The sequence below is a fragment of the Photobacterium arenosum genome (genome assembly GCF_014841115.1).
In the GTDB taxonomy this organism is placed as follows: domain Bacteria; phylum Pseudomonadota; class Gammaproteobacteria; order Enterobacterales; family Vibrionaceae; genus Photobacterium; species Photobacterium arenosum.
Genome location: NZ_JACYTP010000013.1, coordinates 57,672 through 148,248, shown reverse-complemented (window position 1 = coordinate 148,248; position 90,577 = coordinate 57,672). Strand labels below are relative to the sequence as shown.

Genomic DNA, 90,577 nt, shown 5'->3' with positions numbered 1-90,577 from the left:
GCTAGTATGAAGCATGAGAGTTACCTCTTATTGTCTTTGATTACGGATTCAGCACCTTTAATCAAAGTGGGTAACTCTCTTCATTTCAAATTGAAGTGTCAGATCTAGTCAGAACTAATACAATGTAGTGCCGGTGGCCGTTATCGCCAAGATCATTAGTTCAGAAATCCCTGTAAACTAAGTCGTTTAGTTAAGTGGGCCATAATTCACTGAAGCTGATTAGTGAGCTGAGTTTTCTGGTATGTCGATCCAACACGCCAATAATACCAGCAGTACTAGTTGTTTCGGGCTCACTTCAAGATAGAAACGTTTACGCAGCACTCTTAACCTCCGTAGGAAGAAAAAGGTGCTGGACACATCCTGCACCTTTTTAATTACTCTTCTGCGTCGAAAACTATATTGCCCTGTAACACTGTCATTAAGATCTTAGTGTTTGCAATCTTATCGATCGGTAAACGAGTGATATCATGTTCCAAGATGGCAAAGTCTGCTGATTTACCAACGTCTATCGAGCCAGAAACATCACTGATTCCTAAACTTTCAGCAGCATTGATGGTGTAGGCATCAATCGCTGAATGAATATCTGGCATTCCTGTTTTACCCATTTTAAGGCTATTGGCGATACCAACTAATGGATTGATATCATGGACATTCCAGTCACTACTTAATGTGACGTTAGCTCCCGTATCAATGATGGCTTTCAGGTTCATCATGGCTCTGGTGCGCTTTGCACCAAGAAAAACTTCTGCCCATTGATGATCATGGTAGGCCACATAATCTGAGCCTACCTGAAAATCTGCCGTCACATCCAGTTTGGCAAAACGAGGCACATCTTCAGAGTTCACCAACTCCACATGGGTTAGTGTATAAGGCTTTAACGCCCCTTGATTACGGATGTATTCGATAGCATTTAATGACTCACGAATGCCGCCATCACCAATGGCATGGATATGAGCGCTGTAACCAATCTGATATAGCGCTTCAAGCCACTTCTTCATTTGCAGCGATGGAATATAGTTAATGCCGTAAGGCTCGTCAGGAATATAGGTGTCCAGATACGGAGCCAGCGTTTTTGCTGTTCCGTTTATAAAAATACCATCGCTATACATTTTCACTTGATCAACCAGCAGTAAACGAGACTTGTCGCTGGATTGAATTTTCTTCAAAAATGCAAGCTGTGGCTCCACGGAATCAGCCGGATAAATCCACGGGCGAAGCGACACTCTAGCTGTTAGGTCTCCTTCCTTTTCTGCTTTTTTCCAGACCTCATACCAGCCACGCTTCCAATACAGTCGACCGTCGCCAATTGTGGTTATGCCATGTGCTGCAGCTTCTTCAAGACCAGCCATTAAGCCTTCGTAACTTTGGTCAAACTGGTTCTCCAAGCTGTTCCATGCCATCTCCATAACAATGTCGCCCGCGTTATCAAGCAAAATGCCATTAAGTTCGCCGGTTTCTTCGTCTTTGAGAATCTTGCCTCCTTGTGGCTCTGTGGCGTTTTTGGTGATTCCTGCTAGCTTAAGGGCTGCTGAATTCACCCACATAGAATGGGAAGTTTGCTCCATAATGACTACAGGCTGATCCGGGAAAATACGGTCAATCACTTCTAAGGGTGTGTAGCGGTTGTCATCGCTTAAAATAGCATCCAGAGAAAAGCCATAACCCATCAGCCATTCATTCGATTTAGCTTGTTTACGACACGTTTTCAGATAAGGAATCTGCTCTTCCAACGAAGCATCCATACTCAGCTCGCAATTACCTCCAGCCTCTGAAGCCGCTTCAAACACATGGTTGTGGTTATCGATAAAGCCTGGCATCACAAAGGCTTGTTCAACATCAATCATATTGGTTGTCGAGCTGAGATAGGCATTGACTTCGGATACATCCCCAACGTACACAATTTTGCCATTGTCAATTGCAATAGTATCTGCATTGTTGTATCCGTAAATATTCGCGTTAGTGATAATCACATCCGCTTGCTCAGCAGCAAGAGAAACTGGGCTCATGGTTAAGCTCGCTGTTAATGCAAGTAAGTAAACTCGGCTCATTGTTGATCCTTTAATGCCCCACAATATTTGTGAGTATAGAAAGTGTTTCGTTGATTTGACGAAAGCTTACCGCAGTCAAAAAATAATAGAAAAATAGTGAGTATCAGAGTTTTTGGATAGTCTGTTCAAATCAGGTTTCAAGTTACTTATTGTTATAAATTTCACTATTGTTAAAGTAATTAATCTAATAGTATTTTGTTCAGTTGTGAGTTTAGCCGACCAAATCTTGCATTCAGATAATAAGTGCAACACCCGTAACATTCGTAAGTTTTGACCAAGTGCCAGATGGCGAGACCTACTTCCAGGGCAGTAATGCAAGTATCGAAGATAATCTGTCTGATTATACAGGCGTGAGCGGCGAAGCGGATATTGAAAAAGTAGTTGTTGGTTTTGCGGATTAATTGTTACTGGCTTTTCTGATTCCTGTTCCACGGAAATAAAAATGCCGCCTGTGTGAGTTATTACCAGGCGGCTAAAGTTCAGCAAGAGAATATTGTTATTATTGTGTAGGGCTTATTTCAGTGCAGGGAAGGTCTGATAGCGAACGCCCATCATTTGTTCCATACAGTGAACGACCTGGCAGCTGTAGCCAAATTCGTTGTCATACCAGATATACAGCACGCAGCGCTTATCTTGTGCGATAGTTGCCGCACCATCGACAACACCCGCATGGCGAGAGCCTACTATGTCGCTGGATACAATCTCAGTCGATTGGGTGTAATCTATCTGACCAGACAAAGCCGAATTCAAAGCGACGTTTCTCAGGTAGATGTTCAGTTCTTCCGCAGAGACATCAGTACCCAGATTCAGGTTAGCCACGGCCATGGACACATTCGGGGTAGGGACACGAATTGCGTTACCTGTCAGTTTACCGGCCAGTGCAGGCAGTGCTTTCGCCACCGCTTTGGCTGCGCCTGTAGAAGTCAGTACCATATTCAGTGATGCTGAGCGTCCACGACGTTCGCCGGAATGGAAGTTGTCGATCAGGTTCTGATCGTTGGTGTAAGAGTGAACAGTTTCAATGTGCCCGTTCAGTACACCGTACTTATCATGAACGGCTTTCAGTACCGGTGTAATGGCGTTGGTGGTGCAGCTCGCGGCTGAGATAATGGTATCTTCACTCAGAATGTCTTTTTCATTCACACCGAATACGATGTTCTTGATCTCACCTTTACCCGGCGCAGTCAGCAGCACTTTCGCTGCACCCGGGCACTTCAGGTGCTGGCTCAGGCCGTCAGCATCACGCCAGATACCTGTGTTATCGACCACAAGCGCATTGTTGATGCCGTAGGTGGTGTAATCTACATCCGCCGGGCTGTTTGCATAAATAACCTGAATGTAGTTACCGTTAACAATGATGGCTTTACGCTCTTCATCAACAGTAATGCTGCCGTTAAACTGGCCGTGTACAGAGTCACGACGCAGCAAGCTGGCGCGCTTTTCCAGATCGCCATGTTTACCACCGCGGACCACAATCGCTTTCAGGCGCAATGGGTAGCCTGGGCCACTTTTCTCAATCAGCAGACGAGCCAGCAGGCGGCCAATCCGTCCGAAGCCATAAAGCACGACATCACGTGATTGCAGCGTTTGTGTACTGCTCAGGGATTCAGCCAGTGCCGTTGTCAGGAAATCGTCCAGATGGCTTTCGTCATTGTGATCTTTCCAGTACGCATGTGCCAGCTGACCAATATCGATACGGCAAGGCGACAGGTCCATGTCGTTCAGCTTTTCGACCAATGGCAGGGTCAGGGAAGGGGAAATATCAGAGCCGGTATAACGGCGACCAACACGGTGGGCTTTAATCAGGTCGATAACAGAGGCATTGACTACCTGACGACCGAACAACAGCACTTCGACGCCTTTTTGTCGATATAGCTGGCCAAGAATTGGTGAGATGGATTCAGCATTAGTTTGACTTGTTTGCCAGTCTAGGAGGTAATTTTCCGGACTCATCTTTACTTAGGACCTTTCACATATTGGGAAGAAAAACAGGCATTTATCCTGTGAGCTGTTATCGTTTTTATGGGCAGGGATTGTAACGGTGCATGGGTTATTATCCTAGTAAAATTAATCACTTGTATTTGTGATCTAGATCTTTTGTAACTTGTGATCTTGGTCGTTTGCTCAGAGTGATATGCTGGAATAAGTGTGAGGTAAGAAATAACTTATTTTTTAAGTAATATTAGGATGATTGTAATAAAACAAGAAAAAATGGCTGCCAGGGAACAACTCTTCAATAAAGTTGGTATTTTTACAAAAAAAATCAGGTGACGCCGCCAAAACGGTGTCAAGCCCTGCAGAAATCGCTGTCACCAGCTTGCTGGTAAGTTTTTTCTCAGTATTCGGTGATATTTTAGTCAGTAAAGTGTTTTGCCATTGGTAGCGCTCAGGCAGAATGCCGCTTTTGTCGTCTCTGTGTACTGTCGGACGCTTTCTTCAGTGAACAGACAAAGCGTGATAAAACTCACGTCATCTGTTAATATGCTCGCCAATTTCCGATGAAAAGCTGCCAATGCTATCAGGCAGCTTTTTTCATGTCTGATTATTGTTGTAGGAACCTATTTTGATCACAACAGCGAACATCACCATGCAGTTTGGCGATAAGCCTCTGTTTGAAAACATCTCCGTTAAATTCGGCGAAGGAAACCGTTACGGCCTGATCGGTGCTAACGGTTGCGGTAAGTCGACGTTCATGAAAATCCTGAGTGGGGAACTGGAGCCTTCTGCTGGTGTGGTCAGTAAAGATCCTAACGAGCGTATGGCGAAGTTAGGTCAGGATCAGTTTGCTTTTGAAGAGTTCACTGTAGTTGACACCGTGATTATGGGTCACAAAGAATTGTGGGAAATCAAAGCGGAACGTGATCGTATCTACTCGCTGCCGGAAATGTCTGAAGAAGACGGTATGCGTGTTGCCGATCTGGAAACCGACTTTGCTGAAATGGACGGTTATTCTGCTGAAGCCCGCGCGGGTGAATTGCTGCTTGGGCTGGGTATTCCTGAGCACCTGCACTTTGGCCTGATGAGCGAAGTGGCACCTGGTCTGAAAGTACGGGTACTGCTGGCTCAGGTGCTGTTTGCTGATCCTGAAATCATGCTGCTGGACGAACCAACGAACAACCTGGATATTAATACTATCCGCTGGTTAGAGCAGGTTCTGATGCAGCGCAACTGCACTATGATCATTATTTCGCACGACCGTCACTTCCTGAACACTGTTTGTACTCATATGGCGGATCTGGACTACGGTGCATTGCGTCTGTTCCCGGGTAATTATGATGAATACATGGTGGCAGCGACTCAAGCCCGTGAACGTCTATTGGCCGACAATGCGAAGAAGAAAGCGCAAATTGCTGAGCTGAATACGTTTGTCAGCCGTTTCTCTGCTAACGCTTCGAAAGCGAAACAGGCTACCTCTCGCCAGAAGCAGATTGATAAAATTCAGCTTGATGAAGTGAAAGCCTCCAGCCGTCAAAACCCGTTCATCCGCTTCGAACAGGAAAAAGAACTGTTCCGTAACGCACTGGAAGTGGAAGGGCTGAAGCAGGGTTATGGTGAGAACATCCTGATCAATGGCGTTAACCTGATGGTAGAAGTCGGTGAGCGTATTGCAATCATTGGTGAAAATGGTATCGGTAAGTCAACTTTCCTCAATACCCTGGCAGGCGTTATGACGCCGATGAGTGGTATGATTAAGTGGTCTGAGAATGCCAATATCGGCTTCTACGCGCAGGATCACTCCGCAGATTTCGACACCGACATGAATCTGCTGGACTGGATGGGCCAGTGGAAAAATGAAGGCGATGACGAGCAGGTTGTTCGCGGTATTCTGGGTCGTATGCTGTTCTCGCAGAATGACATCAAGAAATCAGTTCGTGTGATTTCCGGTGGTGAGCAAGGCCGTATGCTGTTCGGTAAATTGATCATGCAAAAGCCAAACATCCTGTTAATGGATGAGCCAACTAACCACATGGATATGGAGTCTATTGAGTCTCTCAACCTGGCGCTGGAAAACTACAAAGGAACATTGATGTTTGTCTCTCACGACCGTCAGTTTGTATCCTCGGTTGCTACCCGCATTATTGAAATCACCAAAGACGGTGTAAATGACTTCCACGGTACTTATGATGAGTACCTGCACAAGCAAGGCATTGAGTGCTAATCCCGTACTTTTAAAGACAGCCGCCTTTCCGGGCGGCTTTTTTTATGCAAAATAGGAAGCCGAACGGCCAATGTGCCCTGAACCAGAGTTAAGGAAACCATCATGAATATCTGGGTTGATGCTGATGCTTGCCCGAATGTGATCAAAGAAATCATTTTTCGTGCCGCTCATCGGGTAGGCGTCTGCACGACATTGGTTGCGAACCATGCCATCCGTATCCCGCCGTCACCGCATATCCGAGCAGTGCAGGTGATGGCTGGCTTTGATGTCGCTGATAATCATATCGTTCAGCAGCTTGAGCCTGGTGATTTGGTGATTACTGCCGATATCCCGCTTGCGGATGAGGTCATTACTAAAGGTGGTCACGCGCTTAATCCACGTGGCGAAATGTACAGTAAAGATACGATTAAACAGCGCCTGCAAATGCGGGATTTTATGGAAACTATGCGCAGCAGCGGTATCCAAACCGGTGGCCCGGCACCTATCAGTCAGGCTGACAGACAGCAATTTGCCAATAAACTGGATGTCTTCCTCGCAAAAGCTCGCTGATAAGCACTGTAATACAGGCTCCTGTTATGCTGATTGGGGCCTGCCATTCTTCTTTCTTCCATTGCATGATTTCGATTTTGCACTTCATGCCAGGCTTGCTCTCCATACGTGCTCTCCATGCGTGCTCTTTATGCCTGATATGCCCTTTACCGGGCGGGACAATAATAAATACCATGCGCTCAGACTCTTATTTTTAATAAACAACTTGTTTCACCTGCATTTTGATGAATAAAATTCATGCTGATGAGTTGGTTATGAAAAATAAGGAATAGCTGTGCTTGAACTGACCACCCAAAGATGCGTACTACGCCCACTGACCCTGAGTGATGCCGGGGCCTTGTTTGATATTTTCTCTGATCCGGATGTGATGAGATATTGGGATAGCAGCCCATGGCAATCCATTGAAGAGGCGAATGATTATATACAGGCATCAAAACCGTCATTGGATGAGCCGGAAAAGCTGGTATTGGGTATTTATGAACAGCCTGAGCAACGGCTGTTAGGCAAGTGCATGCTCTTTAATATTGACCAAGATTCGCGCAGGGCAGAGCTGGGTTTTGGTATTTCCAAAGCCCACTGGGGCAGAGGCCTTGTTCAGGAAGTCGCTTCTGCCCTGATTCAGTTTGCTTTTCAGGAAATGCAACTCAACAGGTTGGAGGTAGAAATTGACCCGGATAACACAGGATCGGCAAAAGTATTAACAAAACTGGGTTTCTCACAGGAAGGGTATTTAGCAGAAAGGTGGATTGTCGACGGTAAAATGTCAGATTCAGCGATTTATGGTTTACTTGCCAGAAAATGGCGTGCTTGAGCGGGTTTGACTATTGCAAATACACAGCAGCAAGTTCGTTGTTACTTTTTTGCCATGATAACGGCCTGTAAGATGACTTATTACTGACTGACGCCACAGTTTCTTCGTGTAAGGGGTTTTTGAGCAATACTTACAGGTAAATGCTGCACAATGACACGTTGGAGGCAATATGTTTACTGTTGAAAAAGTGGGTAATGACAGGCTCGACATTGAAATGAGCGGTAAGCTGGATTCTGAAGAGATGAGAGCGGCGTTAGATGAACTGCTTAATATGTCATCAGATATTCAGAATGGCAAAATGCTGTTTGATATAGTGGAATATCAGCTGCCTTCCATGGGGGCGATTGGTGTTGAATTGTCACGCTTTCCATCAATGATGAGGTTTATCCGTAAATTTGACCGTGCAGCGGTGTTATCTGATACAAACTGGGTCAAAAAAGTCAGCGAAGCCGAAGGTTTCTTGATTCCTGGTCTGACGATTAAATCCTTTAATCGCGATCAGCGTGACCAGGCCGAGGCATGGCTGGAAGGGTTCGGCACGGACTCGTGAGAGTCTGTGGAGCCGGATACCAACGGAAGGAACAAATTAATTATATGTATCATGTAATGTTTGATGTGGACGATACATTAATTCAGTCCAGCCAGTTTGATGAAAGTTGTTTTGTTAAGGCGGTGAAGTCGGTAACTGGTCTGGATCTATATCAAAGCTGGAGTGATTATCCGCATGCTACCGACAGGGGGATCCTTCGCACTTTTATTGAAATTCAGGCGCCAGATGAAGAGCTTGTTGATCTTGAGAGGCGAGTAAAAGCGGTTTTCATTCAGAATATCAGGGAGCGTTTGAGCAATCGCCCTGCACTAGAGGTGAGTGGAGCCAAAGCATTTTTTCATCGTTTGCTGGGCGATGATCGCTTTATTGTGTCTCTGGCAACAGGTGGCTGGCGGGAAACGGCAAGAATGAAGCTGATATCTGCAGGCTTTAACATTAATGATGTCAGTATGGCGTCATCAGACGATCATTATTCCCGCGCTCGTATCATGGAACTCGCCCGGGAGAGAGCGGGCGATACGGATTTACAACTGACCTATTTCGGTGATGCCGAATGGGACGTTCGAACGTGCCAGGAGCTGGGTGTTAATCTGGTTATCGTTGGGAATAAAGTCAGTCACTGTCAGACCATTCATGACTATCACAGTGACGATCAGGCGCTGTACTACATTACTAACCGGTAGGGCGATACACTAATAACAAGCCGTCTGCATTCGGCCATCACATCAAGGAAGCTAAATGGATAAAAAGGAAATTATGGCTTTATACAATCAGTTTGAACGTATAGGGCAATCCGTGCCCGGCTATGAAAAGCAAGTGAATGGGTCGGTTGTCCGATGCGTCTCACCCGAGCCACAGGGCAGCTACATTACGTATTTCCACTTTGATGAAGAGCAGGCAATGCCGGCGATCAAAAAAGAAATTCACTTCTTTTCAGAACAGAAGAAATCCTTTGAATGGAAAACCTATTCCACAGACTCACCCGCTAATATAGGCAAACACCTTATAGAACAAGGTTTTACTCAGGAGGATTCTGAGTCCTTTATGGTGCTGGAATTGGACAGCATACAAAATATTTTGCCTGTGACTGCGGACATAACTGAAGTTTATGATCTTGATGGTATTCGTGAAGCCATGTCTGTGCAGGAAAAAGTGTGGGGTACAGATCATACAAGTCATGCCTTTCATTTACACCAGATTAAGCAGGCTTGCCCAGAAGATGTCGCTGTTTATGTTATCTATGATAATCATATTCCCGTTTCGTCGGCCTGGGTTTTATACAGCGCCGACAGCCCGTTTGCCGGCATTTGGGGGGGAAGCACATTGTCCGAATACAGGAGCAAAGGTTATTACACAGCGTTACTGCACCGGAGGATTAATGATGCCAAACAACGTGGAATTCGCTACCTCACTATCGATGCATCCGCTATGAGCCGGCCTATTGTAGAAAAGCACGGCTTTAGGTTCATAGCAGAAACGACGCCATACTTTCTTGACGTTAATCACTGACAGGCAAATACCTGCCTGTCACCATTTTTCGGCCTATTTTCCACGATTGATTGCAAGATGGCGGAGATAAAAACGCGAAAATTATCCATCGATCACCCATGTCTTTATCTATTCTGATCTTGACGGATAGCATCCGGTAATTCGTGCTATCCAGCCTGAATTGCATGAGGTCGGAGGGCGCATGGACCGGAAATACGTTATTACCAGCTTTATCTACGCTATCCTCGGGCTGTTGTTAGGCATCTACATGGCTGCTTCTCATAACCATGGTCAAAGGGTGACACATGCTCATATCATGCTGGCCGCTTTTGTTGTGTCTTTCATCTATGGTTTGTGCCATCGATTATGGCTGACAAACGGCTCAAGTGCTTTATCCCAGATTCAGTTTTATGTCCATCAGGCAGGCATTTTGGTGTTGGTTGTAGGGCTATTTCTACTGTATGGCAATGTCGCTGAAGCGGATGTGCTGGATCCGATTCTGGCATTGGCGTCGGTGGCAGTATTGGTGGGAATGATTCTGATGACAGTTTTGTTTATGACATCAGGCAAAAGTCAGTAATCAGGGCGAGGTGAGTTTCGCCCTGATTGCATAATACTGCCTTTAGTTCTCAGTTTTCTCGGCGCTTGCAGGTGCAACCTCTTTTTTGGCGCTTTCTTTTTTCGCTTTTTGCTCTTCAAGAATGCGTTTTGGTGTGGATTCTTCTTTTTCACGCTGGCGATAGGCTAATGCGTAGCTCCAGCTTGAGGTCGGCCGGGTGAGTAATGAATCCAGTGCTTTGGTATTGACTTCATCAAACTGACCCAATTCTTTCGCAGTTTTGCCTGATGAGGCAATGTTTTCATCATCTGCCGCCGCCACAATAAGGCTTGCCGCTTCTTTAAGTGCAGCAGTGTATTCATCGGGGTCGTTAAGGTCGTAACTCGACACCTTCATTTTTTTACGCAGATACTGGGCCCAGTGATATTGCATATAGGGAATAGACATAGGCCGGATCAGAGGGTTCACCGTTTTGCCTTTATCGGGATCGCTGTAAGCGATATTGCGCAGGAAAAAGACCAGTGACAAATATTTATCATGCTTTAACTGCTTCATACCCAGATACTCAGGTAACTCAGAAGGTTTGATTTTTTCGCCACGGGTATCAAACAGCCAGAATTGCCCAGCTTCTTTCATCGCATTCCAGACTTCATCAATATCATCGCCGGCCAGGCTTTGTGTGACTTTCACTTTTACAGGAACACTGGTTCCACCGTTAGGCATATCCCAGAATGTCGTCAGAATATGATGACCAGAGAGCAGGTAAAGGGTTTTACCGTCCGGCGCAAGCAGCACGGTAGGCAGGGCATCCTGATTGCTGCCTGGCGGTTCTTGGCAAGTATAGCTTTCCAGATCGGTCGGTTTAGACTGGTGATCCCATGTTTTCACACCTTTGCCTCCGCTAGTCAGGCAAAGGTCATCAAACATTTGGGCCGGGCGTGCTTCGTAACGGCCCAGGCTGGCAAACACCCTGTCAAAAGCAAGAACAGGTTGTGTTGGTAACAGTGCATCCAGTTTAACCGTCAGCACGTCGCCCACTTGAATAGAATTATCCTCGTTGTTTTTGTTGCTGTCATCGCTTTCGGCCTGACTGGGTGCTTTTGCGGCTGCTTTTTCTTCCTGAGCTGCAAGTGCAGAACCTGTGACAGCAGCACCTAACATGGAAGCAAAAACTAAGCAGGCAGTACGATGTAATCGCATGAGAGCTCCTCACTGATAAGGGTAGCAAATTGAGTTTAGCAAATAGCTAAGGTCGCGTTGTATAAGAAATAATACTGAAATCGGGCGGGGGAAGTATCAGATGGCTGTCAAAAAACTGTCGTCACTTAGAAACCCGATCAGAGTCGGGCTTCTAGTTATACGGGAAGATCAGGCAAATCGTTTTTCAAGATATTGAATAATGTCAGAAGATTCATACATCCATTCCACATGTCCATCTTCTTTTTCAATTCGCAGACAAGGTACCTTACGTTTTCCGCCGCCATTAATCAGTTCCTGTTCGAAGGCAGGTTTCTTCGCATCAAGGGTTTTGAGAGGAAGAGCCAATCGTTTGGCACTGCGGCGGACTTTGACACAGAAAGGGCAGGCATCAAATTGGTAAAGTTTCAGCTTTTCAGCCGCCACATTGATTTCGCTTTGCTCAAGGGCAGAGCGTTTCATGGATTTTGGCGTAAATACAACATTGAGCAGCAGGATAATCCGGCCAAGGAACCATCGAACAAATTTCATTGGAATGTCTATCTCTATAGTTCAGATTTTAGTGACAGGATTGTAACGTAAAAGCCCTCCTAACGTCACCAGTGTTCCAACTGCAGCATGGTATCAGCAGAGACCGAAAATCCGCGTTGTTAACTGCTCGGAGGCTGGTGCTGGCAAAAGTCATCTGGCGGATGGCTAAATTAGCTGTTTCTTATTGATAAACAAAATAGTTAACTTGAGCACACTTGGTGTCACAGAGCTTGAAAAACAAATTGGACACTCTATCATTTGCTGTAGTGTTGGGTGGAATAAGCAAAAGATATGGTTGTTGAATCTGATGGTTATCACGCGCTGATTGAGTATTTTACGGAACACCTGAGTGTGTTTGCGGTAAGCGGTACTGATGCAAGTGAGGAAACCGTAGAAAATGTTGTCACGGATCTGATCGCTACAAACCTGATGGCGGTGTTTGGTCAGAACCCGGATCTTGAACCGGAGTTTCGATTCAAGCTAATGCAGGAAGCCGATGCTGTATTGGATGATATGGCGGAAATGCTAGGCGGCTTATGGCAGAAAAACCCGGGAATTGAGCAAATTACTTTCCTGGAAGATTATATCAGCCTGGTCAAAAACCTGTTTGACAGTGTGATAAGTCAACAAACTTCACACGCCTGAACACAATGCTCGGAGAGCGACATCCGGCAAGCAACACAGAAGCAGCTGAGGCTGCTTTTTTTGTCGCTGACATTTAGCTAACTGCAGGCTTTCGTTACATATTTTTTACCTTTGACATTTTATTGTCATATTTGAGCCGTATGTTAACGGCGAATTTAATGAGAATAGGATCACAGTTATTGTCCTGTAACGTGTTGGAACTGGTTTTGCTGGGGCAGAAATTGTGGCATTGACAAAGGTTCATTATGACAAAAAAACGCACTCAACGGACAAGGCTGTCAGTTGTGGTTCTGATACAGTCAGTCTTTCTGCTTCTTGTGGTTATCGGTGGATTGCTATCATTCTTTGGTAATCAAGGGCTTAACCGTGTTTCTACGCAGTTCGCCTCGCTGAGCCAGCAGGCATTACCCGTCGCAACCCTGAATGCCGAAATGGTAGAGGGATCACTGGCTTCCGCCCAGAGTCTGACAGAGGTGATAAATAGCCGGACAATAGAAACCTTGGAGACGGCACTGAACACACTGAAAAGTAATGAACAGCATGTAGAAGATGCCGTAGCAGAATTGCAGCAGCTGGCGACTGAACATAGCATTAGCTGGCTTGAAAATGATGTCAGTGCTTTTGAAAGCGATCTCACCACATTTAATCAACTTGTCTCGTCCATTCAACAAACACAGCAGCAAATTCTGACCAATCAAGCCAAGCTGGAATCTGACAAAGCTACGATGAACTATGCTGTTTCATCTGTTCGCTCTGAAATGAGCAGGATCAGCATCGGGTTGTACGCTGGCGATACTGCGGCTATGGGTCATGTGACTAACTTCATTAATCATTCCCAGGAAATGGGAAACAACATGGTGGCTTTGTTGTTTGAAAGCGATCTGAAAAAAGCCGAAGCGTACGCTAAAGATCTGAATCGGACTAATTTGTCAGGCATGTTATACGCGTGGAAAGAGCTGAATCGACTAAATCCTGAATTGGCGGAATACTCCAGTTTATCTGTACCGTTTGATATGGTGAAAGAGCTGTTTAGCGAGCAGGGTATGGTCGCGCTCAAGCTCGATACGCTTCGCCTGATACAGACGCAGGCTGAAAAAGCCGATCAGGCAAAAGTGCAGGTGGAAAAAATCATGCTCAAGCTGGGAGATATGGAGACAGGTTCACAGCGCATGATCTATGAAAGCGAACAGGGTGTTCTGGCCGCCAGCGACAATGCCAAAATGATTTTTATTGCCCTGAGTGTCGCCGGTTTGCTGTTGGCGCTACTAGCCGGCGCCTGGGTCAGCAAAACGGTTCGCCTTTCTTTGCAGCGTCTGGATGATGTGATCAAGGCAAACAGCGTGGGTGATCTGACAGTCATCGCAGACGAAAACGCACCGAAAGAATTTGCCGAACTGGCCAGTTTGCTGAATCAGTCAAATCGGACCAACAGCCATGCCATGGCGCAACTCAGTGAGAATGGCCATACCTTAACTCAGGCGGCTGAGCGTAGTCAGGCCGCTTCGGCGCAGTCTCGCCGCGCACTCAGTCAGCAGAGTGATCAGTTGAGCACTATTGCTGCTGCCATCACTGAGCTGGAAGCCTCTATCAAAGAAATCGCGCAAAGTACCACTGAGTCGGAAACCGAAGCCGAAGCGGCCAATACGCTGGCGCAAGAAGGGGCCGGGATTATTGCGCGCAGCACCGAAAGACTGCAGTCTCTGGATGTTCAGTTTGCGCGAAACGAGGCCTGTATGATCTCGCTTGATGAACACGTCGGCAAAATTACAGAAGTCGTGGAGCTTATCAGCACGATTGCCAACAATACCAACCTTCTGGCGCTGAACGCGGCAATCGAAGCGGCACGGGCGGGTGAGCAGGGACGCGGTTTTGCCGTGGTGGCCGACGAAGTCAGAAAACTGGCCAGTGAGACCAACCAGCAAACCGAGTCGATCCGCCGGACTATCGCCGAGCTGCACCAGGCGGCAGAAGAGGCGAACACGGCAATGCAGGAAAGCCGTAGCGAAATGACAGCCTCCATTAATCTGAGTGGCGAGGTTGAATCGGCTATTCAGAGTATACAAGGCGCCATTGCCCGGATTACCGATAAAGTGATCACGATTTCTGCTGCCACACAACAACAGGAAAATGCTTCCATGGAAGTGGGCCGAAGTGTTGAGGAAGTCGCCAGCCAGGCCAGCCTCAACAATCAGCAATTATCGACGCTGGTAGAGGAAGCCAGAACTGTGTCTGACATTGCGCGGGAGCAGAGCCAGATGCTGACGCGCTATAAAATTCTGGACCCTGCCGTTTAGAAACCGCAGGCATAGACTTGTCACCGGGTCACTAACGCCAGTAGAATGCTGGCGTTTTTTCTTTCCCTGGTAGTCTAGCTATGCGTATCCACGCTGTTCATAACCTGTATGAAATGCGTCTTGCCCGTTCAACACGGCCATTTCTGGCACGGGGTGGAAAAGTTGAGCGTTGTCAGTTCTGCATGCTCAGAGCCCACCTTTGTATCTGCAGCCATAAACCACAGATTGAGTCTGACGCCGCTTTCATGCTGATTATGTATGATGATGAAGTGCTGAAGCCCAGTAACACCGGCAGGCTGATTGCCGATCTTTTTATCGATACCTTTGCATTTATCTGGTCTCGAACTGAGCCTGATCCCGCCATGCTTGCGGTGCTGACTGATCCCCAATGGCAACCTTATGTGATTTTTCCTGCGGAATACGGTACCCCAGAGCGTGTCGCAAGCGAGGTTGTGCCTGCGGCCGGCAAACGGCCATTGTTTATTTTGCTTGACGGAAGCTGGTCTGAAGCGAAAAAAATGTTTCGTAAAAGCCCGTATCTGAACGAATTTCCTATGCTGTCAATTACGCCTGAGTCACGTTCACGTTATCAGGTAAGGGAAGCGGCCAAGGACAATCAGCTGGGTACGGCAGAAGTCGCGGCCCGGATCGTGGCCAGTTTCGGTGAGCAGGAAAATGCCCGAATGCTGGATCTCTGGTTTGATGTATTCAGAGAAAATTATATGGTCGGAAAACTAAACCGGTCTTTGCCTGAAGACTCGGCTTTGGCGCGCCTAAAGCAGGCGGTGCTCTCCGAAGCTTGTGTGTAACCGTGCTTTTCAGCTTTGCATTGCTTACTTAATATAATTGTGCGCTTGCGCTGATTGATACACTGCTAAATATGGTTTGTGTCACAGTCTGTATATGCTGATAAATGGATAATTTTTGCAGCGCAAAATAATGGAGACAACGATGTATTACGGCTTCGATGTAGGAGGCACTAAAATTGAATTTGGTGCTTTCAACGAACAACTTGAGCGTGTGGCCACTGAACGTGTACCTACGCCGGGTGATGATTATGAGGCGTTAATTGAGACGCTGGTGGAATTGATCGGTAGAGCGGATGAACGTTTTCACTGTAAAGGGAAAATTGGTATCGGTATCCCAGGTATGGAAGACGCCGAAAATGGCACAGTGCTGACGTCCAATATCCCTGCTGCAAAAGGCCGCCACCTGCGTCGAGACCTTGAAAGCCGTCTTGGCCGTACTGTCAGTATTGATAACGATGCAAACTGTTTTGCTTTGTCTGAAGCATGGGATGAAGCATTGCGTGATGAACCGTCTGTGCTGGGGCTGATTCTGGGCACGGGTTTTGGCGGTGGTTTAGTGTTTAACGGAAAAGTGTTTTCCGGTAAAAACCATGTCGCCGGTGAACTGGGCCATACGCGTCTACCCATTGATGCCTGGTTTCACCTGGGTGAGAAAGCCCCTCTATTCCAATGCGGCTGTGACAACAAAGGGTGTATTGACAACTATCTGTCCGGGCGCGGTTTTGAACAGCTTTATGCGCATTATTTTGGAGAGAAAGTCCCGGCGGTTGAGATAATCAAACACTACAACCAAGGTGAAGCGAATGCCGTTGAGCATGTTGAACGTTTTGTTGAACTGCTGGCCATTTGTCTGGGTAATCTGCTGACAGGCTTGGATCCACATGTGGTTGTTCTGGGCGGCGGTTTGTCCAATTTCGAACTCTTATATGATGAGTTGCCAAAGCGTTTGCCTAAGCACCTGCTGTCGGTGGCCCGCGCACCTAAAATCATCAAAGCCAAACATGGCGATGCGGGCGGTGTCCGTGGCGCGGCTTTCCTGAATATCGAAACGGTCTGAACCATACCCTTATTATGCTGAAGGCACCCGCAAGGGTGCTTTTTTATTGGTAACTCACCGCAACAGGGGATAGAATCCCTGCTTTTTCGTGATCAAGGCAGCGGTATGGCGTTTTCCAAGTTAGGGCTACAGGCTGAAATTCTTTCAGCGATCAATACGCAAGGCTTTACAGAACCGACTCCGGTACAGCAACTGGCGATCCCTGCTGTGCTGGCGGGAAAGGATGTGCTGGCTGCAGCACAGACAGGAACAGGAAAAACCGCTGCTTACGGATTGCCGATGCTGGATCGGATGCTCAGCCAAACCGCTAAGAATCAGGGGCTGGGTAAGGGCGCGCCAGTCAGAGCCTTGATTCTGACGCCGACCAGAGAGCTGGCGCAGCAGGTACAGGACAACATGGACGCCTTCTGTGCTGTTTTACCTCTCACATCTGTGGCTGTGTATGGCGGTACCAGCATGAATATGCAGACCAAAGCTCTCAGAGATCATCCCGAGATAGTCGTTGCCACCCCGGGACGTTTATTGGATCACGCGCATGTCGGTAATATCGATCTCAGTCAGGTGGAATATCTGGTGCTTGATGAAGCGGACCGTATGCTGGATATGGGCTTTCAGGATGAAATTCAGCGTATTTTAAGGCGAATGAAAGCGCCGCGGCAAACTTTGCTGTTTTCTGCCACCTTCTCGAAAGCAGTAAAGAACCTGGCTTATAAGATGATGCAGGATCCTTCTGTCATCGAAGTCACCCCTGCCAATACCACTGCAGAAACCGTGCAGCAGATTGTCTACCCGGTTGATAAACACCGTAAAGCCGAATTACTGGCTTATCTGATTGGCTCACGTAACTGGCAACAGGTGCTGGTGTTTACCAAAACCAAACAGGGATCGGATGCCTTGGTGAAGGAATTACAGCTGGATGGTATTAAAGCTGCGTCCATTAATGGTGATAAAAGCCAGGGGGCAAGACAGCGCGCTTTAGATGATTTTAAATCAGGAAAAGTGCGGGCCTTGATTGCAACCGACGTGGCAGCCAGAGGGCTGGATATAGAACAGCTCTCGTATGTCGTGAACTTTGATATGCCCTTTAAAGCGGAAGACTATGTTCACCGGATCGGACGCACCGGTCGTGCCGGCAGTGAAGGCCTGGCTGTATCGCTGATGAGCCTGGACGAAGAATGGGCGTTAAAGGCGATAGAAGATCTGCTGGATACGCGCTTACCACAAGAATGGCTGGCAGGTTATGAACCTAATCCGACTATTTCGCCTCCGGAACACGCGCCTAAAGGCCGTTCAGCCGATAAACGCCGCATGAAAAAGCAGCTAAAAGTGCATCACGGCAGAGGTAAGCGTCAGTCATCCAAACGTTAGAATTCCAAGTGTTAGAATTTGCCCATTGGGGCGAAAAAGCCACTTAGTGACTAAGTGGCTTTTTAATTGTCGCCCCTAAACCACCGCTTATGGCGGTGGTCATTGTTTAAAGCTGCTTTCTCAGAAGGCGGATATTTACTGCGGCTGACAGAATGTAATTATTTCACACCAGTACAGTGGTCAATCGCGTTTTGCATAATCTCGCGCGCTGTTTTCTCACAAGGCGGCAGTTCGGCATCTGATTGCGCGACAGGCGTTACCCGCTGCCCCCATTTAATCAGGCAGGCCCCCCAGGTCAGGCCGGCACCAAATGCTGCCGACAATATGGTGTTACCGGGCTTGATGAATCCTTCTTCAACCGCTTCACACAATGCAATTGGCACAGTCGCGGCAGAGGTATTGCCGTAGCGATGAATGTTGACGAAAGCTTTTTCCAGCGGAATGCCTGTGTGATCGCACAGGGCTTCAATAATACGCTTGTTAGCCTGATGGGGAATGACTACATCAATCTCATCTTTGTTTAACTGAGCACGTTCCAGCACTGTACTGGCTGCAGAACCCATGCCCCGTACCGCGCGGCGGAAAATTTCACGGCCAACGAAGTTAAAGGTAAAGTGACCCGGATCCGGATTGAAGCGATCCATACACGTGCCGAAGTCAGGAATGGCCAGCACATCACGGCCTTCAGCATCACAACCAAGCTGCGCTTCCTGAAGGCCAAGTTTTTCTTCAGTACGGCTGATGATCACTGCGCCTGCACCATCGCCGAACAGAACGGCGGTGTCGCGTTTGCTCCAGTCGATCAGCCAGGATAATCGTTCTGCACCAATAACCAGCGCATGACGGTAATTACCGGCCTGAATCAGGCGTGTGGCGGTTTCCAGGCTGTAAATGAAACCGGTACAAGCGGCGTTCAGATCGAACGCTGCGGCACGTTTGGCACCTAGATCCAGCGCGACTTTGGACGCAATATTCGGCATCAGTGTGTCAGGTGAGCAGGAAGCGATGATGATTAAATCCAGATCACTGGCTGTTAATCCAGCGGCTGCCAGTGCACGGGCTCCGGCTACCTCTGCCAGCTTCGAGGTATCAACGTGGCTGATGCGGCGCTCCTGAATCCCGGTACGGGATTGGATCCATTCATCATCGGTTTCGACAAACTGGCTGAGTTCATCATTAGTCAGAATAGCTGGCGGCAAGCACTTGCCCCAACCAGTGATTTCGGCGTGGTACATAGCGATTCTCTGTTCTGGTTATACTTTTAGGCAAATAAAAATTGCAAAAATATGAATTCGGTTGCTTTCTCTACGGGAAAATGCAGGAACATCGGTGAAAACCCATTGAGTCAGCCTGTTATCTTACTTCAAGCTCTAACGGACTCCAAGCTATCAAAGCAGGGATTTGTGCTCATCATCAAACCCTTGGCGTTTACCCGAATTTTCCTGTGTGCATAATGAAATGAACAAAGTGGCAGAGAGGAACCTGGGCAAATGTTAAGAGTGGCAACGGTCGGTACAAATTGGATCACTGACAGTTTTATAGAGGCAGCCCAGCAAACAGGGAAGATCAATCCTGTCGCTGTCTATTCCAGAACAATGGAAAGTGCTGAAAATTTTGCGCGAAAGCACCAGATTAAACGTTGTTTTGATGACCTTGAAGCAATGGCAAACAGTGATGACATAGATGCTGTGTATATTGCCAGCCCCAATGCTTTTCACGCCTCTCAGGCTGAAATCTTTATCCGTGCCGGAAAACATGTGATGGTTGAGAAACCTATGGCATCCAACATTCAGGAAGCTGAGGCTTTAATTGAACTGGCTCAGGCGAAGAATGTGGTGGTGTTTGAGGCGCTGAAAACGACATACAACCCTAACTTTGCCGTGGTGCGAAACAGCCTGAGTAAAATCGGACGGCTGCGTAAAGCGTATTTCAGTTTTTGTCAGTATTCATCCCGTTATGATAGGTATCTCAACGGTGACAACCCGAATACTTTTAATCCTGAATTCGCTAATGGCTCACTGATGGATATCGGTATCTATCCATTGAGTGTCGCTATCGCATTGTTCGGTGAGCCTCAGAGCTTCACGGCTCAAGGTACGTTGCTGGACTCTGGGGTGGATGCTCATGGTACTCTGGTTTTGCATTACGGTGATTTCGATACCGTCATTACTCACTCTAAAGTGAGTGACAGTAAGATACCTTGCGAGTTGCAAGGAGAGCTGGGGACATTAGTGATTGATACCATAGCAGAATGCCGCAATATTGTTATTCATCGCAGAAATGAATCTGATGTGACGCTGTCACGATTTCAGGCAAAAAATACCATGCAGTATGAAGTTGCAGAGTTTGCACGTTTGATCGAAGGTAAAGATTATTATCACTCGGGTCTGGAGCGTAGCCGTATCGTACACACCATAATAACGGTTGCCAGAGAGATTATCGGTATACGGTATCCGGCTGACTCCTAGGTTAATAACACAGCTTGATAACATAAGGTTAACAAAAAGGTTAATAAAAAAAGGTGGCCAATTGGCCACCGGGAAAAAGAGATTGGCTTTGCTATTGTTATTATTATCAGGGTTGTCAGCGCAATCGTTTACCAGAACAGGTAAGCCACCATAGTAAGGAAAGCAATGGCAACAATGTTCAGATAAACGCCGGCGCGCATCATTTCACTTTGTTTGATATGACCAGAACCAAATACAATCGCATTAGGTGGCGTCGCAACAGGGAGCATGAAAGCGCAAGAGGCGGCAACACCAATTAACACGGAAAGAATCACTGGCGATATACCCATAGCATCTGCCACAGAAGCGAAAACAGGGACAAGCAAGGCCGCACTGGCGGTGTTGCTGGCAAATTCGGTCAGGAATACCACGAAAGCGGCCACAACCAGGATGGTGAGCAGCAGGCCAGCCTGATCCAGGAAGCCGCTCAGGCTGTTAGCCAGGAAGATACTGGTACCGGTTTCTTTCAGTACGTTACTCAAACAGATACCACCACCGAACAGCAGCAACACACCCCAGTCGGTTGTTTTTTCAATCTGCTTCCATTTTACGACGCGTGATGCACCCAGCAGAGCGACAGCAAACAGCGCGACCAGAGTGTCAAACTTGCTCAGTCCGCCTAACATACCATTGATGGGTTTACTGAAAATCCACAGCACAACGGTTATTGCAAAGATAGCAAGGGTGATTTTCTTCCCATTGTTCCATTCAACTGGCTTGTGATTCAGCTCGAAAGTGTGGTTCAGGTTTGGTTTGAGCAGGAAGTACAGTACGCCAATCGCCAAAGGTAACAATACGAGTGCGGTAGGCAAGCCGAAGGCCATCCAATCGGTAAAGCTCAGTCCGGCTTCGGCGGCAGCAATGGCATTTGGCGGGCTACCAATAACAGTGGCAATCCCACCGATGCTGGCACAGTAAGCAAGGCCTAATAGTACGAAGACATAGGTGTTACGCTGGTTTTTGGCATCCACTTTAGCCAGTACACCCAACACCAGAGGCAACATCATAGCAACTGTTGCTGTATTGCTGATCCACATAGACAGGCCAGCGGTCACACCGAACAACAGGAAAACGGCGACAGACATCTTTCCTTTCGCCATCGCCAGCACTTTATCTGCGATGGCTTGATCCAATTCTTGACTGCGCAAAGCAGCTGCAAGAGCAAAACCACCCAAAAACAGGAAAATGATGGGATCGGAGAAGTTACCCAGCGCTTGGTTGGTTTTGAAAACGCCAAAACCGACCGCCAGCAAGGGGACGAGTAGTGCTGTGATGCTGACATGAACCGCTTCTGTCAGCCAGAGTACGGCGACGAAAGCAAGAATACTCAGACCCGTTGCTACTTCTTTTTCAACAGGTAATGTATTTAGCAGGACGAAAAATAGGGCGATATCTGCAAGCAGTATCAGGCTGTTCCGGTCAAACAGCCACTGTTTAAGTGTCAGTGCTAAGGCTGTCATATTGGGTTCCTTTCAGATTGACTGTAATTATGGTGTAGGTTTGGCACGAGGCGTTTTTCGCTTCTGTTGTGCTGCCGAACTGAAATGTTGCATTTTTTTTATACTTTGTTAACGCGAATGTGACGTGTGGGCTGAGTTGTCATGGCTTTTGTGAGGTCATGATTTTTGAATGTGTGGGAATCTACCCATTATGTTTCTGCTCGCCTGAGTAGAGACGATGACAAAACAGGCGATGTTGTCTTTACTAGAGTTCGATGTATTGATAACAAGGCATGAGCAAACACAGGTAAAAAATTGCTTATGTCTGGCTTGCGATAGCTGGTCGGGTCAATTATCTTCTGGTGCTTGGTCTTGGTGCTTGAATAAGCCCATCGATCTTAGGCTTTCGGCCGGTGGTTTATAGAACAAAAAACAAGCTAGGTTAACAAATAATGACATCGACAAAAAAAGCATTTAAGAAGCGTATTCAGGAAGAAGCACAGCAGCATTTGAGCCGCGTACGTATGAAAATGCTGAGACAGTATTCACTGCCTGACAAGGGGCAGCGCAAGGAATAAAAAGTCGGTTTTATCATTGAGATAACAGTATTGTTTCATCGTAGCGAAATGCACAACAACCCAGTCAGTTTGGCTGGGTTGTTTTTTTACTGTTATCCCCATCACCACCGCCTATGACGGTGGTGATGGTTCGCTGCAGCAATCTTGGCCTTAGTTGTCTTCTCGATACTTAATTTTACAATATCATCCAATTAGAGTAATTACTTGACACTTTGTTAACAACGTATGCACAATGTGTATATAAAAATTGTTGCTTAATGGTTTGTTGAGGGTGCTGAGTTGTCTGTAAATAATGTTGGTGTTATTGGTGTGGGCCCTAGAGGGCTGGGTGTTGTTGAGAGGATTGTTGCTTCAGCAATGAATAATATCGACGCAGAAATTAATTTGTTGATATTTGACCCGTATTTACCTGGATCCGGATGCCATACCACAGATCAGCCTAATCACTTGTTAGTTAATACTGTTGCAGAACAAATCACAATGTTTGCAGATGACTCTGTTGTTGAGGCTGGCAATATTCTCTCAGGACCAACGTTTTATCAGTGGTTATGCGAGCAGCGACCTTCTAAAGATATCCCTGATGAGGTACATCCTGACGGCTACTACTCTCGAAAACTGTTCGGGCAATACCTTAACTGGGTCTTTAACTACATTCTTGAATTTGCTTCAGTTCGATTGAATATATCTTATATTCCTCTTGAGGTTGTGGATATTGAAGAATCTGACGGTGGCTGGTCAGTAAAAACAGAAGATGAGACTAGGCATAAACTGGATTATGTGTTTATTACAACTGGGCACACTAAGCCCGAGTTGGCAGAAGAACAAAGTGGTTTAGAAATTTGTGACCCGTACCCGATTCAAGAAAAGCTATCAGAAATTCGATGTGGCGACACCGTTGCTGTGAAAGGCATGGGGTTGACAATGTGCGACGTTGTGGCAGAGCTTACGGTAGGTCGAGGAGGCGAGTTTATCCGCTCTGATAACGGCCGATTAGCGTATGCCCCATCCGGGCATGAACCACAGATCATTGCTTATTCACGAACAGGCTTACCTTTGTCAGGTCGAGCGACTAACCAAAAGGGCGCTTCTGCTCAATACAAGGCAAAGTTTCTGACTGCTGATGTGGTGAGAAAGCTTCGTGTTAAAGGCTCTATAGACTTCATCCAAGACGTACTCCCACTCTTAATTAACGACATGGAATATGCGTATTATGAAGCTTACGTACGTGATAAATATGGAGCGATTGAATCACAAAAATTCTGCAACAGTTATTTCTTTTCATTGCCGCCGAAACGGGTTGAGCTGATAAACAGAACAATTAAACCGGAAGATAGATTTTCGTGGCAAAGACTAATTTCCCCAATACCAATGAAAGTACTTTCTTCTAAAGAAGCGTATGGGAAATGGCTGCTGACTTTTATTGAAAATGATTTGTTAGAAGCACAGCGGGGAAATGTGAACAGTCCAATAAAATCTGCCAGCGATGTTTTACGTGATCTTAGGGATTTAATCCGTGACACTATTGATTTCAAAGGATTGACGGAAGACTCTCACCGTTGGATAGATGCAGTGTTTATTCCAATTATGAACCGGATAGCTGTAGGCCCGCCCAAAGAGCGCCTGGAAGAGATGTTGGCACTGGTAGAGTGTGGGATTTTACATCTCGATTTGGGACCTGCGCCCAATGTTGTAGTGGATACTGAGGGTAAACAGATAGTGCTTCAGTCTTCTGTATGGCCTGAATATGAACGACGGGCTGATATTTTAGTCCATGCAAAAATTTCGATGCACAGCCCTAAAGACGATGGAACGGCACTGTGGAAACAATTGCTCTCTAAAGGTTTTACGCGTTTGTATTACAACGGTAAGTATCATCCAGGCGGGATTGATGTGAATAAGACAATGCAAGTGATTAGCCAGGATGGCAGTGTTCACGACAATATGTGGGCACTTGGTATTCCAACGGAAGGCAATAAATTTTATACGTTTATTGTTCCAAGACCGGGCGTGAACTCTACGGCTATTGTGGATGCCGGAAAGGCTGTAAACCAGCTCTTTGCGTTGATGGCTGAAAATCGAAGAGCACTTTCCTATGCAGAGTAATCCGATATTTAACCGATACAGTTTCGCAGGCCTTGGGGCAACACTGATTGGTAATGGCATTGGGCGTTTTGCTTATATCGCTCTGATGCCAGCCCTGATACAAGCCGGTTGGTTTAGGGTGGAAGACGCCACTTATCTGGGAGCGGCAACGTTAATCGGCTACATCTTTGGCGCGCCGGCAGCCAATTTTCTGATCAGGTATTTTACTGTCGGCCAGGTTATCCGAGTCTCCATGCTGGTAAGCAGTATCAGCTATCTGGGTTGTGCGTTTCAGGACGCACCTCTCGCGTGGTTTTACGTGTTGCGCACTCTGGCAGGCGTCGCAGGTGCCATGCTGATGGTGCTCGCACCGCCGGTCATTGTGAGAATGCACAGCGCTAAGGTCAAAACTCGTGTCAGCGGCGTGGTGTTTTCCGGTATTGGCCTGGGTGCCATGTTATCCGGGACACTGATTCCGCTTCTTATCTATCATAGTGTTGTTTCTGCATGGATAGGAATGGGGGTTGTGGCTTTTGTGACTACTGTGCTGACGTGGAATGCCTGGGGAGCAACAGAGCCGTTATCCGGAAGTCGTTCCGCTCCGGCAACCTTCCGGAACATGTCCAGACCGCAGGGGATGACAGTACTACTCATCTTGCTGGCCTATACCTTTAATGCCATCGGCTACTTGCCTCATACTCTCTTTTGGGTGGATTATATAGTGCGTGAGCTTGGCATGTCGTTTGTCAGTGGCGGGCTCTATTGGGCAACGTTCGGGATTGGAGCCGCAATCGGCCCTGTTTTAACGGGTTTTCTTGGTGATCATGCAGGAGTAAGGCGCTCGTTGTTAATTGCTTTTTCTTTGAAGGCACTGGGTGTTTCGCTTCCCTTAATCAGTACTCACCCATTAGCGCTGTTTTTCTCCTCTCTGCTGGTGGGTATTTTCACACCGGGCACTGTCACTTTGGTTTCGACCTATACACTGGAATCTGTCGGCTATGAACTGCATACCAAAGCCTGGAGCGCAATGACCTTGTCCTTTGCTATTTCTCAAGGGGTGGTGGGTTTTATCATGGCATATTATGCCGCTCATCTTTCCTCGTACTATATTCTGTTTGCCGTTAGTGCTTGCGCGCTAGTTGTATCAATTGCATGTATCTTTTTCACGCCTCCTCAACAGGGAAGCGAACCTGTCTCGCAATCTGTATCCTGAACAAGGGAATGACTATGAAACTTTACTTGAATGAAACCTCACCGTTTTCGAGGGTTGTTACAGCAACGGCATTGCTGTCCCGGTGCGATGCTTTGCAACTAATGTGGGTTGATCCCTGGCAATCTCCCGAAGAGTTAGAGCAGGTCAATCCTTTTTGTATTATTCCTGCGCTGGCGCTGAATGACGGTGTCTCGCTCAGTGAAAGCTTATGTATCTGCCAGTATTTGATTGCAACATATCAACCCGAAGCCTTACTCGCCGTGGATAGCCAGAGTGCCCTTGAGATTTCTGTAATGGGATTGGCAAAAACCATGATGGAGTCAGCATTCAGAACTGTGGCGCTAGGACGCTTTGTTGAGGGAGACAATGCACTCAGCCAGCGGGGGAAAACCGGACTGGTTAAAGCATTGCAAAAACTGGAAGCAGAGGCAGGAAGCGCCGGAAAAGATGTGTTGTTTCAGCCTAATCTGGCCACACTTTATCTCCATGTGGCTGTTGAGTACGTGCAATTTCGCCATAGTGAGATTTTTCATGATGCAGCGGGCGATAATATTGCCTTCTTCCTTGAAAACTCTCCCTTCAAACAAGTGCTGCAGACAGTGAGTTTAGAGCGATTAGCGGCAAAACCGGACTTTAAAACACTCATTTCAGCGGGTGTTTAGCTGAAGGCAACTGCGGTATACACAGAAACAGACACACTGCTCAGGCAGTGTGTCTGAACTCAGATCGTGTTGATAAGAAGAGGAGATAATGGTGCTGAGTAAGTCGGCTGCTCAGGCTGTACTTGCTGCAGAGGCGGTTTGGTAAATATGGGCTCTTTGGGGCCGGGAAAGCGGGGCTGCTCGTTCAGAATGTACAGATCCAGTATGGCTTTTACTCTCGCAAACACTTCCCTTAACCGAATTTTGAATCCGGCGAATCCGCGAGGTTCCGGAACGGCCAGACAGATGGCATTCAGATTTTTGTGACTGGCAATAAACAGCGCTCGTTCACAATGGAATTGCTGGGTAATAATGACCAGACTATTAGCTTCAAACACATTTTTAGCCCGGATAACTGAATCCAGCGTCCGGAAACCCGCATAGTCGAGCACAATGACTTCGTCAGGGATCTCGGCTTTGAGCAAATCACGTTTCATAGTCCATGGCTCGTTGTATGAACGGTGCGCGTTATCACCACTTAACAGAAAGATCTGGACCTTTTTCTCCCGGTACAACTTAACCGCGGCATCCATCCGGTAGTTGTAATAAGGATTGAGATTATGGGCTATGTATTTACTCGTTCCCAGCACAAGACCAACGGTGCGGGCAGGGATGAGATCTATCTGGGTATAGATACGATCAGCCGTCGTCGCTGCTACCCATCTGTCGAGTATCAGAAAGAATCCGAACAGTACAATCATCAGCATGACGGTATACCGCAGAAATGTAGGTAGCTTCATAGAGGCCCAAAACGCAAAAATAACGGTTGCTTAACGCCTTAAGTGTACCTTAATCCGTTGATAATGTTGTGTAAAAATCAGGTCATACTTGTCGTGAAAATCATCAGCATGGCAGGCTGAAAAATAAAAAACCCGCCAGTAGCGGGTTTGTTCATCAAAAAAGCGAATAATTAGAACGATGTCCGCTTGTATCGGCGGTAGCCCGGTTCCCAGAAGTTCGCATCAATTTTCTCTTTAATGCGCTCTTCGGTGTTTTTCGGTGCTTTGCGTTGCTCAACTGCTTTCTTCGCCACTGCCATAGCGATGTAGCGAGACACATTCTGGATATCTTCCAGCGGTGGCAGCAAAGCGCCACGGCCGTTAATGGCTAAGGGGGAACATTCCGCCAGTGCCCGGCTGCTTTCCATCAGCATTTCATCGGTTACGCGGCGGGCACCAACAGCCAGCACGCCCAAACCAATGCCAGGGAAGATATAACTGTTGTTACACTGGGCAATCGGGTAGGTTTTACCGTTATAAACAACAGGTTCAAACGGCGAGCCGGTGGCAACCAAAGCCTGACCGTCCGTCCAACGGATGATATCAGCAGGCATGGCTTCTACACGGCTGGTCGGGTTGGATAGCGGGAAGATGATCGGACGTTCACAATGCTTGTGCATTTCACGGATTACTTCTTCACTGAACAGGCCCGGTACACCGGATACCCCGATCAGTATGTTCGGTTTACCGTTACGCATTACGTCCAGCAGGGAAATATTGCTGTCATCAGTTTCCCACTCACTGATGCTCTTACGTGTTTGCACCAGTTTTTTCTGGAAGTTAACCAGATTAGGCATATCGTCAAGCAGCAGACCCCAACGGTCTACCATGTAAACCTGGCTGCGTGCCTGTGCATCGGAAATACCTTCAGAGACCATTTGCGCAATAATCGCTTCAGCAATACCGCACCCGGCAGAGCCTGCACCCAGGAAAGCGACACGTTGTTCAGACAGTTTACTGCCGGCCGCTTTACAGGCTGCCAGAAGGGAACCTACAGTTACAGCAGCAGTACCCTGGATATCATCGTTGAAACAGCAGACTTTATCTTTGTAGCGATCCAGCAAAGGCATGGCGTTTTTCTGTGCAAAGTCCTCAAACTGGATTAATGCATCTGGCCAGCGTTGCTTAACTGCCTGAATGAAGTTATCTACGAAGTCTTCGTATTCTTTACCGGTAATACGGGTATGGCGCCAGCCCATGTACATAGGGTCAGACAGACGCTGCGGGTTATTGGTACCCACGTCCAGCACAACCGGCAAGGTATAAGCCGGACTGATACCACCACAGGCGGTATAGAGCGACAGCTTACCAATTGGGATACCCATGCCGCCGATGCCCTGATCACCCAGACCAAGAATACGCTCGCCGTCAGTCACGACTATGACTTTGACATTATGGCGGGAAGCATTGTTGAGCATATCTTCAATGCGGTCACGGTTCGGATAAGAAATGAACAGCCCACGACCACGGCGGTAAATATTAGAGAAGTTCTCACATGCCGCACCGACAGTCGGGGTGTAGATGATTGGCATCATCTCAGTGATATGGCTTTCAACCAGTCGGTAAAACAGTGTCTCGTTGGTATCCTGAATGTTGCGAAGATAGATATGCTTATCCATATCATTGTCAAATTTCAGGTACTGCTGATAAGCACGTTCTGCCTGTTCTTCAATGGTTTCAATCGCTTCTGGTAACAAACCTTCGAGGTTGAAGAACATTCGCTCTTCGACAGAAAATGCACTTCCTTTGTTAAGTAGAGGAGTTTCTAGCAGGGCCGGTCCGGCGTAGGGGATATATAGGGGTCTTTTATCGTCTTTCATGCAATAGACTCTGTTTTTGGCTGAAATTTTGGCATTTCTTCTTATTGATGGCACATCGTAGACCTATCACTCGTTATATTCAAAGAGAAAGTTCAAAAATTTTGTTAAAATGATCAACATTTTCAACTTTTGTTGAATGTCTTATTGATGAAGGAAAATGCGAGATAAAGTAAGGTATTATCAGGTGATAATGGCTGTTTGTGGCTTATATTAGCTGAGTTGTTGTGTTTTATTGGCGCATTTAACTGGAATGGCGGGTGATTATCAGAAATTTACCCCAAAATCACCCGATTTACATTATCCGTCTTCTGTATTAGGCATTCCATAAAGGAATCACTCGGAAGCGCCTGCCTGAGCGGACAGTTTAGCCTTAATGAAAGTGGCATGGTCAACATAGATCAGCTCTGCAACCTGGCGGATAACGGCTTCTTCCACCGGGTCTAAAATGCCGTCAGCAAAAGCGACCTGCCACATGGCTTCGATTAAGCGGTAACGCTCTTCCGCAGACAGTGAGCGCAGCTTATTGGTGAATTCAAAAACCGACACAGACTGCTCACTGCGGGTTTGAGCTTCGTGCAGCAGAGCTCTGGCTTGTGTGTCATCCACTTCAAGCAATTTGACTAACAGGTGGACCTTTGCACTTTCCTCGCTGGGGTCTCTGCTGTGATCGGCATCTGCGACTTCACAGAGCAGTGAAGCCATCGCCAGGTGAAGGGATGGGGTATCAACCGCCGCGCCATCATCACTACCTTCATTCATTACCTGACGAAAGAGTACGCGTAATTGCTGGAACATAATCATTTCCTTTCAACAGCCTCAGTCATACTTTTATCTTTGCAGTGCTCGCAGAAAAAATGCAAGGGATAGTTTTAGCCTGCCTGATGAAAGATAAACTATGTGTTAGAATCGCGGCAGTTTTATGATGCGTTTGTTCAGGCCTTTTGATGACTTGCATTCAGCCTGAACGACCAACTGATACAAGCAGGAAATCACTTGACTCAGTCTACAAAGTCTCAATCTGAGCGGACCGAGGTTCGCAATAATGAAAAAACATTAAAAGCCGCACTGAAAGATTGCCTGATCCGCGATCGTTTCCGTCTGCACAAAAGAGTGCAGGGTGCCGCTAAGATAAAGAATGAACAGGCTCGCCATACGGTATTCGATGAAATCGCTATGGATATCGCACGCTCAATGCAAGCGGTAGACATCCGGCGCCGCAGCTGTCCTCAGATTACCTATCCTGAACAGTTGCCTGTCAGTCAGAAGAAAGAGGACATTGCGAAGGCGATCAGCGAGCACCAGGTCGTGATTGTTGCGGGTGAAACCGGCTCAGGTAAAACCACTCAGCTGCCTAAAATCTGTCTCGAACTTGGGCTGGGCACCACGGGAACCATAGGCCACACTCAGCCCCGTAGGCTGGCGGCGCGGTCAGTGGCGAACCGTATCGCTGAAGAGCTGGGCTGCGAGATGGGCTCAACCGTAGGTTACAAAGTCCGTTTTAACGATCAGGTATCAGATAAAACGCAAGTGAAGCTGATGACCGACGGTATTTTGCTGGCTGAAATTCAGAACGATAAATACCTGAGCCAGTATGACACCATCATTATCGATGAAGCCCATGAGCGAAGCCTGAATATCGACTTTATTCTGGGCTATCTGAAAAACCTGTTGCCGAAACGTCCGGATCTCAAGGTGATCATCACCTCAGCGACTATCGATCCGGAACGCTTTTCAAAACATTTTAACCATGCGCCGATTATCGAAGTGTCTGGCCGTACCTATCCGGTTGAAGTACGTTACCGGCCGATCATGGATGACAGTGACGATAACGATCGTGATCAGCTACAGGCCATTTTCGATGCGGTCGATGAGCTGTGCGATGAAGGCATGGGCGATATCCTGATCTTCATGAATGGCGAACGGGAGATCCGCGATACGGCAGATGCCCTGAATAAGCGCAATATCAAACACACTGAAGTCGTGCCTTTGTACGCACGCCTGTCAGCCAGTGAGCAGAACCGGGTGTTCCAGTCGCATAGCGGCCGGCGCATTGTGCTATCGACCAACGTGGCTGAAACCTCACTGACTGTTCCTGGTATCAAGTATGTGATCGACCCGGGTACAGCCCGTATAAGCCGCTACAGTTATCGCACCAAGGTGCAGCGCTTACCGATAGAACCGGTATCGCAGGCCAGTGCCAATCAGCGTAAAGGCCGTTGTGGCCGGGTGGCGGCAGGTATCTGTGTTCGTCTGTATTCAGAGGATGATTTTCTGTCGCGTCCGGAATTTACCGATCCGGAGATTCTGCGTACTAACCTGGCATCGGTTATTTTGCAGATGACGGCGATTGGCCTTGGTGATATCCAGGCCTTCCCGTTTGTTGAGCCGCCTGACAGCCGTAATATTCAGGACGGTGTACGCCTGCTTGAAGAGCTGGGTGCGATGAACGCTAACGCGACCGACCCGCGAAAGCGTTTGACTGAGGTTGGCCGTCAGCTGGCGAAGTTGCCGATTGATCCGCGTTTGGCACGTATGGTGCTGGAAGCACCGAAACACGGTGCGCTGCAAGAGGTCATGATTATTGCTTCTGCTTTGTCGATACAGGATCCACGGGAGCGCCCGACAGAAAAACAACAGGCCTCGGATGAGAAACACCGTCGTTTCTATGACAAAGAATCGGATTTCCAGACCTTCGTGAACCTCTGGGAGTACGTGAAAGAGCAGCAAAAAACGCTGTCTGCAAATCAATTCCGTAAGCAGTGTAAAGCGGATTACCTGAATTACCTGCGCGTGCGGGAGTGGCAGGATATTTATTTTCAGGTGCATCAGGTTGTGCGTGAGCTGAAGCTGCGTCATAACGAGGAACCTGCCGATTATCAGGCGGTGCACACCTCGCTACTGGCGGGCTTACTGTCGCATATTGGCCAGAAGGATCAGGAGAAGAACGACTATCAGGGTGCGCGCAACGCCAGATTTAACATCTTCCCCGGTTCCGGTATTTTCAAGAAGCAACCGAAGTGGGTTATGGTGGCCGAGCTGGTGGAAACCTCCAAGCTGTGGGGGCGTATTGCCGCTAAGATTCAGCCTGAATGGATCGAACCGTTGGCCCCCCATCTGATCAAGCGCAGCTACAGTGAACCGCACTGGGAGAAAAAGCAGGCTTCTGTGCAGGCCTTTGAGAAAGTCACCCTGTACGGCATTCCGATTGTGCCTAAACGTAAAGTGAATTACGGCAAGATTGATCCTGTACTCAGCCGCGAAATTTTTATTCGCTCGGCACTGGTCGAGGGGGACTGGGAAACAAAGCATAAATTCTTCCATCAAAACCGGCAGTTATTGCGGGAAGTGGAAGAGCTTGAGCATAAGTCCCGTCGGCGTGACATTCTGATCGATGACGATGCGCTGTATGAATTTTACGATCAGCGGGTTGAGCATACTGTGGTTTCCGGGCGGCATTTTGACGCCTGGTGGAAGGAAGCTTCCCGGAAAGACAAAGATCTGCTGAACTTTGAACGTGAGATGCTGTTACGGGGTGATGCGAGCCATGTGACTGAGCTTGATTATCCCAACTTCTGGCATCAGGGCGGCTTAAAACTCAAGCTGAGCTATCAGTTTGAACCGGGTGAAGACACAGATGGTGTCACAGTTCATCTTCCGTTACCTGTATTGAATCAGGTGGAACCGGACGGTTTTGACTGGCAGATACCGGGTTTGCGCCATGAGCTGGTGGTAGCTTTGATCAAGTCGTTGCCCAAATCGTTACGTCGTAACTTTGTGCCGGCACCTAACTATGCAGATGCTTTTCTGGCCCGGGTACAGGCATTGTCGATGCCTTTGCTGGATGCGCTGGAAAAAGAACTCAAGCGTATGACAGGTGTGACTGTACTGCGCGATGACTGGAATTTGGATCAAATTCCTGAACACCTGAAGATCACATTCCGTGCTGTGGATCACCGTAACCGGAAACTTCGGGAAAATAAGGACTTGTACGCACTGAAAGACAGCCTGAAAGAGAAAGTTCAGGAAACGCTGTCTAAGGTTGCCGATGATGATATTGAGCAGGACGGCCTGAAGACCTGGAGCTTTGGCGCGTTGCCAGAGCGTTATCAGCAGAAACGTGGCGGGTTTGAAGTTAAAGCCTATCCGGCTATCATTGATAACAAAGATTCGGTCGGTATCAAGCTGTTTGAAACAGAAGAAGAGCAACGTACGGCCATGCAGCAAGGCCAGCGTCGTCTGATATTGCTTAACGTGCCGTCGCCGATCAAATATTTGCATGCTAATTTGCCGAACAAATCAAAGCTGGGTCTGTACTTCAATCCGTATGGGCGGGTTATGGATCTGATTGATGACTGTATTGCCTGTGGCGTAGATAAACTGATTGAAGAAAAGGGCGGTCTGGTTTGGGATGCCGATACATTTGAAGCATTGAAAGAGCATGTGCGGGCCGAGCTGGGAGATACGGTTGTCGATATCGCCAAACAGGTAGAAGCCATTTTGACTACGGCCTTCAATATCAACAAAAAATTGAAAGGGAAAGTCGACCTGAGTATGGCCTTTGCGTTGTCTGATATCAAAGCTCAGATTGAAGGTTTAATCTTTAAAGGGTTTGCCACTGAGTGTGGTTGGCAACGTCTGCCGGATATCTTGCGTTACATGAAAGCGATTGAGCGCAGAATGGAAAAACTGCCGATTGACCCGAATAAAGACAGAGTACATATACTGAAAGTTGAGTCAGTAACCAATGACTACAAAGAATTACTCAATAAGATTCCTAAAGGTCAGCCGATACCTGAACAGGTTAAGGAGATCCGTTGGATGATAGAGGAACTGCGTGTGAGTTATTTCGCTCAACAATTAGGTACACCGTATCCTGTCTCTGATAAACGAGTCAGAAATGCCATCGCTTCCTGTTAATGAAGTGATTCATTTAAACGTCATTAAAAAAACATTATAATTAAAAATTGACGAGTTAATAACTCGTCAATTTTTTTGCTTGTGTTATATGTGTTCTGTTTTCATGGTGATATATATAATAAAGCACTGGAAGAATAATTGAGCTGGTTCGTTATAAGCCCGCTCCAGATTCATGTTTTATTCATAATGCATTTTTATCTCATTATTTTTTGTGAGAGATAAAAGTGTCTTATTTTTTATTAATTGCCTATCTTGTCAGTTACAGAAAATTACATCGATTTCACTTATAACACGCAAAAATACCTCCTGCTGATGAATGCAGTTTAGACAAGTTAAATTCTCTTTCCTACACTTGTTTACGCTGTGAATAGTCCGGTAAATACCTGAATGTAATAGCTGATAACACTCATTAGTCATGTTGGGGCAAATCTGTTCCCTCACTTTTTATTACCACTCGTTCTGTCGGTTGGTGCATTTTTTATGTTGGCTGTACGGTGAGTTTCATTGCGTATTGACAATAAGATAGGGAATATTATGAATAAACAGGCTCAGTTAAACGATAATAGCCTTCAATCTTTTTATTTTGTCGGTGAAGAGCAACATACTTTGCATGGGATTACCACGGCCCAGCATGAACTCTGGCTTAGCGAAACCATGTCTCAAACGCAGCCCTTTAATTTCTGGGGTTATGGCGTGATAGATGGGCCATTGAATGTTGAGTTGCTGCGCCAGGCCGTTGAGATAACAATTAACGATATACCCGCTCTTCAGGCGCGATTTGTTGAAAAGGAGGGGGAACTTTATCAATATCATGCCAAGCAGACGGCTGAGCCGCTGTATTTTTATGATTTCTCCTCCAGCCATAATCCATTGGACACTGCTATAGCATGGATGCGTGATGACGCTGACCGGGCCGTTTCTGTCCTTGCGCACGATTTGTATCATTTTGCTGTACTGAATCTGGCACCAGAGAAGTGCATTTTTTACCGCCGCTTACATCACATGCTGATTGATGGCAGAGGCGGGGAAGAGTTCAGCCGCCGGATTGTGCTGACTTACAATGCGCTGGCGAGCCAACAACCTATTCCTGAGTTTGAAAGCTGTGGCTTTACCCAACTCTATGAGAACGATAAAAAATATCGGGGTTCGGCGAGGCTAGGAAAGGATAGTCAGTTTTGGAAGCAGTATACCGCGTCTTCCGTTCACACTCTGACCCGCAAAGAAAAACACGTCCCTTATTCAGAAATGAACATCAGTAAATATGTGCTCGACAAGGCAGATTTGGATCAGATTGATCAATGTGCTGCACAAATTGGTGTTCACCGCGCACACCTGCTGACAACGGCAGTGGCGGCTTGTTTTTATAGTGTTACAGGTCATACCGAGTTGAATTTCAGTCTGCCGGTAGCTGGGACCCGGGAGCGCAGTGGCATAGGTATGACCGCGAATGTGGTTCCGCTGATTCTGCGCTTAACCCCTGATGACACGCTTGAGCATCTGGCCCGGCAGGTGACAGCCGAAATGGGGAAAACGGTTCGGCGTCAACTCTACCGGGGCGAGGATATCCGGCGGGACAGGAACGCTGCTGATGTATCCTGGTTTGGCCCTGCGATTAATATTGTCGCTTTTGATAACGGTGATAGCTTTTGGCAATGTAAAACACGCTGGCATTATGGCGGAAATATCTCGGTCAGCGATATGCAGATTCTGTTTTTTGAAGACAGACAGGCACAGGAACTGGATGTCATGTTTGTCGATGCGCCGCATATCCATTCACTGGCGCAGCTTGATAACCTGCAGCGCCGCTTTCAGTTCATTCTCCAGTCGCTTTGTCATAAACCAGACAGCCAGCTTGAAGATGTTGTACGTCTTGCTGCCAAAGCGGATGAGGCGGATTTGCAGGATAATTTTTATGTATCCCGTCTTCAGCCTGCTGCGGGTGGGGTGCTGTGCTGGGACCAATCCGCTCAGGTATTGGAACGGCTGTCTTATGCCATAGGTCATCCTTCGCAAGCTTGTCCGGTTAAACTGGCACTGAAGGATGGTGTGCTCGGTATCGACACTGTGGATGTGTGCGAAGGCCAAACCACGGCCTTACCAGGCACGATACTGCATATTGACGATCAGGGGTGGGACATTGCGACAGCTCAGGGAATTGTACGCATTGGTGGCTGGTTTAACGCATCCGGAAAAGTGCAATCAGGGAAACAGCTTGCACGTCAGTATAAGCTGGAGCCGGGGCAGCGTCTGCCTGTACTCAGCGAAGAGCAGGCTTCCCGCCTGACTGCGCTGTTTGATGAAGGGAAAGGCTTTGCTTCTTTTTGGCAAGCCCGTCTGGAGCAACCCATACCTTCGGCATTTCCGGCCCGACAAATCGCCCCGTCAGAGACAAACTGGCAAGCTACAGCCTGGCAGTTTGTGGGCAAGACCGATCTGCCGACTTTTCTGAGCGCTGTCGCTGTTTATCTTGCCCGAATGGGAGATCAAACCGATTTCCAGATTGGCTGGTTACAGAGGCAAGTAGACAGTCTGTTAGCCGATGCTGTGTTGCCGGTGCATGTTTCTCTGGATATGACGCAGCATTTTTCAGCTACCCAGCAATTATTGAAAACGGAATGTGACCGTGTGCTGGCGCATCTGCCTTTCCATCCTGAGCTCCATGCTTTACTGTCGCCAACCGTCTGGTGGCCACTGACGATTGAATTGATTTCTGATATCTCTGCCGCTACTGACTGCCCGATAGATGCCGGCGCACTGCTGCAAATCGATAAAGCAGGGAACAGATTCCGCTGGCTGTATGATGAGGCAGTACTTGGAACTGAGCAGGTTGACAGGCTCAGTACACACCTGCTTTTTGTCCTTGAACAAGCGCGTAATGAACCTGATACCCCGGTAAGTGAGCTGTGTTTGCTGAATGCGAACGAACGTCATTATTTACTGGAGGAGATGAATGTAACAGCGGCTGACTTCCCGCCGGTGAGTTACGTTCATGCCATGTTTGAGGAGCAGGCGGACAAAACGCCTGATGCCATTGCTCTGCGTTACGGAGACGCCGAATTCAGTTATGCCGAGATCAATACGCGGGCAAACCGCCTCGCGCATGAACTGCTGGTTTATGGCGTGGGGGCGGAAACCCGGGTAGCAATCTGTGCCACGCGCAGCCCGGAACTGATTGTGGCAATGCTGGCGGTACTCAAAGCCGGAGGGGCGTATGTTCCATTAGATCCCAGTTACCCTGGTGAGCGGCTCGAGTATATTCTTAATGATTGCCGTCCTGTGTTGTTGCTCGCCGATGCCGTTGGCCGTTCGGCGTTAAGTGTGCATCCTGTTCCTGTGCTGGATCTGGAAGCAACGTTACCTGCGACGATTTCATCTGAAAACCTGGCGATACAGGTCCAACCCAATCAATTGGTCTACGTGGTATACACCTCAGGGTCAACGGGTAAGCCCAAAGGGGTGATGGTCGAACACGGCCAGTTGCTCAATCTGATTTACTGGCATGCCGAGGCAACAGAACTGAAAGCCGGAGAGCGCACTACCTGTATGGCGGGTCTGGGTTTTGATGCCTGTGTATGGGAAATATGGCCGTCTTTGTCATTGGGCGCCACAGTGCTGATACCGCCAAGAGAAGTATCCGGTGATAGTGATGCGCTGTTGCGTTGGTGGGGTAACAGCGACGCACAGATATCTTTCATGGTGACGCCTTTGGCTGAAGTCGCCCTTGCTGCCGGTCATCTTCCTGTGGCACTGAGAACTTTGCTGATTGGTGGCGACAGTATTCGCCGTTGGCCGCTGAACATCCCGCATGGCCTGACATTATTGAATAATTACGGCCCGACAGAAACCACAGTTGTTGCCACATCGGGGAATCCGCACACTGGTGCTGTAGTGCCATCGATTGGCCGCCCGATCGCTAATACGCGTGCCTATTTACTGGATGAGTCGGGGCAGCCGGTACCCTTGGGGGCGATAGGCGAATTGTATATTGGTGGTGAGCAGGTTGCCCGCGGTTACCTGAATCAGCCTGAACTTACTGCTGAGCGATTTCTTGACGATCCATTTAAGCCGGGAGGGCGAATGTACCGAACCGGTGATCGAGCCCGATATTTGCCTGATGGCAGCCTCGAATACCTGGGCCGGAATGACCATCAGGTGAAAATACGGGGTTTCCGGATCGAGCCCGGCGAAATCGAAGCGCAGCTGGTGTCCCATCCATTTGTCTGTGATGCGGTTGTCGATGCACTGTCAGACAGTACAGGAGAGAAACGGCTGGTTGCCTGGCTGGTACCAGCAGAAGAGTCCGGATGGGGAGAGTTGAATACCGAGCTGTCAGCGTTTCTCGCGGGACGCCTGCCAGACTATATGATTCCCACTGTGTTTGTCAGCCTGAAAGCCTTGCCTTTGTCGCCGAACGGCAAGCTGGACCGCCGTGCACTGCCAGCGCCTGATTTGACCGAAACCGGACGAATGATTTACGTCGCTCCCGAGGGTGAAACAGAATTGTTACTGGCGCGTATATGGCAGGATCTGTTGGGTGTTGAGCGTGTAGGCCGCGATGATAACTTTTTTGAATTAGGTGGCCATTCATTGCTTGTGGTCAAATTGCTGGCTCAACTGCGTAAGGTCGGTCTGGCGACAGATTTGCAGGCATTGTTTTCTGCACCGACGCTGTCGGTATTGGCTCAGACGCTGGTCCCCCAGGCCGATGTGGCCGTACCTGAAAACAGAATTCGGGTTGGCAGTGAAACAATCACGCCAGACATGTTGCCTCTGGCCGATCTCGCTCAGGAAGAGATTACTGCGATCACTGACAGTGTGCAGGGCGGTGTCGTTAATGTGCAGGATATCTATGCACTTTCTCCGTTACAGGAGGGGATCTATTTTCACCATCAGTTAGCAGAAAAAGGCGATCCCTACCTGCTGTCCGCTACCTTACAGTTTGACAGCCGGTCCCGTCTGGATAATTGGTTGGCTGCAATGCAGCAGGTTATCACTCGGCATGACATTCTGCGCACTGCTTTTGTGGCAACTGGTACAGCGTCTCCGGTACAAGTTGTGTGGCGGCAGGCTAATTTCAATGCAACAGAGCTGGTGCTGGACCCGGCGGAGGGGCAGATCAGCCAGCAACTGGCATCGCGTTATGATCCCCGTCATACCCGACTGGATCTGACTCAGGCACCGTTACTGCATGTTGTAATTGCGCAAGAGCAAGATGGCAGCTGGTGCGCGTTACAACAATGGCACCACCTTATTGGTGATCATACGACGCTGGCCTTGATGGTTGAAGAAGTCTGCGAAATCATGGCAGGTAACGAAGCGGCACTGAAACCCGCACAACCATTTCGCAATGCGGTGGCACAAGCCCGGCTGGGCGTCAGTGACAGCGAGCATGAAACATTTTTCCGTCGCATGCTGGCTGATATGTCTGAACCTGTGCTGCCCTTTGGTCTGAGCAATGTTCACGGTGATGGTTTGCAAACCAATGAAGCAAGCCTGACGCTGCCCGCTGATTTGAATCGGGCGTTGCGGGTACATGCAAAACAACTGGGGGTCAGCCTTGCCAGCCTTTGTCACCTTGCGTGGGGGCAGGTACTGGCGAGAACCAGCGGTCAGGACAGTGTTGTTTTCGGCACTGTGTTGCTGGGTCGTATGCAATCCGGCGAAGGGGCTGAAAGTGCGTTGGGACTCTTTATCAACACCTTGCCTTTGCGGTTGGAAATGGATAGCCGCAGTACAGAAAACGCTGTTCGTCAGACCCATCAAAGCCTGAGTGCTCTGCTGGCTCATGAACATGCCCCACTGGCGCTGGCGCAGCGTTGCAGTGGTTTACCGGCAGGAACGCCATTATTCAGTGCATTGCTCAATTATCGCCACAACGAAGGTGATAACCTGCCTCTGCCTGAAGGGGTGAGTCTGATTTCCGCAGAGGAAAGAACCAACTACCCCTTTGTACTGTCGGTGGATGACGGTCTGGACATGCTATCTATCACGGCTCAGGTCATTGCGCCGATAGAGGCAGAACGGGTATGCGGTTATATGCAGCAGGCGCTGAGTGCGTTGACCAATGCGCTGGCTTATACGCCGGATCTTCCGGTTTGTGAACTGCCGATTGTGCCGGACAATGAGTATGCCATGCTCGTCAATGGCTGGAACAGCACTGCCAGGGGTTATCCTCAGTCCGAGTGCCTGCAGACCTTGTTCGAAGCGCAGGTGGCACGCACACCAGATGCCGTTGCCTTGGTTTTTGACGATCAGGTCTGTGAAGATCAAGCTTGTGACGATCAGACATTGAGCTATACCCAGCTCAATGAGAAAGCAAACCAACTAGCGCACACACTGATAGCACTTGGTGTTGGCCCAGACAGCAGGATAGCTGTTTGTGCTGAGCGAAGTCTGGCAATGGTGATCGGCCTGCTTGGTATTCTGAAAGCCGGTGGCGCTTATGTTCCCCTGGATCCGGCTTATCCCGGCGAGCGGTTACAGTACATTCTGCAAGATGCTGATCCCGTCTTGCTACTGACTGATGAAGCCGGGCGCAATGCGCTCGGCAAGCACGCTATTCCTGAAATGTCGTTAAACGGCAACCAGCCATCTGGTGTGAGCTGCGAGAATCCAGTACCACAGTCCCAGCCGGACAATCTGGCTTATGTCATTTATACATCGGGTTCAACAGGTAAACCGAAAGGCACGATGAATGAGCACAGGGGCATAGTTAACCGCTTGATCTGGATGCAGGAAGCTTATGGGCTGACCGCAGAGGATACGGTCCTTCAAAAAACACCGTTTGGCTTTGATGTGTCGGTCTGGGAGTTTTTCTGGCCGTTGATGTATGGGGCCAGACTGGTGATGGCACGTCCTGAAGGGCATAAAGATCCGGATTATCTCAGCCGTACTATTGCCCGTTATGGAGTAACAACCCTGCATTTCGTGCCTTCTATGCTGCAAAGTTTTCTGGCCTACAGCGGCGCGGCAGAACGCTGTCAGCCTGTCGCGCGGGTTATCTGCAGTGGCGAGGCGCTGCCTGCCTCTTTAGTGAAGGCATGTTACCGTCAGTTACCACATGCACAATTGCACAACCTTTACGGGCCGACCGAGGCCGCAGTTGATGTTACCGCCTGGCATTGTTCTCGCGAGACAAATCTGGTGACCGTTCCTATTGGTCGCCCGGTGGCGAATACCCGTATTTATCTGTTAGACAAATATGGTCAGCCAGTGCCTTTAGGCGCAGTGGGTGAAATGTATATCGGGGGGATACAGGTTGCACGCGGGTATCTGAATCGTCCTGAGCTGACCGCTGAACGGTTTCTCAGTGATCCGTTCAATGCCGAACATGGCGGACGTATGTACCGGACCGGTGATCTGGCACGCTACCTGCCGGATGGCAACATTGAATACCTGGGCCGTAATGATCAGCAGGTAAAAATCCGCGGTTTCCGTATTGAATGTGGTGAGATTGAGGCCGTATTGCAGACGCACCCGCAGGTGCTCGATGCCGTTGTGGACGCCCGCAGTGACAGACATGGTGACAAGCACCTGATCGCCTGGTTTGTGTCAGGTGAGGGTTGTGAACCGGACGGAGCCGGATTGCGGGATTATCTGACAAGTCTGCTACCGAACTACATGGTACCTGTGGCCTTTATGCCGATTGACACAATACCGTTATCACCCAATGGCAAGTTGGATCGCCGTGCATTACCGGATCCTCAGGCGCATAGCCAGTCACGTGCTGACTATATGCCACCCGAAAATGAAACTGAGCAGCGGCTGGCAACTTTGTGGGAAGCTTTGCTTGAAGTGGAGCGGGTAGGTCGGGATGATAATTTCTTCGCGCTGGGAGGCCATTCGTTGCTGGCCGTACGTCTGGCTAACCGGATGCAGCAGTTAGGGCAGCCGTTGGCTCTGTCGGCGTTGTTCGCCAATCCTGTGCTGCATCAACTGGCCCGTCAGCTGACGACAGACAATACAGAAGGATTACCGTCCATTGAGCCCGTTGTGCGCGGTGAACGGCTGCCATTGTCATTTGCCCAGCAACGATTATGGTTCCTGACACAGCTGGATGGCATGAGTGAAATTTATCACATGCCACTGGCGGTGCGTTTACGGGGTTCGCTGGATATCCCGTCCTGGCAACGTAGCCTGGATACCATTTATGCGCGCCATGAAGCGTTGCGCACTGTGTTTAGCAGTCAGGACGGCCTGCCCTGTGCCCAGATCCTGCCTGCGGCGGAACTGCCGCTGACTGTGCATGATTTGCGTCAATTATCCTATTCAGACAAGGCAGAAGCGCAGGCGCTCCAGATCGCCGCGAGTGAAGCGAGCAGACCGTTTGACTTAATGAATGGTCCCTTGCTGCGTGTCAGCCTTATCCGGCTCAGTGATGACGAGCAGATCTTTACCTTTACCTGTCATCACCTGGTATCCGATGGCTGGTCTAACGGCATCTTGTTGCGTGAACTGGCAGCTTTGTATCAGGCATTTACACAAGGCGAACAGAATCCGCTACGCCCGTTATCAGTGCAGTACGCGGATTATGCCAGCTGGCAACGTCAGTGGCTGACGCCCGAGCGACTGTCGAGCCAGGCAGATTACTGGCAGCAACAGCTGAGTGATGCACCCGTATTACTGACGTTGCCGACAGACCGTCCTCGTCCTGTCGTGCAGTCGTTTGCTGGTGATCAGGTTGTGATACGGCTGGAGGCCGAACTGGCCCAGGCATTACGCCAGTTCAGCCAGCGTAATGGTGCCACCTTGTTTATGACTGTACTGGCTGCCTGGGGCATAGTGCTGTCCCGACTATCGGGGCAGCAGGATGTTGTTATTGGTACGCCGGATGCCAATCGCAGGCAGTTAGATACCGAGCCCATGATGGGTTTCTTTGTCAGCACACTAGCGTTGCGACTGGATTTGTCCGGCGACATTGAGTGGCCGGCACTGTTACAACAAGTTCGCGAGACATTGCTTCTGGGGCAGGAAAATGGCGACTTGCCGTTTGAACAAGTGGTTGAGCAGGTTAATCCGCCACGACAACGTGCTTATACGCCACTTTTTCAGGTGATGCTGACCTGGCAGGAGAATACAGCCCATAACATTCGCTTACCGGGACTGGATGCGGAACCTCTTGCGCCGGGCTACGCGGCCGCTAAGTATGATTTGACGCTGGATCTCACCGATCACGGGCAGGAAGTCGCAGGGGCATTGTATTTCGCAACCGCTTTGTTCGATCGGGCTACGGCTGAACGTTATGTTGCGTATCTGCATCAGGTATTGATCGCGATAGCAAAAGATGTGTCAGAGCCGGTTAACCGCATTAACCTTCTCCCGGAAGCTGAACGTCAGTGGTTATTAGATGGTAGTAATCAGTCTGAAAATCAGATTACAGAGCAGCGTTGTCTCCACCATAGATTTGAAGCCATGGCAGCGAAAACACCGGATGCCATCGCTCTGGTGTCCGGCGACCAGCAACTGAGTTATCAGTCTCTGAACCAGCAGGCCAATCAGCTCGCTCATGAACTGATTGCACGTGGAGTCGGGCCTGATACTCTGGTTGCGCTATGTACAGAGCGGGGGATCGGCACTGTTGTTGCTATTCTCGCCATTCTCAAGGCAGGTGGAGCCTATGTGCCGTTAGATCCGGCTTATTCCGGCGAACGTCTGCAATACATTGTTCAGGATGCTGCGCCTGTGTTGTTACTGGCTGATGAAGCGGGTCGTTCTGCTCTCGGAGAACAGGCGATCCCTTTGTTGTCGCTGGATAAGCCCTTGGCAGGGGATAGCCGTGATCCGCAGGTTGCGGGTTTATCACCGGCCAATCTGGCCTATGTTATCTACACCTCCGGCTCAACAGGCCAGCCCAAGGGAGTGATGGTTGAGCACCGTCAGGTTGACCGTCTGTTCACTGCCACAGATGCTGATTTCGGTTTCAATGCTGAGGATGTCTGGTGTCTGTTCCACTCCTTTGCGTTTGATTTCTCCGTATGGGAGATCTGGGGGGCGCTGAGACACGGTGGCCGGTTAGTGGTGGTGCCACAGACAACAGCCCGTTCTGCAAAGGACTTTTACCGTCTTGTCTGCCAGAGCGGTGTCACCGTGCTGAACCAGACCCCGAGCGCGTTCAAAGCCTTTATTCAGGCGCAGGATGATACACCGCACCAGCTCAGATACATCGTCTTTGGCGGTGAAATGCTCAACCCGGTCGATCTCACGCCCTGGTACGACCGCCACAGTGCTGATGCGCCGTTGTTGGTGAATATGTACGGGATTACTGAAACAACGGTACATGTGACTTATCGGGCCATGTCACCGTCAGATATTCATGCCAGCGGCAGCCCGATCGGGCATCGTCTCTCTGATCTTCGTTTGTATCTGCTGGATCCGCACGGTCAGCCGGTGCCGTATGGGGCGGTTGGTGAATTGTATGTGGGCGGTGACGGTGTCGCACGCGGCTATCTGAACCGGCCAGCGTTGAATGCAGAGCGTTTCCTTGACGATCCGTTTCATGACGGTGGGCGTTTATACCGGTCGGGCGATTTGGCTCGCTATCTGCCGAACGGTGAGCTGGAGTATTTAGGACGTAATGATCAGCAGGTCAAAATTCGTGGTTTCCGCATTGAATGCGGTGAAGTGGAAGCAGCACTGCTTGCCCATCAGAATGTGACCAATGTGGCCGTCGATGCCTGGCAGGCAGCTGATGGCGATAAACGGCTGGTGGCCTGGGTTGTCCCTAAGGGTCAGACTGACAGGGAAACACTGGCCGTTCAATGGCGTCAGTTCCTGTCAAACCGTCTGCCGGACTATATGGTACCCGCATCATTCGTCTGTCTGGACGAAATGCCACTGACAACCAATGGCAAGCTGGATAAACGTGCTCTGCCGGCACCGGAAAAGCAGACAGGGATCCGCGAAGTTTATGAGCCGCCGAAGGGCGAAAAAGAGGGCTTGCTGGCTGCCTTGTGGGCCTCTTTGCTGGGTGTGGAATCTGTGGGTCGCAATGATAATTTCTTCGACCTGGGCGGGCATTCTCTGCTGGCGGTACAACTGGCTAACCGGATTGAACAGGCTGGCTGGACACTGTCGCTGCCATCTCTGTTCTCTACGCCTGTACTGCATGCGCTGGCTGAAGAGTTGCAGGGTGAGGGAGATATCCGGCAGCGTCCTGTTACGCCTGTTTCAAGGCAAGAGCCAGTGCCTTTATCGTTTGCCCAGCAAAGGCTGTGGTTTCTGAGTCAGATCGAAGGCACCAGTGAGACCTATCATATCCCGGTAGCACTGACATTGACGGGGCTGATAGATAAAGCCGCTTTCAGCCAAAGTCTGGATGCATTGTATTCACGTCATGAAAGCCTGCGCAGTACTGTAGCAACGCAGGGAGATCAGCCTCAGGTTCGTTTCCTGCCTGAGCAGGCTATGCCTCTGTCATGGCATGATTTGCGAGCCGAACCGGAAGCGAACGCCCGGCGTCAGGCGCTGGTTCAAGCTCGTCGCGAGATGACTGCACCGTTTGATTTGTCTGAGGGACCACTGGTCCGCGCCCATGTCTGGCAGATCACAGATAATCACACTCTGTTTGTATTGGTTTGCCATCACATAGTCTCAGATGGCTGGTCAACCAAAATCCTGCTGAAAGAGCTGGGTGAGCTATACCAGGCGTTTAGTCACAACCGGGAAAATCCTCTGTCGCCGCTCAGGCTGCAGTATGCTGACTATGCTCATTGGCAGCGAGAGCACCTCAGTCAGGATAAGCTGGACAGGCAGGCACAGTTCTGGCGTAACTCGCTGGCCGATGCACCGACGCAACTGACATTGCCGACGGACAAACCACGCCCTCCGGTTCAGTCTTTTGCCGGCGCAGAGGTGCCGCTTGAGATTGATGAGGCGCTGACGCAGTCATTACGCCATCTCAGCAAACAGCACGGAACCTCACTGTTTATGACGGTACTGGCTGCTTGGGGGATCGTGCTGTCGCGGCTGTCGGGGCAGCAGCAGGTTGTGATAGGTATGCCTGATGCAAACCGCGGGCGGCTGGAGGTAGAGCCTATTGTCGGTTTCTTTGTCAGTACACTGGCCCTGCATATCGACCTGCGTGAGGATCCCTCTCTGGATACCTTGCTGACAAGGGTCAGACAGGCCGTGCTTGCGGCACGTGAAAACAGTGACTTACCTTTTGAGCAGGTGGTGGAGGCGCTCAATCCGCCTCGGCAGCTTGACAGAACACCGCTGTTTCAGGTGATGCTGTCCTGGCAGGATAACACTGTGCGTGATATCTCGCTGCCAGGGCTGGAGGTGGCCGAGGCCGGTCTCGGTTACGATATTGCCAAATTCGATTTAACCCTGGCACTGGAAGAGAGCGGTGAGCAGATCACAGGTATGCTGAATTTTGCCACTGCATTGTTTGAGGCCGAGACAGTACATCGCTTTAGTGATTATTTGCTGGCGGTGCTGACAGCAATGGCGGCCGATGTCAGCCAGCCGGTGTCGCAGGTTGATATATTGCCTGACAGCGAACGTAAGCTGTTGCTTCATAGCCTGAATCAGACTGAACGTGTGTATCCCGGCTCTGCCAGTGTGCATCAATTGATTGAAGAGCAGGCCAGCCGCTCTCCTCAGGCCGTTGCCCTGGTATGCGGTGATGAAGTTCTGAGCTACGGCCAGCTGGACAACCGGGCAAACCGATTAGCCCATGGACTGATTGCCCGTGGTGTCGGCATCGAAACAAGAGTGGCAGTGTGCGCTGTCCGCAAGCCAGATATGATCGTTGCACTGCTGGCCGTGTTAAAGGCGGGAGGAGCATATGTGCCGCTGGATCCGGATTATCCGGCTGAACGGCTTCACTATATTCTGAAAGACAGCGCCCCGGTGCTTTTGCTGGCCGACTCGGCTGGCCGTAAGTCACTGGGTGATGTGCAGGTGCCTGTTCTGGCTTTGGATGAGCCGCTGGCAACACCTTTGTCTGTTGGTGCGCCAGAGACGATGGTTCGTCCTGAGCATCTGGCCTATGTGGTGTATACCTCAGGTTCTACCGGTCATCCTAAAGGGGTGATGGTTGAACATGCTCAGTTGATGAATCTGATTGGCTGGCATGCTGAAGCAACCGGGTTGCAGGCTCGGGAGAAGAGCACTTGTATGGCGGGACTGGGTTTTGATGCCTGTGTCTGGGAGATCTGGCCTGCTTTGTCGCTGGGCGGAACGCTGCTGCTGCCGCCGTTACAAGTAAAAGGTGACAGTGATGCCTTGTTGCGTTGGTGGCAAAACAGTGGCGCGCAGGTGTCTTTTATGGTGACACCGCTTGCTGAAGTCGCACTGGCAAACGAAATGGTACCTCAGTCGTTACGTAAGTTGCTGATTGGTGGAGACAGTGTCCGCCGCTGGCCGCTGAATGTTCCGCCGGGACTCACAGTCGTCAATAACTACGGTCCTACCGAAACGACTGTGGTGGCAACTTCGATGCCGCTGGATCTCAACGCCCCGGCTCCCTCGATTGGCCGTCCGGTGAGTAATACCCGCGTCTATCTGCTGGATGACTACGGGAATCCTGTACCCAAGGGAGCTGTTGGCGAGTTGTATATCGGCGGGGTTCAGGTGGCTCGTGGTTATCTGAATCAGCCAGCGTTAACGGCTGAGCGTTTCCTTGACGATCCTTTCCATCCGCCTGGACGTATGTATCGCACCGGCGATCTGGCGCGTTATCTTGCTGACGGCAGTCTGGAATTTCTCGGACGTAATGATCATCAGGTGAAAATCCGTGGTTTCCGTATTGAACTGGGCGAAATCGAAACTCAGCTTGGTGCTCATCCCACGTTAAAGGATGTGGTTATTGATGCGCCGGGAGGAACCAGCGGTGATAAACGTTTGATAGCTTGGGTGGTTCCTGAGGATTCGGTGGAGGCGAACAGTGAATGGTCTGTTTTCACTGATCAATTACGCTTGTTCCTGAGCACGCGTATGCCGGAATATATGATCCCGTCAGATTTTGTCCGCATGAAAGCGCTGCCTATGTCCCCTAACGGCAAACTGGATCGCCGATCGCTGCCTTTGCCGGAAGCTGAGGCTGGCCGTGCTTATATGGCGCCACAGGGTGAAACGGAAATCTTGCTTGCTAAGATCTGGGCAACAATACTGGAACGTGAATACATTGGCCGGAATGACAATTTCTTCGAACTGGGTGGTCATTCTCTGCTTGTGGTGAAACTGATGGCTGAACTCCGTCGCTATGGGCTTGCCGCAGATGTCAAAACTCTGTTTTCTGCCCCAACGCTGGCCTCATTGGCTTCAGCATTGGGTTCACAGCAGGAAGTCCGGATTCCGGAGAACCGGATCACTGTCGACACCACAAGTATTATCCCTGAGTTAGTCCCACTGGCAGATCTGAATCAGCAGGACATTGATCAGGTAGTGGCGACGGTTCCGGGCGGTGTGGGCAATGTGCAGGATATCTATGGCTTGTCGCCATTGCAGGAAGGGATTTACTTCCACCATTTACTGAATGAACAGGGTGATACCTACCTGCTGTCCGCTTTACTGCGCTTTGACAATCGCCAGCGGCTCGACAATTGGTTGTCGGCTATGCAGCAAGTAGTTGATCGTCATGATATTTTGCGCTCTGCTTTTATCAGCCATGGTCTGTCTGAATCTGTACAGGTGGTCTGGCGCCATGCCACCTTACCTGTTAGTGAGGTAGCGTTGAATCCGGCCGACGGGCCAGTGGCCGAGCAGTTACTGGCTCGCTTTGACTCCCGGTGTTCCCGTCTGGATCTGACGAAGGCGCCACTGCTGAATATGGTGGTAAGTCAGGACGAAGACGGTCGCTGGTTAATGCTGCAGCAATGGCACCATCTGATTGGCGATCATTCAACGTCTGCCCTGATAGAAAGTGAGATTGCCACTATTCTGGCTGGCAGAGCCAGCGAACTGGCGGTCGCGCCACCATACCGAAACGTGATTGCACAAAGTCGGTTGGGTAAGAGCCAGGCACAACATGAGGTGTTTTTCCGCCAGCTGCTGGCTGATATCGAGGAGCCTGTGCTGCCATTCGGGCTGAGCGATGTTCGGGGGGACGGCGCACGTGTTGTGACTTCTCACTTGTCTGTTCCCGGCGATCTCAATCGTGCTTTGCGAGAGCAGGCACGCAAGCTGGGGGTCAGCCTGGCCAGCCTCTGTCATCTGGCCTGGGCACAGGTGCTCTCTCGCGTTACGGGCCGGGATACTGTGGTATTCGGCACTGTATTGCTTGGCCGGATGCAGGCCGGTGAAGGTGCAGAGCAGGCGATGGGACTGTTCATTAACACTCTGCCGCTTCGCCTGGATATTAATGATAAGGATGTAGTGAGTGCGGTGCAGCAGGCACACCAGAATGTTAGTGGTTTGCTTGAGCATGAACATGCGCCTCTGGCGCTGGCTCAGCGCTGCAGTGGTCTGCCGGCAGGAACGCCATTGTTCAGTGCATTACTGAACTACCGCCATAACAAGGGTGACGAGTTAATATTACCGGCAGGCATTGAACTGCTCAGTGCTGAGGAACGGACCAATTATCCCTTCGTTATGTCAGTTGAAGATGGCGGCGATTCACTTGGTCTGACGGCGCAAATCAGTCAGCCGGTTGAGGCAGCCAGGGTTTGCGAATATATGTTGCAGGCGCTGACTTCACTGTCTCATGCTCTGGACACAACGCCTGACATGCCTGTTAATACGCTGGACATTGTCACCGATGCTGAGTATCGCTTGCAGCTGGAAACCTGGAACCAGACGACCATGGCTTACCCGGCAGACTGCTGTGTGCACACTGTGTTTGAACAGCAGGTACGCGCTAATCCTGATGCGATTGCCGTTACCGATGGTCTGCGATCTGTCAGTTATGCTGAGTTGAATATTCAGGCTAACCAACTGTCCCATGTCCTGATTGAACGGGGTCTTCAAGCCGGTGATCCTGTGGCGGTCAGGCTGGGGCGCAGTCTGGATTTGGTTGTGGCACAGTTGGCTGTACTCAAGGCTGGCGCGGTTTATGTGCCTATTGATCCCAAACTACCGGAATCCCGGCAGGCTTGGATCATCAGTGATTGCGGTGCATGTATCGTCATTACAGAACAGCCGGGTGATGATGCATTGTCTTATGTCTTAGCCGATGAGCGCAGTCAGCGCACTGACAATCCTGAACGGCTGCGGTCAAGCACAGCAACGGCATATATCATGTATACCTCAGGGTCGACCGGACAGCCTAAAGGTGTGATGACACCGCATCAGGGTATCAGCCGGCTTGTGATCAACAACGGTTATGCGGGCTTCGACGAGACAGACATTATCGCGTTTGCAGCGAATCCGGCTTTTGATGCGTCAACGATGGAAGTGTGGTCAGCCTTGCTCAATGGCGGTCAGCTGGTGGTCATCTCCCCGCAAACTGTCCTGGATGCCAAAGCCTTTGCTGAGGTATTGCAAAGGCAGCAGATCACGGCCTTATTCCTGACAACCGCTTTGTTTAATCAATATGTTCATACCCTTGGCAGCACTTTGTCTCAACTCAGGTATTTGATTTGCGGCGGCGAGAAGGAAGATCCGGCCGCTTTCGCGAAGCTGCTGCAATACCAGAGGCCGGTGAAACTGATCCACGCCTACGGGCCAACCGAAACAACGACCTTTGCTACCACGGCGCATATAGAGCATTTTGATGGCCACGATCGTTTACCTATAGGTAAGCCGGTAGGTAACACGCGTGCTTATGTACTGGATGCGCGGGGGCGGGTTGTTCCTCGTGGCGCTGTGGGTGAGCTTTACATAGGTGGTGTCGGTGTGGCTCTGGGGTATCTGAATCGTCCGGAAATGAGTGCCGAGCGGTTCCTGCCCGATCCGTTCAATGCGGGAGCAAACATGTACCGGACCGGTGATCTGGTGCGTTATCTGCCGGATGGTAGTCTGGAATATCAGGGACGCAACGACCGGCAGGTGAAAATTCGCGGCTTCCGGATCGAGATGGGCGAAATCGAGCAGTATCTGCGTGCACATGATGCGGTTCGTGATGTGGTGGTCGATGTAAATTATCTTGGGGATGGTCAGCAACTAGTTGCATGGCTGACACTCGATGACGGTGCATCAGCCCCGGAAACACCGGCAATGCGCAAGTATCTGGCGGAGTCTTTACCGGCTTATATGCTGCCCTCGGCTTACATATGGCTCGAATGTCTGCCGCTGACACCGAATGGTAAGGTGGACAGACGTGCTTTACCTGCACCGCAGGGTCAGGCTTTTACAGATGCAGGCTATGTGCCGCCTCAGGGAGACACTGAAGTCATGCTGGCTCAACTGTGGCGAGATTTGCTGGGAATGGAGCAGGTGGGTCGTTACGATCATTTCTTTGAATTGGGAGGTCACTCCCTGCTGGCGGTGCGTCAGGTGAGTATGGCACAGTCGCTTGGCCTGAGTTTTCCGGTACAGGCTATATTCGATCATCCGGTACTGGCCGACTTGGCTGAGCAGCTCGATAACCAGTTCGGTGAGCGACGTCCGTTAAGCGCGTTACCGGCTCGCCGCAGTGGCATACGTCCACCCTTGTTCTTTCTGCCGACAGGCTTTGGCGATCATTCTTACGTGTATGAGATAGCGAAAGTCATTAACCCGGATCACCCTGTCTATGCCGTACCCTGGCCGGATATGGCTCAGCCGTTGCCTGAAACCATGGACGGCATGGCAGCAGCCAGCATAGCGCTGATTCGTAAAATACAGCCGTGCGGGCCGTACCACCTGTTCGGGTATTCGTCTGGCGGTATTCTTGCTTACCAGATTGCACTGCAATTGCAAAGGGAAGGGGAAGAAGTGGCCCTGCTGGGACTGTTTGATACCATGCGGCCTCAACAGGCGATGAGCAGCGTAACAGCCCTTTTCCTGAGCTGGTTCGAAGTGGAACATGTAGAGCTTGATCTGGCCTTGCTGGCACAGTTGCGTGATATGCCGCTACAGGCTGTGCTCAGGACGTTGAAAGATAGGGGGATCAGTACACAGATGGATGATCATCAGGCAGAGCTGTTGTTGTGGAACCAGCGTTATCACTATGCGACTTTGGTTGGCGCAACAACTCTCTCGCCATCGGAACTGGCAGTGCATTTATTCAAAGCAAAAGAAGACATGCCTCCCATGCGCAGTGATGATCTGATTCGGTATTGGGAAGCTATCAAACCTCAGGACTTTAACCGCACGGATAACTCGGCACTTGGATGGGAACACCATTTACCGGCACATTCGCTGATTGTGAAAAAAGTGGATGGCGATCATGTCACTATGATGGCGGATGCTGAGAATCGGCGCCGGTTAGGGGAATGTATTGATGCGGTGTTGCAGGAAATATCGGCTGATACTTTAGTTAACCGCTCGATGGATACAGAGAATACGCGGTAACTGAATCACTCTGGAAAGACTCAAAATCCGGTGCTTTGACAGGCACCGGATTTTTTGACTATTTTGTTGTTTTATTATGCTGTTTTTTTAATGATGTTGTACGCTGTGCAGTTACTGCTCCAGCAGCTTGGTTGCTTCTTTGCGTGTTCCGCCGACCGGTCGGTTAACCGAAATAGAGCGGCCTTTTTTCATGCCTTTCTCGTAATCATCTGTCATCGCCTTCATGGCTTCCTGTAATTGTTTTTTGAAGGTTTCACGATCCAGGTTTTCAAATTCACGGTCGATGAAATTACTCATGCGTTTGTCATGGTCATCATCAGTGTTCAGCATCGGCAGCTTTTCCAGCGCGCCTTCTATCCAGCCTGCAAGGAAAGAGGAAACACGGCGTGTGACTTCGGTTGTACTGGCTCCTGTGCCGGCAAAGCTGTTACGGAACTGGCCGGTTTGCTGGTTCATTTCGCGGTACACGACATCGAAGGCAAAAGCGGCGAAAATTGCACGTTCGGCCACGCCAATAAACTCAGCCTGTTTGAGTCCTTTGTAATTGGTCAGCACACATTCGACACCAAAGCGGCGGTTGATCCCACGAATGATTTTCAAAATGTGTGAACTGATGTCTGACGGTAACAGGGTGGCTGATTTTGTTTTGCCCATTTGGATGAATTCAATGTCATCTTGCTCCAGGCCGTACTTGAGCATGAGGCGATGAGCCATTTTGATGGCTTGCGCTGCTTCATTGACGTTGGCCGAGTTACCTAACTCAAGGCATTTGGCTATTTTTTTCAGTGCCTTTCGCTTTTGTTCAGACATCCACACCACTCACATTAAAAAAACGGTCACGTATTTTAGCGTGTTCGCTATCAGGAAGGCAAAGTTCTCTGTTGGTATTCTTTTGCGATGAATGGGAAATGAAGGGCTTGCCTTGTACTGATTGTGGTTGAACCGCATAATGAGCCGCACTTTTTGCAAATCAAACCGAGCTAAGTAATGACGATTGTCCAGTCTATCGATGTGCCATTTGAATTTCGCCATACCTGCTGGTTTTGCGGTGAGCCTTACTATGAATGCCATGTGTTCCGTCCTGAGCCTAACTATGATATTGATCCGCCGGTCAAAGTACCTTGCTGCGAAGAATGCTATGGCTTTTGTTCCCGCACCAAAGCAAGCGGGCTGGATATACTGCGTGACAGAGTGAAAGGGCGCTTGCATCAGCAGTATCAGAAGCATTTACAGATAGGTGCACAATGGAGCAGAGAAGAGCTGGAAGACTCTGAACTGGAAGGTAAGGCATTTGAAGGCTTTAAACACAGCGCCTGGATGATGTTTGAAATTGCACGGGACAGAGTTAATTATCCGGGTTGGCCGCTGGCGATTGATGGTCAGCCGGTGGGGCAGCTAAGCAATGCTTTTCAGGTTGAATATAACGGTATTATTTATCCCAATATTTCACAGGCCGTTGAGCAATTGGCCAAAAGTTACGTGATTCCGCAGGAATACCTTGAACAAACTTTAGAGCTGGTTGGACGTCACCAGTTAGGGTTTGCTATCCGCTTTTGTAAAACCACCCATGGTTATTCAGAAACTCAGCGTGCTGTCAGTCTGGCCAGTTTGCGAGAAAGACTGCAGGAAGAGGCAGAATCTGAACAGACCGTCTCGCTCAGTCAGGGCATTGAGGTTGGCATCAAGTATATTGAACCCCAGATACTTTTTCGCACCGAAATTTCTCCGTATGCGGTGCAATGGGCTTTGCAAAACGGTGTGACAACGTTGGCGCAGTTGGCCGAACTGGAAGACGCTTTTCTGGCGCATTTCAGTCAGGATTCAGAACTGACAGCTTTTCGTTATTTCACAGGCTTGCAGGTTTATCTGGAGAAGAGAGAAGAGGATACCCACTGGGCGCTCACTCAGGATCCCAACAGGCAATGGTTCGCTAAGTTGCTAAAGAAATAAGTTTTGAAAAAACTCAGGTAGTTAAAGAAAAAAGGCCAGAATACCTGGCCTTTATCTGCACTTTATTGAGTCTGAGCCTGATTATGGCTGGCCCAGACGATTGTGTTGCCTTCTTCATCAAATGCGACGACGTCATATGGCATTTTCTGGTCGTTATACTCCATGCCTGGTGAGCCCATCGGCATACCAGCCACAGCAAGGCCTTTCAGATTGGCGGGCTTTTCCTTCAGAAATCGTTGCACATCTTGCGCAGGCACATGGCCTTCAATGACGTACCCCTGAATAATAGCGGTATGACAGGATGCATACTCAGGTTGTATCCCATTGGCTTGTTTGATTGGATGGAGATTATTTGCCATGTTCATTTCAATCTCAAAACCATTGCTGTTCATGTGTTTTACCCAATCTTTACAACAACCGCAGGACGGAGACTGGTAATTCTTTCCCTTGATCGTATCGGCAGCTATTGAGGGGAAAGCCGCCAGTAACAGTGTGGCAGTCAGGAGATATTGTGATTTTTTCATCATTTAACCTTTTATTCATCTGTGATACTGGGCATACAGGCTCAGCAGTCTTTAATCGGGCAGCGCCAATCGAAAAGCTACACTCATCGAAAGCGTTACTCAGGCAGTACATAAAATAGCGTTGTGTTACAGATGAATAGGAGGCCGTAACAGTGTTGAGACCGGTTCGTCCCAGTACCCTGATAAATAGGGATGGTTACTGTGGCTTGCAGCCATCAAAACTGGAGCCGCTAAAATAGCGGGAAGAATCAATGTGGTATGGCAGGAAGACTGGCAATGCTGTAAGCACCCCGAATGCAGAAAATTGTCCTGACAGGAGGTGTGGGGTGCTTTACTCGCAGGTAAGGTAACAGTATTGGCACAACAGTCTGAGTTTGTCATTACCGACGGACATCCGTCTGACATGACTGCCGGGAATAAAGTTGCACTGGCGTTATTGATCGGCAGCAACAGCAAGCACAAGATAACAATGATTATCCTGTTCGTTGAACAATGCGGCTGGTGAAGCAACTGAGTCAACATGCTGTTAGCGAGTGTCTTCCTTAATGATCAATGTTGTAGATTATAACCCCAGTACAAATTGGATTCATAACCAAAATCAAGAAACGGTAAGTTTTCTAACTTGCTGAAAGATAGGGAACTGCCTTGTACCCAGATTCTATGCGGGTTTGCGAGGGTCGCATTTGGAACAAGCCTAACGTTTTTCTGACATTTCCTGACAGGGTTTAGGCTTTAATTGCGGTGAATTGACATTTTTTTGCGCTAGGAACAGGTATGCAATACACAGAAGAAGACAGAAAAGTACTCTATGAAACATGGATGAGCTATAAGGCAAAAATGCGGGTGACTCAGATTGAAATGGCCAAGAAACTTGGGGTAAGCCAGCTGTTTTTCTCTGACATTCTGCGTGGTAACTTACCGCTTGAACATCGTTTTGTCAGTCAGTTCTGTCAGTATATGGGTGTTGATCCTGTACTTACCATTCCTTCTCTGAGGGAGCAGATTGGCAGCAGTTTGCCTAACACTGTCACATTAACAAATACGTATATAGTTGATGGCAATATCAAAAATGTGCGATATAGTGGCAATCAAATCGTTGTTGAATATGAGCACAGCGTGACAACTCACTGATCAGTTCACGTGTTGTTTGCAAATCAGCGAATCAGGCCCTTGTCACAGACGAGGGCTTTTTTGTATCGGCCATTTGGGCTTTAACAAGGAGGAATGATGAAGATTGGCATTATTGGTTTAGGGGATATAGCTCGCAAAGCGTATTTGCCTGTACTCACTCAATGGCCGGACCTTGAGCTGGTATTCTGTACCCGCAATGAAGACACACTAAAGCAACTTGCCCGAACACACAGAATTCAGGATGCGGTGACAGATTATCGCGGACTGGTGGCGCTGGGCGTAGACGGTGTCATGATCCACAGCGCAACCTCTTCCCATTTTGATATTGCGCGCTTTTTTCTGAATCAAGGCATTGCCGTTTTCGTTGATAAGCCTCTTACCGATAATTACCAGCAGTGTGAGACTCTTTATGAATTGGCCGAAGAAAAACAATGCCCATTGTTCCTTGGTTTTAATCGCCGATATTTACCACTGATAAAGCCTTATCTGAGCGATTCGTCAGTGACTGAGGGTAAGAAATTACTGGGTTTGAAATGGCAAAAACACCGACTGAATCTGCCCGGTGATACCCGAACCTTTGTGTTTGATGATTTTATCCATGCGCTGGACAGCGTGAATATTTCCGGGCAGGTGAGTGAAAATGATCTGCATATTGTAACTCAGTCTCACCAGGGAAAACTTGCGCGATTGGATGTTGAATGGCAGCTTGATGAAGCCATATTTCAGGCATCAATGAATCGACTGAATGGCGTGACAGCAGAACATGTGACGATCAACTATGAGAATCTGACCTGTCATTTTGATTCCCTGGTAACGGGTAAGCAATGGGATGAAGGCCGTGAACAGGCGCTGGCGCTGCCAGACTGGACCCCCATGCTCGATAGTAAAGGGTTTACTGCCATGATTGCCCACTGGCTGGATGTGGTGGCGAACGGAAAAATGGAAGCCTCTCTGGTGGCACGAAACCTGAATACTCACTATCTTGCTGAAGCCATCTGCCAGAAAGTCAAACCATAGCCTCAGAGACCCTTGAATTTAACCAGATCTGACGGGTCTGGTTATTGGAAATTGGTTCGAGTTCAAACTTTTTTCAGAATGCAAGGAAATTCAATGCAGGTTTGTTTGCCTGTTCAATAATTCACCACTTGCTTCTCTTTGGCTGTTTTTTGAGCTTAATTTGACCAATGGAGTTAGATTTACTGTTTCTAAGCTGGTAATGTGCGTCCCCTCACACAACTGGTGAGAATTTTATGCAAACCTCCGAACGAAATAGTGCTGATAAAATGGTTTCAGCTCTAACCATTGGTTTCCTCAGTCTGTTCCTGATTGCTGCGCTGGTAGACCTGTCATGGGTATCCTCTTCCATCCAATCCCTTTTTGCACTTTCAACCGCTAGCTTCGGCTACTTTTGGCAATGGCTGATGGTACTGAACTTTATTCTTGCACTGTGTCTGGCGCTGTCGCCCCTGGGCAAAATAAAGCTCGGCAATACAAAGCGGCCTGAAATCGGTCAGTTTCGCTGGACTGCCATGATCATGTGCACTCTGCTTGCTGGTGGCGGCGTGTTCTGGTCTGCAGCTGAGCCTATTTATCACTTCGTTACCACGCCGCCATCCTTTGATGGCTTGGCGGCGCGTCAGCCAGAAACGGCTGCGCCTGCGCTGAGTCAAAGCTTTTTGCACTGGGGATTTCTGGCCTGGGCTGTGCTGGGTACATTAGCAACAATCGTGCTGATGTATGCGCACCATCAGAAAGGGATCAAGCTCAGACCGAGGGCTTTGTTGTATCCGCTGGTGGGTGACCGACTGGAAAATCACTGGCTGGGTTCGGTGATTGATGCAAGCTCAATACTTGCCGTCGCCGCTGGCACAATCGGACCGATAGGCTTTTTAGCCTCACAACTGGGTTACAGCCTGCATGTTGTTGCCGGATTGGATAACTCGGTACTGACTCAGATTGGTTTGCTGGCGGTAGTGGTCACAATTTATTCCTTATCTGCAGCGACAGGGATGGATAAGGGACTGCAGTGGTTGAGTCGCTTTAATGTGATCGTCGCCGTCTTGCTGCTGGTGGTTATGTTATTGCTGGGGCCAACGGGCTTCATCTTTGAAAAGTTTGCCGAAGCGATGACTGTTTATATCCAGCACTTTCCTGCGATGAGCCTGACAAACGCTTCTCCGGATTGGAACGCCTGGTGGACATGGTTTTTCTGGGGGTGGTTTATCGGCTTCGCGCCTATGATGGCAATCTTCATTGCCCGCATCACGGTTGGCCGCAGTGTTCGGGAGCTGGTCATGACAGTGGCTATCGGTGCGCCTCTGGTGACCCATTTCTGGTTTACTGTGCTTGGCGGCTCAGGTATTTATTTTGAACTGACTCAACCTGGTGTTATTTCAGAACCCTTAAGTGAAGGGGGCTTGCCTGCAGTGTTATTAGCAACCTTGTCTCAACTGCCTTTCAGCGAATGGCTCATTCCGGCTTTTCTTGTGCTGACGACAACTTTTGTTGTCACAACCGGGGATTCTATGGCGTATGCCATTGCGATGGTGACCTCAGGTAAGAATGAACCGGCCAGAGGGCATCGTTTGTTCTGGGCGATCGCAATGGGGGCTGTGGCCGCGGTATTACTGCTGGCCGGTGATGGGGGATTGAATGCCCTGCAATCTTTTATAGTGATTACGGCTGTACCTGTTTCATTGCTTATGGCCTTCACATTACTGACTGGTCCGCTGGCCGCCATCAGGCTACACCGAGAAACAGAAGTTGCCCCATCTGAGAGTTTGCTGGTTACTGAGTAGCAAGACTTTTTCACCCTGAAACAACGCCCTCATTTCGGAGGGCGTTGTTTATTCGTTGCTGGTTACTCCCGATTTTTATGCTTCCGGTTAGTGCTTTGTATCGTACGATACATGCGCCCCAGCTGTTTCGATTTGGCTCGTTTCTCCGCAATGCTGGCAGTATTGAAGGTCACTTCGCGATTCAGCTTGAGATAATTGCGCAACCTGCGTTCTTCAAGCGCGCCGGATTCAATGGCAGCCAGTACGGCGCAGCCAGGCTCATACTGGTGAGCACAGTCGCCAAACCGGCATTGTTCTGCCAGCGTTTCTATATCCGCGAAAGTGGTTGACAGACCTTCACTGCAGTCGGCTAACTGGAGTTCACGCATACCAGGTGTGTCCAGCAGAAGACCGCCACCTTGCATCAGATGCAGTGACCTTGCGGTCGTGGTATGTCTGCCTTTACAGTCTTCCTCCCTGATACTGGCTGTTTGCTGTGTTTCAGTGGCAAGCAGGGTATTGACCAGGGTGGATTTCCCCGCACCCGAAGAGCCCAGAAAAGCAACCGTTTTACCTGTTCTGCACCAAGGTGCCAGTTTAGCGACACTGTCTCTGTCTAATCCATTGACGTACTCAACCAATAACATGTTATCGATGTGATGTACCTGTTCGACGAAAAGGGTGGGATCGTCAACACAATCGGCCTTAGACAGAACAATAACTGGCTCAACACCAGACTGGTGAGCAAGAGCCAGATAACGCTCTATACGACTGAGATTAAAATCCTGGTTCAGTGAGCAGACGATAAAAACGGTATCGACATTGCTGGCGATGAGCTGTTCTTCAATTTTGCTACCTGCGGCTTTTCGCCAGAAGCGGGAAAAGCGCTCCAGCAGGCGGGCAAAATGGTCTTCGCCAGACAGTAATATCCAGTCTCCGACAGCGAGTTCAGGCATATTAGGCAGAACAGGTATCGACAAATGGCCGTGCTCTGAGAAAACGTCCAGTCGGTTTCTGTGTAAAGCACATACCCGGGCTGGTTTCATCTGATCCCATTCGTCGAGAGACAGCTGCTGTTGAAAATAAGGTTTCCAACCAAGTTTTTGCAAAGAATACGTTGGTGTAGAAATCGTTGTTGTCATGATGTGTTTACCCCTGACGCAGCACAGGCGTCATTAACTGAAATGGTAAAATTCAGGGGCAATATGTCCCCGGTTATTCAGAACCGGGCAATAGAAGAGGAAAGGGCAGAAGCGGAGAGGGTGTCTGTCCTGTTATCTTTTTCGCTTACTGGTTCTTTGCCTGTTTCTGTGCCCAGAGAGTTGTTAATACAATCATCTTGTGTCCTCCAAAGTAATAAACAGATATTAAGTGCATGAAATGTAGCAGGCGGAGTAAAGTGTGTCTAGAAGCGGTTTAAGGTTTCCAGACACATTTGTCAAATTATGCTGCCTGGTAAGCTTCTTTTCTGGCGTTAAAGCGGGCGACCAGATCATCTATGTCGTTCTGGCAGTATGGCTTAAGGCCACTCATCAGCATACGCTTACGACCTTCACCCACGACTTCACCGTGCTCTGTAAAGCTGAATGCCAGCGTTACGCTACCACGCTTACCGTCAGATTCGAGAATGGAATCAGTAAGCTCAACGGTTGGCGCTTCAAGGTCCAGCCGGCTGAATTCCAGTTCCATGCTTTCATAGATAACCAGCGGGCGGGCAGGATTGATCATTACCTGCTTAGACTCCATTAAAGGCACCATGATGTGCGGGAAATTCTTTCCGGAAAATTGCACATAATTTTTGGTAACTGTTTCGATAAGGCTGGCATTGTGGGTGACTTCACCTTCGCGAAGGACGTGAAGGTATTCTTTGCCTTTTTCATCGACGAGTGACAGATCGTTGGATGATTTCGTGTTGATAGCCAGGGCTACGCCATCGGTGATCATACCTGCAAATTCCACACGCATTTTCTGGCTCAATCCTGTTTTTGCCAGCATGACAGAAAAGAGGAGGTCGCCCGGAACACAAAAACGTTTGTTATCGGCATCGTGGATTGGGTTGAAATCGCCAGCGACTTTTTTGGCAAAATGGCTGGCTTGTTCGCGGGTAAATGTATAAGCACCATTATGCTCGGCGAAGTAAGAATCTAAAAACATTGAGTTGGAACTACCTTAGATCATCGTAATCCCGGTAGTTTACCTGATATCAACAGAGTAAATGGTCTAGCCAGCTGAAAATGTGGCAGAACACTGATTTGATTCAGAGGTGAAAACAAAAGTGATGCAACAAATCACATACTAGGGTAATATCCGAGACCTTTGAGCTGTAATCAGCTCTGCTGAATCACCCATCTGTGCGTGTAGAAGAGCCAGATATTATAAGCGGTAGGGAAACTGCATGCTAATGGGTACTCTGTCAGTATTGCTGGCTGAGTACCCAAATTTTATCTCATGTGGTTGATGCTAATTGTCGTCTACAACTATCAATGCATTCGCTCTCGAACGCCAGTTTGTGCTCAGGCAGTTGACGTTCAGTTGGATGTGCCAGTGAGTAGAGTTTAAAAGAGCATTAATAGCAGTCCTGCCGCTAAGATGAAACCGGCCACACTTGCTGTCCGGCCGATAAGACCAACGGCGCTTGGTACGATCATTTCGTCATGATGCATGAATACTCCCCCGGTGACTGCTCACTGTTGTTATGCTCCTTTCATTATTGCAAGAAAGGCACTTTCTTTATTTTCAGTATAGTTCGTTTTAACAATTAGACTGAGAATTGGTGTATAAGCATAAAAAATTCACATAAAAAAATGGTGATAAGAATTTCATCCTATGACGAAATATTTGTCTATACTCATAAAAAATAAGATAAAAATATTTATTGTGGTGGATTAATGACAATCGTGTTTTTAGTTGTGGGCGCAATCATTCAGGCCGTTGCTATTTATGTTGCGTTTTTTACACAGCTCCCAGGGCATTTGTATATAGCAACTATCCTGATGGTGTTGGCACTGACAAGTTTGATGGCTATTCGTAGCCTGATTGCTCCGGCTTGTTTACTCGCCGGGGTCATTGTCGGCCTGGCAATATCGCATAATCAGTCAGACGTAAAGTTGTTAATTAATATGGGTGAAGTGATGAAATTAGCCATCCAGCCTGACTGGGAAATTAATCAAGCCTGGCAATTTGTGAATGGCAGCGCTCCAGAATAAATGTTATTTGACTGGGATAAGCAAAAGCTGACCTGCATGTATTTTATTGTTCACTAACTGGTTGGCTTGTTTTATATCTCTGATCGATGTGTTGTTTAACGTGGCCAGTTTATATAAAGAATCGCCAGGCTCAATATGTCGAACGCTGTATTTGTTCTTGACATAGTGTAATTTCTCAGGCTGCTGATAAAAGTGATTGAGCTGTTTTTTAGGTATGAGTAACTGGCTCTGTTCCTGCCTTAATGTTAGCCCGGCAGAGTATCCTGGGTTAAGCAGATACAGTGCTTTTCCGGTCAGTCCTGCATCACTGGCAATCTGAGCAAGGGGCACTTGCCGTGTTATCGTTACTGACGTCAATACTGGGCTGTTGGGTATGTATACCAAAGGAAGAGAGGTATGATTCTCTTCTTTAATTATCTGGCTTAATGCCAGCAGTTTAGGGACATAATGCTCTGTTTCACGGGGTAATGCTAACGACCAGAAGTCGGTTGATTTCCCCAGCGCTTTGTTGGCTTTGATTGCTTTGCGAACTCTGCTTTCACCGGAATTATATGCGGCAATCGCATGTAGCCAGTTACCATTGAATTTATCATGAAGATATTCCAGTAAATCAAGTGCAGCCTGAGTCGAGGCAATAATATCAAGCCTGCCGTCATATCCAGGCCGAAATTGCAATCCGAATGATTTACCTGTTGGTTTCGTGATCTGCCACAGCCCAGCTGCACCTTGATGTGAATGAGCATAGGGGTCAAATGCACTTTCTATGAAAGGCAGTAAAACAAGTTCGATAGGTAGATCACGAGCTTGAGCATTTTGGTAGATGTAATAAAGAAATGGTTGAGCTCGCTTTGATACTGTCTTGAGGTGTAATGGCCGGCTCAGATACCATTGTTTATAGTTCCGCACTCTTGCGTTGTTTGGTACCGGAAGATCGCTTTCTTTTGCGAGAATTTGCCAGAGACTCTCTTCTTTGATCATTGATAGCTCAGTTAAGGGAGGTGGCGAATAATCAGAAGGTAAGCCTGTTGCCAGATAGCGACCATCAATAACATCTTCCGGAATAGGGCATCGCTGGCTTTTACTTGCAACAAGCAGCAATGCTTTTTGGAAGGCTTCATTGTGTGCATCATTGGTGACAGACATGGATCCACAGCCTGTCAGAAACTGGAATGACAAAACCAACAACGGGTAAGCGTTTCTCATAATCGGCCTGCTAACCTTAGTCTGATCGAACCCAGCAATAAATTTTTATTGTGTTTTTTTAAGGTATAGCAAGACTGGTTTGTTTAACTTGTCTGTTTTTTGATACAGCTCATGAAAAATTTTTCGGTGATTTCTCGAAAATATTTAACTGAGGTATAAACAATAAAGTGAAATGGGTTGGGACCTGTAGAAACTACAACGCCACATTGCTGCGGCGTTGTATGGGAGGAACTGTCAGAAGTAGAATCTTGTACCAAAAATGAATCGGGTGAAGCTGTCCTCAACGCCGTCTTTTGTGACGCTGATATCGTCGGTCGCGATGTTGTAGTTCACCTCTGCACTAATGGCAACATGTGGGTTGATGAAGTATTTCACACCACCTGCGATTTTAATATTCAAAGCAGTGACATCTTCAATATCAAAATCGACGTCATCATCTGCATCTGCCGAAAGATTGGCTAGCTGAGCAGCGGCGCCAAGATAAGGAACCCAGTTACTGTCGTTGGTAAAGTTGTACTCAGTAAACATACCAAGCTGGAAGGTCTTGGTGCTGTCACTCATGTTTACATCCAAAACCCCCCCGATTTCCCAGTCATCCATCAGGAAATAGCCATAGGAGGTGTTCAACAGGAATAAATAATCATCCACATAATCAAGATCCAGACTACCTTGTAAGCCGAATTCTTGCGTACCTTCTTCCAGAGTTACGGCAAGTGCAGCCGGGCTAGCCAACAGTGTTGTTACTAATAATGCCAATGCTTTTTGCTTCATTTCCATCACTCCATTGTTTTTGTGTGTGATACAGGTGAAGCATAGACGAGACTATTCAAAGTTGCATAAATACTCCAAAGTTTTCATCGTGTTTCACAAAGATACATAAACTATTTTATTAATCATTCTTATAATAAAACTCAGGAAAAATTCGAATGGCAAAACAACATGTCGTGCAAGCAGAATCATCCGTTAGATTCTTAATTACGAGATTAATGGCTTTGTTTAATGCACTATAACTTTTCATCTAGCAGAGTTTACATTAATCACACCTCAACGATTACTCATACGATATCTACTTACGACTATTGTCTGACAAGGTAAGAGTTATATTGCTGTCCGGTCGATGGTATAACTGTGGTAAACGTTAACAAGGGCAAGGAAAGATGCATTTTCCCTATCGAAATATAGTGATACTCACTGGCGCTGGAATATCAGCCGAGTCGGGGATCAAAACCTTTCGTGACCAGGATGGGCTGTGGGAAAACCACCGTATTGAGGATGTAGCAACACCGGAAGGGTTTAACAGAGACCCTTACCTGGTGCAATCCTTCTACAATCAGCGCCGTCAACAGTTAGAAAGTGGAACTGTTCAACCTAATGCTGCGCATTATGCGCTGTCACGTTTGGAAAAGGAACTCGACGGTACGGTGACAGTGATAACGCAGAACATAGACAATCTGCATGAGAAAGCGGGTAGCCATAATGTCATTCATATGCATGGTGAGTTACTTAAAGCTCAGTGCAGTCAAAGTGGTCAAACTATTGAGTGGAGCGGTGATATTTCACTGGATGACAGCTGCCATTGCTGCCAGATTCCAGCGCCGTTAAGGCCTAATGTTGTCTGGTTCGGAGAAATGCCGCAGTCAATGGATAAGATTTATTCTGCGCTGGTTGCGGCCGATCTCTTTATCGCTATTGGTACATCAGGTTCAGTTTATCCGGCGGCGGGCTTTGTTCATGAGGCTGCAATGCACGGATCACACACCCTTGAACTCAACTTAGAGCCGAGTATTGTGGAAAGTGAATTTGATGAGAAACGCTATGGACCGGCGTCAAGAATTGTCCCTGAGCTCGTCGATGAGTTGCTAGCGCCAACTGACTAGTACATTAATATTCTTGAGTGCAGGCTTGTATAGACAAGTAAAGCTAAAAAAATAAGGCGTCTTACGACGCCTTAAAGGTTGTTTACTGGCCAGCTTTTAGTTTTTGGTAATATTCTTCATACAGTGATACCGCATCACCGACACTGTCTTGCCACTCACCGGCATCCATTACAGCTTGTGGCGGGTAGATGCTCGGGTCATCCACAAATGTTTTTGGCAGCTTATCTTTGGCTGTTGCAACAGGGGTTGGATAACCAATTTCCAGTGCAACTTTTGCTGCGTTCTCAGGTTTGAGCAAAAAGTCGATCATCTTATGTGCGGCATCAACGTTTTTCGCGCCGGCTGGGATTGCCAGGCTGTCCATCCAGAAAATGGCACCTTCTTCAGGCCAAACGATATCAATTGGGGCGCCTTCCTGTCGTGCCATGTAGGCAGAACCATTCCAAAGCATACCCAAAGAGGTTTCTCCTGCCATGTAAGGGTTAGCAGGGTAGTCTGAGTTAAAGACCAGCACGTTGGGCATCAGCTTTTTCAGTTCTTCATAAGCGGCTTTAATTTCGTCGGGGTTTTGAGTGTTGGCTGAGTAACCTAACTTACGTAATGCGATGTGGAAGAATTCACGTGCATCGTCCATCATCATTAGCTGGCCTTGCCATTTGCTGTCCCAGAAGTCACTCCAGCCAGTGATCGTTTTGGCATTGATCAGATCTGTATTCACGCCAATACCTGTTGCGCCCCAAATGTAGGGAATCGAGTAGTCATTGCTTGGGTCGAAAGGCTTATTCAGGAAGTTAGGATCCAGGTCTTTAAAATGCGACAGTTTAGACTTTTCGATTTTCTTCAGCATATTCTCGTCACGCATTTTAGAGACGTAATATGTAGAAGGCACGACCAGATCGTAACCTGAACCGTAGGTCTTCAATTTAGCGTACATCGTCTCATTCGACTCATAAGTCGAATAGATGACTTTGATACCGGTTTCTTTGGTGAACGCTTCCAGCACACTGGCTGGGATATACTCAGACCAGTTGTAGAAATACAGTTCTTCGTCTGCAGCCAGCGCTGAATGTGATGTCAGCGACATGGCAAACAGACCGCCGACCATGATTGAAGACCAATTTTTCATTTAGTTACTCCCAACTTCAGAAGCCCTACATAGCATTCTGGTAGCTATACTAATGCCCACCTCTCTTGCGGACAGGGTGTGTCATTTCAGATGACAAAATATGTCAGAATGAGGTATTAACTCATTACTAACGTATGGAATTTATTACAGAATCAGTGGGAGAGTATAGCAGAGGGGATAAGAAAAAAGGCAACCAAATCATTTTGGTTGCCTAAAGAAAGCGCTTATTGACCAGCTTTCAGCTTGAGGAAGTTTTCCTCATACAGAATGTTGGCGTCACCGACAGCATTCTGGAACTCACCGCGCTCTAATTCCTCTTTAGGTGGAAACAGAGTAGGGTTGTCTTTATATTTTGCATTTGATGCTTCCACACCTGTCAGATAACCGGTTTCTTCTGAAATTTTCGCGGCAACATCAGGGCGTAGCAGGAAGTCGATCATCTTATGAGCGGCTTCCGTGTTTTTTGCATTGCTGGTTATCGATAGGTTATCGACCCAGTAAATGCCGCCTTCTTTTGGCCAAACCAGTTCAATGGGCAGGCCTTCACGCTGAGCCGCCGCCGCTGAGCCATTCCACAGCATGCCTAAGCCAACTTCGCCAGCCATATAAGGTGCAGCCGGGTTATCCGAGTTGAACACCAGTACATTAGGCATCAGCTCTTTCAGCTTTTCATAAGCTTCAGCGATTTGTTTCGGATCTGTGGTGTTACCTGAGTAACCCAGAATCTTCAGGGCGATATGGTGAACTTCGCGTGTGTCATCCATCAGCATCAGCTGACCACGATATTTCGGATCCCACAGATCTTCCCAGCTGTCAAAGTCAGCTGGGTCATACATTTCAGTGTTCACGGCAAGGCCAGTGATACCCAAAACGTGAGGTATAGAGTATTCATTGTTCGGATCGAACGGCTTATTCAGATAATTCTGATCAAGGTTTTTGAAGTTGCTCAGTTTCGACTTGTCGATCTTCTGCAGCATGCCTTCATCGCGCATTTTGGCGACAAAATAGGTTGAAGGAACAACCAGATCGTATCCTTCCGGGTGCGCTTTAAGTTTGGCATACATGGTTTCGTTCGACTCATAAGTCGAATAAATGACTTTAATGCCCGTTTCTTTAGTGAACTGTTCACGTAGTTCCGTAGAAATGTACGGACCCCAGTTCATAAAGACTAATTCTTCATCGGCTGCATTGACACTACCAGATACCAGAGTAGCGGCGCATGCGGCGCTGGCCAGAAACGCGGACCATTTTTTCATTGATGTGATAACTCCAAAATCCCTGCTGGGATGGTTAATAAAACAGGAGTCAAACCTTTGTCTCCTGCGTAAACGGCCGAGTTTCCTCGGCCGTATTTCGGTACGATTATCATGCAGATAAAATTAAACGCAACTTATTTCGTCTTGTCCCGCACAATGATTTGCGACAGTACAACCAAGGTCAGCGACACGATCAACATGGCAGTGGCCAGTGCATTAACTTCCGGCGAAATACCCACTTTTACCATAGAGTAAATTTTCAGCGGCAGGATCTCATACGTTGGTCCCGTTACGAAAGAGCTTACAATTACATCATCCAGTGACAGGGTGAAACTGAGCAGCCAACCAGCAAAAACTGCGGGTTTAGCCAGTGGCAGGATGATCTGCTTGAGTATGACCCATTCACTGGCGCCCAAATCACGGGCAGCTTCCAGCATTTTCACATCAAAGCCTTTCAAACGGCTATACACTGTCACCACAACGAATGGGAGACAAAAAGTGATATGAGACAGCAGCAGTGTCAGGAATCCCAGTTTCGCGCCCATAAGAATAAAAAGTGCCAGCAGCGAAATTGCCATCACGATATCTGGTGACATCATGACCACAAACAGCATGCCGTTGACAAAACTTTTACCCTTGAACTGGTAACGGAACAGGGCAACGGCAGTCAGACTGCCAATAATGGCCGCTGCCGTTGCAGAGTAAACGGCAATGTTCAGTGAGTGCCAGGCTGCCTGCATTAAGCTGTCATTGTTCACAAGCTGCTCATACCACTTAGTGGTAAAGCCGCCCCATTTCATCCCAAACTTACTGGCGTTGAATGAGTTAACGATAAGAATAATGATGGGAATGTACAGGAATGCGTACACTACCGACATCAGACTGACTTTGAAAAAACGTCCCACAGTTAGTCCAACTCCACTTTACGGTTGAGTAGCTTGCCAGCCCGGTAATAGGCATACAGCAGAATTGCCATTGAAATTGTCAGCGCGATACTTGTTGCTGCGCCAAAAGGCCAGTCACGGGCGTTCAGTACCTGACTCTTAATGACGTTACCGATGAGCAGGTTTTTGGCACCGCCGAGCAGGTCGGAAATGTAGAACATACCCATTGCCGGCAAAAAGACCAGCAGGCAGCCCGCAATCACACCCGGCATTGTTAATGGTGCAATAACACGAATAAACGTCTGAAGCTTGTTCGCGCCCAGATCACGAGCGGCTTCAATATAAGTGTTATCCAGCTTCTCAATGGCGGAATACAAGGGCAGCACCATGAATGGCAGCAAGATATAAACCAGGCCAATCATTACCGCATACTCTGTGTACATAATACGCAGGGGCTTATCAATAATCCCTAAGGCCATCAGGCTGCTATTGAATACGCCCTGGGTGCCCAGCATGATTTTCAGGCCGTAAGTTCGAATCAGTGAATTGGTCCAGAACGGTACGATCACCAGAAACAGCATGAACGGGCGCCACTTTGCCGGCATTTTGGCAATACTGTAGGCAAACGGATAACCCACCAGCAGGCATAAGACTGTTGCCATGCCAGCCATGTAGAACGAATGCAGCATCACCTGACCATATAAAGGGTCAAACAAGCGTGCGTAGTTTTCCAGCGTGAAGGTTAAATCAATCAGATTTGCATCATCACGAGTCAAAAAACTGGTGCCAATAATCATCAGGTTCGGGATGAATACAAAAACCAGTAACCATCCTACAATCACCGAAATGATGATATTTTGCAGATTAAGCTTCTTCGTCATCAGCCAGTACCACTTCCCAACTTTCAACCCAGGTGATAGCTACTTTTTGATCCAGGGAGTGGTCTACATCTGGATCATCTTCGTTAAAGAATTCACTCACCATGACAGACTTGCCCGTTTCGATCTCAACAACTGAATCCAGCGTCATCCCTTTATAGGTACGCTCACGCACATGGCCCATCAGGCCCCAGCTTTCTTCGTTTTCGTTGATTTCTTTCAGACGAATATCTTCAGGGCGAAGCAGCACTTTAAGCGGAGCATGTTGCTGCACATCAAGATCACAATGGATCACAGCCTCACGACCTTCGACAATGGCTTTAATACGTTTTTCGTCAATACGCTCAATCACAGTGGCATCGAACACATTAATTTCACCGATGAAACGGGCAACAAACAGGTTGCTTGGCTCTTCATAAATTTCACGCGGTGTGCCATCTTGCTCAATACGTCCATCACGCATAACGATAATGCGGTCTGACATCGACAGCGCTTCTTCCTGATCATGTGTGACGAAAATGAAAGTAATGCCCAGACGACGCTGCAGCTGTTTCAGCTCCAGTTGCATCTGCTTACGTAGCTTATAATCCAGCGCAGAAAGTGATTCATCCAACAGCAGAACTTTCGGCTTGTTCACCACGGCTCGCGCTATGGCAACGCGTTGCTGCTGACCACCGGATAACTGATGTGGCTGGCGGGGAGCGAACTGCTCCAGCTGAACCATTTGTAAAGCTTCCATCACACGTGGTTTGATCTCTTTTTCTGGCACTTTTTGCATGCGCAGACCAAAGGCAACATTCTCAAACACTGTCATGTGCGGGAATAAGGCATAACTCTGGAATACAGTATTAACATGCCGCTGCTCCGCATGAACGGCAGTCACGTCCTGACCGGCAATAATAATCTGCCCCTGGTCAGCATCTTCAAAACCAGCGATAAGGCGAAGGACAGTGGTTTTACCACAGCCGGAGGGGCCTAAAATGGTTAAAAACTCACCGTCATTCACGTTGAGATCTAACCCGGTGATAATTTGTTTACCGTCAAAGCTCTTGCTCAGCCCTTTGAGCTGAATAACCGGTTCTTTGGATGTGATGTTTGTGTTCAACTCTACCTGGTCTCCACATCGTGCCTGCAATTTTTTTGCCTGCATTTTCTTGGTCAATTTCAGGAGCCGGATGATAGACCCCCATAGGTATAATTCAAAGTATTTTTTATATTGTACAGGCGACTTTTTCGTTCATCTGTTTTGCAAATGATTTCAACGGAGTTCATCGCATTATCTGAGGGGTTTAAAGGCTAATAATGCAGAATTTAGATTGCAAATTGACTACTGATCTTAGATGAAATCTGAACAAAACCCTAAATTGAACGACAAATTTCCACCATTTTGAGGCATTGAAGCATTTTTTAACGATGACGCGATTTGTTTAGCGCAAACGGTAGCGTACAATCGGGCCCATTGTTCTAATTTAATGTGAATCAACTATCTGCATGAGTAATAAAAGTCTTCAGGTTGGCGGCTCAATCGACAAGGCGCTGTCAGGCAAAGCAGACTTACAGTCTGTCGCGGTACTTCAAGAAGCCTGGAAGGTGACGGCAAAGCATTTTCTGACCTTCTTCCCAGCAATTGCAGGGCTGTTTTTAGCGCAGCTTGCTCTCTTGCTGATAGCGCTGCAAGTGCAACTGGGTAACCCTGCTATTTTCTTTGATGCTATTGTCAGTGGCGAAGGGATCACACCTGATATTGTTGAAGCGGGTTTTATGGCCAATTTCTGGTCGGATGTATTAAGTGCCCCCTTGTATGCCGGTGTCAGCCTGATGGCGCTGAACCATGCGGTTGGCCTGCCAACCAAACCGCGTTATTTGGTGAAAGGGTTTCCATTTGCCGTAGTCTCTGTTGTCACTACGTTGCTGACATCCTCGCTGCAGGGCATAGGTAATGCATTGTTCCCATTAATTGGGTTGTTTTTAACTATGGCTTTCAGCATGACGATCACACTGGTGTGTGAAAAACGTGTCAGCCCATTAAAAGCGATCCAGTACTCTGTCGTGGCCACATTCCGTAAAATTTTGCCTTTATCGGCCATTTTTCTGGCGGTGCTGGTTTTGTTCTTTATCTCCTTTGCTACCGCTGGCATCGGATTGATCTGGACAATTCCTTTCTTCTTTAACGTGAAAGCAATTGTCTACCGCAATTTGTTCGGCATTACCTTGCAAGTTACAACAGTTGATAAAGGCGGTGACGGGGAAGATCAAGGCAATAAAACAGAAGAAGAAAGCAAGGTATTTAACGCGTGATAAAAAATGTCAGACACTTTGCGGTTGCCGGATGCACATTGTTCTTTGTAGGTTGCGCTGAGCCTGAAAAGCAAGCAGTGAATACCCAAGATGAAGCCACCCGGCCAGATTTTAACGTCATGGAAGACGTAAACCATAAGAAGCAATCATTTTTTACGTTCTTACGTCCGTTCGTGCAGCAAGAGAATGCCAGAGTCAGTCAGGAGCGTTCTTTTTTGCTGGCCATTCAAACCCAGCTGAAAGTCGGGCAGGCGATCAGCCCAAATGATCTCAGTGAAGCCCGCCAGCTTGGGGATGCTTATAACCACGAACTCACTAGTGACGCTGTCACAGAATCCTGGCTGGATGCTATGTTGCTTCGTGTGGATATGATCCCTGAAGAGCTGGTATTGAGTCAGGCGGCCAACGAATCGGGATGGGGGACGTCGCGGTTTGCCGTTGAAGGGCATAATTATTTTGGACAGTGGTGTTATACCCAAGGCTGTGGCTTGGTTCCCAGTGCCAGGGGGGAAGGAGCGAAGCATGAAGTCGCCGTTTTCTCTGATGCTGCTCAGTCGGTTCACGCTTATTTTATGAATGTGAACCGCAATCGCGCTTATGCGGAGCTTCGGGATATCAGAGCTAACGAGCGTGCTGCAGGTCAACCTGTTACCGGGTTAAAGCTTGCGGAAGGACTGCACCGATATTCTGAACGTGGACAAGAGTACGTGGACGAAATTCAGGGTATGATCCGTCATAACAAACAATTTTGGCAACAGGGCTAACCGTTGATGAGCACTTCTTTTATTAAAACCCTTCTTCTTACTTCCGGCCTGCTCACTCTTTCCGGTAATGTATGGGCGCAGAATATTGAGATGCGTTACAGCAATCTTTTCGGCAAACTCAAGCACAATGTTGCTGAATCTCACCCTGATGTGAACATTGCTTTGTATCTGATCAATCAGCAAACCGGTGAAACCTGTACTGTCCGCAAAGGCTGGATGCAGAAAGAAGAGCATTATGAAGAGCTCGTTATTCCTGCCGATAATGCCCTGGTAGTGCCAATCGACAATAACCTGCGCCAGGCAAATCCTGACGTCACTTTTGTGATAGATGACGGAATCACCTGCGATGTGTCTATGCAGGTTATCGTCAGCAAGCCTTTAGGGTTAGCCATTAACAAAGAAACGTTGGATCGCCTGCTACCGCAAATGGACATACTCTTAAATGACTTAGGGGGAATGTTCTCATCCTGGTTTATGCCAGAGGTCAGCGGTGTTGTGATGCATTTTGCTGCTGAGGAGACGGGTGTTATCACTGTTTCTGACGATGCCGTGATCCCCATCGAAGCGGGGAAAGCGATTGTGAAAGTCAAGCAGCTCCCTGAAAACACTGTGTTGACCTTACCATCTCCAGCGATTCGCATTACGCCCTGGCTTGAATCATCCCCGCAATAACTTAACTTCTCGCTATCTAGGGCTGACCACGGCGTTGGTCGGCCCAGTTTCTGTTTTACATTGATAAGTCGCTTGATACCTATAGCCTCAGTATTTTGTTCATTTATAGACTTAATGCTAAACTAAGTCCATAAATGGACAATCTGAGGCGGTGATCATGAACACCCGTACCGTGGCGGCGAATGAGCCGATTGAACATGCAGGCAATAAGGTACTGCCAGTCGTTTTCAACATTCTGGATAAGTGGAGTTGCAGCCAGAATCAGCAGATGGCTCTGCTTGGTTTATCAAGCCGCTCAACACTGAACAAATACCGTGCCAGCCCTGAGTCGGCCAAAGTGTCTAAAGACTTGCTGGAGCGGATGAGCTACATACTGAATATCCATAAATGCCTGCGCATTTTATTTACCCATGAAGACAGTGTTTATCAATGGGTGCAGAAGCCTAATTCACACCCGTTTTTTGCCGGGCGAAGTGCGATGGAGGTGATGGGCCAGGGCAAGGTTGCCGATTTGTACGAAGTGGCTACACGTTTGAACGCCTGGCGTGGAGGACGGTCCTGACATGCAGAACGCATATACTCTCAAACCCTTCAGGGAGCAGCCATGCTATCGATTAATTCCTTCCAAGTATCCGCCGATCAACCTGTATGAAGATGTTGCGGAGCCCGATCAGCTGGAAGCTATTTTTGCCGTTGAAGCTCTGACCAACCCTCGTCTGGCTGAAGAAACCGGGCAGTTTGCTCGTGTGCCGGTCGAGGAAAGGCTGGTTGGTATTCCTCACTGCAGCTACGTGATGGCCGCCTTTACCCATGTAAACCCCGATGGGGGCCGTTTTAATACTGCGGACTTTGGCGCGTATTATGCGGCAAGGGATATTAATACGGCGATCAAGGAAACGAGTTACCACATGGAGCGGATACTGGGCTATACCCAGGAGCCGTCACAGGATATCCAGATGAGAAGTATACAGGCTTGGTTTTCTGCCGCTTTGGTTGATTTTACAGATAAGACGTATCTGGATTCTGCGCTTTACCACCCTACGAATTATGCGCATTCTCAGGCCGAGGCGATAACGCTGAAGGAAGCAAGACAAGATGGTGTCTTGTATCACTCCGTACGGCACCAGGGCCATGATTGTTTTGCCTTGTACAAGCCAAACCTGGTCAGCAAGGTATGTCAGTCCAATCATTATGTGTACAAATGGAATGGCAGTGCCATCAATACTGTGCTGGAGATCAGCATGGTATAAAAAAGGGCCGGCAGGCCCTTGTTTGTTTACAACCTTGTCACGTTAGTCTGCTCGGTAGTTAGTCTTCGAGGTAGCGACTTTCAAGGTGTGCTTTGAAATGTTCCGGATTCAGGGTTTCGCCGGTCGCTTCTTTCAGCAGGTTATCTGTTGAAAGGAAGCTGGCTTTTTTCCAGACATGTCTGTCTAACCAGTTGAAGATAGGCTGAAGGTTACGTTCACGAATGAGGTTTTCCACATTCATTTCACGGCGCATAGCCGCCATGAACTGGGCCGCATACATAGCCCCCAGAGTGTAAGACGGGAAATAGCCAAAGCTGCCGTCTGTCCAGTGGATATCCTGCATGCATCCGTCAGTAAAGTTACCTTTGGTCGATAACCCCAGATACTCGGTCATCTTCTTGTCCCATAACTCAGGGATATCAGCCACTTCGATTTTGCCTTCAATCAAATCACGCTCAATTTCGTAACGTAAAATGATGTGTGCAGGGTAAGTCACTTCATCGGCATCGACTCGAATATAGCCAGGTTCGACACGGGTACTGAACAATGCCAAATTGTCTGTGCTCAACGCCTTATCGTTATTACGGTCAAATGCTTCGCGAGCTAACGGGGCGAGGATTTCAATAAAAGGCTTACTGCGCGAAAGCTGCATTTCAAAAAACAGGCTTTGTGACTCATGAACGCCCATTGAGCGTGCCTGACCTACAGGTAAACCATGCCACTGCTCAGGGAGTCCTTGCTCGTAACGGGCATGGCCAGTTTCATGGATAACCCCCATGAGTGCACTGGTAAAGTCAGCTTCATCATATCGGGTGGTAATGCGGACATCAGTCGGTACACCGCCACAAAACGGGTGCGTACTCACGTCCAACCTGCCGTGTCTGAAATCAAATCCCAATTTGCCCATGATATCCAGACTCAATGCTTTCTGTTGAGCTATCGGGAAGGGACCTTTAGGAGTAATAACCTGATCACTGGCTTGTTTTGCTCTGACTTGTTGAATCAATGCGGGTAGCCATGTTTTCACCTGACCAAATATAGAATCAATTTTCTCGCACGTCATGCCAGGTTCATACAGAGCCATCATAGCGTCATAACGGCTTAAGCCTGTTGCTTCAGCTCGAATCTGCGCTTCTTCTCTTGCCAGTTTAACAACGGCTTCAAGGTTCTGGCTGAACTCGTGCCAATTGTTTTCTTTACGTTGCGTCCGCCAGGCATGCTCGCACTTTGAACCGGCGAGCGATTTTTTCTCCACCAGATCAGCCGGTAGGATATTGTCATTCTGCCAGGAGCGCTTCATCTCTTGCAGGCTGATCTTTTGCTCTTTTGATAAAGATTCGGTTTCGGCTCTGGCGAACCATTCTGTCAGAGAAGGGGCCGTTGCGAGTTCATGATGGATAAGAGCCAGTTCAGCCATTGCTTCGGAGCGGGCGGCATTTCCGCCTTCTGGCATTTTTGCAGCCTGATCCCAGCTGCAGATAGCGGATAAGTGAGAAATCTTGGAAAGCTTTTTAGCGTGTTGCTCCAGTTTCTGATAGTAAGTCATTTTTAATCCTTTATCTTGACTTAGTAGCGTGCAGGACGGCTACAGACTTAATTGGACCTCACTCAGTTTCAGGCTCGCTTGTAAAATGCCAGAGTATGGAGATGCAACTCGGAATGAAGCAGCTCGGTAACCTGTAGAAATCATTCGTAGGAATAGCTGGTTATGAGCACGGATCCTATTGCGCAACGTACCACTGAGCAGGGGGTGCGTTACATATCACGGCGAGTACCTGAACGCATAAGTATCTATAGTATGATACGGATAAAACTTCCATATACCAGACTGTTCTTAGCAATTTTTTTGGTTTTTTGTGAACAAATCTTTATAGGTTGTGATGATTTTTGGCTGGTTTTTAGTGTTTTCAGCTTTATCAGTTCTGTCTGGTGCGTTTGATATGCAATATGTCTATTAGGTATCTTCGCCAGCGAAAATGATAAAAGGATTAAAAAAGCCGCAATGTCTGCGGCTTTGATAGGTGTAAAAGTTAATTAACCTGCAAGATATCTAACTTTTCACCCGGATCAAATTCACTGGCACCTTCGGAAGAGACGGGTGAGTTTGGTAGGTCTTCTTTATCAAAAGCGATATCACCACCGTTAATCGCTCCTGATTCCTTGTCGATTGATTTAAAGTCAAACAGGTTAAAGTCCGCCAGATGCGAGGGCACGACGTTTTGCATAGCGGTGAACATAGTCTCAATACGGCCCGGATACCGTTTATCCCAGTCGCGCAACATTTCTTTGATGACCTGACGCTGAAGGTTTGGTTGCGAGCCACAAAGGTTGCATGGGATGATCGGGAACGCTTTCATTTCGGTGTAGCGTTCAATGTCTTTTTCGCGGCAATAAGCAAGCGGACGAATCACTACGTGCTCGCCATTATCCGAGACCAGCTTAGGTGGCATGCCTTTCATTTTACCGCCGTAGAACATGTTCAGGAAAAGCGTCTCCAGCATGTCATCGCGGTGGTGACCCAGCGCAATTTTAGTTGCACCTATTTCCTTCGCCGTACGGTACAAAATGCCGCGACGCAGACGAGAGCAGAGAGAGCAGGTCGTTTTACCTTCCGGTACTTTCTCTTTGACTATTGAATAAGTATCTTCATTCACTATCTTGTACGGAACACCCAGAGATTCAAGATATTCAGGCAAGATATGTTCAGGGAAACCAGGTTGTTTCTGATCAAGGTTAACTGCAATCAATTCAAAGCTGACAGGGGCACTGCGCTGCAGGCTGCTCAACATTTCCAGCATGGTATAGCTGTCTTTACCACCAGACAGACAAACCATAATGCGATCACCATCTTCGATCATATTATAATCAGCAATCGCCTGGCCCGTGTTTCGGCGCAGTTTCTTTTGCAGCTTATCGAAGTTGTATTTCTGTGCCTTTGTAAGCTCTTGATTCTGAGTCATTGCTTCTCTCTTTCGCATCGATTGAATCACTCTGTCAACCGACGGTAAATGCATTGAGCACGATGATATAAGTCGTTATGAATTATCATCGATAAAGGTTACCGTGAGCAGGGTTCGCGATCTGTGCTCACTGGCAAATTTCATGGCGGGTATGATACGGATTCCAGCGTCGGATTCCAGCGTGATTTTCATCTTAATTGATAATTAAGCGGCTAAATGGCAGTTTGAGCGATTGTTGTCGGTGAAAAGCACGCCTGCGGGTTGAAGGCGTGCTTTCAGAGCAAGATTATTGGTTAGGATCCAGAGGGCTGATGTAGCCGTCTGGCTTGAGGGCAAGCAAGTCGCAGTTGAGGCTGTCAATAGTGTGCTCAGCTGTATTGCCGATGAAGACAGCAGAAAGCCCGGTCCGGCCGGTGGTGCCCAGTATTACGAGTTCTGCATCCAACTCTTCTGCCACTTTTGGGATGACGTCTTCAGGCAATCCTTCGACGACATGGGTTTTACCTTCATCAATACCGTGTTTTTGCCTCAGTGCCTTCATTGATGTCAGATGGTGGCCTCGTACCGCATCTGTGTAGGTTGCAGGGTCAAATTCAGGTAATTCAATCGTAATGTTAACCGGGGTGGCAGGGTAGGCATTGACCAGATTGACTTCGGCAACCAGTACTTCTGCCATGTTCTTAGCTTCGCTGATGATTTTATCGTTCAGTGCTTCGTGCGTATCACTTTCGGCTGCTAAGTTGACACAAGCCAGTACTTTTCCGTTTTCGGGCCAGCTGTGCTCTTTGACCAAAAGCACGGGGCATGGACATTTGCGCAATAAATGCCAGTCGGTAGGGGTAAAAATCACAGAGCCGATTTTGTCGTGTTTATGAGTGGCTTTTATCAGTAGGTCGTGATGATGGCTGTACACCTCGGCTATAACGGCTTCATAGGGGCGATTGTGCCACACAACAAGGATGTCGATATCAACGCCAGCGGTGACATGAGGGCGGATAATGTCTTTTAACCATTCTTCGCGCTGTTGGATAACCCCGCGTCGCATGGCCTGGCGTTCATCCGACGAGAGCATGGATGTCATTTCGTAAGAAAAATCGTAAATGGCAAGGAATACAGTGATGTGAACATTCTCACTTTTTTCAGCGAGGTGTACTGCGCGTGACAAAGCCGGTTGGTTGTCCTGCAGTGGATCGGCCACTACGAGGATGTTTTTGTATGTGTTCATAACTGCCCCCTGTCTCAACGGATTCGCAATCGACCTGATCTGAAAAACTGTTTGTATTCAGATTAGTATATTCACTGTAACGGATTGCTGCGAGGAAATGGAGGACTTTGAAGAGGAATTACAGTAAAAGTTGATGGGCATCAAGCCCATCAACTTTTATAAAACTATTTACAATTAGTCGCACCGGCTAGCAGAGCTAGCTGCTCACGATCGAGAACCGTGATGTACTTGCCTTTCACGCCAATGATCTCGGATTTTTGGAAACGTCCTAACAGACGGCTGATTGTTTCAACCGTCAGTCCCAGATAGTTTCCAATATCGCCACGGGTCATAGTCAGCCGGAATTCGCGGGCAGAAAACCCACGCTCTGAGAAACGGCATGACAAATCATAGAGAAACGCTGCCAGACGCTCTTCGGCATTTTTCTTAGAGAGCAGCAGGATCATATTCTGATCGCTTTTAATTTCACTGCTCATCAGGCGCATAATTTGCTGTCGGAGCTTAGGCACCTTACCGGCAAGCTCATCCAATGTTTCAAACGGAATCTCGCATACCATAGAGGTTTCGAGAGACTGGGCAAAACTTTGGTGTTTATGGTCGTTGATAGCGTCAAAACCCACCAAGTCGCCAGCTAAATGAAAAGCGGTAATTTGTTCGTCGCCTTGCTCGGTGATGGTATAGGTTTTCACTGTGCCTGAACGAATAGCGTACAGCGCTTTCAGCTCGTCCCCGGCTTTAAATAACTCCTGACCCTTATGGATAGGCTTTTTACGCTCAATAATGCTATCTAGCTGATCTAACTCTGCGTCATTGAGAGTAAAGGGGATACACAACTGACTGATACTGCAATCCTGACAATGGATAGCACATCCACCGGATTGAATGCGTTTTGTGGAGATTTTATCTGAATTCATAAACTGTGGCCTGACCAAGTTCGGATACTCGGGTCACTCTATCACACTCTTATTCATAATGACGAGTATAAAACATTAGGAAAATTGTGTGATTGCGACATAACCTGTGTGGATACCGTATGCCAATAACAATAATGCACTGGTTTTTTTAAATATCTGATTGGAAAGCCATTGTTTAAGCGTTTCTGCAAAGCTGCCTACTAACAGCATGGCTGGCAAAGTTCCCAGACCAAAGGCCAGCATGACGCCGGCACCTGAGCCTGCATTGCCAGCCACAGCCGCCCAACTCAACATTGAGTAAACTAATCCGCAGGGTAACCAGCCCCATACCAGTCCAAACGGAAAGGCCGCAAGGGGAGATTTCAGTGGTAACATCGACTTAGCTAAAGGCGAGATAAAACGCCAGAGTGATTGGCCGAGAGCTTCAATTCTGGTGACCCCTTGCCACCACTGGCCAATATACAGGGCGAGAAGAATCATCATCACTGCGGCGAAAATGCGCAGGAAAAGGAGCGCAGTGCTTAATCCACTTAATGCAGCCATACCTGCCACTGCGCCACCAATAACAGCTCCGGCTGCTGCGTAAGAAATCAGGCGTCCGGCGTTGTAGCAAAGTAAGTAAGGAAAACGGTGGCTTTGCTGTTGCCCTGGCATGCCTAAGGTAATAGCGGCAGCGATACCACCACACATCCCCAGGCAATGGCCTGCACCCAGCAGGCCAATAACAAAAGCAGCGAAAAAATCTGTGTTCACTGTTTTTCCTTGCCCGTTTGTTCATCATCCGTTTTTTGCGCGGGTTGCTTTTCTTCATTCTCATCAAACAGGATGTCGTATCCCTGTCTTTCGAGGTCTTCAAATTGTTCTGATTTGACGGCCCAGATAAAAATGGCAACGGCAATGCAGACGAAGATGATTGCAATCGGGATGAGTAAATACAGGCTAGCCATCTTCTTTCAATAACCTCAGTGAATTAGAGACAACAATGATGGAGCTGGCAGACATGCCTAATACTGCAATATAAGGTGCAACCAGTCCGGCAACAGCCAGAGGCAGAATAACAAGGTTATATCCTAATGCCCATGATAGATTTTCCCGAATGATCTTCTTAGTTTTCATTGCCAGGCGTCGTGCTTCCAGCACTCGGTTTAAGTGATCTCCAAGTAAAACCATATCTGCAGACGATTTAGCAACATCCGTACCTCCACCCATTGCAAGTGACAGATGAGCGCCAGCCAGCACAGGTGCATCATTAACGCCGTCACCAATCATCAGGGCGACCTGATCTTTGGCGAGACTGTTAAGGTAATCGAGTTTACCTTGCGGAGTCGCACCGCTAATCAGCTTGTCTACAGAAAGCGTTTTTGCCACGCGAGCGGCATTGTCGGAGTTATCGCCCGTGAGCATTGTGACCTGAATCCCTTCGGCCTGAAAGGCACTGACCAGTGACTGACTGTCATGCCGGATGGGATCATCCAATTGGAAAGCGGCGATAGCTTTACCGTTACAGGTGAGCCAAACCTGAAAGCCCTGGTCTGGAGAAGGGGCGTTTTCACCGTTTAACGCAAAAGCCTGCTTCCCGATTCGCCATTCATTTCCCTCTCTCATGCCTTTGAGGCCAAAGCCGATTTCATTTTCAACCTCATCAAAGGAAAAGGCTGAATTTCGATAACCAGAAAAAGCCCGGGCGATAGGGTGGTTTGCAAAGCGTTCCAGCTCGGCAGCGATGCTCAGGACCTCTGTTTCATCGTAACTGTCAAAGCAGACTGTTTGGATGACTCTGACATTTCCTTCGGTTAAGGTGCCGGTTTTATCTATAACCAGTTGGTTCACATTGCAGAGTGTTTCCAGAACGTGTCCGCGCCGGAGCAGAATGCCTAGACGGCCAAGACGTGAGGTAGCACAAGTCAGTGCGGTTGGTGTTGCCAGCGACAGGGCGCAAGGGCAGGTGGCAACCAGCACAGCCAGCGTAATCCATAGCGCATCATCGGGTTTTACCTGGTGCCAGTAAAGCCAGGTACCCGCTGCAATGATAAGAATAACAGCGACAAAATAACGGGCTACCACGTCGGCAACTTCTGCAATTTTTGGCTTCGTTGCCTGTGCTTCATCCTGAAGACGAATGATGTTCGAAATAAGGGAGTGCTGGCGGTCCTGAGTCACTTTCACGGTCAGGTTACCGTCACCGTTAATTGTGCCGGCAAATACAGTATCATCCTTGCTTCTGCGTACGGGGAGCGGCTCGCCAGTCAGCATTGACTCGTCGATTACACTGTGACCTGCCACAATAACACCATCGGCAGGTAAGCTTTCTCCGGGCAAAACTGTGACAACGTCACCTGTCTTTAGGCTTTTCGCTGCAATCTGGCGACCATCAACCAGATTTGCCATAGCCGGAATCAATTTAAGCAGATTGGCGCTGGCTGCAGCGGCTTTACGGCGCGCCCTCATCTCAAGATAACGGCCGATTAATAAGAAGAAGGTAAACATCGAAATGGATTCGAAGAACACTTCGCCCTTTGTTGTAACAGTGGCATAAAAGCTGGCCACGTAAGCGAAGATCAGCGCAATAGAAACAGGGACATCCATGCCTAATGTGCGTGCTTTGAGGTTCCGCCAGGCATTCAGATAGAAGGGCAGTGCTGAGTAGAGAAGCACCGGGGTGGCGAAAAGAAGGCTGACCCAGCGGAAATAGTTTCGGAAGCTTTCATCCAGATCACCAAATACCTCAAAGTACAGCGCAACCGCCAACATCATCACCTGCATGCTGGCTAAGCCAGCGATACCTAAACGGTACAGGTAGCTCTTCATCGTATTGTGGTAATGCTGCTCTTGGTTATCTGCCTCAAAAGGGGCCGCTTTGTAGCCTAAACGGTGAATGGCGGACAAAAGAGTGCTGAGTTTAGTCTGCTCGGGGTTCCAGCTGAGCAGAGCGCGGTGCGTGGTGGTATTGACGCGAATGTTAACTAAGCCTGTTTCGCGTTTGAGTTGTCGTTCAATTAACCATGCGCAGGCGGCACACGATACCCCTTCGAGTGACAGTGTGACTTCGTTGGTGTTGTCGCTGGTTCTGACAAAGTCTTGCTGAATTTCTTCGTTGTCATACAGGGCAAGGGACTGCAATTGCTGAGGAATCAGATCGGCTTTATCTGCTGTTGCAGTCCGATACTCATAATAGGATGTCAAACCACTGTCGACTATAGTGCTTGCCACAGCGTGGCAGCCCGGGCAGCACATACTGCGTGCTGTTCCCAGGATGTCGACTGTTAAATGGGTATCATGTGGTACAGGATCACCACAGTGGTAGCAAGAGGTTGTCATCCTTTGTTTTGTCCATACAGCTTAATCGGATCGGATGAGGGCAGGTTAAGACGGCCATTCAGCATCCATTCTCCCTGAAACGGCTCTACTTCGACAAACCATGGGCCATCAATCGACTCTGGTGCTGTGAATCGGTAGCGGCCTTTTTGGTCCGGGCTGATCATTTGGGTGAAGTCTTTTTCCGCTAAGGTGCGGTGAGTAAAGAGAACTCGCAGCGTTGGAAAGTCAGGCAGCTCACCTTTGTCCAGAGATAGGGTGATATCTTGCTCAGTAACCTTGATATCCGCCTTTATTTTCAGGGCGTCTGCGACACGCAGTCGCGAAAAGTCCTGATTAATGCCTTTTCCTTTCTTGTAATAGTCTTCAGCAACCAGATCCACTTTGTTCTGAGAGAATATATACAGCGCAGTCATGCTGTATGTAATGGATAGGGCTGGAATCGCAATTATGAACCAGGGCCAAAACTGCTTATACCATGGCTTTTGCATTGTGAATCCTTTTAGTATCTATAAAAAGAGCCCCTGATTTTAGCAGGGGCCCTATGACTTAGCTTCAGTGAAATTGTCAGCAAACGTCAACAATTAACTGATTCGTAACAGAAATCAGGATTACTGCTCGCTGTTGCTCAGGCCCCACACATAAGCAGAGATAAGCTGAACTTTTTCTTCGCCCAGAATGTTATCCCAAGCCGGCATAACACCCTGGCGACCGTGAGTAATAGTATCAACGACCGCACGACGTGAACCACCATATAGCCAGATATTATCAGTCAGGTCAGGCGCACCAAATGCTGGGTTACCTTTACCATCCGTACCATGACAGGCAGCACACACCACAAAGCGTTGTTTACCCGCCGCAGCCTCTTTGGCATTCACTTTACGGCCAGACAAACTCAGAGCGTAACTTGTTACTTCTTGTACACCGTCTTCGCCTAAGGTGTCAATCCATGCAGGCATAGCGCCTGTACGGCCATGCATGATGGTGGTTTTGATGGTTTCAGCTTCACCGCCATACAACCAATCGTTATCGGTCAGATTAGGGAAGCCCTGCTGACCACGCGCATCAGAGCCGTGGCACTGAGCACAGTTCTGCAGGAACAAGCGCTGACCTACACGGCGAGCATCTTGATCGGCTGCAATTTCTTCGATTGGACGAAGGTTGTTACCAGACTCGTCATAGGCAAGGGTTTTAAACAGCTCGCCATAAGCTCGTTCTGCATCACCCAATTCTTTGGCATATTGATCAAGCTCTTGCGCTTGCTGAGAGTTAGCAATAGATGCTTTTGACTCAGCTACTGTGCGAATAGTCTGATCTGAACTCTGCCACCCCAAAAGCCCCTTAAAGTTGCCCAGGCCAGGATATAGCGCCAGATATACCAAAGAAAAAACAATGGTTCCCCAGAACATATAAGACCACCACTTAGGTAGTGGGTTATTGATCTCGCGAATACCATCGTATTCGTGGCCCATGTCCTCACCTTCTTCAACACCCATTTTGTCCTTGCTACACCAAGCAAGAATGGCAGCAATTGCAGCCAGGGTGCCAAGCGTGATGACGATGATCCATACACTCCAAAACGTCGACATTCTTATTTGCTCCTGTCTTTTTCACGCGTGGCCACATCCTTCTCCTCGTCTGCAAATATCAAATTAGCAGCTTCGTCGAATTGGGATTTACGGCGTTTACTGTAGGCCCAAAGGACAATACCAATAAAGCTACCGAACAGAATCACAGTCCAGATACTATGAATGGTTCCGATATCCATGGTGCCTCCTTATTTCATCGCGTGACCTAGAGACTGAAGGTAAGCAATAAGTGCGTCCATTTCAGTCTTGCCTTTCACATCATCACCTGCTTTCGCAACTTGTTCGTCAGTGTAAGGTACACCGAACTTATCGCGGAATAAGGCAAGTTTTTTAGAGGTTATTTCGCCATCCAGTACATTTTCTTCCAACCAAGGGAAACCGGGCATGTTAGATTCTGGTACTACATCGCGGGGGTTACGCAAGTGTACACGGTGCCATTCATCGGAATAACGGCCGCCTACACGAGCCAGATCCGGACCTGTACGCTTAGAGCCCCACAGGAATGGATGCTCCCAAACACTTTCACCTGCAACAGAATAATGGCCATAACGTTCAGTTTCTGAACGGAATGGACGAATCATCTGGCTGTGGCAAACGTTACACCCTTCGCGGATATAAATGTCACGGCCTTCCATTTCCAGAGCAGTGTAAGGGCGCAGGTTTTCTACAGGCTCAGTCGTTTGTTCCTGATAAATCAGCGGCGTGATTTCTACCAGCGCACCCAAACTGATTGCAATCACAATCAGGATGGCCAGCAAACCAACATTTTTTTCAACAAGTTCGTGACGAAAGCTCATCAGTTTTACTCCTTATGCTGGTTGCTCTATGGCTTTCAAGCTGTCTTTCGGTGCGGCAATAGTTCTGTAAGCGTTGTAAGCCATCAGGAACATGCCGGTTACGAAGATAAGACCACCACAGAAACGCACGAAGTAGAACGGATAAGACGCTTGCAGAGCTTCAACAAAGCTGTAGGTCAGGGTACCGTCGGTATTCACCGCGCGCCACATCAGACCTTGCATCACACCAGAAATCCACATAGCTACGATGTACAGAACCGTACCAATAGTAGCCAGCCAGAAATGCACGTTTACCAGTTTGATAGAGTACATACGCTCTTGGCCGAACAGTTTTGGAATCAGGTGATATACCGAACCGATAGAAACCATGGCAACCCAGCCTAACGCACCTGAGTGAACGTGGCCGATTGTCCAATCGGTATAGTGAGACAGGGCATTGACTGTCTTAATCGCCATCATCGGGCCTTCGAAAGTAGACATGCCGTAGAACGACAGTGACACTACCAGGAAGCGCAGAATAGGGTCATAGCGCAGTTTATGCCAGGCACCGGACAGCGTCATGATACCGTTGATCATGCCACCCCAGGATGGCGCAAACAGTACCAGAGACATCACCATGCCCAGTGACTGAGTCCAGTCAGGCAATGCGGTGTAGTGCAGGTGGTGCGGGCCAGCCCAGATGTACAGAGAAATCAGTGCCCAGAAGTGCACGATAGACAAACGGTAGGAATAAACAGGACGACCGGCTTGTTTCGGGACGAAGTAGTACATCATACCCAGGAAGCCAGCAGTAAGAAGGAAACCTACGGCATTGTGCCCATACCACCACTGAACCATGGCATCGACTGCACCAGAGTAAACAGAATACGACTTCGTCATTGAGACCGGAATCGCCATGCTGTTCACAATGTGAAGAACGGCTACCGTCAAAATGAATGCACCGAAGAACCAGTTTGCCACATAAATGTGGGAGGTCTTTCGTTTAATCATCGTTCCGAAGAACACGACAGCATAGGAGACCCAGACAACGGCAATCAGTATATCGATTGGCCATTCCAGTTCAGCGTATTCTTTGCTGGATGTATAACCCATCGGCAGCGTAATAACTGCTGATAGAATCACGGCTTGCCAGCCCCAGAAGGTGAACGACGCTAACTTGCCACCAAACAACGTGGTTTGACAGGTACGCTGAACGACATAATAAGATGTCGCGAACAGTGCACTGGTACCGAAGGCGAAGATAACTGCATTAGTATGCAGCGGACGCAGACGGCTGTATGTCAACCAAGGGGTGTCAAAGTTAAGCGCCGGCCAAACCAACTGAGCGGCAATAAATACACCAACGCTCATTCCAACAATACCCCACAGTATGGTAGCTAGGGTGAATTGCCGAACGACCGTATAGTTGTAGTTTTGATCAAGCTGCTTTTCTTGGCTCATGTTGCATGCTTCCACTAAAAAATTTCAACTACACTCTTGTTTTCTTTGCGAACAACTTCATTTCGCAATGCCACCCAAAGCTTAGACAAATCCTGTGTTGTTTTTATAAACAATTCGACACGGAAATTGCTATTTTGTTGTAAAAGTGGCATTTTCAGCACGCATGATACTTGAGATAAGAAATGATTGACAGTGTGAAGGGTGGGCTCATGCCGCGGCTCACTATTTTTATGCAAAAAGTTTGAACTATGTAACATGGGAAATGTATACAATCATGGCCGCACAGAAACTAACGAAAGCTCGGTTGATCCAAATTCTGCTCCTACTTGCTGTTCTGATTGCGGCATTCGTATGGAGAACAATTACATACAAATCTGACAATAAGGCAGAGGAAGCACTAAGGCCTTGCGAGAGTTCAGTAGAGGAATGCACTGATAAAGATGCAAGGTAGAAGCTGAAAGTACTCCGGGATACCAGCTTGGAAAAAGGCAATAAACGGGTACCAGTAGCTGCTCTCTTTGTATTTAAAGGTGTCAACTTCGGCAGAGCAAGGGGACGATTTATTAATTTGGTATCAGGAGTATGTGTTAGCACTCAAGCTATTGAAATGTGAGTTATTTTAATGCTTTAACACCATGTTGCTCTGATAAGTCAAACTTGCAAGTACCAGATAAGGATTCAGAACATTATTTTTCATGTGAAAATAATTAAAGTTCATTAAAAACAATCGTATAGAACATAACTCTCATCTATTCACTAGGTTGAATCTTTTCCTGTGTCGTTATGATGGTTTTTTATCCAAAACTCGGTTCGAAACGTTGAAAACCTGTCCGTTGATGTGCGAGGCTTTGTGACTCACCAGAAAACGTACCATAGCTGCCACGTCTTTGAATTGATTTACATCATTTTTTAGCACATCTGTCCGGTTAAGAATGTATCGGGCAGCATGGACAGTAACATCAGGTGATAAGCTATTGGCCAAAGCTTCAGTCAGTCCAACCAGGCCTTGGCTGCATACGGCGAGTAACTCGCTGTTAATGGCAGATTCATGAGGGGTAGGGACAACATGAACAATAGCCCCCTTTGTTGTTTTCAGAAGAGGCAGGCATTGTCTGGCGGTGAACAAGGTTGCTGTTAACTGGTGGTGAAGTGCCTGGTTCCAATCAAATAAATCCATTTCAGTGAAGGGGATGCCCACATCCGGAAGTGATACCGATGGGTTAATAACAAGTGCATCAAGTCGGCCGAATTGAGATTCAATCTCCCGGGCGGCTGCGGCAACGTCTGATTCCTTACTGCAATCTGTATTGCGAAACCGGACTCGTGGATCTTCTGCAACCAAATCATAACCTGCATTTTCGTCATTGCTCAGTGACATGACAATAGACTGAGTTGCAGCAAGCTCTTTACAGATATGTTTGCCTAACTCTGTTGTTCCTTCTGTGACAATGATTACTGGTTGCTTTGTCATACCCAAATCTTCTTTGTCGAATAGTTAAATACTAATAACGGTAAATCGCACACAGACTTAAGAGTTTTTTTTATAAAAATTCAATACTCTGCTGATCCTCAAATTGAAACTGTCTATTATGGTGAAGATACACACCCAGTCGTGAACACTACATGGAAATTGTTACCAGTTACTCAACGATAGAAACGACAGCAGCAGCAGTAGATGAAGCTGTCAGTCAACTCAAAGCCAGATTAGTGCGTCCCAGCCTGTTGTTGGTGTACTTTTCAGGGCATGACAATGCGCAAGTTATCCGAGAGCGGCTTGTTGCGGAATTCCCTGACACTCAAATTTTAGGCTGTTCATCATGCCAGGGTATCCTGACAGAAGAGGGGTATTTCCCTGATCGGGTGATCGGTTTATGGGCTGTTTTTGATTTCAATGGCGCGTATGGCTCTGCTTTAGTGTCTACCCATCAACTTCCTCACCAAATGGCGAAACAGGCATTGCTGAAGGCCATTCAAAATACCGGACGCTCAGGGGAATTACCTTCACTCGTTTTGCTGCACGCAAGTCCTGGCGCTGAAGAGGAGGTGATACAGGCCATATCTCAAGAGTTTGGCACACCAGTACCTATTATTGGCGGGAGCGCCGCGGATGCAGGGGTTTTGGGGGAATGGCAACTTTTCACTCAAGATCATTTAGCTTCTGAAGGCGTTGCTGTGAGTGTCTTTTATCCAACATGCGACTTAAGTTTTTCTTTTCACTCAGGTTACGCAAAAACTGAACAATACGCAGTGGCGACTAAGGTTGAGGGAAGGGAACTCATAGAACTTGATCACCGGCCAGCAAAAGAGGTCTATGAAGAATGGATTAAACAACCTTTAGAGTATGGTCAAAGCATAATGTCTCTCTCTGCTTTACATCCGATTGGTCGTATTGCAGGCACTTTACATGATTTACCCTATTTTAAGCTCGCTCATCCCAATTCTGTTACTGCGCGTGGTGGAATCACATTGTTTGCTTCTATAAAGGAAGGAGAGAAACTCTACCTGATGACAGGGACGGAAGATAACCTGGTCAACCGGACCGGTCGCGCAGTGGATGGATTGCTTCATGATAGCCATCAGCAGATCGAGGCTATTGGTGGAATAAGTATTTATTGTGCTGGCTGTATGCTCCAGGTGAAATCAAAAATGGGTATGGTTGCAGAGAAAATGCAGCAATCTATGCTCAACGCGCCGTTTATTTCTCCGTTCACTTTTGGAGAACAAGGCCAGTTCCTTGGTGGTGAGAATGAGCATGGTAATTTAATGATTTCTAACGTTTTGTTTTACCGGGAATGATGAGCATGCCAGGCAGAGAAACAGAAACCCTACAGGAAACATTGCTTGCGTTACTCAGAAGCCAGGAAAGGGAGAAACAGCTCAGAGATGAGTACTCTGCTATTTTAGCGGGTATGTCAGCGATGGCTGGCGCTAATAGCAAGCGGCAAGTATTCAATAGCCTACTTGCTGTTCTGCGCAAATATATTGGTTTCGAACACGCGCTGGTGCTGACTCGTGAAGATGAAACTTCGCATCTGGAAGAACTTGTCACCACCTGTACTAATTTCGAATCTTGCTCCTGGGAAGTCAATCAAACCTTTATCCGTGCTATCAATGGCGAAAGTATTGCACTTTTCGACCCGCTGCAAGTTGCCGAATTTCGTTATTTGCCCAAGGACCAGATCGGACTGTGTCGCTCAGTGTTGATGACGGGAGTGAAAGTCAGTTCTGGTGACGCGTTACTGCTATTTTTGCATTCTCAACCCGGCCAGTTTGGCGCTTCATGTAAAAGAGTGCTGGCACGGTTTCGCCCATTGCTTGAACGCGCAATTATCGACATTGACTACAGGGAAAGATTGCAAACTCTGGTGACTGTACGAACTCAAGAGTTATTGCACAATCAGCAACGATTTAAAGACTTTGCAAATACTGTTGGTGACTGGTTTTGGGAGATAGATACCGAATACAGGTTCACGTATATCTCTGCGCCAGACTTATCTAACCACGTGATAGATAAAAAAAGTTTGTTAGATCTCTTTGATGATGATAGCGATTTCCAAACCAAGCTACGAAATAAATTGCTCAGTAATGAAGATTTTGAAGACTTGGAATGGCAGTTACCCGGTAATGAGGGTGGGGCATGGATTAGCTTCAGCGGTAGCCCGTACTTTAGTAAACACGGAGAGCTCCGGGGATATCGGGGAACAGCGAAAGACATCACCAGCAAGAAGCAACGTTTAGTCGAATTGCAGCAGGCTCGGCAACAAGCGGAATCTGCAAACGCCGCTAAATCTCAGTTTCTGGCAATGATGAGCCATGAAATTCGCACGCCTCTGAATGCGGTGCTTGGTTTGATGGATACTTTAGCTGATTCAGGACTGAATATGGAGCAGCTTAAATGGGTCAATCAAATGGAGCAGTCTGCTCAACTGCTTCTGACGATCATTAACGATATTCTGGATCTCTCTCGTATAGAATCAGGCAAGTTTGATTTATACATGGAACCCATGTCTGTCGCTGATTGTGCCACGCTGGTCGTTGAACAGCTGCGAGATCAGGCACAGAAGA

At 48.2% G+C, this 90,577-nt stretch carries 66 protein-coding genes (1 of these 66 running past the window's edge); 33 read left to right on the top strand and 33 right to left on the bottom strand.

What is annotated here, in order from left to right:
* Positions 1-374 precede the first annotated feature (374 nt).
* Both IFO68_RS17800 and IFO68_RS17795 read right to left on the bottom strand, forming a co-directional pair.
* On the bottom strand, positions 375-2,048 hold the full coding sequence (locus IFO68_RS17800) for an amidohydrolase (protein ID WP_192017161.1): 1,674 nt from the start codon (positions 2,046-2,048) through the stop codon (positions 375-377).
* Between the two features lie 513 nt (positions 2,049-2,561).
* Positions 2,562-4,001: a glyceraldehyde-3-phosphate dehydrogenase gene (locus IFO68_RS17795; RefSeq protein ID WP_192017160.1), complete on the bottom strand. Its 1,440-nt coding sequence runs from the start codon at positions 3,999-4,001 to the stop codon at positions 2,562-2,564.
* Positions 4,002-4,611: 610 nt separating this feature from the next.
* Here IFO68_RS17795 and IFO68_RS17790 point away from each other — a divergent pair.
* The 7 genes from IFO68_RS17790 to IFO68_RS17760 all read left to right on the top strand — a co-directional run bounded on the left by IFO68_RS17790 (position 4,612) and on the right by IFO68_RS17760 (position 10,185).
* A complete protein-coding gene (locus IFO68_RS17790; RefSeq protein WP_192017159.1) occupies positions 4,612-6,207 on the top strand; it encodes an ABC-F family ATPase in 1,596 nt (531 codons plus the stop codon).
* Between the two features lie 102 nt (positions 6,208-6,309).
* Positions 6,310-6,756, top strand: a complete 447-nt coding sequence (locus IFO68_RS17785) for a YaiI/YqxD family protein (protein ID WP_192017158.1) — start codon at positions 6,310-6,312, stop codon at positions 6,754-6,756.
* Positions 6,757-7,030: 274 nt separating this feature from the next.
* Positions 7,031-7,567 (top strand): GNAT family N-acetyltransferase, encoded by a 537-nt coding sequence (locus IFO68_RS17780; protein WP_218384682.1) that lies wholly within the window; start codon positions 7,031-7,033, stop codon positions 7,565-7,567.
* Between the two features lie 169 nt (positions 7,568-7,736).
* Entirely contained in the window at positions 7,737-8,117 is a 381-nt protein-coding gene (locus IFO68_RS17775; protein ID WP_192017157.1) for a SpoIIAA family protein, read from the top strand.
* 44 nt (positions 8,118-8,161) lie between these two features.
* Positions 8,162-8,800, top strand: a complete 639-nt coding sequence (locus IFO68_RS17770; protein WP_192017156.1) for an HAD family hydrolase — start codon at positions 8,162-8,164, stop codon at positions 8,798-8,800.
* A gap of 55 nt (positions 8,801-8,855) precedes the next feature.
* Complete coding sequence (locus IFO68_RS17765; RefSeq protein WP_192017155.1) at positions 8,856-9,626, top strand: GNAT family N-acetyltransferase; 771 nt, start codon at positions 8,856-8,858, stop codon at positions 9,624-9,626.
* A gap of 181 nt (positions 9,627-9,807) precedes the next feature.
* On the top strand, positions 9,808-10,185 hold the full coding sequence (locus IFO68_RS17760) for a TonB-dependent receptor (RefSeq protein WP_192017154.1): 378 nt from the start codon (positions 9,808-9,810) through the stop codon (positions 10,183-10,185).
* Between the two features lie 42 nt (positions 10,186-10,227).
* Here IFO68_RS17760 and IFO68_RS17755 read toward each other — a convergent pair whose 3' ends face one another.
* A complete protein-coding gene (locus IFO68_RS17755) occupies positions 10,228-11,364 on the bottom strand; it encodes a ParB/Srx family N-terminal domain-containing protein (protein WP_192017153.1) in 1,137 nt (378 codons plus the stop codon).
* Positions 11,365-11,532: 168 nt separating this feature from the next.
* On the bottom strand, positions 11,533-11,892 hold the full coding sequence (locus IFO68_RS17750) for a glutathione S-transferase N-terminal domain-containing protein (RefSeq protein ID WP_192017152.1): 360 nt from the start codon (positions 11,890-11,892) through the stop codon (positions 11,533-11,535).
* A 291-nt stretch (positions 11,893-12,183) separates the two neighbouring features.
* Here IFO68_RS17750 and IFO68_RS17745 point away from each other — a divergent pair, with 291 nt between their 5' ends.
* From IFO68_RS17745 to IFO68_RS17725, 5 genes are all read left to right on the top strand, one after another.
* A complete protein-coding gene (locus tag IFO68_RS17745; protein WP_027252261.1) occupies positions 12,184-12,537 on the top strand; it encodes a DUF3802 family protein in 354 nt (117 codons plus the stop codon).
* A gap of 245 nt (positions 12,538-12,782) precedes the next feature.
* Positions 12,783-14,831: a methyl-accepting chemotaxis protein gene (locus IFO68_RS17740; RefSeq protein ID WP_192017151.1), complete on the top strand. Its 2,049-nt coding sequence runs from the start codon at positions 12,783-12,785 to the stop codon at positions 14,829-14,831.
* A gap of 80 nt (positions 14,832-14,911) precedes the next feature.
* Positions 14,912-15,640 carry a tRNA-uridine aminocarboxypropyltransferase gene (locus IFO68_RS17735; RefSeq protein WP_192017150.1) on the top strand — a complete coding sequence of 243 codons (729 nt, stop codon included), beginning with the start codon at positions 14,912-14,914 and terminating at the stop codon, positions 15,638-15,640.
* Between the two features lie 142 nt (positions 15,641-15,782).
* On the top strand, positions 15,783-16,697 hold the full coding sequence (nagK, locus tag IFO68_RS17730) for an N-acetylglucosamine kinase (protein WP_192017149.1): 915 nt from the start codon (positions 15,783-15,785) through the stop codon (positions 16,695-16,697).
* A 105-nt stretch (positions 16,698-16,802) separates the two neighbouring features.
* Positions 16,803-18,065, top strand: coding sequence for a DEAD/DEAH box helicase (locus IFO68_RS17725; RefSeq protein ID WP_192017148.1), 1,263 nt, complete (start codon positions 16,803-16,805; stop codon positions 18,063-18,065).
* 158 nt (positions 18,066-18,223) lie between these two features.
* Here the strand turns inward: IFO68_RS17725 and IFO68_RS17720 are convergent, their stop codons facing one another.
* On the bottom strand, positions 18,224-19,306 hold the full coding sequence (locus IFO68_RS17720) for a beta-ketoacyl-ACP synthase 3 (RefSeq protein ID WP_192017166.1): 1,083 nt from the start codon (positions 19,304-19,306) through the stop codon (positions 18,224-18,226).
* 249 nt (positions 19,307-19,555) lie between these two features.
* Between IFO68_RS17720 and IFO68_RS17715 the strand changes: the two genes are divergently transcribed.
* Positions 19,556-20,533, top strand: coding sequence for a Gfo/Idh/MocA family protein (locus tag IFO68_RS17715; RefSeq protein WP_192017147.1), 978 nt, complete (start codon positions 19,556-19,558; stop codon positions 20,531-20,533).
* Between the two features lie 128 nt (positions 20,534-20,661).
* Here the strand turns inward: IFO68_RS17715 and IFO68_RS17710 are convergent, their stop codons facing one another.
* Complete coding sequence (locus tag IFO68_RS17710; RefSeq protein ID WP_192017146.1) at positions 20,662-22,032, bottom strand: SLC13 family permease; 1,371 nt, start codon at positions 22,030-22,032, stop codon at positions 20,662-20,664.
* Between the two features lie 431 nt (positions 22,033-22,463).
* Between IFO68_RS17710 and IFO68_RS22025 the strand changes: the two genes are divergently transcribed.
* From IFO68_RS22025 to IFO68_RS17695, 4 genes are all read left to right on the top strand, one after another.
* Positions 22,464-22,589: a hypothetical protein gene (locus IFO68_RS22025; RefSeq protein ID WP_255557964.1), complete on the top strand. Its 126-nt coding sequence runs from the start codon at positions 22,464-22,466 to the stop codon at positions 22,587-22,589.
* 279 nt (positions 22,590-22,868) lie between these two features.
* On the top strand, positions 22,869-24,692 hold the full coding sequence (locus IFO68_RS17705; RefSeq protein ID WP_192017145.1) for an FAD/NAD(P)-binding protein: 1,824 nt from the start codon (positions 22,869-22,871) through the stop codon (positions 24,690-24,692).
* Positions 24,682-25,884: a YbfB/YjiJ family MFS transporter gene (locus IFO68_RS17700; RefSeq protein ID WP_192017144.1), complete on the top strand. Its 1,203-nt coding sequence runs from the start codon at positions 24,682-24,684 to the stop codon at positions 25,882-25,884. The genes IFO68_RS17705 and IFO68_RS17700 overlap by 11 nt, the downstream gene beginning before the upstream one ends.
* Positions 25,885-25,898: 14 nt before the next feature.
* Positions 25,899-26,546, top strand: a complete 648-nt coding sequence (locus tag IFO68_RS17695; RefSeq protein WP_192017143.1) for a glutathione S-transferase family protein — start codon at positions 25,899-25,901, stop codon at positions 26,544-26,546.
* A gap of 59 nt (positions 26,547-26,605) precedes the next feature.
* On the opposite strand, the gene IFO68_RS17690 is transcribed toward IFO68_RS17695, so the two are convergent.
* From IFO68_RS17690 to IFO68_RS17680, 3 genes are all read right to left on the bottom strand, one after another.
* Positions 26,606-27,325, bottom strand: a complete 720-nt coding sequence (locus IFO68_RS17690; RefSeq protein WP_192017142.1) for a SanA/YdcF family protein — start codon at positions 27,323-27,325, stop codon at positions 26,606-26,608.
* A 170-nt stretch (positions 27,326-27,495) separates the two neighbouring features.
* On the bottom strand, positions 27,496-29,184 hold the full coding sequence (locus tag IFO68_RS17685; RefSeq protein WP_192017141.1) for an NAD-dependent malic enzyme: 1,689 nt from the start codon (positions 29,182-29,184) through the stop codon (positions 27,496-27,498).
* Positions 29,185-29,517: 333 nt separating this feature from the next.
* Complete coding sequence (locus tag IFO68_RS17680; protein ID WP_192017140.1) at positions 29,518-29,979, bottom strand: tellurite resistance TerB family protein; 462 nt, start codon at positions 29,977-29,979, stop codon at positions 29,518-29,520.
* A 198-nt stretch (positions 29,980-30,177) separates the two neighbouring features.
* On the opposite strand from IFO68_RS17680, the gene hrpA reads away from it, so the two are divergent.
* Positions 30,178-34,101, top strand: coding sequence for an ATP-dependent RNA helicase HrpA (gene hrpA / locus IFO68_RS17675; protein ID WP_225445308.1), 3,924 nt, complete (start codon positions 30,178-30,180; stop codon positions 34,099-34,101).
* A gap of 534 nt (positions 34,102-34,635) precedes the next feature.
* Positions 34,636-52,476 carry a non-ribosomal peptide synthetase gene (locus IFO68_RS17670; protein ID WP_192017139.1) on the top strand — a complete coding sequence of 5,947 codons (17,841 nt, stop codon included), beginning with the start codon at positions 34,636-34,638 and terminating at the stop codon, positions 52,474-52,476.
* A 111-nt stretch (positions 52,477-52,587) separates the two neighbouring features.
* On the opposite strand, the gene IFO68_RS17665 is transcribed toward IFO68_RS17670, so the two are convergent.
* Positions 52,588-53,286 (bottom strand): DUF2786 domain-containing protein, encoded by a 699-nt coding sequence (locus tag IFO68_RS17665; protein WP_192017138.1) that lies wholly within the window; start codon positions 53,284-53,286, stop codon positions 52,588-52,590.
* 177 nt (positions 53,287-53,463) lie between these two features.
* Here IFO68_RS17665 and IFO68_RS17660 point away from each other — a divergent pair, with 177 nt between their 5' ends.
* A complete protein-coding gene (locus IFO68_RS17660; protein ID WP_192017137.1) occupies positions 53,464-54,426 on the top strand; it encodes a hypothetical protein in 963 nt (320 codons plus the stop codon).
* A gap of 62 nt (positions 54,427-54,488) precedes the next feature.
* Here IFO68_RS17660 and IFO68_RS17655 read toward each other — a convergent pair whose 3' ends face one another.
* Complete coding sequence (locus IFO68_RS17655; protein WP_192017136.1) at positions 54,489-54,950, bottom strand: DUF411 domain-containing protein; 462 nt, start codon at positions 54,948-54,950, stop codon at positions 54,489-54,491.
* A 355-nt stretch (positions 54,951-55,305) separates the two neighbouring features.
* On the opposite strand from IFO68_RS17655, the gene IFO68_RS17650 reads away from it, so the two are divergent.
* The 4 genes from IFO68_RS17650 to IFO68_RS17635 all read left to right on the top strand — a co-directional run bounded on the left by IFO68_RS17650 (position 55,306) and on the right by IFO68_RS17635 (position 58,879).
* Positions 55,306-55,455: a hypothetical protein gene (locus tag IFO68_RS17650; protein WP_192017135.1), complete on the top strand. Its 150-nt coding sequence runs from the start codon at positions 55,306-55,308 to the stop codon at positions 55,453-55,455.
* 269 nt (positions 55,456-55,724) lie between these two features.
* The gene (locus IFO68_RS17645; protein ID WP_027252244.1) at positions 55,725-56,081 is read left to right on the top strand and encodes a helix-turn-helix domain-containing protein; all 357 of its coding nucleotides are present in this window, start codon (positions 55,725-55,727) and stop codon (positions 56,079-56,081) included.
* 96 nt (positions 56,082-56,177) lie between these two features.
* Complete coding sequence (locus IFO68_RS17640; protein ID WP_192017164.1) at positions 56,178-57,098, top strand: Gfo/Idh/MocA family protein; 921 nt, start codon at positions 56,178-56,180, stop codon at positions 57,096-57,098.
* 233 nt (positions 57,099-57,331) lie between these two features.
* The gene (locus IFO68_RS17635) at positions 57,332-58,879 is read left to right on the top strand and encodes a BCCT family transporter (RefSeq protein WP_192017134.1); all 1,548 of its coding nucleotides are present in this window, start codon (positions 57,332-57,334) and stop codon (positions 58,877-58,879) included.
* A gap of 62 nt (positions 58,880-58,941) precedes the next feature.
* Here the strand turns inward: IFO68_RS17635 and rsgA are convergent, their stop codons facing one another.
* Both rsgA and IFO68_RS17625 read right to left on the bottom strand, forming a co-directional pair.
* Positions 58,942-60,000: a ribosome small subunit-dependent GTPase A gene (gene rsgA / locus IFO68_RS17630; protein WP_192017133.1), complete on the bottom strand. Its 1,059-nt coding sequence runs from the start codon at positions 59,998-60,000 to the stop codon at positions 58,942-58,944.
* 301 nt (positions 60,001-60,301) lie between these two features.
* Positions 60,302-61,012: a DUF3581 domain-containing protein gene (locus IFO68_RS17625; RefSeq protein WP_192017132.1), complete on the bottom strand. Its 711-nt coding sequence runs from the start codon at positions 61,010-61,012 to the stop codon at positions 60,302-60,304.
* 734 nt (positions 61,013-61,746) lie between these two features.
* Here IFO68_RS17625 and IFO68_RS17620 point away from each other — a divergent pair.
* Positions 61,747-62,064 (top strand): hypothetical protein, encoded by a 318-nt coding sequence (locus IFO68_RS17620; protein ID WP_192017131.1) that lies wholly within the window; start codon positions 61,747-61,749, stop codon positions 62,062-62,064.
* Between the two features lie 3 nt (positions 62,065-62,067).
* Here the strand turns inward: IFO68_RS17620 and IFO68_RS17615 are convergent, their stop codons facing one another.
* Together IFO68_RS17615 and IFO68_RS17610 are read right to left on the bottom strand one after the other, a co-directional pair.
* Entirely contained in the window at positions 62,068-63,207 is a 1,140-nt protein-coding gene (locus IFO68_RS17615) for a transglycosylase SLT domain-containing protein (RefSeq protein WP_192017130.1), read from the bottom strand.
* Positions 63,208-63,501: 294 nt separating this feature from the next.
* On the bottom strand, positions 63,502-64,038 hold the full coding sequence (locus IFO68_RS17610) for an opacity family porin (protein WP_192017129.1): 537 nt from the start codon (positions 64,036-64,038) through the stop codon (positions 63,502-63,504).
* A 386-nt stretch (positions 64,039-64,424) separates the two neighbouring features.
* Here IFO68_RS17610 and cobB point away from each other — a divergent pair, with 386 nt between their 5' ends.
* Positions 64,425-65,144, top strand: coding sequence for a Sir2 family NAD+-dependent deacetylase (gene cobB, locus IFO68_RS17605; protein ID WP_192017128.1), 720 nt, complete (start codon positions 64,425-64,427; stop codon positions 65,142-65,144).
* 82 nt (positions 65,145-65,226) lie between these two features.
* Here the strand turns inward: cobB and IFO68_RS17600 are convergent, their stop codons facing one another.
* The 5 genes from IFO68_RS17600 to potA form a co-directional block, all read right to left on the bottom strand.
* Positions 65,227-66,249, bottom strand: coding sequence for an extracellular solute-binding protein (locus IFO68_RS17600; RefSeq protein WP_225445315.1), 1,023 nt, complete (start codon positions 66,247-66,249; stop codon positions 65,227-65,229).
* Between the two features lie 245 nt (positions 66,250-66,494).
* Positions 66,495-67,526, bottom strand: coding sequence for an extracellular solute-binding protein (locus IFO68_RS17595; RefSeq protein ID WP_192017126.1), 1,032 nt, complete (start codon positions 67,524-67,526; stop codon positions 66,495-66,497).
* 134 nt (positions 67,527-67,660) lie between these two features.
* Positions 67,661-68,431 carry a spermidine/putrescine ABC transporter permease PotC gene (gene potC / locus IFO68_RS17590; RefSeq protein WP_192017125.1) on the bottom strand — a complete coding sequence of 257 codons (771 nt, stop codon included), beginning with the start codon at positions 68,429-68,431 and terminating at the stop codon, positions 67,661-67,663.
* Between the two features lie 2 nt (positions 68,432-68,433).
* Entirely contained in the window at positions 68,434-69,291 is an 858-nt protein-coding gene (potB, locus tag IFO68_RS17585; protein WP_192017124.1) for a spermidine/putrescine ABC transporter permease PotB, read from the bottom strand.
* A complete protein-coding gene (gene potA / locus IFO68_RS17580) occupies positions 69,275-70,393 on the bottom strand; it encodes a spermidine/putrescine ABC transporter ATP-binding protein PotA (protein WP_192017123.1) in 1,119 nt (372 codons plus the stop codon). Before potA ends, potB begins: the two co-directional genes overlap by 17 nt.
* 386 nt (positions 70,394-70,779) lie before the next feature.
* Between potA and IFO68_RS17575 the strand changes: the two genes are divergently transcribed.
* The 5 genes from IFO68_RS17575 (at position 70,780) to IFO68_RS17555 (ending at position 74,272) form a co-directional block, all read left to right on the top strand.
* On the top strand, positions 70,780-71,586 hold the full coding sequence (locus tag IFO68_RS17575; protein WP_192017122.1) for a hypothetical protein: 807 nt from the start codon (positions 70,780-70,782) through the stop codon (positions 71,584-71,586).
* Positions 71,583-72,350 (top strand): glucosaminidase domain-containing protein, encoded by a 768-nt coding sequence (locus tag IFO68_RS17570; protein ID WP_336510283.1) that lies wholly within the window; start codon positions 71,583-71,585, stop codon positions 72,348-72,350. The genes IFO68_RS17575 and IFO68_RS17570 overlap by 4 nt, the downstream gene beginning before the upstream one ends.
* A 6-nt stretch (positions 72,351-72,356) precedes the next feature.
* On the top strand, positions 72,357-73,022 hold the full coding sequence (locus IFO68_RS17565) for a DUF2987 domain-containing protein (RefSeq protein WP_192017121.1): 666 nt from the start codon (positions 72,357-72,359) through the stop codon (positions 73,020-73,022).
* Between the two features lie 157 nt (positions 73,023-73,179).
* A complete protein-coding gene (locus IFO68_RS17560; RefSeq protein ID WP_036759448.1) occupies positions 73,180-73,584 on the top strand; it encodes an MbcA/ParS/Xre antitoxin family protein in 405 nt (134 codons plus the stop codon).
* Between the two features lies 1 nt (position 73,585).
* Complete coding sequence (locus tag IFO68_RS17555) at positions 73,586-74,272, top strand: RES family NAD+ phosphorylase (RefSeq protein WP_192017120.1); 687 nt, start codon at positions 73,586-73,588, stop codon at positions 74,270-74,272.
* Positions 74,273-74,330: 58 nt separating this feature from the next.
* Here IFO68_RS17555 and IFO68_RS17550 read toward each other — a convergent pair whose 3' ends face one another.
* From IFO68_RS17550 to IFO68_RS17490, 13 genes are all read right to left on the bottom strand, one after another.
* Positions 74,331-75,818 carry a carboxypeptidase M32 gene (locus tag IFO68_RS17550; RefSeq protein WP_192017119.1) on the bottom strand — a complete coding sequence of 496 codons (1,488 nt, stop codon included), beginning with the start codon at positions 75,816-75,818 and terminating at the stop codon, positions 74,331-74,333.
* Positions 75,819-76,302: 484 nt separating this feature from the next.
* On the bottom strand, positions 76,303-77,232 hold the full coding sequence (gene ttcA, locus IFO68_RS17545; protein WP_192017118.1) for a tRNA 2-thiocytidine(32) synthetase TtcA: 930 nt from the start codon (positions 77,230-77,232) through the stop codon (positions 76,303-76,305).
* Between the two features lie 286 nt (positions 77,233-77,518).
* Complete coding sequence (uspE, locus tag IFO68_RS17540; protein WP_192017117.1) at positions 77,519-78,457, bottom strand: universal stress protein UspE; 939 nt, start codon at positions 78,455-78,457, stop codon at positions 77,519-77,521.
* A gap of 164 nt (positions 78,458-78,621) precedes the next feature.
* Positions 78,622-79,371, bottom strand: coding sequence for an FNR family transcription factor (locus IFO68_RS17535; protein ID WP_192017116.1), 750 nt, complete (start codon positions 79,369-79,371; stop codon positions 78,622-78,624).
* Positions 79,372-79,446: 75 nt separating this feature from the next.
* Complete coding sequence (locus IFO68_RS17530) at positions 79,447-80,124, bottom strand: sulfite exporter TauE/SafE family protein (RefSeq protein ID WP_192017115.1); 678 nt, start codon at positions 80,122-80,124, stop codon at positions 79,447-79,449.
* Positions 80,121-80,318, bottom strand: coding sequence for a cbb3-type cytochrome oxidase assembly protein CcoS (gene ccoS, locus IFO68_RS17525; RefSeq protein ID WP_192017114.1), 198 nt, complete (start codon positions 80,316-80,318; stop codon positions 80,121-80,123). Before ccoS ends, IFO68_RS17530 begins: the two co-directional genes overlap by 4 nt.
* Positions 80,311-82,689 carry a heavy metal translocating P-type ATPase gene (locus tag IFO68_RS17520; RefSeq protein ID WP_192017113.1) on the bottom strand — a complete coding sequence of 793 codons (2,379 nt, stop codon included), beginning with the start codon at positions 82,687-82,689 and terminating at the stop codon, positions 80,311-80,313. Before IFO68_RS17520 ends, ccoS begins: the two co-directional genes overlap by 8 nt.
* Entirely contained in the window at positions 82,686-83,177 is a 492-nt protein-coding gene (locus IFO68_RS17515) for a FixH family protein (protein WP_192017112.1), read from the bottom strand. Before IFO68_RS17515 ends, IFO68_RS17520 begins: the two co-directional genes overlap by 4 nt.
* A 120-nt stretch (positions 83,178-83,297) precedes the next feature.
* Complete coding sequence (gene ccoP / locus IFO68_RS17510; RefSeq protein WP_192017111.1) at positions 83,298-84,275, bottom strand: cytochrome-c oxidase, cbb3-type subunit III; 978 nt, start codon at positions 84,273-84,275, stop codon at positions 83,298-83,300.
* A 2-nt stretch (positions 84,276-84,277) separates the two neighbouring features.
* The gene (locus tag IFO68_RS17505; RefSeq protein ID WP_027252218.1) at positions 84,278-84,454 is read right to left on the bottom strand and encodes a cbb3-type cytochrome oxidase subunit 3; all 177 of its coding nucleotides are present in this window, start codon (positions 84,452-84,454) and stop codon (positions 84,278-84,280) included.
* 9 nt (positions 84,455-84,463) lie between these two features.
* Positions 84,464-85,072 (bottom strand): cytochrome-c oxidase, cbb3-type subunit II, encoded by a 609-nt coding sequence (gene ccoO, locus IFO68_RS17500; RefSeq protein ID WP_192017110.1) that lies wholly within the window; start codon positions 85,070-85,072, stop codon positions 84,464-84,466.
* A gap of 12 nt (positions 85,073-85,084) precedes the next feature.
* Positions 85,085-86,512: a cytochrome-c oxidase, cbb3-type subunit I gene (gene ccoN / locus IFO68_RS17495; protein WP_192017109.1), complete on the bottom strand. Its 1,428-nt coding sequence runs from the start codon at positions 86,510-86,512 to the stop codon at positions 85,085-85,087.
* A 781-nt stretch (positions 86,513-87,293) separates the two neighbouring features.
* Complete coding sequence (locus IFO68_RS17490; protein ID WP_192017108.1) at positions 87,294-87,983, bottom strand: SDR family oxidoreductase; 690 nt, start codon at positions 87,981-87,983, stop codon at positions 87,294-87,296.
* Between the two features lie 152 nt (positions 87,984-88,135).
* Here IFO68_RS17490 and IFO68_RS17485 point away from each other — a divergent pair, with 152 nt between their 5' ends.
* Both IFO68_RS17485 and IFO68_RS17480 read left to right on the top strand, forming a co-directional pair.
* Positions 88,136-89,308, top strand: coding sequence for an FIST signal transduction protein (locus tag IFO68_RS17485; RefSeq protein WP_192017107.1), 1,173 nt, complete (start codon positions 88,136-88,138; stop codon positions 89,306-89,308).
* Between the two features lie 5 nt (positions 89,309-89,313).
* A protein-coding gene (locus IFO68_RS17480) for an ATP-binding protein (RefSeq protein ID WP_192017106.1) crosses the window boundary here: on the top strand, positions 89,314-90,577 show its 5' portion. Its footprint extends 821 nt past the window's final position; 1,264 of the gene's 2,085 nt are visible here — the first part of the coding sequence; its start codon is at positions 89,314-89,316; its stop codon lies beyond the right edge, outside the window.

Coding starts and splice junctions, on each gene's coding strand:
- IFO68_RS17800 (WP_192017161.1), bottom strand. CDS start 2,048: ATGAGCCGAGTTTACTTACTTGCATTAACAGCGAGCTTAACCATGAGC.
- IFO68_RS17795 (WP_192017160.1), bottom strand. CDS start 4,001: ATGAGTCCGGAAAATTACCTCCTAGACTGGCAAACAAGTCAAACTAAT.
- IFO68_RS17785 (WP_192017158.1), top strand. CDS start 6,310: ATGAATATCTGGGTTGATGCTGATGCTTGCCCGAATGTGATCAAAGAA.
- IFO68_RS17775 (WP_192017157.1), top strand. CDS start 7,737: ATGTTTACTGTTGAAAAAGTGGGTAATGACAGGCTCGACATTGAAATG.
- IFO68_RS17770 (WP_192017156.1), top strand. CDS start 8,162: ATGTATCATGTAATGTTTGATGTGGACGATACATTAATTCAGTCCAGC.
- IFO68_RS17765 (WP_192017155.1), top strand. CDS start 8,856: ATGGATAAAAAGGAAATTATGGCTTTATACAATCAGTTTGAACGTATA.
- IFO68_RS17760 (WP_192017154.1), top strand. CDS start 9,808: ATGGACCGGAAATACGTTATTACCAGCTTTATCTACGCTATCCTCGGG.
- IFO68_RS17755 (WP_192017153.1), bottom strand. CDS start 11,364: ATGCGATTACATCGTACTGCCTGCTTAGTTTTTGCTTCCATGTTAGGT.
- IFO68_RS17750 (WP_192017152.1), bottom strand. CDS start 11,892: ATGAAATTTGTTCGATGGTTCCTTGGCCGGATTATCCTGCTGCTCAAT.
- IFO68_RS17745 (WP_027252261.1), top strand. CDS start 12,184: ATGGTTGTTGAATCTGATGGTTATCACGCGCTGATTGAGTATTTTACG.
- IFO68_RS17740 (WP_192017151.1), top strand. CDS start 12,783: ATGACAAAAAAACGCACTCAACGGACAAGGCTGTCAGTTGTGGTTCTG.
- IFO68_RS17735 (WP_192017150.1), top strand. CDS start 14,912: ATGCGTATCCACGCTGTTCATAACCTGTATGAAATGCGTCTTGCCCGT.
- nagK (WP_192017149.1), top strand. CDS start 15,783: ATGTATTACGGCTTCGATGTAGGAGGCACTAAAATTGAATTTGGTGCT.
- IFO68_RS17725 (WP_192017148.1), top strand. CDS start 16,803: ATGGCGTTTTCCAAGTTAGGGCTACAGGCTGAAATTCTTTCAGCGATC.
- IFO68_RS17715 (WP_192017147.1), top strand. CDS start 19,556: ATGTTAAGAGTGGCAACGGTCGGTACAAATTGGATCACTGACAGTTTT.
- IFO68_RS17710 (WP_192017146.1), bottom strand. CDS start 22,032: ATGACAGCCTTAGCACTGACACTTAAACAGTGGCTGTTTGACCGGAAC.
- IFO68_RS22025 (WP_255557964.1), top strand. CDS start 22,464: ATGACATCGACAAAAAAAGCATTTAAGAAGCGTATTCAGGAAGAAGCA.
- IFO68_RS17700 (WP_192017144.1), top strand. CDS start 24,682: ATGCAGAGTAATCCGATATTTAACCGATACAGTTTCGCAGGCCTTGGG.
- IFO68_RS17695 (WP_192017143.1), top strand. CDS start 25,899: ATGAAACTTTACTTGAATGAAACCTCACCGTTTTCGAGGGTTGTTACA.
- IFO68_RS17690 (WP_192017142.1), bottom strand. CDS start 27,325: ATGAAGCTACCTACATTTCTGCGGTATACCGTCATGCTGATGATTGTA.
- IFO68_RS17685 (WP_192017141.1), bottom strand. CDS start 29,184: ATGAAAGACGATAAAAGACCCCTATATATCCCCTACGCCGGACCGGCC.
- IFO68_RS17680 (WP_192017140.1), bottom strand. CDS start 29,979: ATGTTCCAGCAATTACGCGTACTCTTTCGTCAGGTAATGAATGAAGGT.
- IFO68_RS17670 (WP_192017139.1), top strand. CDS start 34,636: ATGAATAAACAGGCTCAGTTAAACGATAATAGCCTTCAATCTTTTTAT.
- IFO68_RS17665 (WP_192017138.1), bottom strand. CDS start 53,286: ATGTCTGAACAAAAGCGAAAGGCACTGAAAAAAATAGCCAAATGCCTT.
- IFO68_RS17660 (WP_192017137.1), top strand. CDS start 53,464: ATGACGATTGTCCAGTCTATCGATGTGCCATTTGAATTTCGCCATACC.
- IFO68_RS17655 (WP_192017136.1), bottom strand. CDS start 54,950: ATGAAAAAATCACAATATCTCCTGACTGCCACACTGTTACTGGCGGCT.
- IFO68_RS17645 (WP_027252244.1), top strand. CDS start 55,725: ATGCAATACACAGAAGAAGACAGAAAAGTACTCTATGAAACATGGATG.
- IFO68_RS17640 (WP_192017164.1), top strand. CDS start 56,178: ATGAAGATTGGCATTATTGGTTTAGGGGATATAGCTCGCAAAGCGTAT.
- IFO68_RS17635 (WP_192017134.1), top strand. CDS start 57,332: ATGCAAACCTCCGAACGAAATAGTGCTGATAAAATGGTTTCAGCTCTA.
- rsgA (WP_192017133.1), bottom strand. CDS start 60,000: ATGACAACAACGATTTCTACACCAACGTATTCTTTGCAAAAACTTGGT.
- IFO68_RS17625 (WP_192017132.1), bottom strand. CDS start 61,012: ATGTTTTTAGATTCTTACTTCGCCGAGCATAATGGTGCTTATACATTT.
- IFO68_RS17620 (WP_192017131.1), top strand. CDS start 61,747: ATGACAATCGTGTTTTTAGTTGTGGGCGCAATCATTCAGGCCGTTGCT.
- IFO68_RS17615 (WP_192017130.1), bottom strand. CDS start 63,207: ATGTCTGTCACCAATGATGCACACAATGAAGCCTTCCAAAAAGCATTG.
- IFO68_RS17610 (WP_192017129.1), bottom strand. CDS start 64,038: ATGAAGCAAAAAGCATTGGCATTATTAGTAACAACACTGTTGGCTAGC.
- cobB (WP_192017128.1), top strand. CDS start 64,425: ATGCATTTTCCCTATCGAAATATAGTGATACTCACTGGCGCTGGAATA.
- IFO68_RS17600 (WP_225445315.1), bottom strand. CDS start 66,249: ATGGTCGGCGGTCTGTTTGCCATGTCGCTGACATCACATTCAGCGCTG.
- IFO68_RS17595 (WP_192017126.1), bottom strand. CDS start 67,526: ATGAAAAAATGGTCCGCGTTTCTGGCCAGCGCCGCATGCGCCGCTACT.
- potB (WP_192017124.1), bottom strand. CDS start 69,291: ATGACGAAGAAGCTTAATCTGCAAAATATCATCATTTCGGTGATTGTA.
- IFO68_RS17575 (WP_192017122.1), top strand. CDS start 70,780: ATGAGTAATAAAAGTCTTCAGGTTGGCGGCTCAATCGACAAGGCGCTG.
- IFO68_RS17565 (WP_192017121.1), top strand. CDS start 72,357: ATGAGCACTTCTTTTATTAAAACCCTTCTTCTTACTTCCGGCCTGCTC.
- IFO68_RS17560 (WP_036759448.1), top strand. CDS start 73,180: ATGAACACCCGTACCGTGGCGGCGAATGAGCCGATTGAACATGCAGGC.
- IFO68_RS17555 (WP_192017120.1), top strand. CDS start 73,586: ATGCAGAACGCATATACTCTCAAACCCTTCAGGGAGCAGCCATGCTAT.
- IFO68_RS17550 (WP_192017119.1), bottom strand. CDS start 75,818: ATGACTTACTATCAGAAACTGGAGCAACACGCTAAAAAGCTTTCCAAG.
- ttcA (WP_192017118.1), bottom strand. CDS start 77,232: ATGACTCAGAATCAAGAGCTTACAAAGGCACAGAAATACAACTTCGAT.
- uspE (WP_192017117.1), bottom strand. CDS start 78,457: ATGAACACATACAAAAACATCCTCGTAGTGGCCGATCCACTGCAGGAC.
- IFO68_RS17535 (WP_192017116.1), bottom strand. CDS start 79,371: ATGAATTCAGATAAAATCTCCACAAAACGCATTCAATCCGGTGGATGT.
- ccoS (WP_192017114.1), bottom strand. CDS start 80,318: ATGGCTAGCCTGTATTTACTCATCCCGATTGCAATCATCTTCGTCTGC.
- IFO68_RS17520 (WP_192017113.1), bottom strand. CDS start 82,689: ATGACAACCTCTTGCTACCACTGTGGTGATCCTGTACCACATGATACC.
- IFO68_RS17515 (WP_192017112.1), bottom strand. CDS start 83,177: ATGCAAAAGCCATGGTATAAGCAGTTTTGGCCCTGGTTCATAATTGCG.
- ccoP (WP_192017111.1), bottom strand. CDS start 84,275: ATGTCGACGTTTTGGAGTGTATGGATCATCGTCATCACGCTTGGCACC.
- IFO68_RS17505 (WP_027252218.1), bottom strand. CDS start 84,454: ATGGATATCGGAACCATTCATAGTATCTGGACTGTGATTCTGTTCGGT.
- ccoO (WP_192017110.1), bottom strand. CDS start 85,072: ATGAGCTTTCGTCACGAACTTGTTGAAAAAAATGTTGGTTTGCTGGCC.
- ccoN (WP_192017109.1), bottom strand. CDS start 86,512: ATGAGCCAAGAAAAGCAGCTTGATCAAAACTACAACTATACGGTCGTT.
- IFO68_RS17490 (WP_192017108.1), bottom strand. CDS start 87,983: ATGACAAAGCAACCAGTAATCATTGTCACAGAAGGAACAACAGAGTTA.
- IFO68_RS17485 (WP_192017107.1), top strand. CDS start 88,136: ATGGAAATTGTTACCAGTTACTCAACGATAGAAACGACAGCAGCAGCA.